Source organism: Micromonospora sp. SCSIO 07396 (assembly GCF_053667945.1).
The window spans coordinates 5,484,919-5,599,042 of sequence record NZ_CM132210.1 but is presented as its reverse complement, the minus strand read 5'-3'; the positions used below and the strand labels follow the sequence as shown (position 1 = coordinate 5,599,042).

The following is a 114,124-nucleotide window of genomic DNA, read 5'->3' as shown; positions in this document are numbered from 1 at the left end:
ACGCCGCACCGGCGCTGGTCGCCACCGCGCCGCCGCCCACCGACGAGGTGCGGGCACAGGCGCGGGCGCTGCTGCCGGTCGCCCGGCTGACCGGGCGGGCGGGCGAGACGCTGACCCACCTCCGCCCCGGCGGTTCCCCGGCCCGGCTGCTGCTGCTCGGCGTGGGCGACGGCGGGGAACGGGCCTGGCGGACGGCCGGGGCCGCGCTGGCCCGTGCCGCCGTAGCTGAGACACATGTCACGTTGGCGGTGCCGGTCGACGCGTCCGCCGAGGTCGTCCGGGCTGTCGTCGAGGGGCTGCTGCTCGCCTCGTACCGGTTCCGGCTGACCGAGGCGGGGACGACGCCCGCGCTGGCCGGGGTGACCCTGCTGACCGCCACTCCTGACGCGTACACCGGGGCCGTCGAGACGGCCCGGACGACCGCCGCGATGACCCGCCTCGCCCGGGACCTGACCAACACCCCCTCGGCGGTGAAGACCCCGCAGTGGTTCGCCGCCCAGGTGGCCGAAGCCGCCGCCGACCAACCCGACCTGCACCTGCGGGTACGCGGGCCGCAGGAGCTGGCGGACGAGGGCTTCGGGGGCATCCTCGCCGTCGGCGCCGGCTCGGCCAGCGGCCCCCGCCTGGTCGAGCTGGACTGGCGGCCCGCCGACGCCCGGCAGCACGTCGTCCTGGTCGGCAAGGGGATCACCTTCGACACCGGCGGCATCTCGATCAAGCCGGTGCCGGCGATGAAGCTGATGCGCAAGGACATGGCAGGCGCGGCGGCGGTGGTCGCGGCCACCCTGGGCGCTGCGGCGCTGCGGCTGCCCGTCCGGGTCACCGCGCTGACCCCGCTGGCCGAGAACATGGTCAGCGGGTCGGCGTTCCGTCCCGGCGACATCATCCGGCACTACGACGGGACGACCAGCGAGACCACCAACTCCGACGCCGAGGGGCGGCTGGTGCTCGCCGACGCGCTCGGCTACGCGGCCCGGGAACTCCGCCCCGACCTGCTGATCGACCTGGCCACCCTGACCGGTGCGAACGCGGTGGCGCTGGGCAAGCGGACCGGCGCACTGTACAGCGACAACGACGAGCTGGCCGCCGCCGTGCTGGCCGCCGTGGCCGACGCGGGCGAGGCGGCCTGGCGGATGCCGCTGCCCGCCGACTACCTCGAACACCTCGGCAGCGACCTGGCCGACCGGCACAGCTCCCCGGACCGGGGGGCCGGTTCGGTGATGGCCGCGCTCTACCTGCGCGAGTTCACCGGGGAGTTACGGGACCGCTGGCTGCACATCGACATGTCCGCGCCGTCCTGGGCCGACGGCGACGACGCGGAGCTGACCCGGGGCGCGACCGGCTGGGGCGTGCGGGGCCTGCTGCGCTGGCTGGCGACGCTGGACTGAGCCGTCGCCGGGCCGGGTGCCCGCGCCCCGCGTCCCGGCCCCGGTCGGCACCCGGCCGTGGTCAGTGTCCGGCCGTGGTCAGCACTTGACTGCGGCCAGCAGGCCGTGGCCGACCGGGAGCAGGGCCGGGATCCACTGCTCGGCCTCCCGGATCGCCTTGACCGTCTCCCGCATGGTCACCGTCTCGGCGTCCCGGGCGGCCGGGTCACCGATCCGGCCACCGGCGAAACCGCCGTTGAGGGCGAGCACCCCGCCGGGGCGCAGCAGCCGCAGGGCGGCGTCGACGTACGCGGCCGAGCCGGTCGACTCACCGTCGACGAAGATCAGGTCGTACGCGCCGTCGGCGAGCCGGGGCAGCACGTCCAGCGCCCGGCCGGTGATGATCCGGGTACGGCCGGACGGGAAACCCGCCTCGACGAAGATCCGCCTGGCGATCCGCTGGTGCTCGACCTCGACGTCGATGGTGGTGAGCACCCCGTCGGCGCGCATCCCGCGCAACAGCCACACCCCGCTGACCCCGGTGCCGGTGCCGATCTCCACCACCGCGCGGGCGTTACCGGCGGCGGCGAGCAGGCGCAGCGCCGCCCCGGCCCCGGGGGTGACCGCGTCGAGGCCGACCTCCCGGGCGAGGCTCCGGGCGGTGGCCAGCACGATGTCCTCTCCGACGTACGACTCGGCGAACTGCAACGACTGCGCCGTCGGGCTGCCGGAACTGGCGACCGTGGCGATGGGACACCTCCGGGCGGTGGTGCGGGGAGCGGGTGGGCGCTATGAGCCTAGAGGCGAGGCTCCTTCGGCGCAGCCGCGAGTCCACCCGTGCCGGTCCGGGCGGCGCGGCGGCGGGTACGGCACCGGTCCGGGCGGACAAGAGCTGACTCCGTCCGGCGCATCCGTGCAATCCTGGACGGGGTGCCCCCTGCGCCGTGACCGCCACCCCCGGTCGTGGCCCGGGGCACCGGGGGACGACTGGGAGGCACCGACGTGACCGACGGCTGGGACTGGCGAGCGCCCGGCGGGACTCCGGGTTCGGCGGGGCCGCCGCCCGGTCCGCCGCAGACGGCCCCGACGACGCCGTACGGCGGGTCGGCTGCACCGTACGGCGGGTCGACGTCGCCCTGGTGGTCCGACGCACTCGCCGACCCCTGGCGGGACCCGTACGCCCCGGCGGCGGTCGTGCTGCCCGGCGCACCGGCCACCGGTGCCGCGCCGGAGCCGGTCACCGATCCGGATGCGCCCGGCCGGCCACGGCTGCGCCAACTGCTGCTCGTCCCGCTGATCGTGGCGTTGCTCGCCGGCACCCTGGGTGGCGCCCTCGGCTACGCCTTCGCGGTGCGCGGTGGTGTCGGCGGCGGGGTCACCCTGGGGGCCGGCCCGGCCGAGGGTCCCGCGCTGGCCCAGCGTCGCCCGGACTCGCTGGCCGGGGTCGCCGGCCGGGTCCTGCCCAGCGTGGTGACGATCCGGGTGGCCGGCCCGGTCGGCACCAGCGAGGGGTCCGGGTTCATCGTCAGCACCGACGGCTACGTCGTCACCAACGACCACGTGGTCGCCGACGGCACCGGCCGGGCGTCGGTGACCTTCAACGACGGCAGCAGCTCCCCGGCGACGGTGGTCGGCCAGGATCCGGAGTCGGACATCGCGGTGATCAAGGTGAACCGTACGGGGCTGCGGCCGATCGAGTTCGGTGACTCCGACGCGCTCGCGGTGGGGGACCCGGTGCTGGCCATCGGTTCGCCGCTGTCCCTGGCGAACACGGTCACCGCCGGCATCATCAGCGCGCTGGACCGCACCATGCAGGCGGGGGAGCCGGGCGGGCCGGTCCGCTACTACGCGGCGATCCAGACCGACGCGGCGGTCAACCACGGCAACTCCGGTGGCCCGCTCGTCGACTCCGCCGGCCGGGTGATCGGGGTGAACTCGACGATCAAGTCGCTGGTGGCGGAGGGGCAGGAGGCGGGGAACATCGGGCTCGCCTTCGCCATCCCGATCAACCAGGCGAAGCGGATCACCCAGGACATCATCGGCACGGGCAAGGCCCGGCGTACCGTGATCGGGGCCCAGGTCGCCGGGACCGGGACGGCCACCCGGGCCGGCGTCGGGGTCCGCCTGGCGGCCGTGGAACCGGCCGGTCCGGCGGCCGGGGCGGGACTGAAGACCGGCGACGTCGTGCTCAGGCTCAACGGTCGGCCGATCAACGATCCGACCGATCTGATCGCCCTGGTCCGCAAGTTCGCCCCCGGGTCGGTGGTGACGGTGGAGTACCGGCGCGGGTCGACCCGGCAGAACGCCTCGGTGACGCTCGCCGCGGACGCCAAGTGAGGTCCCTTCACCCCCTCCCGTACCGGGGCCTGACGTGCGTAGGCTTGGGTCGACGTGACGAGGAGGCCCTGCGGTGCTCGACAACCTGAACTGGTGGGAGATCGGCGTCCTGCTGCTCCTGGCACTGCTGATCTTCGGTGACCGGCTGCCCAACGTCATCAGCGACGGTCTGCGGATGGTGCGCAACCTGCGCGCGATGGCCCGCAACGCGACCGGCGACCTGAGTCGTGAGCTGGGCACCGACATCCAGCTGGAGGACCTCCACCCGAAGGCGTTCATCCGCAAGCACCTGCTCAGCGAGGAGGACGAGCAGGCGATCCGCAAGCCCCTCCAGGGTGTCTACGACGACCTGCGGGCGGACGTCACCGGGGTGCACGAGGAACTCAAGGGCGTCGCCGACCGGATCGACCCGAGGGCCGCCGCCCGTAAGAGCACCGCGACGAGCACCGCCGCTCCTACGCCCGCGCCGGCCCCCCGCCCCAGCTACGACGACGCCACCTGAGCGGCGGCCCGCCCGGGACGCGGTCAGCGCCCGGCGGGCTTGAGACCCAGCGACTTGCCGAGCAGCGACTCGCGGCGTACCGCCAGCCGGTCGGCCACCTGGTGCAGCGCCTTCGCGGCGGGCGCGTCCGGCGCGGCCAGCACGATCGGGGTGCCGGCGTCGCCGCCCTCACGGACCCGGCTGTCCATCGGGATCTGGCCCAGCAACGGCACCTGCGCGCCGATCGTCCGGGTCAGCGACTCGGCCACGGCCGCGCCGCCACCTGACCCGAAGACCTCCATCCGGGTCCCGTCCGGCAGCTCCAGCCAGGACATGTTCTCGATGACGCCGACGATCCGCTGGTGGGTCTGCAACGAGATCGCGCCGGCCCGCTCGGCGACCTCGGCCGCCGCGGCCTGCGGGGTGGTCACCACCAGGATCTCGGCGTTGGGCAGCAGTTGGGCGACCGAGATGGCGATGTCGCCGGTGCCCGGTGGCAGGTCGAGCAGCAGGACGTCCAGCTCACCCCAGTAGACGTCGCCGAGGAACTGCTGCAACGCCCGGTGCAGCATCGGGCCGCGCCACACCACCGCCGAGTTGCCCGGGGTGAACATGCCGATCGAGATGACCTTCACGCCGTTCGCCTGCGGCGGCATGATCATGTCTTCCACCCGGGTGGGCTTGCCGTCCGCGCCGAGCATCCGGGGCACCGAGTGGCCGTAGATGTCGGCGTCGACCACACCGACGGACAGGCCCCGGGCGGCCAGCGCGGCGGCCAGGTTGACCGTGACGCTGGACTTGCCGACGCCGCCCTTGCCGCTGGCCACCGCGTAGACCCGGGTACGGGAGCCGGGCTGGGCGAACGGGATCACCGCCTCGTCGGTGGCACCGCCGCGCAGCTTGCCCTGCAACTCCTGCCGTTGCTCCGGGCTCATCACCCCGAAGTCGATCTCCACACCGCTCACCCCGGGCACCGCGCCGACGGCGGCGGTGATGTCCCCGCGCAGCTTGTCCTTCAGCGGACAGCCGGCCACGGTGAGCAGCAGCCCGACCCGGACCACGCCGTCCTCGCCGATCTCGGCGGAGCGGACCATGCCGAGGTCGGTGATGGGCCGACGGATCTCCGGGTCGTTGACGGTGGCCAGCGCGGCCTGGATCGCGTCGGAGATGGTGCTGACGGGAGCTGACATGCGGGCAATGCTACGTCGGCGGCGCGGGGCGTCCGACAACAGCGGGGCCGGGTGTGAGCGAATCGATCGGCCGGCCGGGGTCAGCCCGCCCTCCCGGACAAAGCCGGACGATCAGGTACGAGATTCCGGCCCGCTCAGCTCTCCGGGCGGAGACCGTCGCGGGCGTAGTCGCCGTCGAGATCGTCGCGCGGCTCGTCGAGCGGCGGCTCACCCCCGCCGGAGCGGCCCTCACCGCGCCCCACCGGCCGTTCCGGCTGCCGCAACTCCCGCTTCTGCCGCCGCTGCGCCGCCGCGTCCAGTTCCTCGGCCAGCCGGGCCAGCTCCGAGCGGAGGAAGTCCCGGGTCGCCACCTCACCCAGGGCGATCCGTAGCGCGGCCACCTCCCGGGCCAGGTACTCGGTATCCGCCTTCTGCATGGTCGCCCGGCGACGGTCCTCCTCCAGCGCCACCCGGTCCCGGTCGGTCTGCCGGTTCTGCGCGAGCAGGATCAGCGGGGCCGCGTACGACGCCTGCAACGACAGCACCAGGGTCAGGAACGTGAACGTGTACGGGTCGAAGCGCAGGTCGGCCGGGGCCAGGGTGTTCCAACCGAACCACAGCGCGATCACCACCGTCATGTAGACGATGAAGTTCGCCGTGCCCATGCCCCGGGCGATCCCCTCCGACCAGCGGCCGAACGCCTCCGGGTCGAACCGGGGCAGCTTGACGCCCCGGGGCTCGCGCGGCTGGTCCAGCCGCTCGGTCCGCCGCTGGTCAGCCATCGGTGCCACCGCCTACCGGTGTCGTGGGCGGCTCCGGGGCATCGTCCGCGCCCGGGGTGGACACCGCGTCGCGGTCCCGCCAGTCCCGGGGCAGCGAGTGGTCCAGCACGTCGTCGACGGTGACCGCGCCGACCAGCCGGTTGTTCCGGTCGACCACCGGCATCGCGACCAGGTCGTAGGTGGCCATCCGACGGGTTATCTCCGGCAGCGGGGTGGTCGGGCGCAGCGGGTCGATGTCGTTTATCACCACCCCGCCGAGCAGGTCGGCCGGGGGTTCGCGCAGCAGCCGCTGGAAGTGCACGATGCCCAGGTAGCGGCCGGTCGGGGTGGTCATCGGGGCGCGGGTCACGAAGACCTGCGCGGCGATCGCCGGGGAGAGTTGCTCCTCCCTGATCCGGGCCAGCGCCTCGGCGACCGTGGCGTCCGGCGGCAGGATCACCGGCTCGGAGGTCATCACGCTGCCGGCCGTCCCGGAGGTGTATTTCAGCAGTTGGCGGACCGGGTCGGCCTCGTCCGGCTCCATCAGGTCCAGCAGCACGTCCTGCTCCGGCGGGGGCAGCTCGTTGAGCAGGTCGGCGGCGTCGTCCGGGTCCATCTCCTCCAGCACGTCGGCGGCCCGTTCCCGGTCCAGCGCGGCGAGGATCTCCACCTGGTCGCGTTCGGGCAGCTCGCTGAGCACGTCGGCGAGGCGTTCGTCGTCGAGGGCCGCCGCGACCTCGTTGCGCCGGGCGTCGGGCAGGTCCTGGAGCGCGTTGGCCAGGTCGGCGGGGCGCATGTCCTCCAGCACGGCCAGCAGGTTGGCGGTGCCCCGGTTGTCGGCGATGCCGCTCAGCCCGCGTACCCGGTCCCAGTCCACCTGGTGCAGGTGGCCACGGCGGGTCAACCGGCTGGTCTGCTCGCGGACGGCGACCCGGGACAACGACCACTCGCCGCCCCGGCTGCACTCCATCGCCACGTCCACCACCGCGCCGGGCTGGCCGCCCGGGTCGAGCTGCACCCGCCGGTCCAGCAACTCCTGCAGGACGAGCAGCTCGTTGGGGCGTTTGGAGAAGCGGCGCAGGTTGAGGGTGCCGCTGCCGAGGACGACCGCGTCGGGGTCGATGGAGGTGATCCGGTTGATGGACAGGAAGATCCGGCGGCGCATCGGCATCTCGGCCACCAGACCCACCACCTCGGGTGGACGCTGGGTCGGCCGGATCCGGGCGACGGCGTCGCGGACCCGCCCCACCTGGTCGCCGTTCGGGTCGAAGACGGCGACTCCGGCGAGTCGAGCGATGTAGACCCGGTTCGGCGTGCTCACGGCCACCAGCCTAAGCGCCTAGTGTTTACCACCATGTCGACCCTGGCCTACGAGATCGTGGACGTCTTCACCGACCGCCCGTTCGCCGGCAACCCCCTGGCCGTGGTGTTCGGCGCCGAAGCGCTGGCCACCGAGCAGATGCAGGTGCTGGCGGTGGAGTTCAACCTCTCGGAGACGGTGTTCGTGCTGCCGCCGACCCAGGTGGGCGCCACCTACCGGGCCCGGATCTTCACCCCGACCGGGGAACTGCCCTTCGCCGGTCACCCCAGCGTCGGCGCGGCGGTCGCCGCCAGCCGTCGTGGCCTGTTCCCCGCCGGACCGGTCAGCCAGGAGTGTCACGCCGGGGTGCTGCCGGTCGAGGTGACCGCGACCGGTGCCACGCTGACCGGCGGCACCCCCACCCTCGGGCCGGAACTCGACCCGGAACCGCTGCTGGAGATGGCCGGGCTCGCCGCCGCCGACCACGCCGGCCCGGCCCCCCGGGTGGCCGGCTGTGGGCTGGAGTTCCCCTACCTGCCGGTGCACCCCGACGCGGTGGCCCGCGCCCGGGTCAACCTGGCGGCGGCCGAGCGGTACGGGGTGGAGCACGTCAGCGTCTTCTCCTGGGACGCCGACACGCGCACCGCCCACGCCCGGGTCTTCGTGCCGGGGCTCGGCGTGTCCGAGGACCCGGCCACCGGTTCGGCCGCCCTGGGGCTGGGGGTGTGGCTGGTGGCCAGCGGTCTGCTCCCCGGCACCGGCCGCAGCGGGTACGCCGTCCGGCAGGGCGCGGAGATCGGCCGTCCGTCGGCCCTGGACTGCACGGTGACCGCCGAGGACGCGACGGCGGTCGGCGCGACGGTGACCGGCCAGGTGATGCCGGTCGCCCGGGGCGAGATCCTGGTGCCGCCCTTCGTCGGGTGACCGGGCACCGTCGGGGCCGGTGACGGCGCTCGGGTGCCGGACGGGTGGAAGCTGCGAGAGGATGCGGGTGTGACGGACGAGGTGGACGCCTCCCGGTCGACGCCACTGGTCGACGAGGCGGTCAAGAAGGCGGCGGTGGCCTGGGTGGGGGTCGGTGACGGGCCGGCGGTCGCGCTGTGGTGCGTACCCCTGGAGGGGTCGTTGTTCGTGGTCAGCGGGCCGGGGGAGCAGACCGCGCCGGGGCTGGCCGACGCCGCCACGGCCCGGGTGACCCTGCGCGGCGACCACGGCGGGCGCATCGTGACCTGGCCGGCGCGGGTGATCCGGCTGGCCCCGGGCAGCCCGGAGTGGGAGACCTCCGCGCCGTTGGTGGCGGCGAAGCGGCTCAACGCCTCCGGTCCGACCGCCGACCTGGTGGCCCGCTGGGCGGCCGACGGTTGCGCGCTGACCCGGCTCGTCCCGGACGGCACGCCGGACGCCGGGGACGCCCTGCCGGACACCTCGCTGGCCGCCGAGCCCCGGGGCGCGGCGGTGGTCCGGGCCACCCGCAAGCCGTTCCGCCTGCACCGGGTTCGCCGCCGCTGACCCACCGGCCGTCGCCGCCGGGCACCGCTGACCAGCGCTCCGGGGCACCGCCCGGCAGGGTCGACCCGCCGCCCGGCGTGCACCCGACCCGTCGCCGCCCGTGTGAGGATGACCCACCGTGTCCTCCGCCGCACCGCCGCCGCGTCCGCCCGTCGATCCGCTCACCGTCGGCGTCCTCGTGCTCGCCGTCGCCTCGGTCTCGTCGTCGGCCCCGCTGATCGCGTTCGCGGCGGCACCGGCGCTGGCCGTGGCGTGCTGGCGCAACCTGCTCGCGGTCACCGTGCTCGCCCCGTTCACGGTGGCCCGTCGCCGGGCCGAACTGCGGGCCCTGACCGTGGGGGCGGGTCGCCGGGAGGGCTGGTACTGCGTGCTGTCCGGGGTGGCGCTGGCCGCGCACTTCGCCACCTGGATGCCGAGCGCCCAGCTCACCTCCGTGGCGGCGGCCACCGCGCTGGGCGCCACCCAACCGGTCTGGCAGGGGCTGATCGCCCGCTGGCAGGGCCGGCGGCTGTCGTACCCCGTCTGGGTCGGCATCGGGGTGGCGGTGACCGGTGCGGTGCTGGCCACCGGCGCGGACGTCGGCGTCTCCGGCCGGGCCTTCGCCGGTGACCTGCTGGCGGTGGTCGGCGGGATGTTCGCCGCCGTCTACACCGCGTTCGGCGAACGCGCCCGCGCCACCATCAGCACCGCCACCTACACCACCATCTGCTACGGGGTGTGCGCGGCGATCCTGCTGGTCGGCTGCCTGGTCGGCGGGGTACGGCTGCACGGGTACGGCACCAGCACCTGGCTGGCGATCGTCGGGCTGGTGGTGGGGGCCCAACTGCTCGGCCACTCGATGTTCAACCACGCGCTGCGCCGGGTGTCGGCGACCACCATCAGCGTGCTGATCCTGCTGGAGGCCCCCGGTGCGGCGCTGATCGCCTGGGCGTGGCTGGGGCAGCTGCCCCGCCCGTACGCGCTGCCCGGGTTGGCGCTGCTGCTCGCCGGGGTGGTCGTGGTGGTGCTCGGCGGTGCCCGTACGGGTCGGCGGGCCATCCCGGCCACGCTGCCCGCCACCGCCGTCCCGCCGGCACCCTGACCACCCGGTCCGGCTGCCCGCCCGCGATCCGTTCGCCGCGATTCCGCCGGAACGGCGGGCACGGGTCCCGTCCGCACGTGAGAGTGCGGGGGGAGGTGGGGCGATGGCGGGGCGCAGCGCGGACGACGACCGCAGCGGCACCGTGGTCACCCCGTCGGCCGAGTTCCCGCCGCTCACGCCGGCGGAGGTGGACGCCCTGCGCCGGGTCGGCGCGCACTGGCGGGTCGGTGCGCCGCCCGCCCTGCCGGTCGACCCGACCCTGGACCGCTACCGCAACCACCCCGCCCCGGGCCGGCTCAGCCGGCTGGCCCCGATCGCGCTGTTCCGGCCGGCACCGGGGGCACCGGCCGGCCGGGACGGGCTGGTCGCCGCCGAACGGGCCGACCAGCCGGACTCGCCCCTGGGCCGGCGGCTCGGCCGGGTCCGCCGGGTGCTCCTCGGCCCACCACTGGCCAGCGCCGCCGTGCTGCACGAGCGGATGCGCAAACTGGTGGCGCTGCCGGTGCTCTCCTCCGACCTGCTCAGCTCGGTCGCGTACGGGCCGGAGGCGTTGCTGACCGTGCTGGTGCTGGCCGGCAGCGGGGCACTGGGCCTGGCCCTGCCCCTGTCGGCCGGGCTGGTGCTGCTGATGGTCGCCGTCGGGATCTCGTACCGGCAGACCATCCCGGCGTACCCGCACGGGGCCGGGTCGTACCTGGTGGCGGGGGACAACCTGGGGGTCAGGGCGGGGCTGACCGCCGCCGCCGGGCTGATGCTCGACTAAGTGCTGACCGTGTCGGTGTCGATCGCGGCGGGCGTGCACGCGATCACCTCGGCGCTGCCGGGGCTGACGCCGTTCGCCGTGCCGCTCGGGGTGCTGGTGATCCTGCTGCTGCTCGCCGGCAACCTGCGCGGGGTACGCGCCGCCGGCAACCTGTTCGTCCTGCCGACGTACGCCTTCGTGGCCGCCGTGCTGGGGTTGCTCGTGGTCGGCTACCTGCGGGCGGCGGGCCGGGGTTTCGCGCCGGTGGCCCCGCCGGTGGTGCCGGCGACCCAGGGGCTGGGGCTGCTGCTGGTGCTGCGGGCGTTCGCCTCCGGGGCGGTGTCGATGACCGGCATCGAGGCCGTCTCCAATGCGGTGCCCGCGTTCCGTACGCCGGAGTGGCGCAACGCGCGCACCACGCTGGCCTGGATGGTGGCGATGCTGGTGGTCCTGTTCGCCGGGCTGACCCTGCTGATCCACCTGGCCGGGCTGGTGCCCCGACCGGGCGAGACGCTGCTGTCCCAGCTCGCCCGGGTGACCTTTCCCACCGGCCCGTGGTACGCCGTCGTCCAGGTGACCACCGCGCTGATCCTGCTGCTCGCCGCGAACACCGCGTTCAACGACTTTCCCCGGCTGCTGTTCTTCATGGCCCGCGCCGGTCACGCGCCCCGCCGCTTCCTGCACCTGGGCGACCGGTTGGCGTTCGGCAACGGCCTGGTCGCGCTGGCCGCGACCGCGGTCGTGGTGTTCGTCGCGTTCGGCGGGCACACCGAGAAACTGATCCCGTTGTACGCGGTGGGGGTGTTCCTCGCCTTCACCCTGTCGCAGAGCGGCATGGTGGTGCACTGGCGGCGGCACCGGGGCGGTGGCTGGCGGCGGCGGGCGCTGGTCAACGGGGTGGGCGCGGTGCTGTCCGGGCTGGTGCTGCTGACCGCGGCGGTGGCGAAGTTCACCGAGGGTGCCTGGGTGGTGGTGGTCGCCGTACCGCTGCTGGTGCTGCTCTTCGCCCGGATCCACCGGCACTACCGCACCCTGCACGCCGCCCTGGCCCTGCGCCCGCCACCTGCCGACCCCGTCCCGCCGGCCGCCGCCCGCGGACCCGCCGCCGGGCCGTCCGGCGCACCGGCGGGCCGGTCCGTCGAGGGCGAGGAGGTGCCGCAGGAACTGCGTCACCTGGTGGTGGTCCCGGTGGTACGCCTCAACCGCGCCTCGATGCGGGCCCTGGCGTACGCGGTGTCGCTGGGCCGACCGACGCTGGCGGTGCACCTCGCCCCGGAGGACGCCGAGGCGGACCGGTTCCGGGAGCAGTGGCGGGCCTGGGGGGACCACGTCCGGCTGGAGACGATCGTCTCGCCGTACCGGGCGGTGGTCGGGCCGCTGGCGCACTACCTGGAGGCGTTGCACGCCGCCGCGCCGGATCTGGTGCTGACCGTGGTGGTGCCGGAGGTGGTGCTGCGCCGGCCGTGGCACCGCCTGCTGCACAGCCGTACCGGCCAGCGGCTGCGCCGGGCGCTGCGCGCCCTGCCCGGTGTGGTGGTCACCACCGTCCCCGTCCACGTGCTTGAGTGAAGGCGGCAAGACGACCGGCGATTCGACCGATGGTGTCCTGTGTCACAGTTCGGGTGTGCGAGAATCGCACGGTGGCTGACATCGACGCGCGGACGCTGGGGGAGCGCATCCGGGATGCGCGTAAGCGTGCAGGCCTCAGTCAAGAGGACCTCGGGCACGCGGTAGGCATCGAACGAACGGTCATGAACAAGATCGAGAGTGGCATACGCAAGGTCACCGCGCTCGAACTGGCGGACATCGCCGGGGCGATCGGTGTACGCATGTCCACGTTCTTCGAGGAGCCTGTCCCCGCGCTCGTCGCCCATCGGTCCAGTCAGGGGCTGGACACCGCAGACTCGCAGGTCGACACCCTGCTGACCACGTTCGCCAGCGAGGTCGCATTCGTCGCGTCGTTGGGCGTCGACGAACTGGGGCTCGACGGTGCCGAGGCGGTCACCCAGGCCGGTATCACGACACCGTCGACCAATGCCGAGGCCGAGGCGTTCGCGGCGCAGGCGCGTGGCCTGCTGGCCTGCTCGGCAACGGAACCGATCAGTCGGTTCGTCGAACGGGTCGCCGCCGTCGGGCTCCTGGCGTTCTCTCGCGACATCGGCAAGGACACGGCGGACGCCGGGTCGGTCCTGCTGCCCCGGGGCGGTGTGTGCCTCGTCAACAGCCATATGAAGGTCGGTCGTAGGAGACTCGCCCTCGCGCACGAACTCGGTCACTATCTCATCGCGGACACTTACACCGTCGACTGGCGGGTGGCCGACCATTCCGATCAGGTGGTCCCCCTGGAGTCACGCCTCGACCGCTTCGCCCGCGCGTTTCTGCTACCCGAGGCCGCGATCACCCCGCAGTGGCAGGAAAAGGCGTCCCGGTCCGGGGAACGCGCTGCGGCGATTTACCTCGCGAGTGCCTACCGGGTCGACATGGCCACCCTCGCGACCCGCCTGAAGGAACTGGGCCTGGCCGACGCCGAGCGGGTGGCCGCGGTACGCCGATACCGTACGACCCAGACCGACATCGTGGAGATGGGTCTCAACGTCCCCCCGGAGGAACTGGCGGGAACGACGGTCCCTCGCCCGTTCGCCCGCGCGGTGCTGCGGCTGGTACGGGACGAGCGGATCAGCCGCGAACGTGCCCTGGACCTACTACAGGGCACGTTCGACGAGGCGGACCTGCCGCAGGTCCGGCAGCGACGGGCCGACGAGATCTGGCGTTTCGTGTCGTGACGGTTCCCGAGAACGCCCTGGTCTTCGACACCGGGCCGCTGCGTCATTTCGCTCAGCAGGGATGGTTGGGGGTCCTGCGTTTTCTCGCCGAGGACCGCCCTGTCTACGTCCCCGACAGCGTGGAGCGTGAACTCCAGCGTGCCGTCGAGCAGGTGCCGGCCGCCCGCGCGGTGCTCGACGCAGACTGGATCAAGGTCCACCGGTCGACCGATGTCGGTTTCGCCGAAGCCTTCGCCCACTATGCCGATCGGTTGGTGGTCGACGGCAGGAACATCGGCGAGTGCGGGGTGCTCGCCATGGGCCAGGTCTACAAGTGCGAGGTGGTGCTGGACGATGCCACGCCGCGCCACATCGCCGAGGAAAAGGGCATCCGGGTCACGGCGACTGTCCCGCTGCTGTGCCAGGCGGTCCGCACGAAAATGCTCGCCGTGAAAACGGTGGAGGAGTTGGTCGACCGGCTTCTGGAAGGCGAGTACTTCCTACCGTTCGGTGTCGGTGGGTTCCGTCGCCATGTTCTGGAGAACGGACTGCTTGAATACGACGAACTGTCTCCCCCGGCGTCATGATCGCAGGCGTGGGTGGCCGTTGCCGCCGCGGTCAGGTGTCGAGGCCGACGGCGGCGGCGCTGGCGGTCCAGAGGCGCGCGGCCAGCGCCGGGTCGGCGGCACGCGGCCAGGGCCGGCGCAGTCGCCGGTCGGCGTAGTAACCGCCGTCGACCAGCCGGGACGCGGGCTGGTTGGCCAGCCAGACCAGCGTCTCCGCGCCCTTCTCCGGGCTGCGGAACGGCATCACCCGCATGCCGAGGGCGACCAGCCGGCTGTCCGCGCCGAACCGGGTCCGCACCACCCCCGGGTGGAACGAGTACGCCGGCACGTCGGGCCAGCGCCGGGCGGCCTCGGCGGCGAACAGGATGTTGGCCTGCTTGCTGGTGCCGTACGCGCGCATCGGCCGGTACCGGCGCAGCGCGGCGTTGAGGTCGTCCGGGTCGAGGGTCCCGCTGCGGTGCGCGCCGGAGGCGGTCACCACCAGCCGGCCGACCCGGTCGACGAGCAGGTTGCTCAGCAGGAACGGGGCCAGGTGGTTGGCCTGGATCGACAGCTCGAACCCGTCGACCGTGGTGAGCGGCTCCAACACGATCGCCCCGGCGTTGTTCGCCAGCACGTCGATCCGGTCGTACGTCGCCCGTAGCCGCTCGGCGAGCCCGCGTACGTCGTCGAGCACGGCGAAGTCGGCGCGGAACAGTTCGGGGCGTTCGCCGGACGCCTCGCGTACCCGGTCACCGGCGGCCTGGAGGCGGGCCGGGTCCCGGCCGACGAGCGCCACCCGGTCGCCGCGCCGGGCCAGCGCCACCGCGGCGGCCAGGCCGATGCCCGAACTGGCCCCGGTCACCACCACGGTCCGCCGCCCGGTGGCATCTTCCACAGGTCCATTCACCCCGGTCACGGCACGAGGTTACCGTGGAGTCACCACGCCCACCGGGCCGTACGGGTTCTCGTCACGTGCGGGTGACCGGGTGGGCCGCCCAGGGTGCCCGGGGCGGCCCCACCGCTCAGTACGAGGTGCCGTACCCGGTCGTCGACTCCTGGTTGGCCAGCCAGACGAAGAAGACCACGATGGCGATGGTGGCCAGCACCGCGATGACGGTGGAGATCCACCCGACGATGATGCCGGCGGTGGCGAAGCCCGCACCGCCCTCCCCCCGCTCCCGGATCTGCCGCCGGGCCACGTGGCCGAGGATCGCGCCGATGAGGCCGATGTAGCCGCCGAGTCCGTAACCGCACAGCCCGATCGCGCCGATGATCGAGACGATCATCGAGGCGATCGCGAGGCCGTTCTGCGGCGGCGGAGGCTGGTAGCCGCCGTAACCGGCGTACCCCATCGGCTGCGGGTAGCCGGGCTGCGGGTAGGCGGCAGCGGCGGCGTACGGGTCGACCGGGGCGGCCTGGGCGGGGATGCCCGGCGCGCCCGCGTACGGGTCGGCCGGGGCGTACGGGTCCTTCCCGACCGGTGGGGCGGAGATCGGCGGGCCACTGGCCGGCAGTGTCGGGTCGGGCTGCTGGGCCGACCAGGCCGGGTCCGACCAGCCGTCGGAGGGCGGGGGGTAGGTCATCTGATCTTCTCCGTCGCATGTAGGTGCGCCGTCAGGGTAGCCAGGACCGCACAGTGGTGGGGTCGGCCCCGTGGTGGCTCGTTGCCCGCGTCCGGTCGAGCGGGCAGGATGCCGGCATGGCTATCGACGCGCGTGGGGCCGACCGATCCGGCAGCCGACCGAGGCGGGACGTGAGCCGCCCCGGCCTGGCCCGGCGCACCCGTGCCACCACCGGCGGCAGCCAACCCGGCCAGGACGAGCCGGTGCCGCTGCCGGACCCGGTGACCATGCGGCTGGACGGCCGGGTCGCCCTGGTCACGGGTGCGGGCAGCGCCGACGGCATCGGGTACGCCACCGCCCGCCGCCTGGCCGACCTGGGCGCCCGGGTGGCGATCGTCTCCACCACCCGGCGTATCCACGAGCGGGCCGGTGAGCTGGGCGTGACCGGGTTCGTCGCCGACCTGACCGACGAGTCCGAGGTCGGCGCGCTCGCCGACGCGGTCGCCGAGCAGCTCGGCGACGTCGAGGTGTTGGTCAACAACGCGGGCCTGGCCAGCCGGGCCAGCCCCGAGGTGCTCCGCCCGGTGGCCCAGCTCAGCTACGACGAGTGGCGCGGCGAGATCGACCGGAACCTGACCACCGCGTTCCTGTGCAGCCGGGCCTTCATCAGCGGGATGGCCGAGCGGGGCTGGGGGCGGATCGTCAACCTCTCGGCGACCGCCGGCCCGGTCAACGCCCTGCCCACCGAGGCGGCGTACGCGGCGGCCAAGGCGGGGGTGGTCGGGCTGACCCGGGCCCTGGCGATGGAGATGATCGCCGACGGGGTGACGGTGAACGCGGTGGCCCCCGGCACCATCTACACGGCGGCCTCGACGATGGCGGAGCTCAAGCAGGGGCTCGGCACCCCGGTCGGCCGCCCCGGCACCCCCGACGAGGTGGCTGCCGCGATCAGCTTCCTCTGCTCGCCCGCGGCGTCGTACATCACCGGGCAGATGCTGGTGGTCGACGGTGGCAACAGCGTCCGGGAGGCGCAGTTCCGCTGATCAGTAGCCGGTGCCGGTGCTGCTGCCGACGCCGGCCACCACGACCAGGGCGAGCCAGCCGCAGCAGACGAGCACCCCGATCGCGGTGAACGCGTAACTGAGGACCAGCCCCCAGGTGGCGAGCTGGTCGCCGTCCTCGCCGGTCCGCCGGATCTGCCGTTTCGCCAGGTGGCCGAGGACGATGCCGGCCGGGGCGAAGACGAAGGCGAACACCAGGGACAGGATCGCCGGCACGTTGGTCCCGCCACCACCGGGTGGTCCGTACGGCCCGGGTGGCGGGTGGCCCCACTGCTGTCCGCCCGGCGGCTGCCCCCACGGCGGTGGCTGTTCCCCAGCGGACGGCTGTTCCCAGGCTGCTGGCCCGCCCGGCGGCGTGACCGCCGGCTGCTCGCCCGACGGTGGCCGGCTCCAGCCGGGCGACCCGGACGGTGGGGCCGACCCGCCCGGCTCGCCGCCGCCCGGGAACTCACCGATGCGACCCGGCTCCGGCGGCCGGGCCGGGGCCGACGGCTCGGAGGGCGCGGACGGCTGCGCCCAGGGGGACGGCTCGGCAGGTGGGGCCCACGCTGACGGCTCGGGCCCGCTCGGGCTCCACGGTCCGTCCGGCGGGGTGGGCGCGGGCGGGGAGGCCGGTTCGTCGGACGGACGTCGGGGCGGCTCGTACGGTGACGGCGGCTGCTCCGGCTCCCCCGGTGGCGTACTCACGGTGCCCGCCCTCCGCCGCAGGTCAGTGGCCTCTCTACGGCGGACGCTACCGGCTGGCGGCGCGGCTTTTCACCCGGTTGACGCCACGTCACCTCGTCGGGGCGGGTGGGGGACCGGTCAGGGCAGCCGGGAGAGGTCGGCGGCGGCCCGCTCGATGATCAGGCAGCGGTCTTCGACGTAGTCCATGCCGGCCGCCTCGGCGATCCGCCGCGCCTCGGCGGAGACGATGCCGAGCTGGAGCCAGACCGCCGGTGCGCCGATGGTCGCCGCCTGCCGTACCACCTCGACGGCGTCCCGGGCCGGGCGGAAGACGTTCACCAGGTCCACCGGGTGCGGAATGTCGGCGAGCGACGGGTAGGCCCGCTCACCGAACAACTCGTCCACGGTCGGGTTGACCGGAATGATCCGCCAGCCGTACCGCTGCATCTGTGCCGGCACCCGGTGTGCGGCCTTGCCCGGGTCGCGGGAAGCGCCCACGACGGCGATCACGGCGGAGTCGGCGAGGAGCTGCTGTGCGGTCCGCATCCGCCGAGCCTAGCCCGATTCCGGGCGGGTGGGACCGGCCCGGCCGCCGGGGCACGGCTCTGCTTGCCCGTCGCGCGCGCTCGACGGGCCTGCTCAGAGCAGGGCGAGCTGTTCGGGGGCGGGTGCGGACGGTGGGGCCGGCACCCGATGGCTGTCGCCGCGCTCGCTCCGGTGCAGGCCGTGCCGGCGGGCCGCGATCCGCACCCGGGCGGTCAACTCCCGCTGGTACGCCTGCGGCGGGTAGGCCCCGGCGCGGTAGAGCTCGCGGTAGCGGGGGACCAGGTGCGGGAACTCCCGGCCCAACCAGTGCGCGTACCACTGGCGGGCACCGGGGCGCAGGTGCAGGGCCAGCGGCGTGACACCGGTGGCGCCGGCGGCGGCGATGGCCGCGAGGGTGGCGTCGATCGACGCGTCGTCGTCGCTGAGGCCGGGCAGGATCGGCGCCATCAGCACCCCCACCTCGAAGCCGGCGTCGGTGAGCCGGCGGACCGCGTCGAGCCGGCGACGCGGGCTCGGGGTGCCGGGCTCCACCGCCCGCCACAGGGTCTCGTCGACGAAGCCCACCGAGAACGACAGGCTGACCCGGGTGACCTCGGCGGCCTGGCACAGCAGCGGCAGGTCACGCAGGATCAGGGTGCCCTTGGTGAGGATCGAGAACGGGTTGGCGAAGTCCCGCAGCGCCGTGATGATCGGCGGCAGCAGCCGGTAGCGGCCCTCGGCGCGCTGGTAGCAGTCGACGTTGGTGCCCATCGCGATCGGTGCGCCCCGCCACCGCGCGGCGGCCAACTCGCGCCGGACCAGCTCCCCGGCGTTGACCTTGACGACCACCTTGCGGTCGAAGTCCGCGCCCGCGTCGAGGTCGAGGTAGGTGTGCGAGTTGCGGGCGAAGCAGTAGACGCAGGCGTGGGTGCAGCCCCGGTACGGATTGATCGTCCAGCTGAACGGCACCCGCGACCCGGTCGGCACCCGGTTGATGATCGACTTGGCCTGCACCTCGTAGAAGGTCATGCCGGCGAAGTCGGGGGTGTCGAACGTGCGGGTGACCGCGCCGGGCAGCGCCAGCGGCAGGGGTGGCGTCGCTGGCGCTGCCCGGTCGGGACGCTCCTCGTCCGGGGGAGCGGAGAGGTGGTCCCAGCGCATGTCGTTATTCGAACATGTGTGCGAGCGCGACGCAAGTGAAACGCCGACGGCCGGACCGTGGGGCCCGACCGCCGGCGGCGGTGTTCAGTGCTGGTGGTTCGCCAGCTGCTTGCGGACGTCGTCCATGTCCAGGGCTTGGACCTGCTCGATCAGGTTCTCCAGGGCCGACTCGGGCAGCGCGCCGGGCTGGGCGAAGACGATCACGCCGTCCCGGATCGCCATGATCGTCGGGATCGAGCGGATGTCGAACTTGGCGCCCAGTTCCTGCTGCGCCTCGGTGTCGACCTTGCCGAAGGTGATGTCGGGGTGCTTCTCCGACGAGCGCTCGTAGACCGGGGCGAACCGCTTGCACGGGCCGCACCACTCGGCCCAGAAGTCGACCAGCACGATGCCGCTGCTCTCGGTCACCTCGTCGAAGTTGGCCGTGGTCAGCTCAACGGTTGCCATTGGACTCTCCGATCAGCGCGGATTGCTTTTTCCGTCCGGTAGAACCAGGTGGTACCCCGGCAAATTCCCGGGTGGGGCGTGCCGAAACCGGGCCGCTCCGGAGCTCCGATCATGCTCATCGAGCTGCATCTGTCGATGCGCGTGTGCGGACTGCACTTGCACGACGCATTTGCGTGACGGCCCGTGATGGGAGCGTTTCCAGGGAGATCGCCGCCCGGAGCAGCCAACATGCGCGAACTTGTCGCCTGACAAGGTACTACTTCACCTGCAGAGATCGCTCTCTCGTTGATCGTTAGTGACTCTGAGTATTGTTACGAAAAGATAAATGTGACCTCCGTCTCTGTTCGTTCATCGTCGTGGTGGGGCAGAATCTTCGACATCAGAGCGTGGGCGGCGGGTGCCGGGGAGGGCCCCGCCGCTCATTGCGTCTCCCCCCGGATGGGCCCGGGAGTGACATTTTCCTGTCACCCGCCAGCCGAGGTCTCCTTAATCAGCGGTAAGGCGTGTCGAGTCGTACTCGCCGCTGCCCGTCGACGGCGGCGCGCGGGCACCCCGGCCGCGACACCGAACGGCCCACGGGCGCGGATCGCGCCGGGACGAGCCCGTCACCCGTCCGGCGGGCTTATGCTGGCGGCGGAGGTCCTGATGAGCCACTCCCGCGCCGGAGAGCCGCCCTCTGCCGGACGGCGTGCCGCACCGCTGACCACCGCCACCTACTCCGCCACCGAGTGGGAACTGCTCACCACGCTGCCCGGCCGGGTGCTGGTGGCCGCCGCCTCACCCGGCCCCGGTCGCCCGACCCGGGACGTCACCGCCGGCCTCGTCGGGCTGGACGCTCTCGCCGCCGGCCGGGCCTCCGACAGCGACCTCGTCCGCGCCGTGGTCGCCGCGATCTACGCCCGGCACGACGGCGCGACCGCCGCGGTCGGCGGGCCCACCGGCCCGGCCGACCTGCCACCGGCCTGCCGGGCCGCCGTCCGGGTGCTGCGTCGACGGGCCGACCCCGCGGACTCCGCCGCGTACCGGCAGTGGGTGGAGTCGGTGGCGGTGCGGGTCTGCCGGACCGGTGCCCCCGACCCCACCGACAGGTGGTTCCTGGAACGCCTCGGCGACGCGTTGGGGCTGCGCGGGCGGTGAGGGCACCCCGGACCCGTGCGCACCCCCCGGGGTGACACCGGTCGGGGTGGCCTACGGGGGTCGCGGCGGCGGCCGTACCCTCTTGGAACCGTGACCGAGGACCAGCTCGACGTGGGTGTCGGACCGTGGCCGGGCGACCCGCCTGACGACCCGCGCTACGACCCGGAGCTGCTCGCCGCCGGCGACCGGCGCAACGTGGTGGACCGCTACCGCTACTGGCGGCGGGAGGCCGTCGTGGCCGACCTGGACGCCCGGCGGCACGACTTCCACGTGGCCATCGAGAACTGGCAGCACGACTTCAACATCGGCACGGTGGTGCGCAACGCCAACGCCTTCCTCGCGGCCGAGGTGCACATCGTCGGGCTGCGCCGGTGGAACCGTCGGGGCGCCATGGTCACCGACCGGTACCAGCACGTCAGGCACCATCCGACCATCGAGGAGTTCGTCGGCTGGGCCGCCGGGCAGGAGCTGCCGGTGGTCGGCATCGACAACCTGCCCGGTTCCCGGCCGTTGGAGACGATCACCCTGCCCCGGCGTTGCGTGCTGCTCTTCGGCCAGGAGGGGCCGGGGCTGTCCGCCGCCGCCCGCGCCGCCTGCGACCAGCTCTTCTCGATCGCCCAGTACGGCTCGACCCGGTCGATCAACGCCGGGGTGGCCAGCGGCATCGCCATGCACGCCTGGGTACGCGCCCACGCCGCCGCCCCGCCCGCCTGACCCGCCCGCCTGACCCGCCCGCCTGACCCGCCCGCCCTGCACCCGCCCGCCTGGCCCGCACCCGCCCGCCCCGCACCGGGCCGGCGTCCCCGCCCCGGCGACCGGCACTCGCGCCGGGCGGCCGGCCCCGGGAAATCGCCGCGTGGGCGCTGAGGTGCGGAAAGGGGCGGCACGTTCGTGGCGGCGGCTTGACGCCGGGCGCGTCGCCGGGCCACGGTGGGGATGTGAGTGTCGTGGTGAGTTGTCCGAGGTGTGCGGGTCAGGTACGCCCACCGGACCTGATGCACGGTGAGTCGCGTTGCGTCAGGTGCGGACCGGTGGCCCCGCTGCACGTGCCCGAGCACATCGACGCCGACATCGTGGCGAGCGTGGTGGACCGGGTGGCGGCAGAGAGCGACCCGCAGCGGCCCGCGCTGCCCCTGTGGTGCCCGTGGCCGCTGCCGTCCGGCTGGACGGTGACCGGGGTGGCCTGGGCCGGCGACGAGGCCGGTGGCGTGCGGGCCACGGCCGTCGCGTGCGCCGGGCCGGCCCCGCTCGGCGGTGGACCGGCCGAACTGGTCCTGGTGGCCGAGGAGCCGGGAGTGGGATTGGGCACCCGGTTCGCCGGGGTGGCCGGCCCGGATCCCGGTCCAGAGTTGACGGAGGTGCTGGCCGGGCCCGGTCCCGGCCCTGGTCACCCCGAGCATGTCGAGCCGGCGCGGATCAGGGTCGGGGGCCATCCGACTCCACTGTGGTTAATCAATTCGGCAACGGATCGAAGCGCGTACGCCGGTGAGGCTCGGGGAATGTGGCTCCATGCGATAGCCTGGCCGGCGAGCGCGGGTCACCTCCTCGCGGAAGATGTCGTCCTGCACGACCTCACCGAGTGGACTCCGCCCGAGCTCGTGTACGGCGCTCCGTCCCCGTACCTGCACGGAGGGGCTTGACGGCCCTCCCGGCGAGTCGGAGATGGGACGCAGATATTCACGCTACGGCATCATGCTGATACTCTGGGTGCCGCTGCGGTAAACGGACCCGGCGCCGCGCGAGAGGATGGCCCGCTATGGTCAAGAAGGTCCTCACCTGGGCCGGTATCGCATTCTTGATCTTCTTCGTTGCCTACCGGCCAAACTCGGCAGCGGACGTCTTCAAGTCGCTCGGCGGTGGCATCGTGGACATCGCCCAGGGCTTCGGCGACTTCTTCACGAGCCTCGTCGCCTAACCCCCGATGGGCAGCCCCTCCGGACCCCCGTTCGACCCGGACGATCCCGGCCGGGACCGCCGGGAGCGGGACACCGAGCCGATCCCGAGGTACCGACCCGACGACGGGCCGGCCTACGGGTCCGGGGCGGGACCCACCGGCGGACCGTCCTTCTCGGACGACGCCGGCTACGGCGACGTCCCGGGATTCGGTGGTCAGGGGCGGACCTGGGTCCGCGATCCGGAAGCCGGCTACCAACAGCCGGTCATCTCCGAAGAGGAGCTGGCCGGCCTGCGGTCCGACGCCCAGGGCATGACACCCCGCCGGGTGCTGCCCCTGGAGGACGAGCCCAGTTCCCTGGTCGCCCGCTACCTCTTCCCCACCGAGCGCTACCGGGGCGAGTGGAAGCGGCACTGGATCCACCTCGCCACCCCGATCGTCGTCGGCGTGGCGGCCACCTTCGTTCTCGGCTACCTCTCCGGCTTCCTCGCCGGGCAGGACGTCGGCGCCCTCACCACCATCGCCGTGCTGCTCTGGTTCGCGGTGATGGGCTGGGTGGCGTGGAAGGTCGCCGACTGGTGGTACGACCGGTTCATCCTGACCAACAAGCGGGTCATGGTGGTCAACGGTATCGTCACCCGCAAGGTCGCCATGATGCCGCTGGCCCGGGTCACCGACATGAAGTACGAGCAGACCCCCACCGGCCGCGCCCTCAACTACGGCACCTTCGTGCTGGAGTCCGCCGGCCAGGAGCAGGCGCTGCGGGAGATCAAGAATCTGCCCAACCCGAACGAGCTCTACCTGCGGGTCGTCGAGGAGATGTACGAGCCGCAGGCGGTCGAGGCCCGGCTGGGCAAGGAGGCCGACGAGGCGAAGGCCGACGACGGCGCCTGAACGGTTTCGTCCGTCCGGAGGGCGAACTGCCTCCCTTCCGCCGTCGACCGGACCCGGTCCGGCGTGACAGCCTGCCAGGCAGGACGGGGTGCGGAGGTGAGCGGTGGGCCGGGATCCGCTGGAGGACGAGTTCCGCGACTTCGTCGCGGCGCGCTCCGGTGCCCTGCTGCGTACCGCGTACCTGCTCGCCGGGGACTGGGCCACCGCCGAGGACCTGCTCCAGACCGCGCTGACCAAGACGTACCTGGCCTGGCGGCGGCTGGGCGGGATCGAGGCGGTCGAGCCGTACGCCCGGCGGGTCATGGTCAACACGTCCACCAGCTGGTGGCGGCGTCGGTGGCACGGTGAGCGCCCCACCGAGGTGCTGCCCGAGCGGGCCGGGGTGGACGAGATCGAGCAGCAGCTCGACCGGGACGCCCTCTGGCGGCACCTGCGCAGGTTGCCTGCCCGGCAGCGGGCGGTGCTGGTGCTGCGCTACTACGAGGACCTGTCGGAGGCCCAGACGGCGGCCCTGCTGGAGATCTCCCCGGGCACGGTGAAGAGCCAGACGTCGCGCGCCCTGAACACCCTGCGCCGCCGGCTCGCCGCCGAAGGACTGCCCGACCTCGCCGCCGACCCGACCGGCCGCCCCACCCCGACGGCCCGCCCGGCCACCACCGCCCGGCCCTCCCGCGCCGCCCGTACCCCGTCGTCCGACCGGGCCACCGGCGGCACCCCGACGCCCACGCCGAGCCGGACCCCGGCCGGTGGACGCCGACGCGCCGGCCCGCCGGTGCAGGTGGCGGGGCCGCCCGCCGCGGAGCACGCCGGAGCGTTGCCCGACCGCGCCGGCACGCCGTCCGCCCTGACCCCCGCCGGTGGGCGGCCCACCCGGGCCGGGGCCACCCCGTCGGTAGCGGCACCCGCCGGGACCGGCGACGACCCGGCGACGGCCCGGCCGGTCGGCGCGGGGACCCGACCCGAACCGACCACCGCGCTCGCTGCGGAGAGCCGATGAAACCCTCCTCACCCCGGTCGGACAACCAGACCGGCACCCCCGAGCGTCCATTCGCCGTGACGCACGACGAGCCGCTGGAGCAGGCGCTGCGGGAGACCCTCGCCCAGCGGGTCGCCGTACCGCACCGGCTGCCCGTCGACCCGGCCGGGACGGCGCTCGGGCGGGCCCGTCGGGCGCGACGACGGCGTACGGCCGCCGGACTCGCCCTGGCCGGTGTGGCGACCGCACTGCTCACCGGGGGGATGACCCAGCTCGCTGGGCAGGCGGGCCGCCCCACCACCCCGACCGTGGTGCTCGGCGACCCGCGCGGGGTGGCCAGCCTGTCCGCCGGCCCGGTCGCGCCCGCCCCGCCACAGACACCCGCCGACGGCGGGGTCGACCTGATCGTCGCCGGCGCCCTGGTCACCGTCGCCGGGCAGCGGTACGACCTGGGCGTCGGGCCGGTCGAACGCGCGCAACGGCTGCCCGAACACGGCGGCTGGCTGCTGACCGGGGCGGTCACCGCGGCCGGCCGTACCCTCTGGATGGTGCCCGCCGGCGGTGAGTCCCGGGCGTTGCTCGCCGGGGTGGACGAGATCGCCCTGTCACCCGACGGGCGGCAGGTGGCCTGGCGGGACGACGGCCGGCTCTTCGCCGCCGGGATCGTCGCCGGTCAGCTCGTCGCCTTCGTCGCGGGACCGCCCGCCGACGCGGTGCCGGTCCGGTTCGTCGGCGACCGGGTGCTGCTGCGGTCCGGTTCCGTCTCCGGCCACCGGTGGTGGCGGCCGACGCCTGGCGGGTCACCCGGGCCCGTCGCCCCGGACGTCCTCGACGTCTACGGGACCAGACCGGACGGCCGGCTGGTCGCCCGGGTACGCGCCGGGGCCCGGAACTGTCTGGCCGTGCTCGACCCCGACCTCACCCCGGCCACCACCAGGTGCGCGCCGACGCCCGCCGCCGACGGCCGGGGTGTGGTCTCCCCCGACGGGCGTTGGTTGCTGGTCAACGGCCGGCTCGCCGGGGCGGACGGTGCGGTCCTGGTCGACCTGGCCGGCACCGCCCCGCCGTCGCGGACCGTCGGCCCGGTGATCGACGGCGTGGTGACCTGGACGGACACCCGCACGGCGGCGTACGTCGACCGGGACGGTGCACTGGTCCGGCTGCGCCCCGACGAGGCGCTGGCGGGCCAGCCGACCAGCTCGACCCCGGTCGCCGGGGCCGGTGACGGCGTCCGGCCGGTGCTGGTGACCGGTGCCGATCCGGGGTGACCTGCCCGGGTAGCGTCGGGATCATGCCCGCGCGCCCGTTGATCGACCTGCACGCCCACTCCACCGCCAGCGACGGCACGCTGGGCCCGGCCGAACTGGTCCGGGCCGCCGCCGACGCCGGGTTGGACGTGGTGGCGATCACCGACCACGACACCACCGCCGGGTGGGCGGCGGCGGTCGACGCGCTGCCGGCCGGGCTCAGCCTCGTCCGGGGTGCGGAACTGTCCTGTCGCTGGCAGGGTGCCGAGCCGGCGCTCCCGCTGCACCTGCTGGCGTACCTGTTCGACCCGGAACATCCCGAACTGGTCGCCGAGCTGACCCGGGTACGGCAGGCCCGGGAGGTGCGCGGGGAACGGATCGTCGAGCTGCTGCGCGCCGACGGGATCGACGTCAGCTGGACGCAGATCATGGCCGCCGCCGACGGGGGCACGGTCGGCCGCCCGCACATCGCCGCCGCGCTGATCCGGGCCGGCCTGGTCGCCACCACCACCGAGGCGTTCGGCCCGCAGTGGTTGGGGCAGCGGTACCGGCTACCCAAGGAGGACACCGACGTGTTCCGGGCCGTCGCCCTGGTCCGGGCGGCCGGCGGCGTGCCGGTGTTCGCCCACCCCCGAGCCAGCCGGCGGGGGCGGATCGTCCCCGACTCGTTGATCGCCGAGCTGGCCGAGGCGGGGCTCGCCGGCCTGGAAGCCGACCACGAGGACCACACCCCCGAAGAGGCGGAGTACGTCCGGCAGCTCGCCGCCGACCTGGGCCTGCTGGTCACCGGCTCGTCGGACTTCCACGGCAGCCACAAGACCGTCCGGCTGGGCGCGCACACCACCACCGTGGAGGCGTACGAGCGGATCGTCGCGGCGGCCTCCGGAGTGACCGGCGTCGCTTCCGGGTGATCCGCGTTTCGCCTGCCAGCGGCACCGCTACCCTCGTCCGGTGGATCTCAAGCTCTTCGGTGAGGTCTTCGTGACCCTGCTGGTCATCGTCGACCCGCCGGGCATGATGCCGATCTTCCTCGCCCTGACCGGCCCGCTGCCGGCCCGTGACCGTAACCGGGCCGCCTGGCAGGCGGTCGCGTTGGCGCTCGGCGTCATCGTGGTCTTCGCCGTCGCCGGCCAGACCCTCCTCGCCTACCTGCACGTGGACCTGCCGGCGTTGCAGGCGGCCGGTGGCCTGCTGCTGATCCTGGTGGCGCTGGAACTGCTCACCGGCAAGGCCGACGACCCCAGCCAGCAGGTCACCTCCAACATCGCCCTGGTGCCGCTGGGCACCCCGCTGCTGGCCGGTCCCGGCGCGATCGTGGCGACCATGCTCTTCGTGCAGCAGTCCGAGGGCGTCGGGCAGGTCTCGGCGATCGCCGCCGCGATCGTCGCGGTGATGCTGGCGGTCTGGGTGGTGCTGCGGTTCTCCGGCGGGATCGTCAAGATCCTCCGACCGGGCGGCATCGAGGTGCTGACCCGGATCGCCGGCCTCCTGCTGGCGGCCATCGCCGTGCAGCTCATCGCCGACGCGGTGGCCGCCTTCGTCACCCAGTACGTGAACATGGGCTGACCCGTCGTCGTGCCGCCGTCGGGCTGTCGTACCGGGCTGGCAGGATCACGGGGGTGCGACGAGCCTCCTCCGCCGGCACCCCCCGGCCCCGCTCCGGCCAGCCCGAGCAACTCGGCTTCGCCGGCATGCCCGAACGGCTCTTCACCTGCACACCCAGCAAACTCGGCGCGTACGCCGACTGCCCCCGTCGCTACCGCTACGCCTACCTCGACCGGCCCGCCCCGCCGAAGGGCCCGCCGTGGGCGCACAACTCGCTCGGCGCGAGCGTGCACACCGCCCTGAAGAACTGGTATGCGCTGCCTGCCGACCGGCGGCGTCCCGAGGCGCTGCCCGCCCTGCTCAAGGGCACCTGGGTCCGCGAGGGCTACCGCGACGACGAGCAGGAACGCGCGGCCTACCAGCGGGCGCTGGGCTGGCTGGAGGGCTACGTCGCGACCCTCGACCCCGGCGACGACCCGCTGGGCGTGGAACGGGTGGTCGCCGTCAAGACCGCCGTGCTGGCCTTCAACGGGCGGGCCGACCGGATCGACTCCCGCCCCGGCCCGGACGGCCCCGAACTGGTCATCGTCGACTACAAGACCGGCCGTACCGGGCTGGACGCCGACGACGCACGCGGCTCGCAGGCGCTCGCCCTCTACGCGTACGCCGCCGAGCGGACGTTCCGCCGGCCCTGCCGCCGGGTGGAGCTGCACCACCTGCCGACCGGCACCGTCGCCGGGCACGACCACACCGACGAGTCGCTGGCCCGGCAGCTCAGCCGCGCCGAGGACACCGCCCGGGACATCATGGCCGCCGAGCGGGCGGTCACCGACGGGGCCGACCCGGACGAGGCGTTCCCCGCCGTCGCCGGGCCCCGGTGCGGCTGGTGCGACTACCGGCGTACCTGCCCGGTCGGTGCGCAGACCCCGGGCCGCGAGCCCTGGTCGGCGATCGACCGCCCCGCCGCCCCGTCGGCCGAGTGACCGGCCGGCTCCGTCGAGGTCGACGCGGCCGGTCCGGCGCGACCGCCACCACGTGGTCGATCAGGCGGCGGTGAGGCGGCCGGCACGGTCCTTCGCGGTCTGCCGGATCGGGCTCTCCCGCCAGGTGCGCGGCAACGCCATCAGGGCCAGTCGCAGCGTGCGGATGCTCAGGTCGGCGGAGAACGCGGTGGTGGGCAGTCCCAGCCCGCCGTACAGTCGCAGCGCCCACGGCGGCAGCATCCCGAGCGCCGTACCGGCCACCCCGAAGTACGCCCAGCGTGGTGGCCCCAGGCTCAGCCCCAGGCGGGCCGGTCGGCTGAGTTTCCACGGGATCGGCGGGGCGGTCAGGAACAGCGCGGTCTCCGCCGCCGCCGTCGTCATCCGCAGTTCGGGCCGGACCGTCCGGTAGTAGTCGGCCACCTCGGCGGCGCTGCCGGGCACCCCGGCCGGGTCCAGGCCCACCAGCGCGGCGGCCCGCCGCTGCTCGGCGTAGTACCCGTCCACCTCGGCGTCGGTCAGCGACAGGCCGGCCCGGCGGGCGGTGCCGACGAACGACTCGGCCCCGGTGACGTGCACCCAGCGCAGCAGGTCCGGCTCGTCGATCCGGAACTGTTCCCCGGTGAACGGGTCGGTGGCGCGCAGCCGGGCGTGCAGGGCCCGCAACCGCCGACCGGCCGTCTCGGCCTCGGCGGTGGTGCCGTAGTTCACCGTGTCGATGTACGTGCCGGTGCGGACCAGCCGCCCCCAGGCGTCCGACCGGTAGTTGCTGTTCTGGGCCACCCCGGCCATCGCCCGGGGGTGCAGGGCCTGGAGGTAGAGGGAACGCAGGCCGGCGACGATCATGATCGGTTCGTCGTGCACCTTCCAGGTGACCGAACCGGGACCGAAGAGGCCGAGATCGTCGGTGTCCACCCGTCAACAGTGCCACGCCCGGACGGGAACCGCCGGCCGTCGGGACGCTGCCCGGGACGCCACCGGGCGGGATGAACCGGACCGGTTTTCGCCGCGTGTACGCCTGAGGGGCAGGTCGCGACGTACGCTGTCTGCCGCAACCCGCATTCCACGCTCGGAGGTGTCGGTGTTCAAGGAGATCAACGGTCTGCCCGGTCACGTCCTGGTGGTCCACGCCGTGGTGGTGTTCGTGCCACTGCTCGCGCTGCTGGCCAGCGCGTACGGGCTGATGCCCCGCTGGCGGCCCCGCCTCGACTGGGCGGTGGCCATCCTGGCCGTGATCACCCCGGTCCTCGCCTGGGTGGCGACCGAGTCGGGGGAGGCGTTCGAGGCGGCGCTGCGGGCGAAGGGCTACTCGCCGGAACTGCTCGCCAAGATCCACGAGCATTCCGAGTACGGCGAGACGCTGCAATGGTTCACCATCGGCCTGGCCGTGGCGGCGTTGCTGCTGCTGGCGGTGACCAGCAACCGGGTGCGTACCCCGAACCTGCCCGCCTGGACGACCTGGGCCCTGACCGCGATCACCGTGGTGCTGGCCGTGTTCGCCCTGGTCTACGTCTATCTCACCGGGGACAGCGGTGCCGCCTCGGTGTGGAGCAACACCTTCTGACCGGTGACCCGGGCGGGTCGGGCCGCGCCGGACGGCGGTGTGGTCGGGCGCCCCGCCGTCCGGCGACGGTCAGAACAGCGCTCGGGAACAGAGCAGGCAGAGCAGCACCAGCAGCACGCCCCCGACCACCGCGCCGACACTCCAGGTGATCCGTTGCGCCTGTTGCTCCGCGGCGTCCATCGCCTCCATGTCCTGCGCCGGCAGGGTGCGGGCCGGGGTCGCCGCCAGGTGTACGGGGGGACGCCAGCCCGGCGGCGGGGGCGTGGTCGGCGGCGGCCCGGCGTAACCAGCCGTGCCCGCCTGCCGCGCGCCCGCCCACCGTGGCCCGGACGCGGGCCTGCCTGCTCCCGGTGCCGGCCTGCTCGGTTCCGGTACCGCTGGGCCCGTCCCCGGCTCGGACGTTCCCGTCCCGGGTCCCGTCCTGGCCGGCGTGTCCGCAGCGGGCTGGACGGGCGGTGGGGCGGGCTGGGCGGGCGGTGGAGCGGAGGCGGACGAGGAAGCCGGGAGACCCGACGCGGATCCGTCGGCCGGGACGGTCCAGGGCGAGGGTTCCACGTCGGTCATGGTTCCGGACCCGGCTCCTGTTCCCTCTTCCGGGCCGGCTGCGGCTGCGGTGGTTCCCTCCTTCATGCCGGCTCCGGCGTTGCTCACTCCCGCGCCGGCTGCGGAGTCTGGCCTTTCCGCGTCGGCTTCGGCTCCGCTGGATGCCTGCCCGGGACCTGTTGGGGTAGTCCCGTGTGTACCCGACCCGTCGGCGGTGGGCGGGTGTGACCGGGGGGACGGGGCGGGGTCCGTCCGTTCCGTCGTACCCGCGTCGCCCGACGGGGGCGTCGGTCCGGTGGGGGGCTGTGTGGGTGGGCGTCGCCAGTACTCGTCCTCGGGGCTGGCACCGCTGGGCGTCGTCACGCCGTCCGACGCTACCAACGCGGCGACCCGGTCAGGCGGTTCGACCCGGCGGTCTTCGACTGGGGCAACCTGCGGACTGACGGCGGTACGCTCGGCTTCATCCCGGCTCGGGGTGGCCCCACCAGTCTGGCGGCTCATCTCCGGCCTGCGGCCTGACTCGCCGGGGGGTCGGTGTCGGGGTCCGGTCCGCTGCGGTTCGGGCGGCTGCCGGACAGGAACCTTCCGTGGTACGTCGGGGTGGAACCGGTGCGGGGTAGTGTTGCCGATCGTGATCCCCGAGGACCCGGCCGGGCATGGTGTGCCCGGCGACGACGACCGTACGGTCGACCTCAGCGACGACTTCGTGGTGCTGCCCGAGCAGACCACCGACGACACCGACTTCGGTTGGGGTGAGCGCCGGGGCGGCAACGACGACTGGTTGCTCGCCGAACGCCCTCCGCACTGGAGCTGACCACCCGGAGCCGCCCGGCATGATCTTGGCAAGATCCACTGGCCCCCATCCGGTGCGGCGCCCACTGGCGGGGCTGGCGCTGAACGGGGTCACCGGGTGGTGGCCGTCGACATGGATCCGCAGGGCACCCTGACTCGCCGGACGGGCTACGACGAGGTGCCGAGGGTCGACCGGCGTGCCGTCGCGGACGCGCTACGGGTGCGCGCTGACGGGCCGGCGGAGCCGGCCAGCGTGATCGTGTCGTCCGCATGGGAGCGTGACCTGGCCTTCGGGGACCGACCTGATGCCGGGCGGCACGCCGCAGACCCACCGGCGGTTGGATCATCTCCGGATGACGACACTGAACCGGCTGCCCTCCGGCTGGCTGACGGAGCGCTGCGCCTGATCGGGCGGGACCGCCAGGTAGAGCGCGGACGAGCCGTCGGCGGCGTCCCCACCCACCACGTCGAGCACCAGCGCGTCGGCTGCCAGCAGGACCGTCTCGCCGGCGTCCCGTCCCGCCGGTAACACGAGCAGGTCGACCCGCGCGCCGGGGCGCAACACCGCGAGGGCGGCCGGCTCGGCCAGGCGTACGGGCACGCCGACGAAGCCGCTCGGCAGTGGCAGTGCAGCCGGAGCGACCCCGTCGACGGATCGATCACGGTTGGCCGGGGGTCGGCCGCCATCCTGCCCATGGGGGACGGCGACCCCGTCGGCACCCGTACGCCTGCGGGGCGCGGCGGGGCCGGGCGGGTCCGCGGAGGCAGAACCGTCCGCCCCGCGGTCCGGTGCGGCAGTGCAGCCGATCGCGCTGAATGTCGTGCCCGGGAGGACTGCCGAATCGGCGGGCCCCCGCCTGTCGGCAGGTCCCTTCACAACGGCAAGACCCGTCACGCCAGCAGGCATCTCTAGGCCGGTGGGGCCTCGCGTACCGGCAGGTCTCTCCAGGCCGGTGGGGCCTCGCGCGCCGGCAGGTCCCTGCGTACCGGTAGGGCCGGTCGACCCGGTAGGGCCCTTCGCGTCGTAGATCCCCGCCGCGACCGGGAACCTCATGGTCGGGGAAGCACCGGGGGCGCAGTCCTCCGGAGCGTCCAGGACGATCACCGCCAGCCCCAGCAGAACGGCCACCAGCGCCGCACGCAGCAGGGTCGCCCCACCCGGCCGACGCGGCCAGCGGAACGGTCGTAGCGAGCCGTGACCGTCCGCGCCGCTGGCCGCCATGCTCCACCTCCGCTGTCCACCGGGACGCCGTGGTGGCGTCCCGGCTCAGCAGGTTAGGCGGAAACTGCACACCTCACGAGCCGTCGTCCACAGCCTGTGGACAACGGCTCGCCCTGTGGAAAACCCCACCCTGCCCGCCACCCCCGGCCCAGCTCGGTGATCAAGAGCTTTGCGTCAGCTGATCAAGAGGTTTACGTCATCCGTAGAGATCAACTTGACGTAAATCTCTTGATCAGCTCGGGTGGCCGGGGGTGGGTGGGGGTGGGGGGGAGGGAGGGGGAGGGTTAGGAGGAGGTGCTGGGGGCGGGGGACTTGGTGGGGCTGGAGGAACCGGAGCCGGACGACGGCGAGCCGGAGGCCGAGGACCCGCCCGAGCTGGGCGACGAGCCCGAGCTGGACGAGCCCGAGTTGGACGACGAGCCGGAACCGGAGGAGTCTCCGCCGGACGAGGCGCCCTCCGACTTCGTCGGCTTCGCCGCGCCGCTCTTGCCCTCGCTGCCGGAGGCCCGGGAGTCGGTGCGGTAGAAGCCGGAGCCCTTGAACACGACCCCGACCGAGTTGAAGACCTTGCGCAGCCGCCCCTCGCACGCGGGGCACTCGGTCAGCGGCTCGTCGGAGAACGACTGCACCGCCTCGAGCTGGTGGCCGCACGCGGTGCAGGCGTACTGGTACGTGGGCACGTTCTCCTCCGGATCTGGTACGGCCGGTTGGCACTCGACGTATTCGAGTGCCAATGGTGCGTCATCGGACCCGGGTTCGTCCAGCGGACGTGATCGTCATCCGCCCGCCGGGCGTCCGTGCACCCGGCCCGCCAGCTGCGGACCACACTCCACCAGTGGCCCCGACATCGGCCCGGGCTCCGACATCGTGCCGGACCACCACATCGACCGGCCCGCACCCGGCCGAAGCCCACGACATCGCCGGCCGGGTCGTCACCCGGCCGAAGCCCACGACATCGCCGACCCGCACCCGGCCGAAGCCCACACATCAGCCGACCCGCACCCGCCGACGCCCCGACATCGAGCCGACCACAGCATGAACCCGACCACAGCATCGACCCGGACCACGGGGTCAACCCACCACATGATCGACGGGGCCGGGCGGCGGGAGCGTGAGCAACCCGTCCGCCGGGGTGAGCGCGGCGCCCACCGGCCGGTCGTGCGGCTGGCCGGGCAGCTCCGGGAGCAGTTCGCCGTCGTGTAGCAGCGCCACGGTCAGGGTGGTCGCCGGCACCCGGGCCAGGGCCCGGTCGTAGGAGCCGCCGCCCCGACCCAGCCGCAGCCCGCGCCGGTCCACCGCCAGCGCGGGCACCACCACCAGGGAGGCCCCGACGATCGCCGCCCGCCCCCGCCGGGGTCCGCCTGGTTCGCGCATGCCCCGGCCGGCGGCGACCAGGGTGTCCGGTCCGGCGTACGGGGCCCAGTCCAGGTCGAGGTCGTCGCACAGCACCGGCAGCAGCAGTTCCGCCCCGGCCGGCAATGCGGCCCGCAGCACGTCGGGCAGGTCGGGGCCGCCCGGCTCGGAGCCGACCGGCACGTACCCGGTCATCCTGGTCGGCCGCAGCCGGCGTACCAGTGCGGTCAGCTCGGCCTGCATGCGCGCCGCAGCGGCGGCCCGCTGTGCTGCGGTGAGCGCCCGGCGGCGGGCGAGCAGCGCGGTCCGTGTCTCGCGTTTGGCCGCGTGGGCGACGTCCGCTCCATCAGAAAAATCGGGCACGCAACACTCCTGACGCAACGCTGTCAAATCGGTCGCTCTGTGTCAGCATCGCAGGAACGGGCCTGGAACTTCCGGGGGGACAGCGTTGACGCTACGCGGGCGGTTGACGGCGGCCTTCCTCACGGTGGTGCTCGGTCCGGTGCTGCTCGGCGCGGTCTTCGTCGGCAGCACCCTGTCGACGGTGGACCGCAGCCGGTCCACCGAACGCCTCGGCCTGGCCGCGTCCGCCGTGCGTACCTCGATCGACGCGCTCTGCCAGCAGTTGCGGGCCGCCGCCGACGCGGTGGCCCTGCGCCCCGACCCGGCGACCCGGGCGGGCGCGGCCGGTCAGGTGGTCAGCCGAGGGCTGGCCGCCGCCGTGCTGGTCACCGACGTGGCCGGCGGCACCACGTACGCCACCCCTGGCGGGCCGGCGACCCCCTGGCAGGACTGTACGGGGACGGCCCGGACCAGCGGGCCGGTGCGGGCGCTGAGCGCCCGGGTGGACCTGCGGGACCCGGCTGGCGCGCCGCTCGGCGCGGTGGCCGCCGCCGAGATCGTCGATCCGGCGTTCGTGGCCCGGCTGGCCGCCGCGACAGGCGTCGCGGTCACCCTGCTCGACGACGCCGACGGCCCCGACCGGATCACCCACACCACCGAGACCCGGCGGGTACGCGGGGAGGTGCTCGCCGCCGCCGGCGGCCTCGACGGCGACCGGGTCACGACGACCCCCGACGGCCGGTACGTGCGGCGGCTCGGGCCGGCCCCCGGGCAGCCGCTGCCGCTGCTGCTCTCCGTCGCCGGTGAACGACCGTCGGGCCTGCCGGCGGCGCTGGTCGGGGCGGTGCTGCTGGCCGCCGTGCTGGCCGTGCTGACCGCGTGGCGGCTGGCCCGGGTCACCACCCGGCCGCTGGTGGAACTGGCCGGGGCGGTGGACCGGGTGGCCCGGGGCGACCTGACCGCCCGGGTGCCGGTGCGCAGCCGGGACGAGATCGGCCGGCTCGCCGCCGCGTTCAACCGGATGATCCGGGAGACCGCCGGGTACGTGGCCGCGCTGACCAGCAGCCGGGACCAGCTGCGCGGGCACCTCGGGGTGCTCGGGGACACCCTGGCCAGCACCCACGACCTGCAACGCATCCTGCGGGTGATCCTGCACAGCGCCATCGCGGCGACCGGGGCGCGGGCCGGGGCGGTGCTGCTGCGCGACGACGCCGCGACGCTGGTCGGGCGGTGCGCCGAGGGGCTGGCGGGGCGCTGCCCGGCGGGCACCGAGCCGGAGGAGTTGCGGGTGCCGGTGGGCGCGGGGGTGGTCGGCGCGGTCGCCGCCACCGGGGAACCGCAGCGCGGTCGGGTGCCGCCCGGGTCGACGCCGCCCGGCGAACCGTGGTGCGAGACGTACGTGGCGGTGCCGTTCACCGCGCCCGGCGGGGACGTCACCGGTCGGGAGCCCGCGGGCGGCGTGCTGGTCCTCTACGACCGGCTGGGCGGCGACGAGTTCGACGACGACGACCTGGCCACCCTGCGTACCTTCGCCGGGCACGCGGCGGTGGCGGTGGAGAACGTCCGGGTGCACGAGGAGGCGCAGCGGCTGTCGTTGACCGACCCGTTGACCGGGCTGTGGAACTACCGCTATCTGCGCGAGTCGCTGCGTCGGGAGGTGGAACGGGCCAGCCGGTTCGGTCGGATGCTCAGCATCCTCGTCCTCGACCTGGACCGCTTCAAGGCCGTCAACGACAGTTACGGGCACGCCGCCGGGGACGCGGTGCTCGCCGAGTTCGCCCGTCGGGTGCGCGGCGAGATCCGCGAGGTGGACCTCGCCTTCCGGCAGGGCGGTGAGGAGTTCGTGGTGCTGCTGCCGGAGACCGACGCCCGGGGCGCGGCGACCGTGGCCGAGCGGTTGGGTGCGGCGGTGCGGGAAACCCCGGTCGTGGTGGTCGGTCACGCGGGGGTCCCGACGACGATCGCGGTGTCGGTCTCCATCGGCATCGCCGTCTATCCCGATCACGCCAGCACCGGCGCGGAGGTGCTGGACGCCGCCGACGAGGCGTTGTACGCGGCCAAGGGTGCCGGCCGGGACGGCTACCGGGTGGCGACCGCCCGGCCCCGCCCGACGCCGGCAGCCGACGGCGCGGTCGGGGAGATCGCCGTGCCGGCGGGGGCGACCAGCCCGGACGACGGCCTGCCCCGCGCCGGGCCGCCCCCCGCCGACCGGCCACCCATCCGTCGGCCGCCCCCCGACCGGGGTTCCGTCGACGACCTGCCGGCCGACGGGTCGGCCGGTCGGCACGCCGTCGGCGCTCCCGGTGTGACGCAGCCGGGCGGCGCGTCTTCCGGTCCTCACCCGCCGCGGCAGAGCCGTGGCCGATAGTCTCGCGGCATGTCGGAGCACTCAGCGAACCCCTCAGCGACCGCCGCGACCGGTCGCGCCCGCGCGGTCAAGGCTGTCATCCCGGCCGCCGGCCTGGCCACCCGGTTCCTGCCGGCCACGAAGGCGGTGCCCAAGGAGCTGCTACCGGTGATCGACCGACCGGTGCTCCAGTACATCGTCGAGGAGGCCGCCCAGGCCGGCATCGGTGACGTGCTGCTGATCACCGGGCGGGGCAAGACGTCGATGGTGGACCACTTCGACCGTCGCCCCGATCTGGAGGCCCGGCTGGAGGCCAAGGGCGACGCCGAGCGGCTGGCCGCGGTCAAGCGTCCCAGCGAGCTGGCCGAGATCTACACCTGCCGCCAGCCGGAGCAGCTCGGCCTGGGCCACGCCGTCGGGTACGCCGAGTCGCACGTCGGCGACCAGCCCTTCGCGGTGCTCCTCGGCGACGAGTTCGTCAAGCCGTCCGAGCCGCTGCTGCCGGCCATGTTGGAGCTCCAGGCCCGCACCGGTGGGGTGGTGCTGGCGTTCTTCGAGGTCGACCCGGCCGAGACCAAGCGGTACGGCATCGCCTCGGTCGAGCCGGCCGAGGCGGAGCTGACCGACATCGGCGAGGTCGTGAAGGTCACCGGCATGGTGGAGAAGCCCCAACCGGAGGACGCCCCGAGCAACCTGGCGGTCCTCGGCCGGTACGTGCTGCCGGGGCGGATCTTCGACGCGATCCGGCGTACCGAACCGGGCAGCGGCGGGGAGATCCAGCTGACCGACGCGATGGAGCTGCTGCGTAGCGAGGGGGTGCCGGTGCACGCGATCGTCTACCGGGGCACCCGCTACGACACCGGCATGCCGCTGGGCTACCTCCAGACAGTGGTGCAGATCGCCGCCGAGCGGGAGGACCTCGGCACCGAGTTCCGCGCCTGGCTGACCGAGTTCGTCAACAACGGCGACGAGACGGTCACGGCGGCGATCCTCAACGGGGTACGCGACGCGGCGGGCGGCTCCGGTACATGACCTCGACGGCCGACGCCGAGGCGGCCGCGAACGAGTTGACGCCGCTCGCCGACTACCTGGGCAGCGTGCTGCGCAGGTTGCGCGCGCTGCCCCCGCTCGACCTCGACCTCACCCAGGCGTACGGCAACGTCCTCGCCTCCGACGTCGTCGCCCCGCACTCGTTCCCCGCCTTCGACCAGGCGGCGGTGGACGGGTACGCCGCGCGTTGGGAGGACCTCGTCGGGTACGGCCCGGTCCCCACGCAGGGGCCGGGCCGTCCGGTACGGCTCAACGTGGTCGGTGACCTGGGGGCGGCGAGCTGGCGGCCGGTCCGGCTCACCCCCGGCTCGTGCTTCTCGGTGGCCGCCGGTGCGCCGATGCCGATCGCCGCCGACGTGGTGGTGCCGGTGGAGTGGACCGACCAGGGCATGGCCGCGGTGGAGATCTTCCGCACCCCCAAGCGGGGGTACGGTGTCCGCCGCGCCGGTGAGGAACTGCCCGCCGGCACCGTCCTCGCCCGGGCCGGCACGTACGTCGCCCCGGCGCTGGTGGCCGTGTTCGCCGCCACCGGCATCGGGCACGTGGTGGTGCGGCCCAGCCCCCGGGTGGTCATCGTGGCCACCGGTGACGAACTGGTCGACGTCGGCCGGGGCAGCCAGCCCGGTCAGGTGGTGGACGCCAACTCACACGCGTTGACCGCGGCCGCCGCCGAGGTGGGCGCGCTGGCGTACCGGGTGGGGATCTGCGACGACGACCCGGAGGGGCTGCGTGGGCTGCTGGAGGACCAGACCCTGCGGGCCGATCTGATCATCACCACCGGCGGCACCGGCACCGGCCCCGGCGACATGGTCCGGCGGATCCTGTCGCGCCGGGAGGGCGGCCGGGCCGGGCCGGTGACGTTCACCGATGTGGCGCTGTACCCCGGCACGGCCCTCGGGTTCGGTACCGTCGGCGCCGAGGAGGTGCCGGTGGTGTGTCTTCCCGGTGAGCCCGGTGCGGCGTTGATCGGTTTCGAGGTGCTGGCCCGGCCGGCGATCCAGCTGCTGGCCGGCGCGGAGCCGGTGTTCCGGCCGAGCGTGCGGGCGCACCTGCTGGAGACCATCTCGTCGCCCGGCGGGCTGCGGGAGTTCCGGCCCGCACACGTGGCCGAGCGGCGCGGCGGGGGCTACACGGTGCAGCCGCTCAGCGGTGGGCCGTACACCCTGTCTGGGCTGGCCGAGGCGAACGGCCTGATGGTGCTCGGTGAGCGGGTGACCACCGCGGCGGCCGGCTCCACCGTGGACGTGCTGCTGCTGGACCGGCGGCGGTGAGCCGGTCCCGGCGTGCCGACGCCCCGGGCGTGGACGGGAGGTCGGCGCGGTGAGCTGGTTCGGGCGGGCACCGGGGTGGCCGGTGGTGCTGATGGACGGTCCGGTGGTGCTGCGGCCGTACCGCCGTTCCGACGCCGGCGCCTGGTCGTCGGTGCGTCGGGCCAACCGGGCCTGGCTGGCGCCCTGGGAATCGCACCTGCCCGGTAGTTGGGACGAGACGAACTCCCCTGCCGCGTTCCGCTACGTGCACGCCGACCAGCGGCGCTCGGCGCGTACCGGTGAGGGGATGCCGTTCGCGGTCTGCCTGCGTGAGGACGGCCAGGAGCGGCTGGTGGGGCACCTGAACGTGGGCAGTATCGTCCGGCGGGCGTTCTGCTCCGGGTACGTCGGCTACTGGGTGGACTCCCGGGTGGCCGGGCGCGGGGTGATCCCCACCGCGATGGCGCTCGCCGTCGACCATGCGTTCGGCCCGGGTGGGCTGCACCGGGTGGAGGTGAACATCAGGCCGGAGAACAAGCCGTCCCGGCGGGTGGTGGAGAAGCTGGGCTTCCGCGAGGAGGCGTACCACGTGCGCTACATGCACATCGACGGGGCCTGGCGGGACCACATCGGATACGCGATGACCAGCGAGGAGGTGGCCGCCGAGGGCGGCCTGCTGGCCCGCTGGCACCGGATGCGTCACGAGGCCGGATGAGTCGTCCCACGCGTGGGATGCGGCGCGGCGTGTCGGCATCCCGGTCGGTGGCCCGTAACCTCAAGTAACTGCAAGCTGTGGCAAGCGCTGCTCGGCTGCAGGATCTGCGCCCAGGGCGAGATTTCGGGGAAGATCCTGCTGTCGACCGGCGGGTGCCCCGAATTCGGTGACGGGAGGGGTGAGGGTGCCGACCTCGGTGCTCCTCGCCGTCCTCGCCGCCGCCGGTCTGCTCGCCCTCGCGCCGGCCCTGGTCCGTCGGTACGACGCCACCGAGCGGCTGGTGGCGGAGCGGGCGCAGTCGACGGCGCGGGTGCTCCAGCGCCGTCGGCGACGTCGTACTGTCCCCGGGAGGCGGCCGGTCAACCAGCCCCGGGCGCTCGTGGTCACCCTGGCCGAGGACGCCGCCACCGGAAGTCTGGCGGTCCCGGTCTCCGCGCCCCCGGCCCCCGGCCGCCGGGCTGCGCCGTCGGCCACCGCCCGTGGTGTCGCCCAGCCGGCTACCGCTCGCCGTTCCGGCCGGCTGTGGGCCGTGCCGCCCGCCCCCCGGCAGGCCCGCCGCCGCCCGCCCCGGCACCACACCCCGGCCGTCTACCGGCGGCGTCGGGTGCTCGCCGCGCTGCTACTGCTCAACTTCGTCGAGCTGGTGGGCGTGATCGTGGTCAGCCCCGGTTTCTGGATCAGCTTCTCGGTCACCGCCGGCCTGCTCGCAGTGTACGTCGTACACCTGCGGCGGCGGGCGCTGGCCGAGCGGCGTCGGCGGCGGCTGCGCGCCCGGGAGGCCGCCTGGCTGGCCGCCCGGCAGGCCGAGGTACGCCGGGAACAGGCCCGTCGGGCGGCGGCCCGACGGGAGGCGCAGCGCCGCCTGGCCGCGCAACGCGAGGCGGTACGCCGTACCGCGATGGGCCTGGACCGGCCGACCGACCTGCCGGCGGCGGCCAGCGGGGGCGGCTCGGTGTCCTACCGCCGCTCCGGCGGCCTGCGCGGCCGCCCCTACCAGTCCGGCCGGGATTCCCGCTGACCTCGCCTCCGGGCTGACCGTCCCGGTGATCGGCCCGCCCGGGCGGGTGTCCGGGTGATCGGTCCGCCCGTCGGGGTGTCCCGATGATCGACTCCCGTGGCCGGAACGGCGGTGTCCGGGCGGTCGGATGCCGCTAGCTGGGCGCACGGGCGCGGGTGGCACCTCGGGCCCGCCGGGCGGGAGGGGTGATTCGCCCGGCGGGCGGGTGGGCTGTTAGTCTTGGCGCCGGCCCGCCCGGTGAAAGCCGGGTGGGACCGAAGCCGGTCCACCGGCGGAGGGGCTGTGGCGCAGTCCGGTAGCGCACCTCGTTCGCATCGAGGGGGTCAGGGGTTCGAATCCCCTCAGCTCCACCAGGAAGTTCATGATCCAGGGCGGGTCTCCCGGGCGGGAGACCCGCCCTGGATCATTTCTTGGGGTCGCTCAGGGGAGGGTGACGCCGTAGGCGGCGAGGATCTCGGCGACCGGCTGGTAGTAGGTGCTGCCACCGCTGGTGCAGTTGCCGCTGCCACCGGAGAGGATGCCGATGATCACCCCGGTCGCGGCGACGTAGAGCGGGCCGCCGCTGTCGCCCGGTTCGGCGCAGATGTTGGTGCGGATCAGCCCGGTGACGCTGCCCTCGGCGTAGTTGACCGTCTGGTTGAGGGCGGTCACGGTGCCGCACCGTACGCCGGTGGTGGACCCGCTGCGGCACACCGCCTGCCCGACGTACGCGGTGCCGACGGCGTTGACGGTGAGCAGGCCGGGGTAGGTGTAGACGGCACTCGGGTGGCTGACCCTGCCGGTGTAGCGGACCAGGCCGTAGTCGTTGACCGGGAAGCTGCTGCCGGTACGGGTGCCCAGTACGGCCGTCTGACCGCTGTCGGCGTACCAGGTGGTCGCGGCGGCGGTGCAGTGGCCGGCGGTGAGGAAGTACCAGGTGCTGCCGCTGTGCACGTTCGCGCCGAGTGAGCACCGGGCGCCGCCACCGTAGATGCTCTGCCCACCGGCGATGAGGATGCGCAGCCGGCCGGGTTCGCGGCGTAGGTCGGCGTCGACCCGCGCGGTGAGGTCGCGCAGCACGCGTAGCTGCTCCGGTGTGACGGTGTCGTCGACGGTGAGCGTCGGCCGTCCGGTCGTCGGGTCCGGACCCCAGGCGGTGCCGACCGTCCGTACCTGTGCCAGCTCCGCCGCGGCGGTCGGGCCGCCGAGGTCCGCCCGGGTGGCGGCGGGCCGGTCGACGTCGGGGTGCGCGGCGGCCGGGGTCGCCGGCAACAGGGTGACGGTCAGGGCCAGGGCGACGAGCGAGAGACGACGCATCCCCCACCTCCAAATCGATCGCTGATGGTCGATGCGTCAAGCATCCGCCGGTGCCGGATCCGATTCAAGGCACGGCAGCGATCCCGACCCCGCGACGCGAACGGGCCGGCCCCCGGTGGGGGGACCGGCCCGTCGGCGGATCGGCGATCAGGGCTTCCAGGAGCCGGCCGCCTTGAACTTGTGCTGGTACTCGACCACGCCGTTCTTGTCGGCCACGTCGAACACCACCGAGCCGGAACGCTTGCTGCCGGCCGGGATGCCGCTACCCGAGTCGAGCAGGTCCCCACCGCAGCCGGAGAACGCGCCGGCCAGGCCGTTCACCGTGGTCCCGTCGTCGGCCACCCACTGGAAGTAGAACGGGTTGATCGACGAGGTGCCCTTGGTCACCGTGGCGGTGACGTCGGCGATCAGGTAGAAGCCCTTGTTCGGCGGCGGCGCGTACGAGCGGCAGCCCTTGGTCGAGGTGCTGAAGCTCCGGACGGTGATCTCGATGGTGCCGTCGTTGTCGCTGATCACCAGCGTCTGCCCGGCCTTGAGGTTGAACGACTCGTCGGTGGACGACGGCGCCGCCGACGGCGGGTCACCGGGCAGCCCCGGTGCCGCCGTGACGCCGGGGGTGGGCGGCGAGGGATCGAACTCCCCGGCCGCCTCGTCGGCCTTGTCGCCGCCGGCGACCGCCAGGGCGATGATGCCGCCGCAGCAGAGCAGCACCACCAGGGCGACCACGAGGCCGACGACGATCCAGACGTTCTTGTTCGACGAACCGGCCGGCTTCGCCGGACCCAGCGGGTAGCCGGGCCCGCCGGGCGGCGGCGGATAGCCCCCACCGGGCGGCGGATAGCCCCCGCCGGGCGGCGGCGGATAACCCCCGGCGGGCGGTGGGTACCCGCCACCGGGCGGCGGCGGATAGCCCCCACCGGACACCGGTGGGTAGCCCGCGCCCGACACCGGCGGATAGCCGGCCCCGGAGACCGGCGGGGTGCCCCCGGGCTCGTACGACGGCTGCGGTGCCCCCGACACCGGCGGCGGCGCGTACGGCGACGGCGGGGCGTACGGGTCGGAGTAGGGCGGCTCGGGGACCGGGGGCGGTGGGGCGGTCGGGTCGACCGGGTAGTACTGCCCGGGGGGCTGCTGGTGCGGGTCCTGCGGCCCGTAGGGGGGCTGGGGCTGGTTCACCGTACTCCTCGTTCGACGGTCGGCACTCGGGGAAGCTGGGCGGCGGCAACGGTCAGGGCAGGTGCAGCACGGCTGCGGTGCGGACCAGGTCGTCCTCGACCGCGAACCGGCCGGTGACCACGGTGGGCGGGTCCGCCACGGTGGCCGCCGAGACCCGGGCCGGGTCGATCCGGGCGGTGAACACCCCTGCGTCCGGGTCCAGGTCGACGCTGGCGTCCAGGAAGTCCAACCAGGAGCCCACCACCGGATGCCAGACCTTGTAGACGGTCTCCTTGGCGCTGAACACCACGATCGGCCAGTTCACCCCGCCGGGGAGCCGGGCCAGCCGGTCCTCCTCCTCGGGGTGCAGGATCATCCGGCGTACCCCCGGGTTGAGGTCGCGTTGCCGTTCGGCGTCCATGCCGACCGCGCGCAGGTCGGCGCGGCGGGCGACGGCGGCGGCGCAGTAGTCCCGGGTGTGCGTGATGGTGCCGACCAGCCCGTCCGGCCAGACCGGTGCCCGGTTCGGTGCGGCGGGGACCGGTGTGGCCGGCAGGCCGAGGGCGGTCATCGCCCGCCGGGCGCAGACCCGACCGGCGGTGAAGTCCCGCCGTCGGCGCTCCACCGCCCGCTCGCCCAGCCCGGCCCGTTCCTCCGGGAGCAGCTCACCGACCCAGTCGGCGGTCCCGGCGACCGCCACCGAGACGGCCGCCGGCAGCAGGTCACGCATCAACCCACCCCTTTCCGGTACGACCACGCCCGGTCCGCCCGGCGCGCGCAACGGCCATGGCTGGTGAACGTACCGCAAGCGGGCGACACCGCAGGGCCCCTCGGCGGCCCGGTGCCGTCCGGCGCGGCGGTGGCCACGCCGAGGGGACCGGGCACCGGGTGGGTCAGGGGCGGCGGGGCCGGCGGGTCAGCGCGAAACCGACCACCCCGGCGACGGCGGCGAGTGCGCCACCGACGGTGCTCCACGCCCAGCGTGAGCCGAGCGCGGGCAGCCAGTCGCCGTCGAACCAGTCGTCGTCGGCCTCGGCGGGGGCCGCCGCCGGGTCGCCGGTCAGCACCGCGCCGGCCCTGGTGTTCGGCACCAGCGGCGCCTTCAGCTCACCGTCGTCGCGGGAGCCCTCGCCCGCTGCCGAGAGCATCAGTTCCACGTCGACCGGCTGGCCCAGGTCGGGTTCGGGCAGGTCGGTCACCGACAGCCGGACGTAGTAGGTGCCGGGCAGCGGGTCGGCCGACCAGGGCTCCGCCCAGGAGCGCACCTGCCGCAGCGTGCAGCCCAGCGCCACGCTGCCCGCCGAGGCCGCCACCGTCGGGGTCTGCGCCCCGGCCGTGCACGCCTGCCGGCGGCGCAGCCCGTCGAACACCTCGACCGTCCAGGTGGACGCGCCGGTGCGGGCCTTGGGCAGCGACACCGTCGCGGTGATCTCGTGCCGTTGCCCGGCCGAGGCGGGGAACGACCAGTACAGGAAGTCACCTGTGGAGGCGTCGACCCGGACCGGTTGGCCGGCGGTGATGCCGGTGGCGGTCAGGAACGACGTCCCGGCCCGGGTGACCGGGGTGGCCCCGGGGGAGGGGGTGGGCGCGGCCGTGGCCGGGGCGGCGAGCAGGGTCAGGCCGGCGGCGGCCAGCGCCGCACCGCCCCGGATGATCGGGGTACGCATCAGTTCGTCCTCCACGTCGCCACCCACCAGCGGGTGAGCAGTCCGACGACCAGGCCGGTGACCAGGCCGGCCAGGGTGAGCAGGAGCAGCAGCACCCAGCCGCGCCCCAGGTCCGGCGCGGCCGGTGCGGGTGACGAGGCGACCACGTCGATGGTCAGCTCGACCGGCATGCCGGGTTCGGCCCGGGTTCCCGGACGCGGCGCGAAGGCGTTGCTGACCACCAGGCAGACCGTGGTGGCCGGCACCGGCGCGTCGGTGGCCGACGGGCTCGGCGAGGCCCCGTCGTCCTCCGTCGGCGACCAGCGCAGCCCCGCCGACACCACGTCGGTACGGCCGCTGCCGGCGTCGACGCCCCGGACCAGTTCCCGCCCGTCGGTGGCGGTGGCCCGCAGCAGCACCGCGTGGTCGGGGTTCACCGGGCGGTCCAGCGCCACGCTGACCGAGGCCCGCAACTCCTGGCCCGGCCGGACCGGCACCCGGTACCACCGGTGCTCGGAGAACGCCTCCCGGTCGGCGTAGACGCCGGGGGCGAGCAGCGGCGCGTCCGGGCACGCGCCCCGGCCGGTGACGACGGTGGGGGCGGCGGTGTAGGTGTCCTTCGCCCGTTCGACGAGCTGCTTGATCCGGCCGGTCAGCTCGTCGGCGCTCTGTGCCGCCGTGTAGGTGCCGCCGGTGGCGGTGGCGATGCAGAGCAGTTGCTTGCGGACCTTGGCGTCCGGGGCCAGGCCGAGCGTGTCGACCACCAGTTTGGTGCCCTGCGCGGCCAGTTCCCGGGCCACCTCGCACGGGTCGGGTGGGGCACAGGTGTCCTCGCCGTCGGTGATCAGCACGATCCGGCGGGCGGTCGTGCCGGTGCCGAGGTCCCGGGCGGCGGACCGCAGGGCCAGCCCGACCGGGGTGAAGCCGGTCGGGCGCAGCGTGGCCACGGCCGCCTTGGCCGCCGTCCGGTCCACCGGCCCGACCGGCACGATCTGCTGGGTGTCCAGGCAGCCCTGTTTCTTGTCCTCGCCCCGGTAGGTCGCGCCGAGCACCCGGATGCCGAGCTGGGTCTCCTCGGGCAGCGCGTCGACCACCTCGTTGAACGCCTGCTGGGCGACCGAGATCCGGCTGCGTCCGTCGATGTCGTTGGCCCGCATCGAACCGCTCACGTCGAGCACCAGCTCGACCTTGGGCGGCTCGGTGGGCTCCTCGCCTTCGGCGCGGGCGGGTGCGGGGCCGGTCAGCGTGGTCGCCGCCAACACTCCGATCAGGACGGCCGTTGATCGTCGTCTCGTGTTGATCACCGGGCGAAGTGTAGTGAGATCCACAGTGGAGATTCATCGGGGTGCGCGGCACGGCGCGAGTCTCGACGACGGGATTCCACGACAGGTGGGGCCGGTGGGGCGGCGGGAGCGCGGGTGGTCGCTCGGGCCCGGCTCGATGACCGTCCGTTAGATGCTAGATGTAAACCATTTGCCACGCGACGCATCGGTCGGAAATCTGACCCAAGTCGACCCGTTGTGCCGGTGGCACAACGTGGTTAAGCTCTCCTTGCGCGCCCCAATCGCCCGCTTCCCCCGTGGCAGGCGATCGGGGCGCGTCCTTTTGTTCCGGCACACTCATGGGACACCTCCCGGCGTCGTCGGTCCCCACCGCCCCCGGTCGGGCCTGTGCCCCGGCGGCGCGGCACGGGCGAATCCCGCCGGCGTCGCTCCCGCGCCCGCGCCGTGTCGTGCCCGCAACCCGCGTCACGTCCACTGGGGAGCCGCGACGGACGGCGGAGGTGGGTGCGGGTGGGTGCCCCACAAGAAATCCGCCCCACCGGCTCCTGCCGGCCGGGCTCGGGACCCGGGCGGCAGGGACGGTGGGGCGGGAAGCGGATGCGGGCCGGTCAGATCCAGCGGCCGTCCAGCCACATCCGGGCGGACCAGTCGTCATACGGCAGGATGTTGCCCACGAAGATCGGGTAGAAGTAGGCGAAACAGAGCGCCACCAGCAGCACGTACGCGCCGACGATGACCCCGCCGACCAGTCGCCGGTCGGCCAGTTGCTCCGCCGCCGCGTCAGCCTCCGCGACGACCACGACGGCCTTCGGCTCGGCCGGCTCGCCGGTGTCGGGTGTGGTGCCGTCGCGCGCCGTGCCGTCCGGTGCGGTGCCGGTCCGGCCGGCCGGGGCGGCACGCTCGGGCACGGTGGGGGTGGCGATCGCGCCGAGCACGTACACCACGCACAGCACCAGGAACGGCAGCGCCGGGGCGGCGTAGAAGGAGAACATCGTCCGGCCGTCGAGGGCGTACCAGAACCAGGGCAGCAGGCCGGCGGCCACGGCCACCAGGAACGCCCCGGCCCGCCAGTCGCGGCGCGCGATGCCGAGCCAGAGTGTGGCGGCCAGGGCCGGCAGGAACGACCACCAGAGCAGCGGCGTGCCCAGCAGCAGGATCTCCGACGCGCAGGTGGGTGCGCCGCACGCGCCGTCGCCGGACCAGTGGAACGCCACCGGCCGGCCGAGCAGCAACCACTGCCACGGCCAGGACTGGTACTTGTGCGCGGTCTCCAGGCCGGTATGGAACTCGAACGCCGCCTTGTGGTACTGGAACAGGTTGGTCAGCGCGCCGATGACCGGGGTGTCGCTGAGCCCTGGCACGTTCGGGTACCTGGACGCGAGCCGGTAGTAGCCCTGGTCGGAGAGCAGCCACCCCGACCAGGTGGCCAGGTAGGTGCCGACCACCAGCAGCCCGGCGAGCACCAGCCAGGGCAGCTCGTCCAGGAGCGCGTCGCGCCACGGCCGGCGGACCCCGACCGACCGGCGCAGACCGACCTCCCAGAGCAGGACCAGCAGCCCGAAGGCCGGTACGAACCAGATCGCGCTCCACTTCACCGCGCACGCGCAGCCGAGCAGCACCCCGGCGAGCAACCGCCACCAGGGCCAGTTCCGCCAGCCACCGGCGGGGCGACCGGCCCGGCCGGGTGCGGTCGGGTCGAGGCCGGCGTCCAACGCGCGGGCCCAGCGCCGTCGGCGGGCGTCCCGGTCGAGCACCAGCGCGCCGAAGGCGGCCAGGATGAACAGCGGAAGGAAGATGTCGAGCAGCGCGGTGCGGGAGAGCACCAGGTGGAAGCCGTCCAGGGCGAGCAGCAGGCCGGCGGCGCAGCCGAGCGTGGTGGAGCGGAACAGCCGGCGGGCGATCCGGGTGATCATCAGCACCGTGAGGATGCCGGCGATCGCCGAGCCGATCCGCCAGCCGAACTCCGGGGCGGTGGTCATCAGGTGGCCCGGCACGGAGATGTTGGTCTCCGCGTCCTGGTAGCCGAAGGCCCACTCGCCGAGCCCGATCAGCCACTTGCCCAGCGGCGGGTGGACCACGTACGACGGGCCGTTGTCCTTGTAGTTCCACTCGACGCCCTTGTCGATCAGGCCGTAGCCGTCGCGGGCGTAGTAGATCTCGTCGAAGATCTTGCCCTTGGGGCTGCTCAGCCCGAGCAGCCGCAGGACGGCGGCGATCGTCACCACGACGGCGGTGGCGATCCACGAGTTCACGTCGAGCCGGGACTCGACGGTGGCGAGTCGTCGCCTGACGATCGCCGGCACGCCGCCCCCTCCGGCCTCGGGAGGGGGTGCCTCCGGGTCGGTCCGGTCCGCGCTCGCACTCTGTGCTGTCGACGCACTCGTCACCCGGCGATCGTAGGCTGCGAAGGTGCCCGGTGGCGCCCGTCGTCCCCGAGATTGGTACGAGTATCGATGAAGGAGCGCGTCACGTGGGTGAAATGTCCGAGATCGGGCGCCTGATTCTGCTCGGCGCGCCGCTGGGCAACCCCGCCGACGCGTCCCCCCGGCTGCGCGACGTCCTCACCACCGCCGACGTGGTCGCCGCCGAGGACACCCGCCGGCTCGCCCGGCTCGCCCGCGACCTCGACGTCACCGTGGCGGGGCGGATCGTCTCCTACTTCGAGGGCAACGAGGAACGGCGCACCCCCGAACTGGTCGACGTGCTCCGGGAGGGACACCTGGTCGCGCTGGTCACCGACGGGGGCATGCCCAGCGTCTCCGACCCCGGGTACCGGCTGGTCACCGCCGCTCTCGACGCCGGGGTGCCGGTCACCGCCGCGCCCGGCCCGAGCGCCGTCACCACCGCCCTGGCCCTGTCCGGGCTGCCCTGCGACCGGTTCTGCTTCGAGGGCTTCCTGCCCCGCTCACCCGGCGGCCGGCGGGCCCGGCTGCGGGCCCTGGCCACCGAACCCCGCACCCTCGTCTTCTTCGAGGCCCCGCACCGGATCGCCGCCGCGTTGGCCGACCTGGCCGCCGCGTTCGACGCCGACCGGCCGGCCGCGCTGTGCCGGGAGCTGACCAAGACCTACGAGGAGGTCGTCCGCCGGCCGCTCGGCGAACTGGCCGAGTGGGCCGCCCGGGAGGAACCGCGCGGCGAGATCACCCTCGTCGTCGCGGGAGCGCCGCAGACCCCCGCCGAACGCCCCGACGACGACACCCTGCGGGCCCAGGTGGCCGACCGGGAGGCCGCCGGCATGTCCCGCCGGGACGCGATCAGCGACGTCGCCACCGGGTACGGGTTGCGCCGCCGGGACGTCTACGCCGTCGTGCACCGCTGAGCGGCGTCGGCGCTCACCAGGCGGCGACCAGGAAGCCCAGGGTGATCAGCACCGGCCCGGCGTAGCCGCCGCCGGTGGCCCAGCGGCGCTGCCGGGGGTCGGCCAGCCGGGTCGCCCCGGTCCACCTGACGATCCCGGCCGTGCAGCCGGCCACCGCCAGCAGGCCGAGCAGCCAGCGCAGGTGTCGGCCCACCCCGGTGTCGGCGTACGCGGTATCCGCGTCCGGCCCGGTCACCCGCGCCGGCAGGGTCGAGCCGGCGGCGGTGCGCTCGGCCGGGACCCCGCTGACCCGTACCCCGTGGGTGCGGAACCGCTCGTCGGCGGCGGTGAAGATGCCCCGGCAGCGCTGGGTCAACCCGCCGCCCGAGCAGTCGGTGACCACCACCGTGCCCGCCGTGGAGTGCCCGACGGCCAACCAGAGCGGCCCCGCGCTCACCCAGGCGAAGAACGCCGCGACCAGGCTCAACGCCAGCAGCACGGCGAGTCCCCGGATCGGGTCCGGGGCGGTCGGGGCACGGGTCGGGCGACGTCGGCGGGGGGTCCGCAGCCGCTGCTTCGGCTCCTTGCGCAGCGGGGTGCCGTCCCAGTGCACCTGTTCGATGGGCGCCCAGAAGAACCCGTCGTCGTCCGGTTTCTCCCCGTCCCGCCGGTGGGCCCGCGGCTGGCGGACCGGCACCCGCCGGGGCAGCGCGTCGACCGGCGCGCCGGTGGTCGGCTCGACCTCCACGGTCGTGTCGTCCGGGCCGGGGCCGGGTCGGGGCTGCGGCGCGACGGCCGAACCGCGCGCCACCGGGCCGTCCCCGGGACCGGGACGCGGTGGCCGCCGGGTGCCCGCCGTCGACTCGTCGTGCCCCGATCGTCTACCCGTCACGTCAGCCATTGGACACCGGGTTGCGGTCGGTGTCCGTCAGCTGACTCCGCGTGTCGTTGGGCAATTCCCGCGGACGGCGATTCGACGCCAGCGTGGCGCGGTGCCCCTATTGGTTCGCCGGCCGCCGACCCGGGTCACTAGGCTTGCTGGTCATGAGTCACGTTCTCGCCGCGGTCGCCTGGCCCTACGCCAACGGTCCGCGCCACATCGGCCACGTGTCCGGCTTCGGCGTACCCTCCGACGTCTTCGCCCGGTACATGCGGATGGCCGGTCACGACGTGCTCATGGTCTCCGGCACCGACGAGCACGGCACCCCGATCCAGGTGCAGGCCGACGCCGAGGGGGTCACCCCCCGCGAGCTGGCCGACCGGTACAACCGGGTGATCGCCGAGGACCTGCTGGCGCTGGGGCTGTCGTACGACCTGTTCACCCGCACCACCACCCGCAACCACTACGCGGTGGTGCAGGAGCTGTTCACCGGGCTGCACCGCAACGGCTACATCGTCCCCAGGGTCACCACCGGGGCGATCTCCCCGTCCACCGGGCGGACCCTGCCCGACCGCTACATCGAGGGCACCTGCCCGATCTGCGGCTACGACAGCGCCCGCGGCGACCAGTGCGACAACTGCGGCAACCAGCTCGACCCGATCGACCTGATCAACCCCAAGTCCAAGATCAACGGCGAGACGCCCGAGTTCGTGGAGACCGAGCACTTCTTCCTCGACCTGCCCGCCCTCGCCGACGCGCTGCGCCAGTGGCTGGACACCCGCGAGGGCTGGCGGCCCAACGTGCTGCGCTTCTCCCGCAACCTGCTCGACGACCTCCAGCCCCGGGCGATCACCCGGGACCTCGAATGGGGCGTGCCGATCCCGCTGGAGGGCTGGCAGGACCGCGGCGACAAGCGGATCTACGTCTGGTTCGACGCGGTGATCGGCTACCTCTCCGCGTCCATCGAGTGGGCCCGGCGCACCGGCGACCCGGACGCGTGGCGGAAGTGGTGGTCGGCCGACGGGGAGGGCAAGGACTCCCCGGGCTACTACTTCATGGGCAAGGACAACATCGTCTTCCACTCGGTGATCTGGCCGGCCCTGCTCGGCGGCTACTCCGGGGCGGGCAGCCGCGACGGCCAGCCCGGCGACCTCGGCCGGCTCAACCTGCCCACCGAGGTCGTCTCCAGCGAGTACCTGACCATGGAGGGACGCAAGTTCTCCTCCTCCCGCAAGGTGGTCATCTACGTCCGGGACTTCCTGGAGCGCTACGACGCCGACGCGCTGCGCTACTTCATCGCCGTCGCCGGCCCGGAGAGCAACGACACCGACTTCACCTGGGCCGAGTTCCTCCGCCGCAACAACGACGAACTCGTCGCCGGCTGGGGCAACCTGGTCAACCGGTCGGTCTCCATGGCGGCGAAGAACTTCGGCGCGATCCCCCCGGTCGACCCGGCCGGGCTCACCGAGGCCGACGAGGCGCTGCTCGCGGTGGCCCGCGCCGGCTTCGCCACGGTCGGCGACCTGATCGCCCGGCACCGGCAGAAGCAGGCCATCGGCGAGGCGATGAAGGTCGTCGCCGAGGCCAACAAATACCTGTCCGAGCAGGCCCCGTGGAAGCTCAAGGCCGAGGCCGACAAGCCCCGGATGGGCACCATCCTGCACGTCGCCCTCCAGGTGGTCAGCGACGCCAACACCCTGCTCACCCCGTTCCTGCCGCACTCCGCGCAGCAGATCCACGAGCTGCTCGGCGGCACCGGCGTGCACGCCCCGATGCCGGTGCTCGAAGAGGTCGACGACCTCGACGGCGGGCCGGGCTACCCGGTGCTGACCGGCGATTACACCGTCGGCGCGCGCTGGGAGTCCGTACCGCTGCCGGCCGGCCGGCCGCTCGCCGCGCCGAAACCGGTCTTCCGCAAGCTCGACCCGTCGATCGTCGACGAGGAACTCGCCCGGCTGGAGAGCTGACCGGCCGGGCGCCGGCCCCGGGGCAACCCCCGGGGCCGGCGCGGCACGACGTCAGGCGCGGGCCATCGCCGGTGCGCCGATGAACTCCATCAGCGCCCGGTTCACCTCGGTCGGGTGCGTCCACGGGATACCGTGCGGCGCCCCCTTCAGGGTGACCAGCGTCCCGTTGGGCAGCATCGACGCCAACCGCTGACCCGTCTTCGGGAACGGCAGCACGTTGTCCTTGTCGCCCTGGATGATCAGCACCGGGACGTCCATGTTCGGCACGTCGCCCCGGAAGTCGGTCTGCCAGGCGTCCACCGAGTCGTGGGTGCCCTTCGCCGACGCCTGCGCGCCGATCTGCCAGTGCGCCCGGTACGCCTCCTCGCTGACCCACTTGCCCTTGTTCTCGCTGTAGTTGAAGAACGCGTCGCAGAACTGGGTCAGGTAGGCGAACCGGTCCGCCAGGATCGCCTGCTGGAACCCCTCGAAGAGGCTCTTCTCGACGCCCTCCGGGTTGTCCTGCGTCTGCAACAGGTACGGCGCCAGCGGGGCCATCAGCACCGCCCGGTCCACCCGGCTCGACCCGTACGTGCCGAGGTAGCGGGTCACCTCACCGGTACCCATCGAATGGCCCACCAGGATCGTGTTGCGCAGGTCCAACTCGGTCATCAGCACGTCGAGGTCGGCGGCGAAGGTGTCGTAGTCGTAACCCATGGCCGGCTGGGCCGAACTGCCGAAGCCCCGCCGGTCGTAGGTGATCACCCGGTACCCGGCCGCGAGCAGCGGACCCGACATCTTCTCCCAGGTCGCCCCGTTGAACGGGAAGCCGTGGATCAGCACGATCGGCTGACCCTGCCCGTGATCCTCGTAGTACAGGTCGATGGGGGCGGAGTTCTCCGTACCCACGGTGATGAAGGGCATGCTCTTCTCCTGATCCGTCGGTGTCGGACGACCCGCGCTTTCCCCGGCCCGCCGCCGTCATGCCTTCACAGCACGTACGGCAGATCCACCACCCGGTCGTCGGTCACCTCGGCGGCCGGTGCCCACGTCTCGTACACGCCCCGTTCGTGGCACTGTGCCCCGGTGGCGACCACCGCGTCCGGATCGGGCTGCCGCAGGCGCAACCGCAGCCAGCCCGCCTCCTCCCGGAGCACCAGGCACGCCACGCCCCGCCACCGGGCGTGCCGCAGCCGCCGGCTGACCGACTCCACCGGATAGCGGGCCGCCCGGGTCATCGCCAGCACCCGGAACCCGCCCGGCAGGTCCGCCACCGCCTCGTACTCGCCGCCGGCCAACCCGCCGACCAGCTGCGTCGACCGCGGCACCTCGCCGGTCGGCACGTACTCCTGGTCGGGGGAGAGCCCCGGCACCGCCGCCAGCAGGTGCCGCCACTGCGGCCCCACCATCCGCAGCCAGCCCCGCTGCTCCGCCTGGTAGCTGTAGAGCACCACCTCGACCCCCTCGGCGGGGTACGCCAGCAGGCTGGCGTTGGCGGGCATCGGCAGGTCGGCGAAGTCCCGGGTGACGAACTCCGGGATCAACTGCGCCGAACTCGGCACGAACCCCGTGCCCAGCACCGGCGGGCCGAGCCGGTCCCGGGGCGGCAACTCCAGCAGGCCCCGGTGCGCTTCGCCGACCGGCACGCCGTAGTCGCCCGGGTCGGCGGCCCGCCAGCGCAACGCGTACCCGACGTCGGTGCCGTCGCCGCTGGTGCCGTCACCGCGCAGCACCGCCAGCGCGGCCGGCGTACGCAGGTGTGCCACGTCGTACTCGCGGTAGCAGAACCCGTGCGGCAGCCACCCCCGCACGTACCCGGCGAGCTGCCGGGCGGAGAGCACCTTGACCATCCGGGTGCCCCGCCGCAGCACCGCCGAGGCGCGCACCGCGGCCAGCGTCGGATCGCCGGCCGCCGTCGGCTGCTGGCTGAGCTGGTGCACGTACGACCAGCCCCGGTCGCGGTGCACCGGCATCAGCAGCGCCGCCTCCGGCTCCTCGACCAGCGGGGTGCCTCCACGCACCTCGGTGACCTCGGTCACGTGCACGAACCGCCGCCACGGCCAACTGACGCCCGCCCGGGGCGCCCACTCGAAGCCGGGTGCCTCCTCGGCGCTGAACAGCTCGTAGGCCGCGCCCCGGGCCAGTTCCTCGGCCGGGTGGACCACCCCGCCGTACGTCACGCGCAACCCGGTCCGCTCGAAGGCCGCGCCGTCGGCCCGGTCGGTGACGCTCATCCGGGCGAGACTAGGCCGGCCAGATTCCGCCCCGGTGAACGTCCGGTGGCCGCCCGGGAACAGCCCACACCCGCACGGGTCGGTGCCGCCGGTGACCCCTGGTGTGTGATGCTGGCCGCGATGACCGAACGGACCGAATCCCGCAAGCAGCGTGCCGCCCGCCGGGCCGGCGAGTTCCCGCCCGCCCCGCCGCCGCTGCCCCGTCCCGTGCTGGACAGCCACACCCACCTCGACATCACCGTCAGCGAGGCCGGCGTGCCCGGCGGGGGCGACGCCGCCGACCCGGTGGCCGCCGTGGTCGAGCTGGCCGCCACCGTCGGCGTGGACCGACTGGTGCAGGTCGGCGTGGACGTCGACTCGTCCCGTTGGGGTGCCGACGTCGCCGACCGGTACCCGGCGGTGCTCGCCACCGTGGCGCTGCACCCCAACGAGGCCCCCCGGCTGGCCGACCTGGACGCCGCGCTGCGCGAGATCGAGACGCTGGCCGCCCGGGACCGGGTCCGGGGCGTCGGCGAGACCGGGATGGACTTCTTCCGCACCGGCGACGACGGCCGGGCCGCCCAGGAGGAGAGCTTCCGCGCCCACATCGCCATCGCCAAGCGGTACGGCAAGGCCCTGGTCATCCACGACCGGGACGCCCACGCCGACGTGCTGCGCATCCTCGACGACGAGGGCGCCCCGGACACGGTGGTGCTGCACTGCTTCTCCGGCGACGCCGACTTCGCCCGCGAGTGCGTGCGCCGGGGCCACCTGCTCAGCTTCGCCGGCACGGTCACCTTCGGCAGCGCCGCCGCGCTGCGCGAGGCCGCCGCGCTCACCCCGATCGACCAGCTCCTCGTCGAGACCGACGCGCCCTACCTGACCCCGATGCCGCACCGGGGACGGCCCAACGCGTCGTACCTGATCCCGCTGACGGTCCGGTCGCTGGCCGAGACCACCGGGTTCGACCTCGACGAGCTGTGCGCCGCCATCTCCGCCACCGGCGACCGGGCCTTCGGGCCGTGGTGACCGGCCCGGACCCCGCAGCTACGCTGCGGGGCGTGACCGGCCTGCTCGGCCCGGCGGAGATCCGGGAACTCGCCGCGCGTCTCGGCGTCAACCCGACCAAGAAGCTCGGCCAGAACTTCGTGCACGACCCGAACACCGTCCGCCGGATCGTCACCGCCGCCGGGCTCACCGGAGACGACGTGGCGCTGGAGGTCGGCCCCGGGCTCGGCTCGCTCACCCTGGCCCTGCTGCCGGCCGCCGCGCACCTGCACGCGGTGGAGATCGACCCGGTGCTGGCCGGCGCGCTGCCGCAGACCGCCGCCGCCCACGCCGGCCCGGACGCCGCCCGGCTCACCGTGCACCGGGCCGACGCGCTGCGGATCACCGCCGCCGCCCTGGCCGACCCGCCGCCCACCGCGCTGGTGGCGAACCTGCCCTACAACGTGGCCGTGCCGGTGGTGCTGCACCTGCTCGCCGAGCTGCCCACCCTGCGGCACGGCCTGGTGATGGTGCAGAAGGAGGTCGCCGACCGGCTGGTCGCCGGTCCCGGTTCCAAGGTGTACGGCATCCCGTCGGTCAAGCTCGCCTGGTACGCCCGTTCCCGCTCCGCCGGCCGGGTGCCACCGAACGTGTTCTGGCCGGTGCCGAACGTCGACTCCGGACTGGTCGCCTTCACCCGCCGCGAACCGCCCCGCGACGACGTGCCCCGGCAGGCGGTCTTCGCCGTCGTCGACGCCGCGTTCGCCCAGCGCCGCAAGACCCTGCGGGCCGCCCTGGCCGGCTGGGCGGGTGGCCCCGACCGGGCCGCCGCGGCGCTCACCGCCGCCGGGGTCGACCCGGGCGCACGCGGGGAGTCACTCACCGTGGAGCAGTTCGCCGCGATCGCCGCGTCGGCTCCGACCGTCGCCACCACCGCGCAGTAGGCTGACGGCGTGCCCGCCGAGGGACACGCCGCACCTGCGCGTACGACCTGGTTGCCGGCCGGTACGCCGCCGGCCGCCGACGCCGCCGAGGAGCTGATCGTGGAGATGCCGTTCGACATCCGCCCGTGCCGGTGGGACGTCCCCCGGTGACCGAGGCCTGGCGACCGGACGACGATGACGACCAGCGTCGGGGCAGCAGCGGCCCGGTGCGGGTCCGAGTCCCCGCGAAGGTCAACCTGCACCTCGGGGTGGGCCCGTTGCGCCGGGACGGCTACCACGAGCTGAACACCGTCTACCACGCGATCTCGATCTACGACGAGTTGACCGCCCGCCGGGGCGACACCCTCACCCTCACCATGGAGGGCGAGGGTGCCGGCGAGCTGGCCCTGGACGACTCCAACCTGGCCATCCGCGCCGCCCACGCGCTCGCCGGCTACGCCGGGGTGCCGCCGCACGCCCGGCTGCACCTGCGCAAGCAGATCCCGCTCGCCGGCGGGTTGGCCGGGGGCAGCGCCGACGCCGCCGCCGCGCTGGTCGCCTGCGACGCCCTGTGGGGCACCGGGCTGTCCCGCGACGAACTGGCCGGGATCGCCGCCGACCTCGGCTCCGACGTGCCGTTCCTGATCCACGGTGGCACCGCGCTGGGCACCGGCCGGGGCGAGGCGGTCAGCCCGGTGCTGGCCCGCCCCACCTCCTGGCACTGGGTGGTGGCCGTCGCCGACGGCGGCCTGTCCACCCCCGCCGCCTACCGGGAACTCGACCGGCTGCGTGCCGCCGGCACCGCCGGCACCCCGCTGGGCAGCACCGACGGCCTGCTCGGCGCGCTGCGCCAACGCGACCCCCGGGTGCTCGCCGGCTGCCTCGGCAACGACCTGCAGGACGCCGCCCTGTCGATGCGTCCGGCCCTGGCCGACACGTTGAAGGCGGGGGAGGCGGCCGGGGCGCTCGCCGGCATCGTCTCCGGCTCCGGCCCGACCTGTGTCTTCCTCGCCCGGGACGCCGCCGACGCGCAGCGGATCGCCACCGAGGTGCAGGCCGCCGAGGTGTGCCGGGAGACCCGGGTCGCCCACGGCCCGGTGCCCGGCGCCCGCGTCGGCTGAGCCTTCCCCGGGGGTCGAGATCGACTCCCGTGGGCCGGTGTTGCGGTGTCCGGCGACCGGGAACCCGCACCGTCAGCCCCGATGAGGTGATCAACCTGCCCCGACCTGCTGTTCGAGGCGGCCCGGCCCCGGCTCCGGCACGGGCGGGTGGGGCGGCGCGGGTGTCCGCGTACCCTTGCCCCAGGCGTCCCGAGGTGCCCGCCGGCACCGGGACGCCTTGATCATGAAAGGTGGGACCGTGGCCAACATCGTCAACCTGGACCGGGTGTCCAAGGGGTACGGCGCCGCCGGGCCGCTGCTCACCGACGTCTCGCTCGGCCTCGACGACGCCGACCGGATCGGCGTGGTCGGCCTCAACGGCGCCGGCAAGTCCACCCTGCTGCGGATGCTCACCAAGCAGGAGGACCCCGACGACGGCCGGGTCACCCACCGCCGCGACCTGCGGGTGCTCTGGCTGCCGCAGGCCCTCACCCTGACCCCCGAGGCCACCGTCCGGGACGTGGTGCTCGGCACCGCCTGGCTCGCCGAGGGGATGGGCGCCGAACACGAGTGGGCCGGCGACGCCGGGGTCCGGGCCATCCTCGACGGCCTCGGCATGCCCCACCTCGGCCTCGACCAGCCGGTCGGCCCGATGTCCGGGGGCGAGCGCCGCCGGGTGGCCCTGGCCGCCCTGCTGGTCCGCGAATCCGACCTGCTCATCCTCGACGAGCCCACCAACCACCTCGACGTCGGCGGCGTCGACTGGCTCGCCCGGCACCTCGTCGGCCGCCGGGGCGCACTCGTCGTGGTCACCCACGACAGGTGGTTCCTCGACGCGGTCTGCACCACCACCTGGGAGGTCGCCGACCAGACCGTCCGGGCCTACGAGGGCGGCTTCGCCGCCTGGACGCTGGCCCGCGCCGAACGGGAACGGGTCGCCGCCGCCACCGAGGCCCGCCGGCAGAACCTGCTCCGCAAGGAGATCGCCTGGCTGCGGCGTGGCCCGCCCGCCCGCACCTCCAAGCCGAAGTTCCGCATCGACGCGGCCAACGCGCTGATCGACGACGTGCCGCCGCCGCGCGACACCATGTCGCTGCAGCGGATGGCGACCGCCCGGCTCGGCAAGCAGGTGTACGACCTGGAGCACGTCCGGTTGCACGCCGGCCCCAAGGAGATCCTGCACGACACCACCTGGCAGGTCGGCCCCGGCGACCGGATCGCGATCCTCGGGCGCAACGGGGCCGGCAAGACCACCCTGCTGCGGCTGCTCGCCGGCATCACCCGCGCCGACGGCGGCCGGTTCCACACCGGGTCCACCGTCAAGCCGGCGTTCCTCTCCCAGGAACTCGCCGAACTCCCCGGCCACCTGCGCGTCCTGGAGGCCGTCGAGGAGGTCGCCCGACGGGTGCAGCTCGGCGACCGGGAGATCTCCGCCGCCCAGCTCGCCGAGGTGTTCGGCTTCGACGACCGGCGGCTCTGGACCCCGGTCGGCGACCTCTCCGGTGGGGAACGCCGCCGGTTGCAGATGCTCCGGCTGCTCGCCGGGGAACCCAACGTGCTGCTCTTCGACGAACCCACCAACGACCTGGACACCGACACCCTCGCCGCCCTGGAGGACCTGCTCGACTCCTGGCCCGGCACGATCATCGTGGCCAGCCACGACCGGTACCTGATCGAACGGGTCACCGACGCCGCGTACGGGATGTTCGGCGACGGCCGGCTGGTGCACCTACCCGGCGGTGTCGACGAGTACCTGGCCCGCGCCGCCGGCCCGGGTCCGGCCCGCACCACGCCCGGCCCCGCCGAAAGTCCCGAGGCCCCGGCCACGGGCGGCATGTCCGCCGCCGACGCCCGGCAGGCCCGCAAGGAACTGACCCGGTTGGAACGGCAGATCGGCAAGCTCGACCAGAAGGAGGCGACCCTCCTCGACCAGCTCGCCACGCACGCCACCGACTACGCCCGGGTCGCCGACCTCGACGCTCAGCTCAAGGAGGTACGCGCCGAACGGGAACGGACCGAGGAGACCTGGCTGACCCTGGCCGAGGAGATCCCGCCCCTGTAGAGCAGGGACGACCCCGTGTGCGGCGTCACACCCCGCCGTACGGGACAATCGTCGGCGACCCTCACCCGAACGGCGTTGGAGACACAGTCATGGCCCACACCCCCGTCAACCACCCCGCGCGGCCGGTCTACCGGGCGATCGGCGGGCTCATCGGTCTCTACCTCGTGGTCTTCGGCGCGCTCGGCGTCATCGCCAGCGCCGGCAACGACATCTTCGCCCAGGACGACACCAAGGTCCTCGGCCAGGGCACCAACCTCGGGTTCTCGCTGCTGTCCGTGCTGTTCGGGGTGGTCATCCTGGTCGGCACGGTGATCGGCCGCAACCTCGACGTGGCGATCAACCAGTGGCTGGCCTACACCCTGATGGTGATCAGCCTCGCCGGCCTGGCCTTCCTCCAGACCGACGCCAACGTGGTCAACTTCAGCATCCTGACGGTGATCGTGCTGATGACCCTCAGCCTCGTCCTGCTGATGGTCGGCATGTACGGCAAGGTCGGCACCGAGGACGAGAAGGAAGCCTGGCAGAAGGCCCGCCTGGTGCTCTGACCGCTCCCGCTCGCGGGCCGGGAGGCGGCGTGACCTGGCGTTTCTCCGACGCCGGACGGCATGACGGGAGACAATCGTCCCGACACGTCGTCCGCGCAGGAGGGGCCATGGCGCACTTTCCGGTCAACCACCCGGCCCGCCCGCTGTACCGGGTCTTCGCCGGCCTCGTCGGCCTCTACATCCTGGTCTTCGGCGTGTTCGGCATCGTGCAGACCTGGGGTGAGCCGCTGTTCGCCAGGGGCAGCCACTGGGCCCTAGGGCTGCGTACCAACCTGGCGTTCTCGCTGGTCTCGGTCGTCTTCGGGGTCGTCCTGATCATCGGGGCGTCCCGGCGCGGCAACCTCGGGCACGTCATGAACCTCACCGCCGGGGTGGTCTTCATGGTCACCGGCCTCGCGATGATGAGCGTGCTCCAGACCCGCGCCAACATCCTCAACTTCTCGATGTCGACGGTGATCGTCTCGCTGCTGTTCGGCCTGCTGCTCCTCGCCACCGGCCTGTACGACAAGATCGGCACCGACGAGCACGCCGCCCGGGAACGCGCCGACCGGCTCCATCCGGCCCGCTGACCCGACGCTCAGCCACCCGGCCGTTCGGTGATCAGGCCCGGCCCCGCCTCCAGGTGCGACAACCCGTTCCAGGCCAGGTTCACCAGGTGCGCCGCCACCGTCTCCTTGCCCGGCTGGCGGACCTCCAACCACCAACGCCCGGTCAACGCCACCATCCCCACCAGCGCCTGCGAGTACAGCTCGGCCAGCTTCGGGTCGTAACCCCGGCTGGAGAACTCGGCCCCCAGGATGTGCTCCACCTGGTGCGCCACGTCGTTCATCACGCTGCTGAAGTTGCCGGCCGCCGACATCAACGGAGACTCCCGCACCAGCACCCGGAACCCGCTGGTCTCCTCCTCGATGTAGCCCAGCAGCGCCAACGCCGCCTGTTCCAGCAACTCCCGTGGGTGACCGGCGGTCAACGCCGCGGCGATCCGGTCCAGCAGGGCCCGCACCTCCCGGTCGACGACCACCGCGTACAGGCCCTCCTTGCCGCCGAAGTGCTCGTAGACCACCGGCTTGGAGACCCGGGCCCGCGCTGCCACCTCCTCGATCGAGGTCGCGTCGAAGCCCTTCTCGGCGAACACCTGCCGGCCGATCGCGATCAACTGCTCGCGCCGCTGCGCGGCCGACATCCGTACCCGCGCCGCCGGCTTCGCGCCCGCCGCCGGCACCGCCCGTCGGGTGCCGGTGTTCTCCCCAGCCGGGGGCTGCGCCATCTCGTCACCTCGCCGGCGCTCGGTGACGCCCTGTCGTGGAATGCTCCGGTCGTGCCCGTCTGTCTCGGTCACCCGGCCATCCTGCCAGGTGACGCCCCGGGGCACCGCCGGGTTCAGCGCGGCAGCGTCTCCCGCACCCGCTTGGCCGCCACCCGTTCCGGCTTCGGCCACCGCACGTCGTGCACCGCGCCGGCCCGCTCCAGCAACCAGATCACCCGGGCCGACGGGTCCCACTGCCCGCGCAGCACCCCGTGCCGGGCGCTGGTCGGCTCGGCATGATGCAGGTTGTGCCAGCTCTCCCCGAACGACAGCAGGGCCAGCGGCCAGAAGTTGGCCGCCCGGTCGCCCGGCCGCATCGCGAACGGACGCTCACCGTAGACGTGGCAGACCGAGTTGATCGCCCAGGTCACGTGGTGCAACAGGGCGATCCGGACCAGCCCGCCCCAGAAGAACGCGCTCAGCGCGCCGGCCCACGACCAGGTCAGCAGACCGCCCATCAGCGCCGGGCCGAGCAGCGAGCCGGCCACCAGCAGCGGCGAGAGCCGGTCCACCCGGCGGGTGTCCGGGTCGGCGAGCAGATCCGGTGCGAACCGCTCCCGGTTGGACAGTTCCCGGCCGAGCAACCACCCCAGGTGCGCGTGGAACAGCCCCCTGGCCAGGCCCCGCACGCTCTCGCCGTACCGCCAGGGGGAGTGCGGGTCGCCGTCGAGGTCGGCGAAGGCGTGGTGCCGCCGGTGGTCGGCCACCCACTGGATGATCTCGCCCTGCACCGCGAACGACCCGGCGACCGCCAGGGCCACCCGGACCGGGCGGCGGGCCCTGAACGCGCCGTGGGTGAAGTACCTGTGGTAGCCGACGGTGATGCCCAGCCCCGACACCACGTACCAGAGGGCCGCGACGAGCACGTCGGTCGCGTGCAGCCAGCCGCCCCAGGCCACCGGCACGGCGGCCAGCAGGGCCAGGAACGGCACCACCACGAAGATCCAGAGGGCGATCAGGATGCCCCGCGACTGGGGACCCTGGGTGAGCGGCTTCGGGCCGGCGGCACCGGCGTCCCGCAGGGTGGTCGACATGGCACCTCGCAGCGATCGGATACGCCTACGTCACCGTAACTTACGGGCCGGCCACAGTGGAGTGAACAGTGGCGTACATGAATGAGTTCAGTGTCATACGTTTGTCTTAACCTGCCGGTCATGACCGATCCGACGGGTGCCGAGGTGCGCCGGCTGCGTACCGGTGTGCCCCCGGCCCGCACCCGACGACCCGCCGCCCGCGACGAGCTGCGCGCGGTGGCGGTGGCACTGCGCGGCGAGGGCTGCTCGGTCGGCGACATCGCGGCCCGGTTGGGCGTCGCGAAGTCCACCGCCTACCTCTGGGTACGCCACCTCCCCCTCGACCCGGACGAGGAGGTCGCGGCGCGACGACGGGCGCGGGCCAGGGCAATGAACGACGACCGGTGGGCGACGCACCGCGCGACACGTGACGCCGCGCAGGCCGAGGTGCACAGCCGGATGCGGGAGATGGTGGGGCGACTCGCCGACCGCGAGGTGCTGCTGCTCGGCGCGGCCCTCTACTGGTGCGAGGGCACCAAGTCCAAGCCCTGGCGACGTCACGATCATGTGCAGTTCGTCAACACCGATGCCGGGCTGCTCCGGCTGTTCCTGCGCTTCCTCGCCGCCTGCGGGGTCGAACGGGACGTGCCCACCTACCGGGTGAGCATTCACGAGTCGGCCGATGCTGCGGCGGCGCAGCGCTGGTGGGCCGAAACCCTGGATCTGCCACCGGACCGGTTCCGGCGGCCCAGCATCAAGCGCCACCAGCCGACGACGCGGCACAACACCGGCGAGAGCTACCACGGCTGCCTGGTAGTGGACGTGCCGAGAAGCCGGGAGTTGTACTGGAAGATCGAGGGTGTCGTCGCGGCACTCACCGGAGAGATCACATAGGGGTGGGGGTCGCCCGGGGGAGGCGCTAAGCTGTCTTGCGTCACATTCGGCCGTGGTGTAATTGGCAACACCCGGGTCTTTGGTACCCGTGTTTCAGGTTCGAACCCTGGCGGCCGAGCCGTCCGTCACATCCTCCCTGATCGGGGTAAGGGGCGAAGTGTCCCCACAGTCTGGTTAGCATGGCGGCGAGACTGTTCGCCTTCCCCGACGGGAGCCCACCCGTGTCCCAGCCCCACCGCCGTACCGTCGTCGTGCTCGCCGCCGGGGAGGGCAAGCGGATGAAGTCGGCGCTGCCCAAGGTGCTGCACCCACTGCTCGGCCGGACGCTGCTCGGTCACGTGCTGGCCGCGGCCGGGCCGCTGCGCGCGGACCGGACCGTCGTGGTGGTCGGGCACGGGGCCGAGCAGGTCCGCGCCCACCTGGCCGAGGTCGCCCCGGAGGCCACCGCCGTGCTCCAGGCCGAGCAGCTCGGCACCGGGCACGCCGTACGGATCGCGTTGGACGCGGTGCCGGAGGCCGCCGGCACCGTCGTGGTGATCAACGGGGACGTGCCGCTGCTGCGTACCGGGACGGTGGACGCGCTGGTCGCGGCGCACGAGGGTGAGGGCGCGGCGGCCACGGTGCTCGCCGCCGAGGTGCCCGACCCGACCGGGCTGGGCCGGATCGTCAGGGACGCCGCCGGCCGGCTGGAGCAGATCGTCGAGGAGCGTGACGCGACCCCCGCCCAGCGGGCGCTGCGGGAGATCAACGCCGGCATCTACGCCTTCGACGTGGCCCGGCTGCGGGCCGCGCTGGGCAAGCTCTCCACCGACAACGACCAGGGCGAGGAGTACCTCACCGACGTCTTCGGGCTGCTCGTCTCGGCCGGCGAGCCGGTGGGTGTGCACGTGGCCGCCGACCACGTCGAGACGTTGGGCTGCAACGACCGGGTGGAGCTGGCCGGGCTGCGTCGGTTGTTGCGCGACCGGGTCAACGAGGCGTGGATGCGGACCGGGGTGACGATCCTCGACCCGGCGACCACCTGGATCGACGTGACCGTCACCGTCGAGCGGGACGCGGTGCTCGACCAGAACACCCAGCTGCGCGGCACGACGGTGGTGGGGGCCGAGGCGGTGGTCGGGCCGGACGTGACCCTGATCGACACGGTGGTGGGTCGGGCGGCGACCGTGCTGCGCAGCCACGCCACCGGTGCCGAGGTGGGCGCGGGGGCGAGCGTCGGCCCGTACGCCTACCTGCGGCCGGCGGCGCGGCTGGCCGAGAAGGCGAAGGTGGGCACGTTCGTCGAGGTCAAGAACTCCGAGGTCGGGCCGGGCGCGAAGGTGCCGCACCTGTCGTACGTGGGGGACGCGACGATCGGGGCGAAGGCGAACATCGGTGCGGCGACGATCTTCGTGAACTACGACGGGGTGAACAAGCACCGCACGGTGGTGGGTGACGGTGCGTTCGTCGGCTGTGACACGAACCTGATCGCGCCGGTCGAGGTGGGCGCGGGGGCGTACGTGGCGGCGGGTAGCGCGTTGAGCCAGGACGTGCCGCCGGGGGCGTTGGGGGTGACCCGGGCGCCGCAGCGCAACATCGAGGGATGGGTGTTGCGTAACCGGCCGGGCACGGTCTCCGCGCGGGCCGCCGAGCAGGCCCGGACGGCCGGTGAGGATGCGTCGGGTGGGCCGGTGTCGGCAAGTGAAGGTGAGGCAATCCACGGGGGTGCCGAGACGGTGTGAGGGTCGCCGAGGTCGGGGCATACTGCAACCGAGTAGCCCCGGCCCACCGCAGCCGGGCACCACCGACCAACGGGAGCAGACGGGCCCATGGGCAGCATCGTCGCCGAAAACCGCAAGAGCCTGATGCTCTTTTCCGGACGTGGCTTTCCGGAGTTGGCCAAGGAGATCGGTGAGGTGCTCGGCGTGGCGCCGACCCCTTCCGACGCGTACGAGTTCGCCAACGGTGAGATCTTCGTACGGTTCCGGGACTCGGTGCGTGGTTCGGACGCCTTCGTGGTGCAGTCCGTCACGCACGGGGTCAACACCTGGGTCATGGAGACCCTGATCATGATCGACGCGTTGAAGCGGGGTTCGGCGAAGCGGATCACCGTGGTCCTGCCGTTCTACCCGTACTCCCGGCAGGACAAGAAGCATCGGGGGCGGGAGCCGATCTCGGCGCGGCTGGTGGCCGATCTGCTCAAGACGGCCGGGGCGAACCGGATCCTCACCGTCGACCTGCACACCGCGCAGATCCAGGGTTTCTTCGACGGCCCGGTGGACCACCTGTTCGCGATGGACATCCTCGCCGAGTACGTGGAGCACAAGTTCGCCGGCCGGCCGATGACGGTGGTGGCCCCGGACTCGGGCCGGGTACGGGTGGCGGAGCGGTGGACCGACCGCCTGGGTGGCTGCCCGCTGGCGTTCATCCACAAGACCCGGGACCCGTTGAAGCCGAACCAGGTGGTGGCGAACCGGGTGGTCGGTGAGGTCGAGGGCCGGGTGTGCCTGATCGTCGACGACATGATCGACACCGGTGGGACGATCACCAAGGCGGCGGACATCCTCAAGGAGTCAGGTGCGGCGGAGATCGTGGTGGCCTCCACCCACGCCCTGCTGTCCGACCCGGCGACCGAGCGGCTGAAGAACAGCCCGATCACCGAGGTGGTGGTGACGAACACGCTGCCGCTGCCGGCGGAGAAGCAGCTGGACAAGCTCACCGTGTTGTCGATCGCGCCGTTGTTGGCGCGGGCGATCCGGGAGGTCTTCGACGACGGGTCGGTGACCACCCTCTTCGGTGGCCTGAGCTGACGCGCGGACCCGGGGGACTGCCGGAAGGCGCGGAAAGACCTCGGGTAGACTGGTGCGGTTGCCACGGCGAGGGTGCCCGGCGGGCCGCTGATCGAGCGCCGCACGGAGGCACCGTCATCGACGCGGTGCTCCGGGCAGTCGTTCATGACGCATGAGCCCCAAGCGAGCCCCTCGCCCCAGCACCGCCAGACGACAAGCCGCCGTAGCGTTAGCATCAGGAGTTTCCCCGTGTCCGAGGTAAAGATCAGCGCCGAGCCCCGTACGGAGTTCGGCAAGGGTGGTGCCCGTCGTACCCGTCGGGCCGGCAAGGTGCCCGCCGTGCTGTACGGTCACGGCGAGAAGCCCAAGCACATCGCGCTCCCGGCGCGGGAGTTCGCCGCCGCGATCCGTAAGGGCGGCGCCAACCAGCTCTTCGCGATCGAGGTCAGCGACGGCACCCAGGTGCTGGCGCTGCCGAAGGCGATCCAGCGTGACCCGATCCGGGACAGCTTCGAGCACGTGGACCTGCTGCTGGTCCGTCGGGGCGAGAAGGTCACCGTCGAGGTTCCGGTGCAGCTGACCGGTGAGGCCGCGCGGGACACCCTGATCGTGCACGACCACGACACCCTCTCGGTGACCGCCGACGCCACCAAGGTGCCGGACCACCTGGAGGCGTCGATCGAGGGTCTGGAGGCCGGCAGCCAGGTCACCGCCGCCGACGTCGAGCTGCCTGCGGGTGTGGAGCTTGTCGCCGACGCGGAGCAGACGGTCGCCTCGGTGACCGCCGCCCTGACCGCCGAGCAGCTGGAGGCCACCCTGCCTGAGGTCGAGACCCCGGCGACGGAGGCCGAGGAAGCCGCCGAGGGTGCGGAGACCGCCGAGGGCGCCGAGGCTCCGGCCGCCGAGGGCGAGCAGAGCACCGAGGCGAAGACCGAGGCCTGACCGGTCGCATCGTTCACGGCAGGCGCTCCCGTCGCGGGGGCGCCTGCCGGCGTATCGGGGCACGGTCGGCGCGCAGACGGCGAGCGGGAGGGACGTGACGTGACGGACGAGACGGGGCCGTGGCTGGTGGTCGGCCTGGGCAATCCGGGTCGGGAGTACGCCGGGAACCGGCACAACGTCGGTTTCATGGTCGCCGAGTTGCTCGCCGTACGGCTGGGTGGGCGGTTCGGGCGGTACAAGCGGGTGGTGGCGGACGTCGCCGAGGGGCGGATCGGTTTCGGTGGGCCGAAGCTGGTGCTGCTCAAGCCGCAGACGTACATGAACCTGTCGGGTGGGCCGGTGGCCGCGCTGGCCCAGTTCCACAAGATCCCGGCCGACCGGGTGATCGCGGTGCACGACGAACTGGACATCCCCTACGGGCAGCTGCGGGTCAAGCTGGGCGGCGGTGAGGGCGGGCACAACGGCCTGCGGTCGATGTCGAAGTCGCTGGGGACGAAGGACTACGTGCGGGTGCGGTTCGGCATCGGCAGGCCGCCGGGGCGGCAGGACCCGGCGGATTTCGTGCTGTCGGATTTCGGTGCCGCGGAGCGCAAGGAGCTGGAGTTCCTGGTCGACCGGGCCGCCGACGTGGTGGAGTCGGTGGTCACCAAGGGGGTCGAGCCGACCCAGAACGCTTACCACGGGGTCTGAGTCGCGGGGGCGTACTCGTGGCCTGCCCGGGTGGGCGGTAGTCTGCGCGTTCTGGCGTGGCGCGACCCCGCGCGGGCCGTGGTAGGCGACGGGAGCGAGTTCGTGGGCAGTCCTCCGATGATCGACGGCGCGTTCGCCCGCTGGTTGGCGGACCGGGCCGGGCAGGCCCTGCTGGAGCTGCGTGCCGAGATGGGGTTCGCGGACGCGGCGGCGTTGAAGTCGGCCGGGGACAAGGTCTCGCACGACCTGATCCGCAGCGAGCTGGCGAAGTGGCGACCCGGTGACGCCGTCCTCTCCGAGGAGGACGAGGGGTCGCGGCTGGTGGGCACCGCGGGCGGGGTGTCCCGGTTGACCGCCGACCGGGTGTGGATCATCGACCCGTTGGACGGCACCCGGGAGTTCTCCGAGGAAGGCCGCGCCGACTGGGCGGTGCACGTGGCGCTCTGGGCGCGCAACGCGCCGACGCCGCACGGGCTGGTGGCGGGGGCGGTGGGGTTGCCGGCCCAGCACTGGGTGCTGGGTACCGACTATCCGCCGGCGTACCCGCCGATGACGGTGGAGGCGGCCACCTCGGGCGACCGTACGCTGCGGTTGGCGGCGAGCCGGAGCCGGCCGCCGGCGTTCCTGACCGCCCTGGCCGAGGACGTGGGCGCGCAGTTGGTGCCGATGGGTTCGGCGGGGGCGAAGATCGCGGCGGTGGTGACCGGTGACGTGGACGCCTACATCCACGCGGGCGGCCAGTACGAGTGGGACTCGGCGGCTCCGATCGCTGTGGCGACGGCCACCGGGCTGCACGCTTCCCGAATCGACGGTTCTGCGCTGAGATACAACGAGGCGGATCCGCGCCTGCCGGACCTGCTGGTCTGCCGCAAGGATCTCGCCAGCCGGTTGCTTGCAGCGCTGCAGAGGCATTCCGGGTAGCCTGAGCGCTGTTTTTGATTTGTCCGACCGGAAAGGTCTGGAATCCATGTACGGATCCGCGCCGATCGAGCCCGTGGCATGACCGCCCCCGGCCGCTTCTACCAGGTCTCCCACCTCGACGAGTTGGAGGCGGAGAGCATCTTCGTGATGCGTGAGGTGGTCGCCGAGATGGAGCGGCCGGTGCTGCTCTTCTCCGGTGGCAAGGACTCGATCGTGATGTTGCGGCTGGCGCAGAAGGCGTTCGCCCCGGCCAACATCCCGTTCCCGGTGATGCACGTCGACACCGGGCACAACTTCCCCGAGGTGCTCGACTACCGCGACCAGCGGGTCGCCGAACTGGGGCTGCACCTGGTGGTGGCGAGCGTGCCCGACGCCCTGGCCGCCGGGACGGTCCGTGAGTCGGGTGACGGGATGCGCAACCGGATCCAGACGCCGGTGTTGTTGGACGCGGTGGAGAAGCACCGGTTCGACGCGTTGTTCGGTGGGGCGCGGCGGGACGAGGAGAAGGCGCGGGCGAAGGAGCGGGTGTTCTCGTTCCGGGACGAGTTCGGGCAGTGGGATCCGAAGAACCAGCGGCCGGAGTTGTGGTCGTTGTACAACGGTCGGCATCATCCGGGTGAGTCGATCCGGGTGTTCCCGTTGTCGAACTGGACCGAGTTGGACATCTGGCACTACATCGCCCGGGAGCGGGTGCCGTTGCCGTCGATCTACTACGCGCACGACCGCGAGGTGATCGAACGCGACGGCATGCTCTACGCCGTCAACGAGTTCTTCCGGCCCCGGGCCGGTGAGCAGCAGTTCAAGGCCCGGGTGCGGTACCGCACGGTCGGCGACGCCTCCTGCACGGCGGCGGTGCGTTCGGACGCGGACACGGTGGAGAAGGTGATCGACGAGGTGGCCGCGACGCGGATCACCGAGCGGGGCGCGACCCGGGGCGACGACCGGGTCAGCGAGGCCGCCATGGAGGACCGCAAGCGGGAGGGCTACTTCTGATGAGCACCGAGACGGTGTCGCCCGAGGTCGAGGCCCGGCCGATGGACCTGTTGCGGTTCGCCACCGCGGGCAGTGTGGACGACGGGAAGTCGACCCTGATCGGTCGACTGCTCTATGACACGAAGTCGTTGTTCACCGACCAGTTGGCCGCGGTGGAGGCGGTCAGCGCGGCCCGGGGCGACGAGTACACCAACCTGGCGTTGCTCACCGACGGCCTGCGGGCCGAGCGGGAGCAGGGCATCACCATCGACGTGGCGTACCGCTACTTCGCCACGCCCCGGCGGAAGTTCATCATCGCCGACACCCCGGGGCACACCCAGTACACCCGCAACATGGTGACGGGCGCGTCCACGGCCGACCTGGCGTTGATCCTGGTGGACGCGCGTAAGGGGCTGGTGGAGCAGTCACGGCGGCATGCGTTCCTGTGCTCGCTGCTGCGGGTGCCGCACCTGGTGCTGTGCGTCAACAAGATGGACCTGGTCGACTTCTCCCAGGAGGTCTTCGAACGCATCGCCGACGAGTTCACCGCCTTCGCGGCGAAACTCGACGCGCCGGACCTGACCGTGGTGCCGATCTCCGCGTTGCGTGGCGACAACATCGTCACCCGGTCGGAGAACATGCCGTGGTACGAGGGCCCGTCGCTGCTGCACCACCTGGAGCACGTGCACATCGCCTCGGACCGCAACCTGGTGGACGTGCGGTTCCCGGTGCAGTACGTGATCCGCCCGCAGTCGACCACGGTGACCGACTACCGGGGTTACGCCGGGCAGGTCGCCTCCGGGGTGCTCAAGCCCGGCGACGAGGTGATGGTCCTGCCGTCGGGGTTCACCAGCCGGATCGCCGCCATCGACACCGCCGACGGCCCCGTCGACGAGGCTTTCCCCCCGATGTCGGTCACCGTCCGCCTCGACGACGAGATCGACATCTCGCGCGGCGACATGATCTGCCGGCCGAACAACGCACCGACCGTCTCGCAGGACATCGAGGCGATGGTCTGCTGGATGGACGAGACCCGGCCGCTCCAGGTCGGCGGCAAGTACACCATCAAGCACACCACGCGGACGGCCCGGACGATCGTGCGCGGCCTGTACTACCGGCTCGACGTCAACACCCTGCACCGCGACGAGACCGCCACCGAGCTGCGGCTCAACGAGATCGGCCGGGTGCGGCTGCGGACCACCGTCCCGTTGCTGGCCGACGAGTACCGCCGTAACCGCACCACCGGCGGCTTCATCATCATCGACGAGGCCACGAACCGCACCGTAGCCGCCGGCATGATCGTCGACACCGCCTGACCCACCCCGCCTTGTCGGCTCTTGGTGATCAAGAGCTTTGCGTCAGTTTCCGCTCGACGGATGACGCAAAGCTCTTGATCACCGCATACCAGCACGCCCACCCGCCCGGCCGCCCGGCTGTGCCTTGGTGATCAAGAGCTTTGCGTCAGGTTTCGTTGATGGATTGACGTAAACCTCTTGATCACCGGCGCCCGAACGGGAGGGTAGGAGCGGGACCAGGGGCGGGGGCGGGAGTGGGCCGGGGTGGGTCAGGGGAGGCGGGTGGCGCCGGGGGCGGGGAGGGCGGTGAGGGTGTCGGGGGCGGCGAAGCCGCGTTCGGCGTAGGCGGCCCGGACGGCTGCCGCCACCGGTTCCGCAGCCGCCGCCTCGACCAGGGCGAGGACGCAGCCGCCGAAGCCGCCGCCGGTCATCCGGGCACCGAGCGCACCGGCCGCGAGCGCCGCCTCGACGGCGGTGTCGACCTCGGGGACGGTGATCGCGAAGTCGTCCCGCATGGAGGCGTGCGAGGCGGTCAGCAGCGGCCCGATCTCGGCGACCCGGTCGGCGCGCAGCAGGGCGACGGTGTCGAGCACCCGCTGGTTCTCGGTGACCACGTGCCGGACCCGGCGTCGGGTCTCGTCGTCGGGCAGCCGCCCGAGTGCGGCGTCGAGGTCGGCGACCGGCACGTCGCGCAGGGCGGGCACGCCGAGCAGGTCGGCGGCCCGTTCGCAGGAGGCGCGGCGGGAGGCGTACTCGCCGTCGGCGTGCCGGTGCGGTGCACGGCTGTCGATCACCAGGATGGCCAGGCCGGCGGCGTCGAGGTCGAACGGGACGTGGTCGACGGATTCGTCCCGGCAGTCGAGGAACAGGGCGTGGCCGGCGCGGCAGCGGATCACCGCCGACTGGTCCATGATGCCGGTCGGCGCGCCGACGTAGCCGTTCTCGGCGCGTTGGGCCAGCCGGGGCCGGCGCTCGGCGGGCAGGTCCAGCCCGCCCAGGTCGGCCAGGGCGGCGAGCACCGCCGCCTCCAGGGCTGCCGAGGAGGACAGCCCGGAGCCGAGCGGCACGTCCGAGGCGACGGCCAGCCGGACGCCGGGGACGGCGTACCCGGCCCCGCGCAGGGCCCAGACGACCCCGGCGACGTAGCCGCCCCAGCCGGCGACCCGGCCGGGTGCGTCGGCCTCGGCGGCTCCGAAATCGACGGGCCGGTCGCTGATCTCCGAGCGGACCGTCCAGCGTTCGCCGGGCTGCGGGTCGGCGGCGACCACGGTACGCAGCGGCAGGGCGAAGGGGAGCACGAATCCGTCGTTGTAGTCGGTGTGCTCGCCGATCAGGTTGACCCGTCCGGGTGCCGCCCAGCGTCCGGCGGGCGTCGCGTCGTACCCGGAGGTGAAGCCGGCGGTGGCGCGGTCGGCGACGTCGGGCCGGCCCGTCACGACTGCCCCGGCACGTGCGCGCGGTAGAACGCCCAGGCGTCGCCGACCATGTCGGTGAGGGTGGGTTTCTCGGGCACCCAGCCCAGTTCCTGCCGGGCCAGCGCCGAGGAGGCGACGAGTTCGGCCGGGTCGCCCTCGCGACGGGGGGCGGTCTCGACCGGCACCGGGTGCCCGGTGACCTCGCGGACCACGTCGACGACCTGCCGGTTGGTGAAGCCGCTGCCGTTGCCGAGGTTGTAGATGCGGTGCCGGCCGGGCACGGCGGCGGTGAGCGCCAGCAGGTGGGCGCGGGCCAGGTCCTCGACGTGGATGTAGTCGCGCACGCAGGTGCCGTCGACGGTGGGGTAGTCGTCGCCGAAGAGTTGGAGTTTGTCCCGGCGGCCGGCGGCGACGTCGAGGGCGATCGGGATGAGGTGGGTCTCCGGGTCGTGCCGTTCGCCGATGGCGAGGCCGTCGCGCAGGTACGCCCCGGCGACGTTGAAGTAGCGCAGCGACACGGCGGCGAGGTCGTGTGCGGTCGCCTCGGAGGTGAGCACCAGGTCGACGGCGAGCTTGGTGGCGCCGTACGTGTTGGTGGGGGCCTTGACGGCGGTCTCCGGGATGGGCAGTTCGACCGGGTTGCCGTAGACGGCGGCGGTGGAGGAGAAGACCAGGCGTGGCACCCGGGCGGCGCGGACGGCGTCGACCAGCGCGATCGAGCTGACCGTGTTGGCGTGCCAGTACCGCTCGGGGTGGACCATCGACTCACCGGCGGCGATCAGCGCGGCGAAGTGCAGCACCCCGTCGAAGCCGGCGTCGGGGGTGAGCACCTGGGCCGCCTCGTGCACGGGCAGGTCGACGTGGGTGGCGTCGGGGGCGAGCGCCGCCCGGTGGCCGGTGCGCAGGTCGTCCAGGACGGTCACCTGGTGTCCGGCGTCGAGCAGCATCCGGGTCACCACGCTGCCGATGTAGCCGGCGCCGCCGGTGACGAGCAGTTTCACGTCGGTCCTCCTGCCTGGCCGCGCCCGCTGCGGCCGTTCGTGATCACCCTACGGCCGGCTGCTGTCGCCGCGCTGTGGGTCGTGGGGTCAACCTCATCCCATCATGAACCTTCATGATTGAACAGATCCGCACATTGCCCACCGGCCGGGTCCGTCGGCCCTACCATCACTTCCATGCGGGAAGCGGGTGGTCCCGGGCCCCGGAGACGCGCGCCGGGGCGGAGCCGGCGCGTACCCGGGCCGGTGGCCCGCAGCGTCGCGCGGCTGGTCGTCCGGGCCGCCGACGGCGCCACCCGGCTCGTCACCGACCTGCTCGGCGCCAGCCCCACCGCCGGCCGGGAACGGATCAGCGAGCACGAGCTACGCGACCTGGTCGCCGCGAACACCGTCCTCGACCCCGACGAACGGCGGATCATCGACGAGGTGCTGGTCGCCGGGGCCAGCCTGGTCCGCGAGGTGATGATGCCCCGCACCGAGGTGGTCTTCCTCGCCGCCGGGCTGACCCTCGCCGAGGCCGAACGCCTGGTCCGGATCGACCCGCACACCAGGTACCCGGTGGTCGACGGCACCCACGACGACGTGGTCGGCTTCGTGCACCTGCGCGACGTGCTGCTCCGCCCCGACCTGGACCCGTCAACCACGGTGGGCCGGCTGAGCCGGGAGGTCAAGCGGCTGCCCGGCAGCAAGCGGGTGCTCGCCGCGCTGACCGAGATGCGCCGCGAGGGCCACCACCTCGCCGTGGTGGTCGACGAGTACGGCGGCACCGCCGGCATCGTGACCTGCGAGGACCTGATCGAGGAACTGGTCGGGGAGATCCACGACGAGTACGCCGGCCCACCCGAGCCGGCGTCGGCCGGCCTGCCCGCGGTGGTCGACGGTCGACTCAACCTGGCCGACTTCGCCGAGCGGACCGGGGTGCCGCTGCCCGCCGGCCCGTACGAGACGGTCGGCGGATACGTGATGGCGGCGCTCGGCCGGCTCCCGGTGGCCGGCGACGAGGTGCCGGTCACCGCGCCGGCCGACCCGCCGCCGGCCGCCCCGGCCGACGGTTGGCTGTTGCGGGTGCTCGCCCTCGACGGCCGTCGGGTGTCCCGGGTCGCGGTCTCCACCGCCCGCCTGCCCGAGCCACGACGCGAGGCCACCGCGCCGCCGGGGCCGGCGGTCACCGCGCCGCCGGGGGTGCCGGCCACCGGTCCGCCCGGGTGGTCGCAAGTGGCGGCACGGGAGGTCACCGCCCCGGTGGAACCGGCGGCGAGCCGACCCGCCGGCCCGTCATGACGGACGCCCGGGGTTGCTGACAGAATTGCCGGCATGTCCGACGCTCCCGCCCGCCCCCGCGTCTTCTCCGGCATCCAGCCGACGGCCGACTCGTTCCACCTCGGCAACTACCTGGGCGCGGTGCGGCACTGGGTGGCGTTGCAGGACACCCACGAGGCGTTCTACTGCGTGGTCGACCTGCACGCGATCACCGCCGGGCACGATCCGGCGGTGCTGCGACAGCGCACCCGGGTGGCCGCCGCGCAACTGCTCGCGGTCGGCATCGACCCCGAGCGCAGCGCGCTGTTCGTCCAGTCGCAGGTGCCCGAGCACGCGCAGTTGGCGTGGGTGCTGGGCTGCATCACCGGCTTCGGTGAGGCGAGCCGGATGACCCAGTTCAAGGACAAGTCGCAGAAGCAGGGCAGCGAGCGCTCCAGCGTCGGCCTGTTCACGTACCCGATCCTCCAGGCCGCCGACATCCTGCTCTACCAGGCCGACGCGGTGCCGGTCGGCGAGGACCAGCGACAGCACCTGGAACTCTCCCGGGATTTGGCCCAGCGGTTCAACTCGCTGTTCGGGTCGACCTTCACGGTGCCCGCCCCGCACATCGTGAAGGACACTGCCAAGATCACCGACCTCCAGGAGCCGACGGCGAAGATGTCGAAGTCGTCGTCTTCCCCGGCCGGCATCATCGACCTGCTGGAGGACCCGGCCCGCTCGGCCAAGAAGATCCGCTCGGCGGTCACCGACACCGGCCGGGAGATCGTCTTCGACACCGAGACCAAACCCGGGGTGTCCAACCTGCTCACCATCCACTCCGCCCTGTCCGGCCGGAGCATCGACGACCTGGTGGCCGCGTACGCGGGCCGGGGCTACGGCGATCTCAAGAAGGAGCTGGCCGAGGTGGTCCGTGAGTTCGTCACCCCGATCCAGGAACGCACCCGGGCCTACCTCGACGACCCCGCGCAGCTCGACAAGCTGCTCGCCGTCGGGGTGGAGAAGGCCCGCGCGGTGACCGTGCCGACGCTGCGTACAGCGTACGAGCGGGTCGGGTTCCTGGCGTCGGCCCCCGTGGCGTAACGGTGGGCGGGTCGGCGGTACGGGTCGAGACGATGGCCGGAGGGGTGGCGCGGAGCGTGGATCGCAGCGACGGGATACCGGTGGCCGGCGAGACCATCCAGATCGGGATCGCGGTGGACATCCCGGAGCCGTGGGGCGGGCTGCTCACTCGACGCCGGGTGCAGACGGGTGACCCGCAGGTCGTCCCGGCGCACGTGACCCTGCTCGGCCCGACCGAGATCCCCCTGGCCGCGCTGGAGTCGGTCGAGGCGCACCTGGCCGAGGTGGCCACCGCCCACCTGCCGTTCACCCTGCACCTGCGGGGGACGGGCACGTTCCGGCCGGTGACCCAGGTGGTCTTCGTCGCGGTCGCGGCCGGGATCAGCGAGTGCGAGCTGCTCGCCGCCGCCATCAGCGCCGCCCCGCACCTGCACCGGGAGCTGCGCTTCCCGTACCACCCGCACGTCACCGTGGCGCAGGACGTCGCCCCGGAGGCGCTGGACCGGGCCTACGAGGATCTCGCCGACTTCTCGGCGATGTTCGAGGTGGAGAGCTTCACCCTCTTCTCGCACAGCGGTGAGACCCGGTGGCAGCCGCGCCGGGACTTCCGGCTCGGCGGCTGACCCGTCCCGTGGCCGGCCGGAGGTGCCCCCGCTGCGGCACCCCGCCCGCCGGTGGGACGCTGGTGGCCGGCACCCGCTTCCGCCGACCGCCTGTTGGTCGGCACCGGTGACGACAGATCGGCGAGGATGACGTGGTGGACGCGTGGGGCCGGTGGACGGCCGGCATCGACCGCCGGGTCACCGTGGCCCGGCACCGGTGGCCCCGGCTCGACCACCTCTGGCGGGCGGTTGACCTCTACGGCGAGGTGCTGGGCGGACGGTTGGCCGCTGCCATCGCCTACTACGGCTTCTTCGCCGTGTTCGCCCTCGCCCTGGTCGCGTACTCGGTGTTCGGGGCGATCCTGGAGGACAACGACGAGGTCTCCGACGCGGTGGCGGAGTTCCTGCGGGACAACCTGCCCTTCCTCGACCCGCAGCAGATCGCCGAGAGCAGCAACGCGGTCGGGGTGGTGGGCCTGGTGATCCTGTTCTTCACCGGGATCGGCTGGGTGGAGGCGATCCGGTCGTCGCAGCGGCTGATGTACGGCTTCAACCAGCAGCCGGGCAACCTGGTGGTCCGCCGGCTGGTGGACCTGGGCGTGCTGCTGCTGGTCTTCGTCATGCTGGGCATCTCGGTGGCGGCGGTGGACGCGCTGGAGTCGGTGCTGCGGTTCCTGCTGCGGGCCACCGGGTCGGTGGGGCTGACCACCGTCAGCGCGGTGCTCAGCGTGCTGGTCAACGCGGTGCTGGCGACGGCGCTGCTGGTGGCGGTGCCCCGACTGCGGATGAGCCGCCGCCGGCTGCGCCCGGTGGTGCTGCTGGTCGCGGTCGGCATCACCCTGCTCAACACCGTCGGCCGGTTCTACATCGTGCGGACCGAGCGGAACCCGGCGTACGCGGTGGTGGCCGGCGCGGTGGCCGTGCTGCTCTACCTCTACCTGCTCAACCAACTGGTGCTCTTCGGTGCGGCGCTGGCCGCCACCAGCCGGCACGGCCGGGTGGTCGACCTGTCGGAGGGGGCGGTGATGCGGCAGGTCAACGTCGAGGCCGACGTCGACACCGAAACCGATCCGGGTACGCCGGGAGGAGCGGGCTGATGCCTGTCGAGATCGATCCGGGCTCCCCGGTGCCCCCGTACGAGCAGGTGCGGGCGCAGCTCGCCGCGATGATCGGCGACGGCCGGCTGACGGTCGGCACCCGGCTGGCCCCGGTGCGGCAGTTCGCCGCCGAGTTGGGGTTGGCGGTGAACACGGTGGCCCGCGCCTACCGGGAGCTGGAGTCGGCCGGGCTGCTGGAGACCCGGGGCCGGCACGGCAGCTTCGTCGCCCCGGGGCGGGACGACGCGGTCGACCGGTTGCAGCGGGCGGCGGCCCGGTACGCCGAGGAGGCGACCCGGCTGGGCGTGCCGCCGGACCGGGCGTTGGCCCTGGTCCGGGCCGCCCTGGACGGTCCACCCCCGGCGTGATCCCGCGTCGTCGCTCCCGGCCCGGCCGGCGCTGGGGTCGGGGCGGACGGTCGGGGGGTCGACGGTGGGGCCGCCCGGAGGGAAAGCGGGATGCCGACAGTCGTCGGAAAAGATGAATGGGGCAAATGCCGCCCGGTGCGCCGGCTGGAACGACCATGATGAGCCGGTGGGCGCACTCGTGACGCTGGACCTGCCGGACGACTCGCCGCTGCTCACCCTGCCCTGGATCATCACGTTCGGCCCGCTCGCCGATCCGGCCGAATGGGAACCCGTGGTCTGCGGGCCGTACGAGCGACCGCACGCGCTGGCCCTGGCCGAGGCGGTGGTGGCCGACGAACGGTTCATGGCGGTGGTCGAACCGCTGGTGCCGGCGCTGTCGGCCGAGGAGATCCGGGGCGAGATCGCCGCGTCGCAGCTCGCCGCCGCCGACGAGGAGGCCCGCATCGAGGCGGCCGACCTCTACGGGGACTTCGACGACGTCCTCGACGAGCAGGACGTCCTCGACGAGCAGGTGGACGAGCCGGTCGCCGGGCCCGACCGGCCGCAACCGCCGCCCGTGCCGACCGAGGCGCAGGTGCGGGCGGGCTTCGGGCGGATCGCGGGGCTGCTGCGCGGGCGGTGACGGGTCGGGCGACGCCGGTACGCGGTGGTGCACCGGCGTCCCGGGAAGCGGACTTCCCGGGACGCCGGTGCCACCTTCACCCCCCACCACAAGGGGTCGGCAGCCCAGCCGCCCGTCGGCGCGGGGCACAACGGACGACCAGGTCAATGGCGGGTTACCCGGCTCAGCGCCGTTCGAACCACGCGGCTGCGTCCACCGGCAGGACGTGTCCGGCGTCCTGCTCGGTGAGGTCGGCGCTGGCCACCAGGGGGTGGCCGTACCCGTCGATCAGGACCGGGGCGCCGCTGAGGTTGACCACGCAGGTCAGCGCGGTGTCGTCGGCGTCGCGGCGGAACGCCAGCACCCCGGGCCCGGTCTCCTGCCAGAGCACCGGGCCGGCGGTGGCCGACAGCGCCGGGTGCGTACGCCTGACCCGCAGCGCGGCCCGGTACAGCTCCAGCGTCGACCCGGGCGTCCCGGTCTGGGCGGCCACCGACAGGGCCCGCCAGGTGGCCGGGGCCGGCAGCCAGCTCAGCTCGCTGCTGTCCGGCCCGAAGCCGTACGGGGGCAGCTCGCCGCCCCACGGGATCGGCACCCGGCAGCCGTCACGGCTCTCCCCGGTACGCAGGAACGCCGGGTCCTGCCGGAGCGCGTCGGGCAGGTCCAGCACCTCGGGCAGGCCGAGCTCCTCGCCCTGGTAGAGGTAGGTGGAGCCGGGCAGGGCCAGCATGAGCAGGGCGGCGGCGCGGGCCCGGCGCAGGCCGACCTCGCCGTCGCCGTAGCGGGTGACGTGCCGCTGCCGGTCGTGGTTGGACAGTACCCAGGTGGTCGGCGCGCCGACGATCGTCGCCTCGGCCAGGGCGGTGTCGATCACCTTGCGGAACGAGTCGGCCGACCAGGTGGCGTCGAGGAAGTCGAAGCTGAACGCCTGGTGCAGCTCGTCCGGGCCGATGTAGCGGGCGAGCCGCTGCGGGGTCTCCGCCCACGCCTCGGCGACCGCCATCCGGCCGCCGGGGTAGCTGTCCAGGATGGGTCGCCAGGCCCGGTAGATGTCGTGCACCTCGTCCTGGTCGAAGTAGGGCAGCCGGCCCTTGCCGAGCAACTCCGACTGGCGGCGGCCGGTGGTCATCGAGCTGAAGCCGACGTCCGGCAGCCCCTCCGCCTTGATCATGCCGTGGGCCACGTCGATCCGGAACCCGTCGACGCCCCGGTCGAGCCAGAACCGCAGCACGTCTTCGAACTCGGCGCGTACCTGCGGGTGCCGCCAGTTCAGGTCGGGCTGGGCCGGGTCGAACAGGTGCAGGTACCACTGGCCGTCGGGCAGCCGGGTCCAGGCGGGGCCGCCGAAGATGCTCTCCCAGTCGTTGGGGGGCAGCTCACCGTGCGTGCCCCGGCCGTCGGCGAACAGGTAACGCGCCCGCTCGGGGGAGCCGGGGCCGGCGGCGAGGGCGGCGGTGAACCAGGGGTGCGCGCTGGAGGTGTGGTTGGGCACCAGGTCCACGATGATCCGCAGGCCCAGTGCGTGCGCGTCGGTGATCATGGCGTCGAAGTCGGCGAGGTCGCCGAAGAGCGGGTCGACGTCGCGGTAGTCGGCCACGTCGTAGCCGGCGTCGATCTGCGGCGAGGTGTAGAACGGGGTCAGCCAGAGCGCGTCCACCCCGAGGTCACGCAGGTACGGCAGCCGCTGCCGGATGCCGCCGAGGTCGCCGACGCCGTCGCCGTCGGAGTCGGCGAAGCTGCGGACGTACACCTGGTAGACGACCGCGGCGCGCCACCAGTCGTCGTCGGAGGCCAGCGGCGTGGGGTCGGTGGCGGTCATCGGCGGAGATCCCCGTTCTGTGGCGGGACGGCGGTGCCCGCGCGGCGGTGGGTGACGGACGCGGGTGTGGAGAGAATGCCGGCCGGATGCTGCAAGAGTCAAGCATGCCTTGCGCAAGAAATGACGTCCGTCACCGGCGCTCGGGGCGGGTCGTTCGTGGGCGCGTCCCCTCCGCCGGGAGACGGGGGAGCGCGGCGGGGGCTCAGGCGGGGACGGCGAGGGCGGGCGGTGCCGGGCGCTGCCGGCCGGTGCCCGTCTGGCGTACCACCGCGGTCGACCCGCGGACCACCAGCTCCGGGCGGAACAGGTACTCCGAGTGCGGCGCGGCGTGCCCGTTGATCTCGTCGACCAGGGCCCGGACGGCGGCCACCGCCATCGCGGCCACCGGCTGCCGCATGGTGGTCAGCGGCGGGTCGGTGAAGGCCATCAGCGGCGAGTCGTCGTAGCCGACCACCGACAGGTCGCCGGGCACGGACAGGCCGCGCTGCCGGGCGGCCCGCACCGCGCCGAGCGCCATCAGGTCGGAGCCGCAGACGATCCCGGTGACCCCGCGCTCGATCAGCCGGCCGGCGGCGGCCTCGCCGCCCTCGACCCCGAACAGCGACAGCTCGGCGAGCGCGTCCAGGTCGCCGCCGGTGGTGCCGAGCCGGGTCATCGCGGCCCGGAAGCCGGCCACCCGGCGCTGCACCGGCACGAACCGGTCCGGCCCGGTGATCAGGCCGATCTGCCGGTGCCCGAGCGCGACCAGGTGCGCCACGGCCAGCTCGGTGGCCTCCCGGTCGTCGCAGGAGACGAAGGGCGCGGCGATGCCCGGGGCGTACCCGTTGATCATGACGACCGGCAGCGGCCTGGCGATCAGCGCGCGGTACCGGTCGTGGTTGGCCGCCGTGTCGGCGTGCAGGCCGGAGACGAAGACGATGCCGGAGACCTGCCGGTCGAGCAGCATCTCCACGTACTCGTCCTCGGTGACCCCGCCCGGGGTCTGGGTGCACAGCACCGGGGTGAAGCCGCTCTGCGCCAGCGTCGACTCGATCACCTGGGCGAAGGCCGGGAAGATCGGATTCTCCAGCTCCGGCACCACCAGCCCGACCAGCCCGGCGCTGCGTTTGCGCAGCCGGGCGGGGCGCTCGTAGCCGAGCACGTCGAGGGCGGTCAGGACGGCCTGCCGGGTCTCCGGGGCCACGCCGGGGCGGTCGTTGAGCACCCGCGACACCGTGGCCTCGCTGACTTCGGCCTGTTGGGCGATGTCGGACAGTCGAGCGCGCATGGCGGAACTTTAACCCAAGGGCAAGTTCTTGCGTACGTCTCTGCAAGCCCTTCCAATATCTGCAACCTATTGCTAACGTCCCGGCAACACGCGACAGCAGCGGCGCGGCCTTCCCGACGCCGGTCAGCAAGAACTTGCAGCGTTTCCTACGGCGAGGCCGCCCTTCCTCAGGTGGCCGGCCCCGTCATGACGACAGGAGTACCGATGCGCATCCGTACCGCGGGTGTGGTCACCGTTCTCGGCCTGGCGCTCGCCGCGTCGGGCTGCGGCGGCGACAACAGCAAGGACGAACCGGCCGCCAAGGCCACCTCCCCGGCCGCGAGCGGCAAGCTCGTCATCTGGGCGGACGACAAGCGGACCGCGGCCCTCAAGCCGTTCGCCGACAAGTTCGGCCAGGAGAACGGCGTCACCGTCGAGGTGCAGGCCGTCTCCAAGGACCTCCAGACCAACTTCGTCACCGCCTCCCAGCAGGGCAGCGGCCCGGACGTGGTGGTCGGCGCGCACGACTGGATCGGCAACCTCGTGCAGAACGGGGCGATCGACCCGGTGCAGCTCGCCGCCGAGCAGAAGTCCGGCTTCAACGAGACCGCGATCAAGGCGGTCACGTTCAACGGGCAGCTCTACGGCGTCCCCTACGCCACCGAGAACATCGCGCTGATCCGCAACACCGCGCTGGCCCCCGAGGCGCCGAAGACGATCGAGGACCTGGTCGCCACCGGCAAGAAGCTCAAGGCCGACAAGAAGGCCAGCGAGATCCTCTGCCTCCAGTCCGGACAGAACGGCGACGCGTACCACATCTACCCGCTGTACACCTCGGCCGGCGGCTATCTCTTCGGCACCGCCGCCAACGGCGACTACGACCCCAAGGACCTGGGCGTGGGCAAGCCGGAGTCGATCGCGGCCTTCCAGAAGATCGCGAAGCTGGGTGAGAAGGGCGACGGCGCGCTGAAGCGCTCCATCACCGGCGAGAACTCCATCGCCACCTTCACCGGCAAGAAGTGCGCCTTCCTGGTCTCCGGCCCGTGGGCGATCGCCGACGCCAAGAAGGCCGGCATCTCCTACGACATCTCCCCGGTCCCCGGCTTCGCCGGTGGCAAGCAGGCCCAGCCGTTCGTCGGCGTCCAGGCGTTCTACGTCGCCGCCAAGGGCAAGAACAAGGCGCTGGCCCAGGAGTTCGTCACCAACTACGTGACCACCCCCGAGTTGGCCGTGGCGCTCTATCAGGCCGAGCCCCGCCCGCCGGCGCTGACCGCCGCGTTCGACCAGGTCAAGGGCACCGACCCGGACCTCGCCAAGTTCTCCGAGGCGGGCAAGGGCGGCCAGGTGCTGCCGGCGATCCCGGCCATGGCCGCGATCTGGGATCCGTTCGGCAAGGCCGAGGCCGCCGTCATCGGCGGTGCCGACCCGGCGAAGACCGTCACCGCAGCCGGCAAGACGATCTCGGGTCAGATCAAGTAATGAGCACGCTGTCCGGCCCGGGACCTGCCCCGCAGGCCCCGGGCCGGGGGCCCGCGCGCTCCGGGCCCCCGGACACCTCCCGTGCCGCGCGCCAGCACACGCCGGTCACCGCGACCGGCCTCGCCGTCAAGGTGGTCCTGCTCGGCCTGGTGGCCGGGATCGCGATCTGGGCGGCCTTCCCGCTCGTCGCCGCCCGGCTCTGGGCCGGTCTCGCCATCCTGGCGGCCACCACCGCCGGCCTGTGCTACCTCTACCTGACCCGCCGGCACATCCCGGCCAAGTACCTGGTGCCAGGAACGATCTTCCTGATCGCTTTCCAGGTCTTCCCGGTGCTCTACACCGCGAGCACCGCGTTCACCAACTTCGGCGACGGCCACCGGGGCTCCAAGGCCGACGCGGTCGTCGCCATCGAGACCTCCTCGGTCAAGCAGGTCCCCGGCTCCGCCGAGTACGCCCTCGCCATCGCCACCACCGGCGACCCGGCCACCGGGCCACTGGTCTTCCTGCTCACCGACCCGGGGACCGGCCGGGTCTCCGCCGGGGACGCCGACGGGCTGCGCCCGCTCGACGCCGCCGACGTGACCGTCGCCGGCAGCGGCCGGGTCACCGCCGCCAAGGGCTACACCGTGCTCAACGTCGGTCAGGCCAGCGTACGCAGCGAGGAGATCACCGCCCTGGTCGTGCCGACCCCCGGTGGCGCGGTGCGCTCCACCGGTCTGTCCCGCGCCTACGAGGGCAAAGCCGTCCGGGCGTACGACCGGGGCTGCGACTGCGTCACCGACAACGAGACCGGCAGGACCTGGACGGCCGACCCGGACACCGGCTCCTTCGTCGCCGCCGACGGCGAGCGGCTCGCCCAGGGCTGGCAGGTCGGGGTGGGGCTGAAGAACTTCACCCGGGTGCTCACCGACCCGGACATCTCCGGCCCGTTCTTCGGCACCCTGCTGTGGAACTTCGCCTTCGCGATCGGCTCCACCGGCTTCACTTTCGGACTCGGCATGGCCATCGCGCTGGCCCTGCACTCGCCCCGGATGCGGGGCACCAACCTCTACCGGGTCTTCCTGATCCTGCCGTACGCGATGCCGTCGTTCGCGATGCTGCTGGTCTGGCGGGACATGTTCAACACCGACTTCGGCCTGGTCAACAACCTGTTCGGCCTCGGCGTCGACTGGTTCGGCGAGGCCTGGTCGGCGCGGGTGGCGGTGCTGCTGGTGCAGCTCTGGCTCGGGTACCCGTACATGTTCCTGGTGACCACGGGCGCGCTCCAGGCGATCCCCAAGGAGCTGACCGAGGCCACCTCGGTCGACGGCGCGTCGCCCTGGCAGTCGTTCCGGGCGGTCACCCTGCCGCTGCTGCTGGTGGCGCTCTCGCCGCTGCTGATCGCGTCGTTCGCGTACAACTTCAACAACATCAACGCGATCTGGTTGACCACCGAGGGTGGCCCGTTCGCGCCGGACAACCCGACCAACGGGGCCACCGACCTGCTGATCACGTACACCTACCGGCTGGCCTTCGGCGCGCAGGGCGCCGAGTTCGGGCTGGCCGCCGCGGTGTCGATCTTCATCTTCGCGATCGTGGCCACGGTGTCGGCGATCAGCTTCCGGCGTACCCGCCAGCAGGAGGAGGTCTACTCGTGACGACCCACCCGAAGGCCGCCGGCCGGCGCGGGCGCCGGTGGCTCACCCAGGTCGGCTGGCGGCACGTGGTCGGCCTGCTGGCGGTGGCGTTCAGCCTCTTCCCGATCCTGTTCGTGCTCTCCGCCGCGCTCAACCCGCTCGGCACCCTCTCGTCGACCGAACTGCTGCCCACCGGGGCGTCGCTCACCAACTTCGGCAACCTGTTCGAGCGGACGGAGTTCGGCCGCTGGTTCCTCAACTCGCTGCTCATCGCGGGCGGGGCGAGCTTCGTGTCGATCTTCCTGTCCTCGCTGGCGGCGTACGCGTTCTCCCGGATGCGTTTCGCCGGACGGCGGTTCGGGCTGCTGACCCTGCTGCTGATCCAGATGTTCCCGCAGTTCCTGGCGATCGTGGCGATCTTCCTGATCTTCACCCGGGTCACCGACCTGTGGCCGTCGATCGGCTTCAACACCCCGTGGGGCCTGTTCCTGCTCTACATGGGCGGCGCGCTGGGCATGAACACCTGGCTGATGAAGGGGTTCTTCGACACCCTGCCCCGCGAATTGGACGAGTCGGCCACGATGGACGGCGCGAGCCACGCCCAGGTCTTCTTCCGGATCATGCTGCCGCTGGTGGCGCCGATCCTGGCGGTGACCGCGCTGCTGTCGTTCATCGGCACGATCAACGAATTCATGATCGCCAACGTGTTCCTCACCGATCCCGGGTCCAAGACCCTCGCGGTCGGCATGTTCGGCCTGGTCGCGGGGGAGCGGAACAACAACTTCGGCATCTTCGCGGCGGGCACCCTGCTCACCGCGGTCCCCACCGTGCTGGTCTTCCAGCTCCTCCAGCGCTACATCGTCTCCGGCCTCACCGCCGGGGCGGTCAAGGGCTGAATCGAAAGGCCACGCCATGTCCCTGTCGCCGCACCACGACGGCTCGGCGCTGTACGTGCCCGAGCAGGAACCCGTCCTCGGTCAGCGGGTGCCGGTGTTCGTCCGGGTGCCCGAGGGCGTCGACGTCCGGCAGGTGCACGTCCGGACCACGGGCGACGGTGAGCCGCGCTTCGTCGCGGCCACCGTCGACCGTCGGGACGGTCACGACGTGTGGTGGCGGGCCGACGTCGAGGTCCGCAACCCGGTCAGCAACTACCGGTTCATGCTGACCGGGGCGACCGGCGGCTACCGCTGGCTCAACGCCGCCGGCCAGGTCGACCACGACGTGCCCGACCACGGCGACTTCAAGCTGGTCAGCCACGCGCCGCCGCCGGCCTGGGCCCGGGACGCGCTGATCTACCAGATCTTCCCCGACCGGTTCGCCCGCTCCGCCGCCGCCGACGGGCGCACCCCGCCGGACTGGGCCGTCCCCTGCGACTGGGACACCCCGGTCGTCGGGTACGGCCCGCAGACCCCGCGCCAGTTCTACGGCGGCGACCTCGACGGCATCACCGAACGCCTCGACCACCTGGACCGGCTCGGCGTCAACACCGTCTACCTGACGCCGATCTTCCCGGCCCGCTCCAACCACCGCTACGACGCCGCCGGCTTCGACACCGTCGACCCGCTGCTCGGTGGGGACGCGGCACTGGTCCGGCTGGCCGACGCCGTCCGGGCCCGGGGCTGGCGGCTGATCGGCGACATCACCAGCAACCACACCGGCGACGCGCACGGGTGGTTCACCCGCGCCCTGGCCGACGCCGACGCCCCCGAGCGGGAGCTGTACTACTTCGACGTGCCCACCGGCGGCGGGGAGCCGACCTACGAGTCGTGGAACGGGGTGCGGTCGCTGCCGAAGCTGAACTGGGGCAGCGCCGAGCTGCGCCGCCGCTTCGCCACCGACCCGGACTCGCTGCTGCGCCGCTGGCTGCGCCCGCCGTACGGGCTGGACGGCTGGCGGGTCGACGTGGCCAACATGACCGGCCGGCGGGGCGCGGACGCGTACACCCACGAGGTGGCGCGGCTGCTGCGCGAGGTGGTCACGCAGACCCGCGCCGACGGGTTGCTGCTCGCCGAGCACGGTCACGACCACACCGGTGACCTGGACCGCGACGGCTGGCACGGCACGATGAACTACGTCGGCTTCACCGACCCGGTCTGGTCCTGGCTGCGCACCGGTCCCGGGGACGCCGGGGGTGGCGAGCCGCTGCCGAACTTCCTCGGCACCCCGGGCGGGGTGCGGCGGCGGGACGCGCACGCGGTGCTCGCCACCATGGACAGCTTCCGGTCGCTGATCTCCTGGCGGTCGTACACCCATTCGTGGCAGCTGCTCGGCTCGCACGACTCGGCCCGCATCCGCACGGTGGTCGGGGACGCCGCCCGGCAGGAGGTGGCCGCCGGGCTGCTCGCCACCCTGCCCGGCACCCCGGTCGTCTTCGCCGGTGACGAGTGGGGCCTGACCGGCGGCAACGGCGAGTCCTCGCGTACCCCGATGCCGTGGCACCGGCCGCAGCGACGCGATGCCGGCACCTTCGCCGCCTACCGGGCGCTGCTGGCGCTGCGCCGGGGCACCCCGGAGCTGCGGCACGGTGGCCTGCGCTGGGTGTACGCCGACGCCGACACGCTGGTCTTCCTGCGCGAGGCGACCACCGGCGCGGTGCTGGTGCTGGCCCGGCGGGCGGCCGGCCCGCCGGTCCGGCTGGCCGGCCTGCCGACCACCGTTGCCGGCCCGGCGGGGGAGAACCTCCACGGGGGCGCCCCGGCGCTGCGGCCCGCCGCCGACGGCGGGGTGACCCTGCCGGGTGACGGCCCGACCTTCCAGGTCTGGCGGCTCTGACGGGCGGCGCGTCGGCGGGGACGGCGAGATCACGGATTGAACTCAGCCGGCGGGGCAACTACTACAAAGTGTCGTTGATGGGGGAGGATGGCCGGCGTGGAAGCTCTCCGACTGGTCCTTCTCTACGTCCATCTGATCGGGTTCGCGCTGCTGCTCGGCGGTGCCGTCGCCCAGTACCTCAGCGGCCGGCTGCGGATCAACCCGGCCATGCTCTGGGGCTCGGTGATCCAGTTGTTGACCGGTGTGGGCCTGTCCGCGCCGCTGCGCGACGGCGACGAGCCGGCCCCCGCGAAGCTTGTTACCAAGTTGGTGCTGGCCCTGCTCATCTTCGTCATGGTCTTCTTCTCCCGGAAGCGGGCGCAGGTGGCCCGGGGTCACTTCCTGGCGATCGTCGGGTTGACCCTGGTCACGGCGGCTGTGGCGGTGTTCTGGCGGTAGCCGGCGGAGGCCGCCGGAAACGGATGTTCGTGACACCGGACCGGTCGGCACTGGCACGCTGAGTGATGTGCCCCACGCCAGGGTTACGCCGGGATAACGAGCGTTCAACAGTCGTGCACGATTGGCGGCCGGTGGGTGGACGTGGGGCTACGCTCCCGTCCGTAACGTGGGATGCCGGCAGCACAACGCTGGTCGGTTCAAGGGCTGCCACCGCACGAGGCGGTGAGCAATGGAAGGAGACGTCTTGCGCTCTGTGCGTGGGATGCGGATCGCCTCTGCCATCGCGGCGGGTGGGCTCGTGCTGGGTGCTGCCGCGTGTGGTGAGGCCCCGGACGACGACAACAACGCCGGTGGCAGCGGCGACAAGAAGTACAGCGCCTGCATGGTGACCGACGTCGGCGGCATCGACGACAAGTCGTTCAACACCTCCGCCTGGAAGGGCCTGGAGGAGGCCAAGAAGGCCAACGACAACATCGACATCAAGTACGTCGCGTCGAAGGCCGAGGCGGACTACGAGGTCAACCTGACCGGGTACGTCAACCAGAAGTGCGACTTCATCCTGGCCGTCGGTGGCCTGATGTCGGACGCCACCAAGAAGATCGCCGAGGCCAACCCGAACCAGCAGTTCGGCATCGTCGACGCGAACCCGGGCACGGCGAACATCTACCCGATGCAGTTCGACACCGCCCAGGCCGCCTTCCAGGCCGGCTACCTGGCCGCCGGGATGAGCAAGAGCGGCAAGGTCGGCACCTACGGCGGTCTGCCGATCCCGCCGGTGACCATCTTCATGGACGGTTTCGCCGACGGCGTGGCGCACTACAACAAGACCAAGAGCAAGAACGTCCAGGTGCTGGGCTGGGACAAGGCGACCCAGAAGGGTTCCTTCACCAACGACTTCGCCAAGCAGGACGAGGGCAAGAAGGTCTCCGACGCGCTGGTCGCCCAGGGCGCGGACATCGTCATGCCGGTCGCCGGTGGCGCGGGCCTCGGCACCACCGCCGCAGCGAAGGCGTCGGGCGGCAAGTACTCGGTCGTCTGGGTCGACGTCGACGGCTGCGAGAGCACCCCGGACTGCGCGGCGCTGCTGACCACCGTGGTCAAGAACATCCCGGACGCCGTCAAGGACGCCGTGCTCAAGGCCGCCGGTGGCGAGAAGCTCGCCGCCACCCCGGGCTTCGTCGGCAACCTCGCCAACAACGGCGTGTCGATCGCCCCGTACCACGACTTCGACAGCAAGGTCCCGGCGGACCTCAAGGCCGAGGTCGAGAAGATCAAGGCGGACATCGCCGCCGGCACCATCACGGTCACCTCGAAGGCCCAGCCGACCAAGTGACCGCCGCGCCGGCCGCCGCGATGGGATCATCGGCAGCGGAGGCCGGCGGGCACCAGGCATGACGACCGGCCGTCCGGGCGTACGTGGGCAACCCACGGGCGTCGGGGCGGCCGGTCCGCGCACCGGTCGGCCGGCACCCCGGTGACCGGTCGACCGGCAGCTAGGCTGCACCATCGCTCGCACTCCAGGAGGTTGCGCTGAGACTCGAACTGCGCGGCATCACCAAGCGGTTCGGTGATCTGGTCGCCAACGATCACATCGACCTGACGGTGGAGCCTGGAGAGATCCACGCCCTGCTCGGCGAGAACGGTGCGGGCAAGTCGACCCTGATGAACGTGCTCTACGGGCTCTACCAGCCCGACGGGGGCGAGATCCTGGTCGACGGAAAGCCGCTGAAGCTCAAGGGCCCCTCGGACGCGATCCGGGCCGGGATCGGCATGGTGCACCAGCACTTCATGCTGGTGCCGGTCTTCACCGTCGCCGAGAACATCATGCTCGGCGCGGAGCAGGTCCGGGGCGGCATCGTCGGCTTCCTCGACCGGCGGCGGGCCCGCCGCGAGGTGGCCGAGGTCTCCGCGCGGTACAACCTGCGGGTCGACCCGGACGCGGTGATCGAGGACCTGCCGGTCGGCATCCAGCAGCGGGTCGAGATCGTCAAGGCGCTCACCCGCGACGTCGACCTGCTGATCCTCGACGAGCCGACCGCCGTGCTCACCCCGCAGGAGACCGAGGAACTGCTCACGGTCATGCGGTCGCTCAAGGCGGCCGGCAAGTCGATCGTCTTCATCACCCACAAGCTCGGCGAGGTCAAGGCCATCGCCGACCGGATCACCGTGATCCGGCGCGGCCGGACCGTCGGCACCGCCTCCCCCGAGGCGAGCCGGGACGAGTTGGCCGCGCTGATGGTCGGCCGCAACGTCCGGCTCACCGTCGACAAGCAGCCCGCCACCCCGGGCCGGCCGATCCTGGAGGTCGCCGGCCTGGTCGTCGACGACGACCGGCAGATCCGCGCGGTGGACGGCGTCGACCTGACCGTACGCGCCGGTGAGGTGCTCGGCGTGGCCGGCGTGCAGGGCAACGGGCAGACCGAGCTGATCGAGGCGATCATGGGGCTGCGCCCGACGCTCGCCGGCACGGTGACCCTCGACGGCGAGTCGATCCACGGCTGGTCCACCAAGAAGGTGCTCCGCGCCGGGGTCGGCTACGTACCCGAGGACCGCAGCGTCGACGGCCTGGTCAAGGAGTTCAGCGTCGCCGAGAACCTGGTCCTCGACATCTACGACCGGCCGCCGTTCGGCAGGGGCCTGGCGCTGCGGCCGGACGCGATCGCCGCCTCGGCGAAGGAGCGGATCGAGCAGTTCGACGTGCGTACCCCGTCGGCGGACGCGGCGGTCGGCACCCTGTCCGGCGGTAACCAGCAGAAGGTGATCGTGGCCCGGGAGCTGTCCCGGCCGCTGAAGCTCCTCATCGCCGCCCAGCCCACCCGGGGCGTGGACGTCGGCTCGATCGAGTTCATCCACAGCCGGGTCATCCGCGAGCGCGACGTCGGCACCGCCGTCATGGTCGTCTCCAGCGAGTTGGACGAGGTGATCGGCCTCGCCGACCGGATCGCGGTGATGTACCGGGGACGGATCATCGGCATCGTCGGCCCGGACATCCCGCGCGAGGAGATCGGCCTGCTGATGGCCGGCATCACCCCCGACGCCCCCGCGACGGCCCCGACCGGCGACGTGGCCACCCCGGGCGGTACGGCCGGCAGCGTGGCACCGGCCCCCGAGAGCCCTGGTAACGAGGACGAGGCATGAGCAACCCCAACCCGGTGTCCGGTTCCCCGGACAAGGAACCGGCGACCGAGGCGGAGCTGGCTCTGACCGGCAGGGCCGACCGGATCGTCGAGACGACCTCGCCCAAGCAGCCCGCGCCGGGGCCCCGGCCCACGCTGGGCCGGCTGTTCCTGGACAACCTGTGGGCCGCCAACACGGTAACCGTGACCGTGCTGGCCCTGGTGCTGGCGATGCTGGTCGGCGCGGTCCTGATCATCGTGTCGGACCCGGACGTGCTGGCCACCTACGGCTACATCACCGCCCGCCCGACCGACGCCCTCGACGCCAGCTGGACGGTGGTCAGCGAGGCGTACGCCAACCTGTTCAAGGGGGCGGTCTTCGACCCGGAGGCGTCCGGTTTCACCGCCGCGTTGAGCCCGATCTCGGAGACCCTCACCTACACCGCGCCGTTGGTGTTCACCGGCCTGTCGGTGGCGCTCGCCTTCCGGGGCGGCCTGTTCAACATCGGTGCCCAGGGGCAGGCGACGATCGGTGTGGTCCTGGCCGCGGTGGCCGGCTTCGCGTTGCCGCTGCCGCCGGTGGTGCACCTGGTCGTCGCGTTGATCGCCGGTGCGGTCGGCGGTGCGGTCTGGGGTTTCGTCCCCGGCATCCTCAAGGCCCGGACCGGCGCGCACGAGGTGATCAACACGATCATGCTCAACTACGTCGCCGTCTACTTCCTGTCGTGGATCATCGTGCAGAACGGGGTGCAGAACCCGGACCGGGCGGACGCGATCAGCCGCCCGGTCGACTCCTCGGCCGCGTTGCCCCGGCTGCTCGGCGACAACCTGCGGGTACACGCCGGCATCCTGCTCGCGGTGCTCGCCACCTGGGCCATCGCCTGGCTGCTCAACCGGTCGACGCTCGGCTTCGAACTGCGGGCCGTCGGGGCCAGCCCGGACGCGGCGCGGACCGCCGGCATCAGCGTCACCAAGACGTACGTGCTGGTGATGGTGATCGCCGGGATGCTCGCCGGCCTCGGCGGCAGCCAGATGGTGCTGGGTTCCACCGCGAACGCGCTGACCCCGCTGGTGATCGCGCAGATCGGCTTCGACGGCATCCTGGTGGCGCTGCTCGGCCGGGTGAAGCCGTGGGGCGTGCTGCTGGCCGCGCTGCTGTTCGGCGCGCTCCAGGCCGGCGGCAACCGGATGCAGTCGTACTCCGGCATCTCGCTGGAGCTGGTCACCGTGCTCCAGGCGCTGATCGTCATCTTCATCGCCGCGCCGGCCCTGGTGAAGGCGATCTTCCAGCTCCGGGCCGCCCGTGCCGCCCGGTTGCAGACGAGCCTCGCGAAGGGCTGGTGAGGCATGTCCACCACCGCTGTTCCCGACGTCGCCGTGGCCGCGGTCGACGAGGGTTTCTGGACCCGCCCCCGTAAGGTCGGCCTGGTCCTGCTGGCGCTGGGCGTGCTCGCCACCGTGTTGTTCGGGGCGTTGGCCACCGGCCAACAGGCCCGGTTCACCCTCAGCGAGACCGAGGGCGGCGCGGCGCTGGAGATCCAGGGCACCTTCGGCGCGATCCTGTTCGGGGTCGTCGCCGCCGCAGCCGGCGGCGCGCTGCTGGCCGGGGTCCCGAAGCGCTGGTTCACCCTGGTCCTCGGGGTGGGACTGGTCGGCTTCGTGCTGAGCTTCCTGTGCTGGCAGGTCTCCGCCGCCCCCGAGGGCCGCAACTTCATGCCGATGGTCAACATCGTCCGGGGCACGTTCGTCCTGGCCCTGCCGCTGATCTTCGGTGCGCTGGCCGGGGTGCTCTGCGAGCGGTCCGGCGTGGTCAACGTCGCCATCGAGGGGCAGTTGCTGATGGGCGCGTTCAGCGGTGCGCTGTTCGGCAGCCTCAGCGGCAACGTCTGGGTGGGCCTGGTGGCGGCGGCGGTGGGTGGCGCGTTCATCTCGCTGCTGCTCGCCGTCTTCGCCATCCGCTACCTGGTCGACCAGGTCGTGATGGGGGTGGTGCTCAACCTGCTGGCGGTCGGCGTCACCGGCTTCCTCTACGAGCGGCTGATGCAGACCGACGCGGACAAGTACAACAGCGCGCCGCGCTTCGGCAACTGGGAGATCCCGCTGCTGAAGGACATCCCGTTGTTCGGTCCGGCGCTGTTCCGGGGCAACATCTTCCTCTATCTCGGCCTGCTGCTGGTGCTGGTCATCCACCTCGCGCTGTTCCGTACCCGGTGGGGGCTGCGGACCCGGTCGGTGGGTGAGCACCCGACCGCCGCCGACACCCTCGGGGTCAAGGTGCTCAGCCTGCGGTACCGCAACGTGCTGCTGGCCGGCGTGGTGGCCGGCATCGGCGGTGCGTCGTACACGCTGGCGCTCTACAGCTTCACCAAGAACATGATCGGCGGTAAGGGCTTCATCGCGCTGGCCGCGTTGATCTTCGGCCGGTGGAGCCCGACCGGCGCGCTGCTCGCCGCGCTGTTCTTCGGCTTCGCCGACCAGCTCGCCACCTACCTCGGGGCGATCGGCAGCAGCATCCCCAACCAGTTCCTGGCGATGCTGCCCTACCTGGCGACCATCCTGGCGGTGGCCGGGCTGGTCGGTCGGGTCCGGGCACCCGCCGCCGACGGCAAGCCGTACGTCAAGGGCTGAACGACGACCCGGCGCGGGCCCGGCGGGGGAGCTCCCCCGCCGGGCCCGCGCCGTTCGGCGACGCCGTCCGGGTACGGTCCACAGCCGGCGGCCGGCTGACCGGCACCCTTCCCGCACCCGGGCGGGGTGACCTGGGCAGAATGAAAGGATGAGCGAGATCGACTGGGAGCGCCTGCGGGCCGCCGCGACCGAGGTCATGCGGCACGCCTACGTGCCGTACTCGCAGTTCCCGGTCGGCGCGGCGGCGCTGGTCGACGACGGCCGGGTGGTGGTCGGCTGCAACGTGGAGAACGCCGGCTACGGGGTGACCCTGTGCGCCGAGTGCGGTGTGGTCTCGGCGCTGCACGCCACCGGTGGTGGCCGGCTGGTCGCGATGTCCTGCGTCGACGCCACCGGGGAGCCGTTGATGCCGTGCGGGCGGTGCCGGCAACTGCTCTGGGAGAACGGCGGCCCGGAGTGCCTGGTCGAGTCGAGGACCGGCCCGCTGCGGATGGCGGAGCTGCTGCCGCACGCCTTCGACGTGGCCGACATCGAGGCGGTCGTGGGCGAGAGCCCGGTGCCGGTGGTGCCGGACCGGCTGGCCGCGTGGCGGGGGCGGGGCACCGTCTTCGTGCACCCGGACCTCTCCGCCGGGCAGCAGATCTGGACGGCGTACTGGGAACGGTCGGCCGGCGACAGCGACGAGGCCGGGCCCGGGGTGCTGGAGGAGGGCCCGAGCTGGGGCGACCCGGCGGAGGCGATCACCTGGGGGCTGGCCCGGACGCCGCGGGTCGTGGTGGTGGACGCGGAGGGCACCATCTTCTGGGCCGGTGAGGGCGAACCGCCGCTGGAGATCCCGGCCCGCTGGGCCGCCTCCTGACCTGTCCGGCCCTCGTGCCGGTTACTGCTACGACTTCAGAGGGAACTCAACGGTGAGTGCTTTTACCGCGGTCGACGTCATCCGGGCCAAGCGGGACGGGGGGGTGCTCAGCGACGGCCAGATCGACTGGGTGGTCGACGCGTACACCAGGGGGCTGGTGGCCGACGAGCAGATGTCGGCGCTGGCCATGGCGATCCTGCTGCGCGGCATGTCGGTTCCGGAGATCGCCAGGTGGACCGCCGCGATGATCGCCAGCGGGGAACGGCTGGACCTGTCGGCGGTGGACCGGCCGACGGTCGACAAGCACTCCACCGGCGGCGTCGGTGACAAGATCACCCTGCCGCTCACGCCACTGGTCGCGGCCTGCGGCGGCGCGGTCCCGCAGCTCTCCGGCCGGGGGCTCGGGCACACCGGCGGCACCCTCGACAAGCTGGAGTCGATCCCCGGCTGGCGGGCGGCGCTGAGCAACGACGAGTTCATCGCCCAGCTCCGCGACGTGGGTGCGGTGATCTGCGCGGCCGGCGCCGCGCTCGCCCCGGCCGACCGCAAGCTGTACGCGTTGCGCGACGTCACCGGCACCGTCGAGGCGATCCCGCTGATCGCCTCGTCGATCATGAGCAAGAAGATCGCCGAGGGCACCGGGGCGCTGGTCCTCGACGTCAAGGTCGGCTCCGGCGCGTTCATGAAGACCGTGGCCGACGCCCGCGAGCTGGCCCGGACCATGGTGGCGCTCGGCGACGCCCACGGGGTACGCACGGTCGCCCTGCTCACCGACATGTCCACCCCGCTCGGCCTGACCGTCGGCAACGCGGTCGAGGTGGCCGAGTCGGTGCAGGTGCTCGCCGGCGGTGGCCCGGCCGACGTGGTGGAGCTGACCCTGGCCCTGGCCCGGGAGATGCTCGACGCGGCCGGCCTGCCCGACGCCGACCCGGCCGCCGCGCTGCGCGGCGGGCGGGCGATGGACGCGTGGCGCACCATGATCCGCGCCCAGGGCGGCGACCCGGACGCCAAGCTGCCCACCGCCAACGAGGTGGAGGTGGTCCGCGCCGACACCGACGGCTTCGTCGAGTCCGTCGACGCGTACGCGATCGGGGTGGCCGCGTGGCGGCTCGGCGCGGGGCGGGCCCGCAAGGAGGACCCGGTCAGCGCCGCCGCCGGGGTGGTGCTGCACAAGCGGCCCGGCGACCCGGTCCGGGTCGGCGAACCGCTGTACGAACTGCGCGCCGACGACACCACCCGGCTGCCGGCGGCACGCGCCGAGGCGGCCCTGGCGGTCCGGGTGTCGGCCACCGCGCCGACGACGCCGCCACTGGTCATCGAGCGGATCGGCTGACCGCCTGCGGCACCGCCCGACGGCGGGCGGCCGGCATGGTGCCGGTCGCGACGGAACGCTATCCTCCCTGGTCAGGGGGACCGAACGGCGGTGACGCCGCGTGAGCAGACAGGGAATCCGATCGTGCTGGTAGCCGCGCCCGATCCCCGCGAGGTCCGCGAGGCGAGCCTCGACGAGTTGTCCCGGCTGCGCCTGCCCCTGCCGCCGGCCCAGTTTCCCCTGGTCTGGGAGCCGGGCGACGAGATCGAACTGCGACCCACCGGGGAGATCGAGGCGCGCATCGCGGTGCTGCACCTGATCCTGGCCCGGTGCTTCGGGATGCCGGCGCAGACGGCGATGAGCTGGTTGCTCGAATCCCACCTGGTCGACATGGTCACCCCGCCCGAGTGGCAGTTCGTGGTGGGCGGCAAGGGTGACCACCGCTCGTTCGTCCTGCACCACGACGCGCTGTTCTCACTGTCCTGGGTGCTGGGCCTGAGCAAGCAGCTCGACCCGACCGTCCCGGTGGACGAACGGCTGGTGGAGCGGATGCCGTACCTGGCCGGTGGGGAGACCTTCGGCCAGTGGCAGGCCCGCATCCTGGCTGCCCCGCAACACCCGGCGGACGCCGCCGCCCTGCTCGACCTGCACTACTGCCTCGACTGGGCGTACCTGGAGGTGGAGAAGTCGGGGCACCGACTGCCCGGCCTGGTGGACGCGAACGCGATCGGCCAGCGCCGGTGGGCGTTGGAGTGGGCGGTGGTGCTGCGCGGCCCCTACCACGACGAGCCGCCCGGCTGGGAAGAGGTCGACCTCTCCACCTGAGCCGGTGGACCGTCAGGCCCCTCGTGGGTCAGCGGGGACGCCAGGTGGTCAGGCGTACCGACGCGGTCACGGCGACCGGGGTGGGCAGCGCGTCGATCGCCGCGGCGAGCCGCGCCGGGTCGGTGTGCCAGGCACTCGGCCCCATCCCGACCAGGGTGCCGACCTCGGCCCGGCCGAGGCTGAGCCGGGCGGTGTGCACGGCGGTGTGCGCCGGGGTGAACCGCCCGGCGAGACTGTCGGCGACCCGGTCGGCCTTGGTCGGGTCGACCCGCAGCAACCCGAGCACGTCGACCAGTTCGGCGAGGTGGGCGTCGGTGGGGGTGACCACCAGCAGCACCCCGGCCGGGTGCAGCACCCGGTGGAACTCGTCGCCGTTGCGCGGGGCGAAGACGTCGAGCAGCACGGCGACCGACCGGTCGGCCAGCGGCAACCGCTGCCAGGTGTCGGCGAGCGCGGCGGCGGCGCGTGGGTGGGCGCGGGCTGCGCGGCGCAGCGCCGGTTTGGCGACGTCCAGGGCCAGGCCGACGGTGTCGGGCCACGCCGAAAGCACCGCCGCGAGGTGCCGGCCGGTGCCCGCCCCGGCCTCCACCACCAGCGGGTACGCCCCGAAGCCCGCCCGCTCCGCCCGCCCGCCCACCTCGGCTGGTCCGTTCGCTTCGGCCGGGCCGGTCGGTGCTGGCTGTGGGTTCGCCGCTACCGGTCCCGGCGGGCCGGCCGGTCCGTTGGCTTCGGCCGGGCCGGTCGGTGTCGCCAGGGCGGATGCCGCCGCCTCGGCCAGGGCTGACGAGATCACGTCGTAGTGTCCGGCGGCCAGGAAGTCGGCCCGGGCGGCGACCATGTCGGCGGTGTCACCGACGTGCGGGGCGCGGCCGGCGAGCAGTGTGACGTACCCCTGGCGGGCCAGGTCGAAGCTGTGCCGGCGGGGGCAGCGCAGGGCGCGGGTGTCGGTGGCGGCGGCCAGCGGCCGGGCGCAGACCGGGCAGCGCAGCCGGGCGACGATCTGCGGATGCGTCGCGTCGACGGGCTGCTCGAACGGGTGCGGCGCGGTCACCCGCAGCAGCCTACGGCGCGCGCCGCGCGCGAGCCTGATCGCGGGCGGACGCGGGGCGTGACTAGGGTCGGGGGATGGTCGCAATCCGATACGAGGACATCGTCAAGGTCCCGAAGGCACTGCTGCACGATCACCTCGACGGCGGCCTGCGGCCGGCGACGGTCGTCGAGCTGGCCGCCGAGGTGGGGCACGAGCTGCCGAGTACCGATCCCGACGCGCTCGGCCGGTGGTTCGCGGAGGCGGCGCACTCCGGTTCGCTGGAGCGTTACCTGGAGACGTTCGCGCACACCGTCGCGGTCATGCAGACCGCCCCGGCGTTGCGTCGGGTGGCCCGGGAGTGCGCGCTCGACCTGGCTGCCGACGGCGTGGTCTACGCCGAGGTCCGGTTCGCCCCCGAGCAGCACCTGGAGCAGAACCTCACCCTGGACGAGGTGGTCGAGGCGGTCGTCGCCGGTTTCGTCGAGGGCAGCGCCGAGGCCGCCGCAGCGGGCACCCCGATCCGGGTCGGCACCCTGCTCACCGCGATGCGGCACGCCGCCAGGTCGCAGGAGATCGCCGAGTTGGCCGTCCGGCACCGGGACGCCGGGGTGGTCGGCTTCGACATCGCCGGTGCCGAGGCGGGGTTCCCGCCCACCCGGCACCTGGACGCCTTCGAGTACCTCCAGCGGGAGAACTTCCACTTCACCATCCACGCCGGCGAGGCGTTCGGGCTGCCGTCGATCTGGCAGGCGATCCAGTGGTGCGGGGCGGACCGGCTCGGCCACGGGGTGCGGATCGTGGACGACATCACCCCGGGCCCGGTGCCGACGCTCGGCCGACTGGCGGCGTACGTGCGGGACAAGCGCATCCCGCTGGAGCTGTGCCCGTCGTCGAACGTGCAGACCGGGGCGGTGGCGTCGATCGCCGAACACCCGATCGGGCTGCTGCGCGAGCTGCGGTTCCGGGTCACGGTGAACACCGACAACCGGCTGATGAGCGGCACCTCGATGTCGCGTGAGATGGCGCTGCTGGTCGAGAACTTCGGCTATGGCTGGCAGGAGCTCCAGTGGTTCACGGTCAACGCGATGAAGAGCGCCTTCATCCCGTTCGACGAGCGGTTGGCGATCATCGACGAGGTGATCAAGCCGGCGTACGCGAAGCTGATCGGCTGACTCAGCGGTGCGGGTGGCCGGCGACCAGGTCGGCCACCCGGCGCAGGAACTCCCGGGCGTGGGCCGCCTCGGCACCGAGGCCGGTCTGCCGCCGCAGCACCGCCGGTTCGGCGCGCAGCAGCGCCAGCCCGCGCCGGATCAGTACCTTCGGCGCCTTGCGCTGCTCGGACAGGTCCCGGGCCAGCCGCCGGACGAAGGTCGCCCCACGCGGCCGGCGCAGCGCGTACGCCCCGGCGAGCAGTCCCCGGCGGCGGCATTCCGCGACGATCTCGGCGGCGAAAATCCCTTCGGCGATGAAGAGTGGCGATCCGGTCACCTCGAATGGCCGGGTGGCCACCCGTCGATCCGCACCGATCGCATAGACCGGCACATCGGCCCGCCCCTGCTGGGCCAGTCGGACAATTGTCTCCACCGCCGTTCCCGCGTCCCACGACTCGGGCGCGTCCCAGTCGACCAGTCCGTTCTGTCGCGGCAACGTAGGGTCATCGCCGTTCTTGTAGAAGTCGTCCAGGCAGAGCACGGGAAGGCCGGTTCGTTGCGCTATGTACGACTTTCCGGACCCGGAGGGGCCGGCGAGGAGGACGACACGGTGGCGATATTCCATTACTTTGGGTGACTCCGGAAAGACGGATTGCGATCAAATTGCATCAACATCTCATCACACCTCCGGCGACCGACAACCTGGGCTTTCTCTTTCAGGGGAGGCGTGATGGAATCTCGGAGGTCCGACCCGCCGGGTCGGCCGCTGGGCGTTGCCCGTGGCAACGCGGAGACGCTGTAATCGCGAGGGCGGTGACGTGAGCAAACGGCCAACGACGGCGAACTCCTTCCTGTCGCGTCTGCGTCGGCCGGCCGGCCGGCTCCGCGACATGCCGATCTGGTCCAAGCTCGGGCTGATCATGATCGTGCCGACCATCGCCACGGTCGTCGTGGGCACCAGCGGGCTGGTGGACCACCTGCAGACGCTCAACAACGCCAACCGGGCAGGTGACCTGGCCAACCTGGTGGGTTACTCCGGCGACCTCGTCAACACCCTCCAGGACGAGCGCACCAACGCCGTACTGCTGCTCGGCTCGCCCAAGGGGCAGGCCCGAGCCCAATACCAGGAGGCGTACAACCGGGTCAACCAGCGGGTCGACCAGTCCAAGGTGCCGTACTCGCAGCAGCGTGCCGAGATCGAGGGCCTGCCGGCCACCCTGGAGACGCAGCTCGACCGGATCGACAGCGACCTGACCGAGATGCCAGGCATCCGCAGCCAGGTCTACAACGGCAAGCTGCGGCTCAGCGAGGCGGTCAGCCGGTACACCGGCCTGATCAACAATCTGATCACCATCCGCGACTCGGCCACCCAGCTCGCCGGCGACAACGACCTCAGCGACCAGATGCGCGCCGCCGCCGCGATGGCCCGCGCCAAGGAGTACGCCTCCGTCCGCCGGATCGCGGTGCACCAGGTGCTGCTCCAGAAGGCGTACACCCCGGCCCTGCGTGAGCTGTACATCTCCAGCAACACCGGCGAGCAGCAGGCCCTGCAGAGCTTCCAGGCCGTGGCGAGCCGCGCCGAGCGCGAGTTCCAGGACCAGACCGTCTCCGGCTCCGACCGGCGGCAGGCCGACATCTACGCCGGCCAGGTCAGCGCGCTCAACAGCGACAAGCTCGACGGCATCACCTTCAGCACCGACCAGTGGGACGCGGCCATGGTCGCGTACGCCCAGCTCAACCGCGCCGTCGAGGTACGCCTCGACAGCGACGTGGTGGCCAAGGCCGACGAGCTGCGCTCCGACGTGCAACGTCAGGTCTTCCTGGAGACCGGCCTGCTGCTGAGCATGCTGCTGCTGGCGATCCTCTTCGCCTACCTGGTCGCCAGGTCGATGGCCCGCTCCCTGCGCGAGCTACGTCAGGGCGCCCTGTCCATCGCCCAGTTCGGCCTGCCGCAGGCGGTGGCCCGGCTGCGGGACCCGCAGTTCACCGGGCAGCAGTCGCCGGCCCAGCTGGCCAACCAGATCGCCGAGCCGCTGCCGGTCCGCAGCCGCGACGAGTTCGGCCAGGTGACCGAGGCGTTCAACGCCGTCCACCTGGAGGCCGTCCGGACGGCCGCCGAGCAGGCCGCGCTCCGCTCCTCGGTCGCGACGATGTTCGTCAACCTCGCCCGTCGCTCGCAGATCCTGGTCGACCGGTTGATCGGCCACCTCGACCGGCTGGAGCGTGGCGAGGAGGACCCGGACCGCCTGGCCGAGCTGTTCCAGCTCGACCACCTGGCCACCCGGATGCGCCGCAACGACGAGAACCTGCTGGTCCTCGCCGGTGCCGACTCGACGCGTGTGCAGCGCGAGCCGGCCGCCCTGATCGACGTGCTGCGCGCCGCCCAGTCCGAGGTCGAGCACTACACCCGGATCGAGTTCGGGGTCATCGACCGGGACATCGAGGTCTCCGCGCACGCGGTCAACGACCTGGTGCACCTGGTCGCCGAGCTGTTCGACAACGCGACCGCGTTCTCCCCGCCGGACTCCCAGGTGATGGTCGAGGCCCGTCGGGTCGGCGACCGCGCGTCGCTCTACGTCGAGGACCGGGGCATCGGCATCAGCGCCGAGCAGCTGACCGACCTCAACGAGCGGCTCGCGACGCCGCCCCAGGTGGACGTGGCCGTCTCCCGGATGATGGGCCTGGTCGTGGTGGCCCGGCTGGCGTCCCGGCACGGCGTCAAGGTCGAGCTGCGTCCCGGCACCGACCGGGGCACCGTGGCCGAGGTCGTCCTGCCCACGTCGGTGCTGGTGCCCCGGGCGCTCAGCGGTCGGGCCCCCGGCACGCCGGGACTGCCGGCGGCCGGGCCGCAGTTCGGTGGCGCCGCTCCGGCCTTCGGCGGCTCCGGGTCCGCCCCGGCGTTCGGTGGCGCCGCGCCGGCCTTCGGCGGTGCCGGCACCTCGCCGGCCTTCGGTGCGCTTCCCGCCCTCGGCAACGGCCAGCCGCCGGCCCCCCGACCGGGCGAGTCCGGCAACCAGGTCACCCTCGGCGGGCGGCCCTTCGACCCGGCACCGCGCAACGGTTCCGCCGCCCCCGCCAACGGCGGGCGCGGGATGCCCGCCTGGTCCGACCTCACCGGGGCCAGCGGGATCAACGGTGGCGACGGCTTCGCCCCGCGTGCCACCAACGGACAGGCGATCGACCCGCTGCCGCAGCGCCGGAGCACCGACGACCCGGACAGCACCGGCCAGCAGCCGGTCATCCCGCGCCAGCTGCCGAGCAGCCCCGAGGCCCGGCCGTACAGCTCACCGCCGGTACCGCCGGTGTCGGCACCGCCGCTGCCGCCCGCGTACCCGGTCGCGCCGGTGTCCGGCCAGCCCGTCTCGGGCCAGCCGGTCTCTGGTTACCCGGTCTCGGGCCAGCCGGTCTCGGGCCAGCCGACCTCCGGCTACCCGGTGTCGGGTCAGCCCGCACCTGGCTACCCGGTGTCGGCGTCGCCGTACGCCGGCCTGCCGGGGCCGGCCGCGCCGGTCTCCGGGCCGCCCACCGGTCCACTGCCGTCCCGGCCCGCCTCGGGCGGGGCCGCGCCGGGCCCCGCCGCCCCGCCGGCCTGGCCGCCGGTGGCGAACCCCGAGCGGGACACGGCCACCCCGCCGGTCCCCGAGCGGCTCGCCGCCGCGCTGGACATGACCACCGAGCTGCCCCGGGTGCCGCGCGCCGAGCCGGCAGCGCCCGTCACCCGGCAGCCCGCGCCGCCGGTGCGGACCGCCCAGACCACGCCGGCCAACCGGCTGTCGGCACCGCAGCAGGCTCCCCAGCAGCGGTACGCGGACGAGACGATGGAACTGCCGATCTTCCGGGAGCTGGAGTCGGCCTGGTTCCGTACCCGCAAGCCCGGCCCCGAGGACGCGGCCGGCGCCAAGCAGGCGGCCAACGGCACGACGGCCAGCCACGCGGCCGTCGACACCGCCGGCCACCCGGCCCAGTACACCGCACCAGGAACGACAGGTAGCGCACCGATGGCAGACACTGCGCCGGCCGGGGGCGTGCCGCGTGACAACGGGTCGACAGTGAACGGCGGCGGGTTCCCCGGTCGCGGCGACGGCCCGGCGAACCGACGTTCCGCCGCGCCGCCCGCCGGCTGGCAGACCGCCGCCGACGAGGGCTGGCGGGCGGCGGTGGCCGCGACCGAGGCACCGGTGGCCGGCACCACCCAGACCGGGCTGCCGAAGCGGACGCCGATGGCGCAGCTCGTGCCGGGGGCGATCGAGAAGCCGACCACGTCGGTGCAGCGGCGGACACCGGAAGCGGTCAGGGGTCTGCTCTCGGCCTACCATCGAGGTGTGCAACGCGGCCGGACCACCTCGGACAACCCCACCAACCCGGACGCGACTCCGGGCGGGCAGCAATCCTCGTCGTCTGGCTCCGGCCTGGCGGGCGGGAGCGGGCAGAAGGAGCAAGAAGGATGACAACTACGCAGGATCTGGGTTGGCTGCTGGCCAACTTCGCCGACCGGGTGCCGGGTGTCGCGCACGCGGTCGCGGTCTCCGCCGACGGCCTGCTCCTCGCTTCGTCGCGCGACCTGCCCCGGGACCGGGCCGACCAGCTGGCCGCGATCGCGTCCGGCCTGGTCAGCCTGACCCAGGGTGCGGCCCGCTGCTTCGAGGGCGGCGCGGTGTTGCAGACCGTCGTCGAGATGGACAACGGTTTCCTGTTCCTGATGTCCATCTCGGACGGGTCGTCGTTCGCCGTCCTGGCCGCGCGCAGCTGCGACGTCGGTCAGGTCGGGTACGAGATGGCGCTGCTGGTCGACCGGGTCGGTGACGCGCTCACACCGCAGACCCGTACGGCTGTCGGGATGATGGGCTGACCGGGCTGACCGCCTGGTCGGCACGGGACGACAAGAACGACGGGTTCCACCGGGTGAGAGCCGGTGCCGGGGACGAAGGAGGTGAGCGGCGACATGGTCGATCGTGACGAACCGACAGGTGCGTTGGTCCGGCCGTACGCTGTGACCCGTGGTCGTACCCGTCCCCGGCTCGACATCGCCCTGGAGGCGCTCGTCGAGACGACGGTGCGCGGTCGCGCTGCTGCCGGTGGCAACGGCGGTCAGGGCCGGGAGCACCAGTACATCGCCGCGCTGTGTGACGGACGTGTGCAGTCGCTCGCCGAGATCGCGGCGCGGATGCAGCTTCCGCTCGGCGTGGCCCGGGTGCTCATCGCCGACATGGCGACGGACGGCCTGGTCGCGGTCCACGAGCCGACCATCTTGGACGACTCGGATGACGCGGTGGGCACTGAACTGCTGGAGAGGGTGCTGAGTGGACTTCGCAGGCTCTGACATGTCGCAGCGGCCGCCTGCCCCGAACGGGCGCGTGACGTCGGCGAAGATCGTTATCGCCGGTGGGTTCGGCGTCGGCAAGACGACGCTGGTCGGCTCGGTCTCGGAGATCACGCCGCTGACCACCGAGGCCATCATGACCTCCGCCGGCGTGGGCGTCGACGACACCCGGCAGGTGCCGGGCAAGACGACGACCACGGTGGCGATGGACTTCGGTCGAATCTCGATCGACCGGGATCTGATCCTGTACCTGTTCGGAACCCCGGGCCAGACACGCTTCTGGTTCATGTGGGACGAACTGGTCCGGGGCGCCATCGGTGCCGTGGTGCTGGTCGACACCCGCCGGTTGGCCGACTGCTTCGCCGCCATCGACTTCTTCGAGCACCGGCGGCTGCCGTACCTGGTGGCCATCAACTGCTTCGACGGAATGCAGTACCACGACCCGCAGGACGTCCGGGACGCGTTGGCGATCTCGACCGACGTGCCGGTGGTGGCCTGCGACGCCCGGAACCGGGAGTCGACCAAGCACGTGCTGATCTCGCTGGTCGAGTACGTGCTGACCATGCGTCGGTCGCGCGCGGTCGCGCCGGCCTGACCGACTCCGTACGCGCCCGGTGGCGGCTCCGGCCGCGACCGGGCGCGTACGCATTTCCCGCCCCGGTACGCCGGGAGCCGGCTCCCGCCGCCGCTCCTTCGCCCCAGTCGGTCCGGCGGCCCACCCGTCACGGGAGGCACGTCCCCGGCGGTCGTGTCCGCATGGCATGGAGATGCCTGTGGCCCGGCCCGCAGAGAGGTCTGGTGTCCCAGCCTGTACGCCGGCTCTGTGGGCCGCTGGGCGGGCGGACGGCCTGCGAGAGGGTCAGGGGGGACAGGGCGGCTGCGGTTAGGCCCGTACGACGTCGCTGGCCCGACCGGATGCACCGGTCGGGCCAGCGGTGAGCCGTCAGACGGTCAGGAGCGGTAGCCGGCGGAGCGGAACTCGTACTCCCGGTCGTCTTCCCGCTCGGTCGGGTCCCGGCTGAAGTCCCAGCCGCCGGCCGCCTCCCGGCCGGGCCGACCGCCGACGGCGAAACCGCCGATCTCCTGGCCGCGCCGCCAACCGCGGAAGTAGCCGGTGGTGTTCTCGGCGAGGCTCGCCGCGTCCCGGACGATCCGCAGCGGACGCTCCTCGCGCAGCGGGGAACCAGGCACCAGGTTGGCCTGCGGGACCCGCTTGGGCAGCCCGGCGGAGGTCTCCGCGCCCACGGCCGGCTGCGCCACCTTCTCGGCGGCCTGCCAACCGGTGTCCGCGGTGGACGACCACTCCAGGTCGCTCTCGTCGCCGTGCCCGACGAACCACGCCGACTTGGCCTGAGCGAAGATCAGCAGGTCGCCGTCGCCCTCGTCGGAGACCGGCGGCGGCCGGTGCTCCATCGGCGCGGGACGGCGCTCGACAGGTTCCGGCCGCCGTTCCAGGCCCGGCCGCTCGCCGCGTGCCGGCGACCGGTCGAGCCGGTCGGGGCGGTCGGCCCGGTCGAGTCGTTCCGGCCGCTCGGCCCGGTCGAGCCGCTCGGGGCGGTCCAGCCGCTCGGCCCGGTCGAGTCGTTCGGGGCGGTCGGCGGGGCGGTCCAGTCGACCCGGCCGCTCGGCCCGGGTGGGGCGGTCCACCTGCTCCACCCGGTCGGCCCGATGGGGTCGCCCGGCCCGGCCGGCCTCGTCCCGGTCGACCAGCCGCAGCGGCGGGGTGTCCAGGTGCGGGTCGGCGGGGGCGTTGTCCAGTCCGTCCCGCAGGGCCCGGTCGGCCAACGGCGGCGGCTCCACCAGCCGCAGCATCGGCGGTTCCTGTGGCAGGTCGTCGGCGAGCCACGGGGGGGTGATCCGGCGTCCGGCACCCGCGTCGGTGGGGGCGGCGGCCGGCCGGCCGGCCCGCTCGCCGTACGCCGGCACCACGGGATTGTTGGCGGAGCTGTCGGCCGGGTCCTCCGGGTTGTTGACCAGCGGCCAGTTCGCCCGCGACCCGGGCGGGGCGGTGGGCTGCTCCGGCTCGGGCCGGCCGACCGGCACCGGGACGTTCAGGTCGGTGGCGCTGAATCCGCCGGTGGGGGTGGAGAGCGCGCCGGTGGTCTTCGGCCGGGGCGGGATCACGGTGCGCTGCCGCTCGGCGCGGGCGTTGTTGATCGCGGCGGTGGTCAGCGTCGGCCGGAACGGCTCGCCGGCCTCGGCGGGGGGCACGGTGCCGCGCTGCGCCGGAGCGATCGGGGTGATCCCCGGCGGGGGCGGCGGCGGTGCCGAGACCGGCCGGTTCGTCGGGGCGTCCATTCCGCGCCGGATCGGCGGGATCATGGTGGTCGGCGCTTCCGACGCGCGACGGGCCGCGGGCATCCCCGGGTCGGTACGCGCGGGCGGCACCGAGGTCGGCAGGCTGGCGGCGGCCGGGGTGACCGGGGCCGGTGCCACCGGCGGCGGGGTGACCGGGGCGGGTGCCACCGGCGGCGGGCCGAGCGGGCGGGGTGCGGCAGGCATGCCACTGCCGGGGACCGGCTCGGGGCGGCTACGACGACCTGTCGGTACCGGCGGTGCCGGCTCGGCGGGCCGGACCGCACGCAGCCCGGGGCCGGTGCCGCTGATTCCGGTCAGCTCGGCGACCTGCTCGCCGCGACGGGCGGCGGCGCGGCGACCGGGCAGCGGGTTCGGCGCACTGACCCGGGTGGCGAGCGCGCCCACCAGGGCCTCGCAGCCGGCGTCGCAGGCGCGTACCGCGGCCACCGACTGCCGGACGGTCTCGGCGACGGCGGAGGTGAGCGCCCGGTTGACGGTGGCCCGGCGCGGGGTTTCGGAGACGGCCACCCGCAGCGCGGTGACCGCCGCCTCGATCTCCCCGGCCTCGGCGAGCCCGTCGGCGGTGAGCCGTGCGGTGACCGCCTCGGCGGCCACCGACATGTCCCGGCCCCGCGCCGAGGTGCCGGTGAGCATGTTCGGCTCGGGCAACGCGTCGAGGACGGCCAGGGCCACCGGCTCGGCCGGGTCGGGGTAGGCCCGCAGGGCCGCCGGGTAGAGCTCGCGGAGCACCTCGCGCAGCGCCACGGCCGCGGAGTGCCGGCCGCTGGACAGGGCGGCGTGGGCGGCGAGGACCTGCTTGAAACCGGCCAGGTCCCGGGGTGCCGGCAGGGTGACCGCGGAGAGCGCACCGGCCTGGAGGGCACGGGCCAGGCCCACCGCCCGCCGCTCGGCCGGCGCGGACTGCATCTCCTCCAGGGAGTCGTCGTCGGCGAACCGCTCGGCGAAATCGTCGACCGAGTCGTCGTCGGCTATCGCGAGTGGACGGCCGGCCGCGCTCAGCAGTGAGGTGACCGCGTGGTCGTCGCTGTCCGCGGCGATCGCCACGCCACTCGGCCCGCCCGACCGCTCCACGAACAGCGTGACGAGCCTGGCGTAGCCGGCCGCGTCGTCACTGACCTCGTAGACATGCAGCAGACGGCCTGCGTCGTCGACCACGGCGGACGTCAGCGTCGATCCGGCCGCGGCCGGTCGGTCGGCCGGATCTGCCGAGGCCAGACCGCAGTACACGCGCACGAGCGCCAAGGCGTCGTCCTCCTCCCGGGACACCGGTCTATTCACTGCCAGCCACTGATGCTCCCCGCTCGGGGTCAGTCGCGCCAGTCCACGACGGCAGAGATCTTGCCGACAATGGTGCGCCATCCCAAGCTTGCGGTCTGGGCCCCGATTTTTTTCAGCCGCCTACGGCCGAGAAAACCACCGACTCCGCCGTTGACAGAAGCGCGCAGGGCCTCATCGAGGTCGTCCAGGCTGGAACCGGCCGAGAGCATGTCCAGTACGGCGGGCAGCCGCAGCGCGTACGACAGGTCGCGGGCGACCTCGCCGGCCTCGATGAGCAGGGTCGGGTCCCACGTGTCGTGCCCGCCGCGCAGGTTCTCCACGACCAGGTCGAGCTCGTAGGTGTCCTCGTCGCGCGGGGCGATGTCGGCGGGCTCCACCCGTTCGGACAGTTCATTCCAACCGTCCAGTTGGGACATGTCGTTGGGCGCGCCGGAGCGGACGAAGCTGACCAACGACTCGGGCGTCTTGAACAGCAGCAGCCGGCCCTTGTGGCTCAGGAAGACCGGCACCTCCTCGTCGCCCTCGGCGTCGGCTTCGTCGTCGCCGCCGTCGGTGTCCGTGTCGTCGTCGGCGGCGTCCGCGTCGACGGTGTCCGCGTCATCCGCGTCGTCGGTGTCGCGCTTGCGGTCGGACCGCTTGCCGTCGCCCCCGGCCTTGGCGTCCGCCTCGTCGTCCTCGGCCGTGAGCGCGGCGAACTCCTCGTCGAGGATGATCACCTCGTCGTCGTCCTCGGCCTCGACGACCTGACGCCGGGCCAGGAAGGGGTCGTCCTCGTCGCGCTCGACGACGTCCGTCGGGGTCAGCTCGCGCGCCGGCCGGTACGCCCGGAGCGTGAAGCCGGTGCCGGCGGGCAGGGCGATCTCGACCGGATCGATGTTCAGCTCGTCCCAGAGCGAGCGGTCGACCGGGCCGGGCTCCACGTCGGGCTCGGCCGGCCCATCGGTGTCGTCGAGCTCGGGTTCGTCGGCGTCGGGCCGTTGGGGCGACTGGCGGGCCACGCTGACCTCCGTGTGCGTCGGTTTGCCCACCCGACGGCCTCGCGGTCGCCGAGTGACTCTGGGCACATACCCTAATGGGCGTCCCTGCGTCGGCGGACCCCGCACCCCGACGACGCCGTGAACCCGCACCTCGGCGGCCCTGCGCACCAGCACCTCGACGGCGTCGCGAGCCGGGTGGTGCTGGCGGTCCGGCGGGCCGACAAGTAGCGTGGCTACACATGAAGGCTCAGGCGCTGCACGGCCATCTCGACGCCCTGCTCCTGGCCGTGCTGGAGCAGGGGGAACTGCACGGCTACGCCGTCATCGAGGCCCTGCGCGCCCGCAGTGACGGGCAGCTCGACCTGCCGACGGGCACCATCTACCCGGCGCTGCGTCGGCTGGAGCGGGCGGGCCACGTGGCCAGCTCGTGGAGCACCGTCAACGGTCGGGAGCGGCGCACCTACCGGCTCACCGACTCCGGCCGGACGTCGCTGGCCGGCGAACGGGCCGGCTGGCGCGAGTTCAGCGCGACCGTCGGCCGGTTCCTCGACCCCGCCACCCCACCCGCCGCACCGGCCTGACCCCGCCCCGGCCGGTCGACCCTCGCCCGGGTGCGGGTCAGCGGGCGGCCACCAGCCACAGCCGGGTGGCCCGGAAGAGCGTGAAGTAGGCGGATCCGGCCAGCACCGACCCGATGATCATCGGCGGCCAGGTCAGGGCGGCGTCCCACAGCCCGACGGACCAGGCGAACAGCGCCACCCCGGCGACCGCACCGACGACCAGCGTGCCGGCCAGCCCCAACCCGAGCAGCCGCTCGACAGGCGGGTCGGTCCGGCCCCGCCGGGCCGCCCAGCGCCCGCCCACCAGGGCCGCCAGCGCCAACCCGGCCACGACCAGCCAGATCCCGTTCATCGAGGCGGCGAGCACCTGGTAGGCCGGCGGCGGTGCCGGCCCGCCGCTCCAACTCGACCCCCGCCAGGTCAGGTCGCCGCCGAGGGTCAGCACCACGGCGATCAGCAGCGCCCGCCGGGACAGCCCGCGCAACGCCCCGGCGGCCAGTTCCGCCTGGTACGCCGGGGCCAGCTCGGCCGGCGTCCCGAAGTCGGCCACGGCCCGCCGCTCGGCCTCCCGCGCCGGCAGACCCCGCTCCCGGTACGCCTCGGTGGCGTCGTCAAGCGCGTCCCGTACCTCGTGGAGCAGTTCGGTCCGCAGCCGTGCCGGACCCCGCAGCCGGGACCCCAGGTCCCGCAGCCGCTCGTCGATCCCCGTCCCGTCGCAGGCACGCATGACACCACCCTGTCACGCGCCGGTACGCCCGCGCGTCGGGGAGATCCCCGGACCCGCGCTCCGGGCCGGCCGGCGACCGTCGTGCCGGATCAGGGCGTCAGGGCCAGGTAACCGCGCTCGGCGGCCGTCTGGAGCAGCCACTGCTCCCGGTACCAGCCGGGGGTGGCGACCAGGTCGGTGTGCCGTCCCCGCTGGACGATCCGCCCGGCGTCGAGCACCACGATCTCGTCCAGCCCGGCCAGGCCGCTGAGCCGGTGGCTGATCACCAGCACCGAGCGCCCGGCGGGAGTGGCCGCCAACGTCCCGGCCAGCACCGCGTCCGCGGCGACCGGGTCGAGCCCCTCGGTCGGCTCGTCCAGCACCAGGACGCCGGGCGCGGCGAGCAGGGCCCGGGCCAGCGCGAGCCGCTGCCGCTGCCCACCGGAGAGCTGTCCGCCCTCCTCGCCGACCACGGTGTCCCAGCCGTCCGGCTGCTCCCGTACCCAGTCCAGCAGGCCGGCGGCGCGGGTCGCCCCGACCAGTTCCGCCTCGTCCGCGTCCGGCCGGCCGAGCAGCAGGTTCTCGCGGACCGAGGCGTGGAATACGTACGCCTCGGCGAGCAGGCCACCGACCGCCCGGGGCAACGCCTCGGGCGGGTACGTCGAGACGTCCCGGCCGGCGAGGGTGACCCGGCCGGCGTCGGGTCGTACCGCCCCGGTCAGCACGGCGGCCAGGGTGCTCTTGCCCGCGCCGCTCGGCCCGACCACCGCGATCCGGCGTCCGGCGGGCAGGTCGAGGTCGAATCCGGCCAGCGCGGGGGCGGCTCCCTGCCGGTACCGGACGACGACCCCCTCGAACCGCACGTCGGACCCCGTCGTGGTCGCGTCCACCGGGACACCGTCCGCCGCGTCGGTGCCGGGTTCCGGGGTCGGCTGCTGCCGACCGGGCCCGGCCCCGGGGTCACCGTCGGTGGCGTCGTCGAGCAGGGCGGCCACCCGGGCCAGGCCGGCGCGGAGCTGGGTGTGCTGGCGTGCCGCGCCGACCAGCGCCAACGCGATCTCCACCGCGGCGAGGGTGCCGACAGCGAGCACCCCGACCAGCACCCCGGCCACGTCGGCCCGGAGCGCGGCGAGCACCACCCCGGCGGCGGTCAGCCCGGCCACCAGCACCCCGGCCGCGTCCACCGCGAACCCGGTCGCGGCGAGCCGGCGTTCCAGCCGGGCCAGCCGGTCGGCGCGCCGGGTCGCGGCCCGTAGCGCCTGCCCGGTGGCCCCGAAGGCGGCCAGGTCGGCGGCACCGTGGGTGAGGTCGACGGCGTCGGTGGCGAGCGCGCCGCGCAGCGGCGCGACCTCGTCGGCGGCCCGGCGGGTCAGCGCGGTGGCCAGCACCGGCAGCGCCACCCCGGCGACCAGCAACCCGACCGTGAGCACCCCGGCGGCGGGCAGCGAGACCAGCGCGGCCCCGCCGACGGCCAGTACCCCGACCAGGGCGGCCGCCGCCCCGGGCACGAGTACCCGCAGTAGCAGGTCCTGGACCGCCTCGACGTCGGAGACCAGCCGGCTCAGGGCGTCCCCGCTGCGCTGGCCGGTGGGCCCGGAACGGGCGGCGAGGCTGGCGAAGACGCGGGCCCGGACGTCGGTGATCAAGCGGAGCACGGCGTCGTGACCGGCGAGCCGTTCGGTGTAGCGCAGCACGCCCCGGCTGACGGCCAGTGCCCGGACGGCGACGATGGCGACGGTGAGCCGGTCCAGCGGTGGCTGGCCGGCGGCGCTCATCAGCAGCCAGGTGGCGGTGGCCATCAGGGCCAGGCCGGCGAGTTCGGTGGCCGACGCGAGCAGCCCGGCCCCGACCAGCCGGCCCAGGTACGGTCGGGCCAGCCGCAGCACCACCCGCTCGGGTCTGGTGCCCGGCGGCGGGCCTCCCGCGCCGGGGGGAGGGACGGTGCTCATCGGCCGGCCTCCGCGGTCGGGGTCAGCTCGGTGACCCGGCCGGCGGCGACGTGCAGCACCCGGTCGGCGTCGGCCAGCAGGGCCGGCCGGTGCGCCACCAGCAGGGCGGTACGTCCGGCGACCAGCCGTCGGGTGGCGTCCAGGACGGTCGTCTCGCTCGCCGTGTCCAGCCGGGCCGTCGGCTCGTCGAGCAGCACCAGCGGGGCGTCCCGGAGGAAGGCACGGGCCAGGGCGACCCGCTGCCGCTGGCCGCTGGACAGCCCGTGGCCGCGCTCGCCGAGCAGGGTGCCCAGCCCGTCGGGCAGGGCGGTGACCACCTCGTCCAGCGCGGCGTCGGCGACCGCGCGGGCCAGGTCGGCGTCGGGGGTGTCGGGCGCGCCGAGCCGGATGTTGTCGGCGAGCGTGGCGGCGAACAGGTGGGCGCGCTGCGGCACCCAGGCGATCTGCCGCCGCCACTGCTCGGGGTCGACCTCGGCCAGGTCGGTGCCGTCGACGGTGATCCGACCGGCGGTCGGGGTGACGAAGCCGAGCAGCAGACCGAGCAGGGTGCTCTTGCCGGCGCCGCTCGGCCCGACGACGGCGATCCGTTCGCCGGGCCGGATGGTGAGCGTGACGTCCCGCAGGGCGGTGGTCCGCTCGTAGGCGACGGTGACGCCGGAGAGGACGATCTCGCCGCTGCCGGACGGCGTCCGGGCGGGTCCGGTGGCCGCCGGGCGGCCGACCGGACCGGCGGGTACGGCGGAGACGGTCAGCGCCTCGTCCAGCGCGGTGAGCCCCTCCATGCTGGCGTGGAACCGGCTGCCGGCGGCCCGCAACGGCAGGTACGCCTCCGGGGTGAGCAGCAGCACCAGCAGCGCGGTGGCCAGGGTGATGCCGCCGTCGAGCAGCCGGATGCCGACCGGCACCGCGACCAGCGCCACCGACAGGGTGGCGACCAGTTCCAGCACCAGCGCGGAGAGGAAGGCGATCCGCAGGGTCTTCATGGTGGCGATCCGGTGCCCGTCGGCCATCCGGCGGACCACCCCGGTCTGGGTCCGGGCCCGGCCGAACGCGCGCAGGGTGGGCAGCCCGGCCACCATGTCGAGGAAGTGCCCGCCGAGCATCGACAGCCGCCGCCACTGCCGTTCGGTGGCGGCCTGGGCCTGCCAGCCGAGCAGCGCGCCGAAGACCGGGATCAGCGGGAGGGTGAGCACGATGATCAGGGCCGAGCTCCAGTCGGCGAAGACCAGCCGGGCCAGCACGGCGGCCGGCACGGTGACGCTGAGCACGAGCTGGGGGAGGTAGCCGGTGAAGTAGGCGTCCAGCGCGTCGAGGCCGCGCCCGGTGAGGGTGGCGAGCTGGCCGGCCCGCTGGCCGGCGACCCAGCCGGGCCCGTGCCGGCCGACGGCGGCCAGCAGGTCGGCGCGGAGGGTGGCCTTCACGGTGGCGGCGGCCCGTGCGGCGGCGGTGCCCTGCCCCCAGGTGACCAGGGCCCGGCCGCCGACGGCGACGACGAAACCGGCCAGCGCGCCGGTGTCCAGCCGGCCGTCGATGGCGGTCGCGAGCACCGTGGCCAGGGCGGTGGCCTGCGCGACGACCAGCAGCGCGGTGAGCCCGCCGAGGGCGGCGAGCACGGCGAGGTCGCGCCGGGCCGCGGGGACCCGGCGCAGCAGACGCGGGTCGAAGGGACGGCGGTTCACCAGTACACCGGTGCCCTGCCGTCGGTCCGTCCCCGGAACACCCACCAGCACATTGCCTGGAAGCCTAGTAGGGCCGGCAGGAGGGGCGGCAGCAGCCAGCCCAGCAGCTGCAACGTGGGCCCGCTGGCCGCCGCGTCGGTGACGGTCACGGTGGCCGCCGGGTCGACCGTGGAGACCAGCACGGCCGGCCAACGGGCCACCCCGACGAGGGCCACCGGTAGCGCCAGGGCCGCGCCGGTGGCGACCAGGGCCACCCCGGGCCGACCCCGGCGCAGCGCCGCGCGGGCCGCCAGCAGCGCCCCGACCAGCGCCACCACCAGCAGTACGGCGGGCAGCGGCTGGCGGGTCGCCGCGCGTACCCGGTCGGAGAGCAGGCCCAGCGCGGTGGCCGTGGCGACCGCGGCGAGCGCCCCGACGAGCAGCCGGCGGGCCAGCCGGGCGGTCGCCGGGGCGTCGGCGGCCGGCAGGCGCAGGGTGAGGAACGTCGCACCGTGCGCGGCGGCCAGGGTGAGCAGGGCGAGCCCGGTGGCGGCGACGAACGGGGTGGCCAGGTGGGTCTGCCCGGCGACGTGGCCGGTGGCGTCGATCGGCAGGCCCTGGAGCAGCCCGGCGAGCAGAGCGCCCCAGCCGAAGGCGGCCAGCGCGCTGCCGGCCACGATCACCCGGTCCCCGCCGCGGCGGGCGGCCGGGCCGGTCGGCCGGCTGCGGAGCTGCACCCCGGCGGTGACCAGGATCACCCCGACCAGCGCCCCGGCCACGGCGGGGTAGTGGCCGGAGAGGAGTTCGCCCTCCAGGGTGGGGAACGCGCCGAAGAGGATGCCGACGGCGGCCACCAGCCACACCTCGTTGCCGAGGAAGAACGGGCCGAGCGCGGTGAGTCGGGCGCGGTGGGCGGCCGGGGTGTCGCGCCGGGCGAGCAGCAGCCCCACTCCGTAGTCGTAGCCGGCGAGGACGAGGTAGCCGGCGAAGAAGAAGCCGAGCAGGGCGTACCAGAGCAGGGGCATCGGGGGGTCCTCTCAGGCGAGGGCGGGGATGGGCCGGGAGCGGTCGTCGTCGGGTGTGCCGGGCGGGCGGCCGAGGGCCGGGTCGACGGCGCCCCGGGCGGCGTGCCGGGCGAGCAGCGTCCAGTTGGTGACGGCGAGCGCGCCGAGCAGCAGGCTGA

At 73.5% G+C, this 114,124-nt stretch carries 107 protein-coding genes and 2 tRNA genes (2 of these 109 running past the window's edge); 71 read left to right on the top strand and 38 right to left on the bottom strand.

Translation table 11 applies throughout. The features are described from left to right. Positions 1–1,388, top strand: partial view of a leucyl aminopeptidase family protein gene (locus ACWCHM_RS24185; protein WP_281900730.1) — the 3' portion only. It extends 82 nt beyond the left edge of the window; 1,388 of the gene's 1,470 nt are visible here — the last part of the coding sequence; its start codon lies off the left edge, out of view; it ends in the stop codon at positions 1,386–1,388. Positions 1,389–1,466: 78 nt separating this feature from the next. Here ACWCHM_RS24185 and ACWCHM_RS24180 read toward each other — a convergent pair whose 3' ends face one another. Further along, positions 1,467–2,075: an O-methyltransferase gene (locus tag ACWCHM_RS24180; protein ID WP_239486455.1), complete on the bottom strand. Its 609-nt coding sequence runs from the start codon at positions 2,073–2,075 to the stop codon at positions 1,467–1,469. 279 nt (positions 2,076–2,354) lie between these two features. On the opposite strand from ACWCHM_RS24180, the gene ACWCHM_RS24175 reads away from it, so the two are divergent. Next, the gene (locus tag ACWCHM_RS24175; RefSeq protein WP_204961952.1) at positions 2,355–3,704 is read left to right on the top strand and encodes a S1C family serine protease; all 1,350 of its coding nucleotides are present in this window, start codon (positions 2,355–2,357) and stop codon (positions 3,702–3,704) included. Between the two features lie 73 nt (positions 3,705–3,777). Then, complete coding sequence (locus tag ACWCHM_RS24170; protein WP_204961905.1) at positions 3,778–4,206, top strand: Sec-independent protein translocase family protein; 429 nt, start codon at positions 3,778–3,780, stop codon at positions 4,204–4,206. Positions 4,207–4,229: 23 nt separating this feature from the next. Here the strand turns inward: ACWCHM_RS24170 and ACWCHM_RS24165 are convergent, their stop codons facing one another. The 3 genes from ACWCHM_RS24165 to ACWCHM_RS24155 all read right to left on the bottom strand — a co-directional run bounded on the left by ACWCHM_RS24165 (position 4,230) and on the right by ACWCHM_RS24155 (position 7,436). Continuing rightward, the gene (locus ACWCHM_RS24165) at positions 4,230–5,375 is read right to left on the bottom strand and encodes a P-loop NTPase (RefSeq protein ID WP_204961906.1); all 1,146 of its coding nucleotides are present in this window, start codon (positions 5,373–5,375) and stop codon (positions 4,230–4,232) included. A gap of 134 nt (positions 5,376–5,509) precedes the next feature. After that, entirely contained in the window at positions 5,510–6,136 is a 627-nt protein-coding gene (locus ACWCHM_RS24160; RefSeq protein WP_204961907.1) for a DUF1003 domain-containing protein, read from the bottom strand. Further along, a complete protein-coding gene (locus tag ACWCHM_RS24155; RefSeq protein ID WP_204961908.1) occupies positions 6,129–7,436 on the bottom strand; it encodes a magnesium transporter MgtE N-terminal domain-containing protein in 1,308 nt (435 codons plus the stop codon). The genes ACWCHM_RS24160 and ACWCHM_RS24155 overlap by 8 nt, the downstream gene beginning before the upstream one ends. 33 nt (positions 7,437–7,469) lie before the next feature. Between ACWCHM_RS24155 and ACWCHM_RS24150 the strand changes: the two genes are divergently transcribed. From ACWCHM_RS24150 to ACWCHM_RS24120, 7 genes are all read left to right on the top strand, one after another. After that, positions 7,470–8,339 carry a PhzF family phenazine biosynthesis protein gene (locus tag ACWCHM_RS24150; RefSeq protein ID WP_421489391.1) on the top strand — a complete coding sequence of 290 codons (870 nt, stop codon included), beginning with the start codon at positions 7,470–7,472 and terminating at the stop codon, positions 8,337–8,339. Between the two features lie 51 nt (positions 8,340–8,390). Next, a complete protein-coding gene (locus ACWCHM_RS24145) occupies positions 8,391–8,924 on the top strand; it encodes a hypothetical protein (RefSeq protein ID WP_239486468.1) in 534 nt (177 codons plus the stop codon). 118 nt (positions 8,925–9,042) lie between these two features. Next, a complete protein-coding gene (locus ACWCHM_RS24140) occupies positions 9,043–10,005 on the top strand; it encodes a DMT family transporter (protein WP_421489390.1) in 963 nt (320 codons plus the stop codon). 103 nt (positions 10,006–10,108) lie between these two features. After that, complete coding sequence (locus tag ACWCHM_RS24135) at positions 10,109–10,768, top strand: hypothetical protein (protein WP_454219934.1); 660 nt, start codon at positions 10,109–10,111, stop codon at positions 10,766–10,768. Then, positions 10,769–12,316 (top strand): amino acid permease, encoded by a 1,548-nt coding sequence (locus ACWCHM_RS24130; RefSeq protein WP_454219933.1) that lies wholly within the window; start codon positions 10,769–10,771, stop codon positions 12,314–12,316. It abuts the gene before it with no gap. 71 nt (positions 12,317–12,387) lie between these two features. Next, the gene (locus ACWCHM_RS24125) at positions 12,388–13,530 is read left to right on the top strand and encodes a helix-turn-helix domain-containing protein (RefSeq protein ID WP_421489388.1); all 1,143 of its coding nucleotides are present in this window, start codon (positions 12,388–12,390) and stop codon (positions 13,528–13,530) included. Next, on the top strand, positions 13,527–14,096 hold the full coding sequence (locus ACWCHM_RS24120) for a hypothetical protein (protein WP_454219932.1): 570 nt from the start codon (positions 13,527–13,529) through the stop codon (positions 14,094–14,096). The genes ACWCHM_RS24125 and ACWCHM_RS24120 overlap by 4 nt, the downstream gene beginning before the upstream one ends. Before the next feature lie 31 nt (positions 14,097–14,127). Here ACWCHM_RS24120 and ACWCHM_RS24115 read toward each other — a convergent pair whose 3' ends face one another. Continuing rightward, complete coding sequence (locus tag ACWCHM_RS24115) at positions 14,128–14,952, bottom strand: SDR family NAD(P)-dependent oxidoreductase (protein WP_421490463.1); 825 nt, start codon at positions 14,950–14,952, stop codon at positions 14,128–14,130. A 127-nt stretch (positions 14,953–15,079) separates the two neighbouring features. Beyond that, complete coding sequence (locus ACWCHM_RS24110; RefSeq protein WP_204961914.1) at positions 15,080–15,640, bottom strand: DUF4190 domain-containing protein; 561 nt, start codon at positions 15,638–15,640, stop codon at positions 15,080–15,082. Between the two features lie 185 nt (positions 15,641–15,825). On the opposite strand from ACWCHM_RS24110, the gene ACWCHM_RS24105 reads away from it, so the two are divergent. Further along, a complete protein-coding gene (locus ACWCHM_RS24105) occupies positions 15,826–16,662 on the top strand; it encodes an SDR family NAD(P)-dependent oxidoreductase (protein ID WP_281903257.1) in 837 nt (278 codons plus the stop codon). Here ACWCHM_RS24105 and ACWCHM_RS24100 read toward each other — a convergent pair whose 3' ends face one another. From ACWCHM_RS24100 to trxA, 4 genes are all read right to left on the bottom strand, one after another. After that, on the bottom strand, positions 16,663–16,896 hold the full coding sequence (locus ACWCHM_RS24100) for a DUF4190 domain-containing protein (protein WP_307821489.1): 234 nt from the start codon (positions 16,894–16,896) through the stop codon (positions 16,663–16,665). 588 nt (positions 16,897–17,484) lie between these two features. Further along, the gene (locus ACWCHM_RS24095) at positions 17,485–17,892 is read right to left on the bottom strand and encodes a CoA-binding protein (RefSeq protein ID WP_281900713.1); all 408 of its coding nucleotides are present in this window, start codon (positions 17,890–17,892) and stop codon (positions 17,485–17,487) included. A 93-nt stretch (positions 17,893–17,985) separates the two neighbouring features. Beyond that, positions 17,986–19,032, bottom strand: a complete 1,047-nt coding sequence (locus tag ACWCHM_RS24090; RefSeq protein WP_204961918.1) for an Rv2578c family radical SAM protein — start codon at positions 19,030–19,032, stop codon at positions 17,986–17,988. Between the two features lie 84 nt (positions 19,033–19,116). Next, entirely contained in the window at positions 19,117–19,479 is a 363-nt protein-coding gene (gene trxA, locus ACWCHM_RS24085; protein ID WP_088647038.1) for a thioredoxin, read from the bottom strand. Positions 19,480–20,124: 645 nt separating this feature from the next. On the opposite strand from trxA, the gene ACWCHM_RS24080 reads away from it, so the two are divergent. From ACWCHM_RS24080 to ACWCHM_RS24035, 10 genes are all read left to right on the top strand, one after another. After that, positions 20,125–20,616: a hypothetical protein gene (locus ACWCHM_RS24080; protein WP_281900708.1), complete on the top strand. Its 492-nt coding sequence runs from the start codon at positions 20,125–20,127 to the stop codon at positions 20,614–20,616. Between the two features lie 90 nt (positions 20,617–20,706). Next, a complete protein-coding gene (locus ACWCHM_RS24075) occupies positions 20,707–21,330 on the top strand; it encodes a TrmH family RNA methyltransferase (protein WP_204961920.1) in 624 nt (207 codons plus the stop codon). A gap of 224 nt (positions 21,331–21,554) precedes the next feature. Beyond that, complete coding sequence (locus ACWCHM_RS24070; protein ID WP_307821490.1) at positions 21,555–22,256, top strand: DUF6758 family protein; 702 nt, start codon at positions 21,555–21,557, stop codon at positions 22,254–22,256. 116 nt (positions 22,257–22,372) lie between these two features. Beyond that, positions 22,373–22,531, top strand: coding sequence for a hypothetical protein (locus tag ACWCHM_RS24065; RefSeq protein ID WP_165942702.1), 159 nt, complete (start codon positions 22,373–22,375; stop codon positions 22,529–22,531). 6 nt (positions 22,532–22,537) lie between these two features. Beyond that, a complete protein-coding gene (locus ACWCHM_RS24060; RefSeq protein WP_281900704.1) occupies positions 22,538–23,404 on the top strand; it encodes a PH domain-containing protein in 867 nt (288 codons plus the stop codon). Positions 23,405–23,507: 103 nt separating this feature from the next. Next, entirely contained in the window at positions 23,508–24,401 is an 894-nt protein-coding gene (locus ACWCHM_RS24055; RefSeq protein ID WP_454219930.1) for a SigE family RNA polymerase sigma factor, read from the top strand. Next, positions 24,398–25,648: a hypothetical protein gene (locus tag ACWCHM_RS24050; RefSeq protein WP_454219929.1), complete on the top strand. Its 1,251-nt coding sequence runs from the start codon at positions 24,398–24,400 to the stop codon at positions 25,646–25,648. The genes ACWCHM_RS24055 and ACWCHM_RS24050 overlap by 4 nt, the downstream gene beginning before the upstream one ends. A gap of 23 nt (positions 25,649–25,671) precedes the next feature. Then, positions 25,672–26,538: a PHP domain-containing protein gene (locus tag ACWCHM_RS24045; protein WP_454219927.1), complete on the top strand. Its 867-nt coding sequence runs from the start codon at positions 25,672–25,674 to the stop codon at positions 26,536–26,538. Between the two features lie 40 nt (positions 26,539–26,578). Beyond that, positions 26,579–27,193, top strand: coding sequence for a MarC family protein (locus ACWCHM_RS24040; RefSeq protein ID WP_364315740.1), 615 nt, complete (start codon positions 26,579–26,581; stop codon positions 27,191–27,193). A gap of 125 nt (positions 27,194–27,318) precedes the next feature. Beyond that, a complete protein-coding gene (locus ACWCHM_RS24035; RefSeq protein ID WP_454223176.1) occupies positions 27,319–28,155 on the top strand; it encodes a RecB family exonuclease in 837 nt (278 codons plus the stop codon). A 60-nt stretch (positions 28,156–28,215) separates the two neighbouring features. On the opposite strand, the gene ACWCHM_RS24030 is transcribed toward ACWCHM_RS24035, so the two are convergent. Next, positions 28,216–29,067 (bottom strand): oxygenase MpaB family protein, encoded by an 852-nt coding sequence (locus ACWCHM_RS24030; protein ID WP_454219925.1) that lies wholly within the window; start codon positions 29,065–29,067, stop codon positions 28,216–28,218. Between the two features lie 166 nt (positions 29,068–29,233). On the opposite strand from ACWCHM_RS24030, the gene ACWCHM_RS24025 reads away from it, so the two are divergent. Both ACWCHM_RS24025 and ACWCHM_RS24020 read left to right on the top strand, forming a co-directional pair. Then, a complete protein-coding gene (locus ACWCHM_RS24025; RefSeq protein WP_454223174.1) occupies positions 29,234–29,716 on the top strand; it encodes a DUF2231 domain-containing protein in 483 nt (160 codons plus the stop codon). A gap of 1,165 nt (positions 29,717–30,881) precedes the next feature. Next, a complete protein-coding gene (locus ACWCHM_RS24020; protein ID WP_372444632.1) occupies positions 30,882–31,073 on the top strand; it encodes a hypothetical protein in 192 nt (63 codons plus the stop codon). A 321-nt stretch (positions 31,074–31,394) separates the two neighbouring features. Here the strand turns inward: ACWCHM_RS24020 and ACWCHM_RS24015 are convergent, their stop codons facing one another. The 3 genes from ACWCHM_RS24015 to ACWCHM_RS24005 form a co-directional block, all read right to left on the bottom strand. After that, positions 31,395–31,652, bottom strand: a complete 258-nt coding sequence (locus ACWCHM_RS24015; protein ID WP_239486457.1) for a hypothetical protein — start codon at positions 31,650–31,652, stop codon at positions 31,395–31,397. Positions 31,653–32,557: 905 nt separating this feature from the next. Beyond that, positions 32,558–32,953, bottom strand: coding sequence for an FmdB family zinc ribbon protein (locus ACWCHM_RS24010; RefSeq protein ID WP_454219924.1), 396 nt, complete (start codon positions 32,951–32,953; stop codon positions 32,558–32,560). Between the two features lie 391 nt (positions 32,954–33,344). After that, a complete protein-coding gene (locus ACWCHM_RS24005; RefSeq protein ID WP_454219922.1) occupies positions 33,345–33,989 on the bottom strand; it encodes a 5-formyltetrahydrofolate cyclo-ligase in 645 nt (214 codons plus the stop codon). 85 nt (positions 33,990–34,074) lie between these two features. Here ACWCHM_RS24005 and ACWCHM_RS24000 point away from each other — a divergent pair, with 85 nt between their 5' ends. From ACWCHM_RS24000 to ACWCHM_RS23975, 6 genes are all read left to right on the top strand, one after another. Continuing rightward, a complete protein-coding gene (locus ACWCHM_RS24000) occupies positions 34,075–36,336 on the top strand; it encodes a diguanylate cyclase (RefSeq protein ID WP_454219920.1) in 2,262 nt (753 codons plus the stop codon). 9 nt (positions 36,337–36,345) lie between these two features. Further along, the gene (locus ACWCHM_RS23995; RefSeq protein WP_204961928.1) at positions 36,346–37,347 is read left to right on the top strand and encodes a UTP--glucose-1-phosphate uridylyltransferase; all 1,002 of its coding nucleotides are present in this window, start codon (positions 36,346–36,348) and stop codon (positions 37,345–37,347) included. Beyond that, positions 37,344–38,636 (top strand): molybdopterin molybdotransferase MoeA, encoded by a 1,293-nt coding sequence (locus tag ACWCHM_RS23990; protein WP_204927381.1) that lies wholly within the window; start codon positions 37,344–37,346, stop codon positions 38,634–38,636. The genes ACWCHM_RS23995 and ACWCHM_RS23990 overlap by 4 nt, the downstream gene beginning before the upstream one ends. Positions 38,637–38,727: 91 nt before the next feature. Then, positions 38,728–39,330 (top strand): GNAT family N-acetyltransferase, encoded by a 603-nt coding sequence (locus ACWCHM_RS23985; RefSeq protein ID WP_421490461.1) that lies wholly within the window; start codon positions 38,728–38,730, stop codon positions 39,328–39,330. A gap of 178 nt (positions 39,331–39,508) precedes the next feature. Continuing rightward, the gene (sepX, locus tag ACWCHM_RS23980; protein WP_454219917.1) at positions 39,509–40,348 is read left to right on the top strand and encodes a divisome protein SepX/GlpR; all 840 of its coding nucleotides are present in this window, start codon (positions 39,509–39,511) and stop codon (positions 40,346–40,348) included. A 276-nt stretch (positions 40,349–40,624) separates the two neighbouring features. After that, a tRNA-Ala gene (locus ACWCHM_RS23975) sits at positions 40,625–40,701 on the top strand. Between the two features lie 67 nt (positions 40,702–40,768). Here the strand turns inward: ACWCHM_RS23975 and ACWCHM_RS23970 are convergent. The 6 genes from ACWCHM_RS23970 to ACWCHM_RS23945 all read right to left on the bottom strand — a co-directional run bounded on the left by ACWCHM_RS23970 (position 40,769) and on the right by ACWCHM_RS23945 (position 48,115). Beyond that, positions 40,769–41,644, bottom strand: coding sequence for a S1 family peptidase (locus tag ACWCHM_RS23970; protein ID WP_454219915.1), 876 nt, complete (start codon positions 41,642–41,644; stop codon positions 40,769–40,771). Between the two features lie 147 nt (positions 41,645–41,791). Continuing rightward, the gene (locus ACWCHM_RS23965) at positions 41,792–42,820 is read right to left on the bottom strand and encodes a hypothetical protein (RefSeq protein WP_454219913.1); all 1,029 of its coding nucleotides are present in this window, start codon (positions 42,818–42,820) and stop codon (positions 41,792–41,794) included. Positions 42,821–42,872: 52 nt separating this feature from the next. Next, positions 42,873–43,529 carry a 4'-phosphopantetheinyl transferase family protein gene (locus ACWCHM_RS23960; RefSeq protein ID WP_204961931.1) on the bottom strand — a complete coding sequence of 219 codons (657 nt, stop codon included), beginning with the start codon at positions 43,527–43,529 and terminating at the stop codon, positions 42,873–42,875. 163 nt (positions 43,530–43,692) lie between these two features. After that, positions 43,693–44,466 carry a peptidase gene (locus ACWCHM_RS23955; RefSeq protein ID WP_454223171.1) on the bottom strand — a complete coding sequence of 258 codons (774 nt, stop codon included), beginning with the start codon at positions 44,464–44,466 and terminating at the stop codon, positions 43,693–43,695. Further along, entirely contained in the window at positions 44,466–45,749 is a 1,284-nt protein-coding gene (locus ACWCHM_RS23950) for a VWA domain-containing protein (RefSeq protein ID WP_454219911.1), read from the bottom strand. The genes ACWCHM_RS23955 and ACWCHM_RS23950 overlap by 1 nt, the downstream gene beginning before the upstream one ends. Before the next feature lie 587 nt (positions 45,750–46,336). After that, positions 46,337–48,115 carry a dolichyl-phosphate-mannose--protein mannosyltransferase gene (locus ACWCHM_RS23945; RefSeq protein WP_454219909.1) on the bottom strand — a complete coding sequence of 593 codons (1,779 nt, stop codon included), beginning with the start codon at positions 48,113–48,115 and terminating at the stop codon, positions 46,337–46,339. A gap of 92 nt (positions 48,116–48,207) precedes the next feature. On the opposite strand from ACWCHM_RS23945, the gene rsmI reads away from it, so the two are divergent. After that, positions 48,208–49,047, top strand: a complete 840-nt coding sequence (gene rsmI / locus ACWCHM_RS23940; protein ID WP_239486459.1) for a 16S rRNA (cytidine(1402)-2'-O)-methyltransferase — start codon at positions 48,208–48,210, stop codon at positions 49,045–49,047. Positions 49,048–49,060: 13 nt separating this feature from the next. On the opposite strand, the gene ACWCHM_RS23935 is transcribed toward rsmI, so the two are convergent. Beyond that, positions 49,061–49,927, bottom strand: a complete 867-nt coding sequence (locus ACWCHM_RS23935; protein ID WP_454219907.1) for a hypothetical protein — start codon at positions 49,925–49,927, stop codon at positions 49,061–49,063. Positions 49,928–50,070: 143 nt separating this feature from the next. Between ACWCHM_RS23935 and metG the strand changes: the two genes are divergently transcribed. Further along, positions 50,071–51,873 (top strand): methionine--tRNA ligase, encoded by a 1,803-nt coding sequence (gene metG / locus ACWCHM_RS23930; RefSeq protein ID WP_454219905.1) that lies wholly within the window; start codon positions 50,071–50,073, stop codon positions 51,871–51,873. A gap of 51 nt (positions 51,874–51,924) precedes the next feature. Here metG and ACWCHM_RS23925 read toward each other — a convergent pair whose 3' ends face one another. Both ACWCHM_RS23925 and ACWCHM_RS23920 read right to left on the bottom strand, forming a co-directional pair. Next, positions 51,925–52,776, bottom strand: coding sequence for an alpha/beta fold hydrolase (locus tag ACWCHM_RS23925; protein WP_204961936.1), 852 nt, complete (start codon positions 52,774–52,776; stop codon positions 51,925–51,927). A 65-nt stretch (positions 52,777–52,841) separates the two neighbouring features. Next, the gene (locus ACWCHM_RS23920; RefSeq protein ID WP_454219903.1) at positions 52,842–54,086 is read right to left on the bottom strand and encodes a hypothetical protein; all 1,245 of its coding nucleotides are present in this window, start codon (positions 54,084–54,086) and stop codon (positions 52,842–52,844) included. 108 nt (positions 54,087–54,194) lie between these two features. Here ACWCHM_RS23920 and ACWCHM_RS23915 point away from each other — a divergent pair, with 108 nt between their 5' ends. The 7 genes from ACWCHM_RS23915 to ACWCHM_RS23885 all read left to right on the top strand — a co-directional run bounded on the left by ACWCHM_RS23915 (position 54,195) and on the right by ACWCHM_RS23885 (position 60,251). Continuing rightward, positions 54,195–55,094: a TatD family hydrolase gene (locus ACWCHM_RS23915; protein ID WP_204961938.1), complete on the top strand. Its 900-nt coding sequence runs from the start codon at positions 54,195–54,197 to the stop codon at positions 55,092–55,094. 32 nt (positions 55,095–55,126) lie between these two features. Then, positions 55,127–55,996, top strand: a complete 870-nt coding sequence (gene rsmA, locus ACWCHM_RS23910) for a 16S rRNA (adenine(1518)-N(6)/adenine(1519)-N(6))-dimethyltransferase RsmA (RefSeq protein ID WP_454219901.1) — start codon at positions 55,127–55,129, stop codon at positions 55,994–55,996. Positions 55,997–56,005: 9 nt separating this feature from the next. Continuing rightward, positions 56,006–56,146, top strand: coding sequence for a hypothetical protein (locus ACWCHM_RS23905; RefSeq protein ID WP_204961940.1), 141 nt, complete (start codon positions 56,006–56,008; stop codon positions 56,144–56,146). After that, entirely contained in the window at positions 56,143–57,096 is a 954-nt protein-coding gene (locus tag ACWCHM_RS23900) for a 4-(cytidine 5'-diphospho)-2-C-methyl-D-erythritol kinase (RefSeq protein ID WP_204961941.1), read from the top strand. Before ACWCHM_RS23905 ends, ACWCHM_RS23900 begins: the two co-directional genes overlap by 4 nt. A gap of 238 nt (positions 57,097–57,334) precedes the next feature. Beyond that, the gene (locus tag ACWCHM_RS23895) at positions 57,335–59,137 is read left to right on the top strand and encodes an ABC-F family ATP-binding cassette domain-containing protein (RefSeq protein WP_454219898.1); all 1,803 of its coding nucleotides are present in this window, start codon (positions 57,335–57,337) and stop codon (positions 59,135–59,137) included. A gap of 89 nt (positions 59,138–59,226) precedes the next feature. Continuing rightward, complete coding sequence (locus ACWCHM_RS23890) at positions 59,227–59,682, top strand: DUF4383 domain-containing protein (RefSeq protein WP_204961943.1); 456 nt, start codon at positions 59,227–59,229, stop codon at positions 59,680–59,682. A gap of 107 nt (positions 59,683–59,789) precedes the next feature. Continuing rightward, positions 59,790–60,251 (top strand): DUF4383 domain-containing protein, encoded by a 462-nt coding sequence (locus ACWCHM_RS23885; RefSeq protein WP_421489376.1) that lies wholly within the window; start codon positions 59,790–59,792, stop codon positions 60,249–60,251. Between the two features lie 8 nt (positions 60,252–60,259). Here ACWCHM_RS23885 and ACWCHM_RS23880 read toward each other — a convergent pair whose 3' ends face one another. Further along, complete coding sequence (locus ACWCHM_RS23880) at positions 60,260–60,949, bottom strand: TetR family transcriptional regulator (RefSeq protein WP_454223169.1); 690 nt, start codon at positions 60,947–60,949, stop codon at positions 60,260–60,262. Positions 60,950–61,062: 113 nt separating this feature from the next. After that, positions 61,063–62,022, bottom strand: coding sequence for an acyl-CoA desaturase (locus tag ACWCHM_RS23875; protein WP_421489375.1), 960 nt, complete (start codon positions 62,020–62,022; stop codon positions 61,063–61,065). 120 nt (positions 62,023–62,142) lie between these two features. On the opposite strand from ACWCHM_RS23875, the gene ACWCHM_RS23870 reads away from it, so the two are divergent. From ACWCHM_RS23870 to cysN, 9 genes are all read left to right on the top strand, one after another. After that, on the top strand, positions 62,143–62,895 hold the full coding sequence (locus ACWCHM_RS23870; protein WP_454219895.1) for a resolvase: 753 nt from the start codon (positions 62,143–62,145) through the stop codon (positions 62,893–62,895). A 46-nt stretch (positions 62,896–62,941) separates the two neighbouring features. Continuing rightward, positions 62,942–63,013 (top strand) — tRNA-Gln (locus ACWCHM_RS23865). A 61-nt stretch (positions 63,014–63,074) separates the two neighbouring features. Then, positions 63,075–64,616, top strand: a complete 1,542-nt coding sequence (gene glmU / locus ACWCHM_RS23860; RefSeq protein WP_454219893.1) for a bifunctional UDP-N-acetylglucosamine diphosphorylase/glucosamine-1-phosphate N-acetyltransferase GlmU — start codon at positions 63,075–63,077, stop codon at positions 64,614–64,616. A gap of 87 nt (positions 64,617–64,703) precedes the next feature. Continuing rightward, positions 64,704–65,684: a ribose-phosphate diphosphokinase gene (locus tag ACWCHM_RS23855; RefSeq protein ID WP_363657353.1), complete on the top strand. Its 981-nt coding sequence runs from the start codon at positions 64,704–64,706 to the stop codon at positions 65,682–65,684. Positions 65,685–65,912: 228 nt separating this feature from the next. Then, entirely contained in the window at positions 65,913–66,605 is a 693-nt protein-coding gene (locus tag ACWCHM_RS23850) for a 50S ribosomal protein L25/general stress protein Ctc (protein WP_454219891.1), read from the top strand. Positions 66,606–66,704: 99 nt separating this feature from the next. Further along, positions 66,705–67,295, top strand: a complete 591-nt coding sequence (gene pth / locus ACWCHM_RS23845; protein ID WP_204961949.1) for an aminoacyl-tRNA hydrolase — start codon at positions 66,705–66,707, stop codon at positions 67,293–67,295. 117 nt (positions 67,296–67,412) lie between these two features. Further along, a complete protein-coding gene (locus ACWCHM_RS23840) occupies positions 67,413–68,216 on the top strand; it encodes a 3'(2'),5'-bisphosphate nucleotidase CysQ (RefSeq protein WP_454223167.1) in 804 nt (267 codons plus the stop codon). Between the two features lie 78 nt (positions 68,217–68,294). Further along, positions 68,295–69,209, top strand: a complete 915-nt coding sequence (gene cysD, locus ACWCHM_RS23835; RefSeq protein ID WP_281900649.1) for a sulfate adenylyltransferase subunit CysD — start codon at positions 68,295–68,297, stop codon at positions 69,207–69,209. Beyond that, positions 69,209–70,504, top strand: a complete 1,296-nt coding sequence (cysN, locus tag ACWCHM_RS23830; protein ID WP_281900647.1) for a sulfate adenylyltransferase subunit CysN — start codon at positions 69,209–69,211, stop codon at positions 70,502–70,504. Before cysD ends, cysN begins: the two co-directional genes overlap by 1 nt. A gap of 248 nt (positions 70,505–70,752) precedes the next feature. On the opposite strand, the gene galK is transcribed toward cysN, so the two are convergent. Both galK and galE read right to left on the bottom strand, forming a co-directional pair. Further along, complete coding sequence (galK, locus tag ACWCHM_RS23825; RefSeq protein WP_454219889.1) at positions 70,753–71,919, bottom strand: galactokinase; 1,167 nt, start codon at positions 71,917–71,919, stop codon at positions 70,753–70,755. Continuing rightward, positions 71,916–72,845, bottom strand: coding sequence for a UDP-glucose 4-epimerase GalE (gene galE, locus ACWCHM_RS23820; RefSeq protein WP_454223165.1), 930 nt, complete (start codon positions 72,843–72,845; stop codon positions 71,916–71,918). Before galE ends, galK begins: the two co-directional genes overlap by 4 nt. 228 nt (positions 72,846–73,073) lie before the next feature. Here galE and ACWCHM_RS23815 point away from each other — a divergent pair, with 228 nt between their 5' ends. The 6 genes from ACWCHM_RS23815 (at position 73,074) to ACWCHM_RS23790 (ending at position 77,904) form a co-directional block, all read left to right on the top strand. Next, the gene (locus ACWCHM_RS23815) at positions 73,074–74,177 is read left to right on the top strand and encodes a transporter associated domain-containing protein (protein ID WP_454219887.1); all 1,104 of its coding nucleotides are present in this window, start codon (positions 73,074–73,076) and stop codon (positions 74,175–74,177) included. Positions 74,178–74,210: 33 nt separating this feature from the next. After that, positions 74,211–75,236: a tryptophan--tRNA ligase gene (trpS, locus tag ACWCHM_RS23810; protein ID WP_281900642.1), complete on the top strand. Its 1,026-nt coding sequence runs from the start codon at positions 74,211–74,213 to the stop codon at positions 75,234–75,236. Positions 75,237–75,268: 32 nt separating this feature from the next. Next, positions 75,269–75,838, top strand: coding sequence for a 2'-5' RNA ligase family protein (locus ACWCHM_RS23805; protein WP_204956366.1), 570 nt, complete (start codon positions 75,269–75,271; stop codon positions 75,836–75,838). 164 nt (positions 75,839–76,002) lie between these two features. Next, positions 76,003–76,914: a YihY/virulence factor BrkB family protein gene (locus tag ACWCHM_RS23800; RefSeq protein ID WP_281903241.1), complete on the top strand. Its 912-nt coding sequence runs from the start codon at positions 76,003–76,005 to the stop codon at positions 76,912–76,914. Beyond that, the gene (locus ACWCHM_RS23795) at positions 76,914–77,282 is read left to right on the top strand and encodes a GntR family transcriptional regulator (protein ID WP_204956368.1); all 369 of its coding nucleotides are present in this window, start codon (positions 76,914–76,916) and stop codon (positions 77,280–77,282) included. The genes ACWCHM_RS23800 and ACWCHM_RS23795 overlap by 1 nt, the downstream gene beginning before the upstream one ends. Before the next feature lie 166 nt (positions 77,283–77,448). Next, on the top strand, positions 77,449–77,904 hold the full coding sequence (locus ACWCHM_RS23790) for a hypothetical protein (RefSeq protein ID WP_454219884.1): 456 nt from the start codon (positions 77,449–77,451) through the stop codon (positions 77,902–77,904). A gap of 163 nt (positions 77,905–78,067) precedes the next feature. On the opposite strand, the gene ACWCHM_RS23785 is transcribed toward ACWCHM_RS23790, so the two are convergent. After that, positions 78,068–79,702, bottom strand: a complete 1,635-nt coding sequence (locus ACWCHM_RS23785; RefSeq protein WP_454219882.1) for a glycoside hydrolase family 13 protein — start codon at positions 79,700–79,702, stop codon at positions 78,068–78,070. Positions 79,703–79,904: 202 nt separating this feature from the next. Next, on the bottom strand, positions 79,905–80,969 hold the full coding sequence (locus tag ACWCHM_RS23780; RefSeq protein ID WP_281900634.1) for a LacI family DNA-binding transcriptional regulator: 1,065 nt from the start codon (positions 80,967–80,969) through the stop codon (positions 79,905–79,907). 204 nt (positions 80,970–81,173) lie between these two features. Between ACWCHM_RS23780 and ACWCHM_RS23775 the strand changes: the two genes are divergently transcribed. From ACWCHM_RS23775 to ACWCHM_RS23720, 12 genes are all read left to right on the top strand, one after another. After that, positions 81,174–82,427: a sugar ABC transporter substrate-binding protein gene (locus tag ACWCHM_RS23775; RefSeq protein ID WP_454219880.1), complete on the top strand. Its 1,254-nt coding sequence runs from the start codon at positions 81,174–81,176 to the stop codon at positions 82,425–82,427. Then, positions 82,427–84,064 carry an ABC transporter permease subunit gene (locus ACWCHM_RS23770; RefSeq protein WP_454219879.1) on the top strand — a complete coding sequence of 546 codons (1,638 nt, stop codon included), beginning with the start codon at positions 82,427–82,429 and terminating at the stop codon, positions 84,062–84,064. The genes ACWCHM_RS23775 and ACWCHM_RS23770 overlap by 1 nt, the downstream gene beginning before the upstream one ends. Next, positions 84,061–84,939, top strand: coding sequence for a sugar ABC transporter permease (locus ACWCHM_RS23765; protein ID WP_454219877.1), 879 nt, complete (start codon positions 84,061–84,063; stop codon positions 84,937–84,939). The genes ACWCHM_RS23770 and ACWCHM_RS23765 overlap by 4 nt, the downstream gene beginning before the upstream one ends. A 16-nt stretch (positions 84,940–84,955) precedes the next feature. Then, positions 84,956–86,815 (top strand): glycoside hydrolase family 13 protein, encoded by a 1,860-nt coding sequence (locus ACWCHM_RS23760; protein ID WP_454219875.1) that lies wholly within the window; start codon positions 84,956–84,958, stop codon positions 86,813–86,815. Between the two features lie 96 nt (positions 86,816–86,911). Beyond that, complete coding sequence (locus tag ACWCHM_RS23755) at positions 86,912–87,253, top strand: hypothetical protein (protein ID WP_204956376.1); 342 nt, start codon at positions 86,912–86,914, stop codon at positions 87,251–87,253. Positions 87,254–87,515: 262 nt separating this feature from the next. Then, positions 87,516–88,586 (top strand): BMP family lipoprotein, encoded by a 1,071-nt coding sequence (locus ACWCHM_RS23750; RefSeq protein WP_204957245.1) that lies wholly within the window; start codon positions 87,516–87,518, stop codon positions 88,584–88,586. A gap of 197 nt (positions 88,587–88,783) precedes the next feature. After that, positions 88,784–90,391 (top strand): ABC transporter ATP-binding protein, encoded by a 1,608-nt coding sequence (locus tag ACWCHM_RS23745; RefSeq protein WP_454223162.1) that lies wholly within the window; start codon positions 88,784–88,786, stop codon positions 90,389–90,391. Next, positions 90,388–91,713, top strand: a complete 1,326-nt coding sequence (locus tag ACWCHM_RS23740) for an ABC transporter permease (protein WP_281900624.1) — start codon at positions 90,388–90,390, stop codon at positions 91,711–91,713. The genes ACWCHM_RS23745 and ACWCHM_RS23740 overlap by 4 nt, the downstream gene beginning before the upstream one ends. Positions 91,714–91,716: 3 nt before the next feature. Next, positions 91,717–92,997, top strand: a complete 1,281-nt coding sequence (locus ACWCHM_RS23735; protein ID WP_454219873.1) for an ABC transporter permease — start codon at positions 91,717–91,719, stop codon at positions 92,995–92,997. Positions 92,998–93,145: 148 nt separating this feature from the next. After that, complete coding sequence (locus tag ACWCHM_RS23730; protein ID WP_204956379.1) at positions 93,146–93,856, top strand: cytidine deaminase; 711 nt, start codon at positions 93,146–93,148, stop codon at positions 93,854–93,856. Positions 93,857–93,908: 52 nt separating this feature from the next. After that, on the top strand, positions 93,909–95,189 hold the full coding sequence (locus ACWCHM_RS23725) for a thymidine phosphorylase (protein WP_454219870.1): 1,281 nt from the start codon (positions 93,909–93,911) through the stop codon (positions 95,187–95,189). Positions 95,190–95,312: 123 nt separating this feature from the next. Then, the gene (locus ACWCHM_RS23720) at positions 95,313–95,993 is read left to right on the top strand and encodes a DUF4272 domain-containing protein (RefSeq protein WP_204956381.1); all 681 of its coding nucleotides are present in this window, start codon (positions 95,313–95,315) and stop codon (positions 95,991–95,993) included. A gap of 28 nt (positions 95,994–96,021) precedes the next feature. On the opposite strand, the gene ACWCHM_RS23715 is transcribed toward ACWCHM_RS23720, so the two are convergent. Beyond that, a complete protein-coding gene (locus tag ACWCHM_RS23715) occupies positions 96,022–96,993 on the bottom strand; it encodes a putative RNA methyltransferase (protein ID WP_454223160.1) in 972 nt (323 codons plus the stop codon). A 125-nt stretch (positions 96,994–97,118) separates the two neighbouring features. Between ACWCHM_RS23715 and ACWCHM_RS23710 the strand changes: the two genes are divergently transcribed. Further along, on the top strand, positions 97,119–98,195 hold the full coding sequence (locus ACWCHM_RS23710; protein WP_204956383.1) for an adenosine deaminase: 1,077 nt from the start codon (positions 97,119–97,121) through the stop codon (positions 98,193–98,195). A gap of 1 nt (position 98,196) precedes the next feature. Here ACWCHM_RS23710 and ACWCHM_RS23705 read toward each other — a convergent pair whose 3' ends face one another. Continuing rightward, positions 98,197–98,715, bottom strand: a complete 519-nt coding sequence (locus ACWCHM_RS23705) for an ATP-binding protein (RefSeq protein WP_307820919.1) — start codon at positions 98,713–98,715, stop codon at positions 98,197–98,199. A gap of 277 nt (positions 98,716–98,992) precedes the next feature. On the opposite strand from ACWCHM_RS23705, the gene ACWCHM_RS23700 reads away from it, so the two are divergent. The 4 genes from ACWCHM_RS23700 (at position 98,993) to ACWCHM_RS23685 (ending at position 104,089) form a co-directional block, all read left to right on the top strand. Beyond that, a complete protein-coding gene (locus ACWCHM_RS23700; protein WP_454219868.1) occupies positions 98,993–102,622 on the top strand; it encodes a nitrate- and nitrite sensing domain-containing protein in 3,630 nt (1,209 codons plus the stop codon). Then, complete coding sequence (locus ACWCHM_RS23695; protein WP_204956386.1) at positions 102,619–103,023, top strand: roadblock/LC7 domain-containing protein; 405 nt, start codon at positions 102,619–102,621, stop codon at positions 103,021–103,023. The genes ACWCHM_RS23700 and ACWCHM_RS23695 overlap by 4 nt, the downstream gene beginning before the upstream one ends. Positions 103,024–103,116: 93 nt before the next feature. Further along, a complete protein-coding gene (locus ACWCHM_RS23690) occupies positions 103,117–103,494 on the top strand; it encodes a DUF742 domain-containing protein (RefSeq protein ID WP_088643989.1) in 378 nt (125 codons plus the stop codon). 1 nt (position 103,495) lies between these two features. Further along, on the top strand, positions 103,496–104,089 hold the full coding sequence (locus tag ACWCHM_RS23685; RefSeq protein ID WP_088643912.1) for a GTP-binding protein: 594 nt from the start codon (positions 103,496–103,498) through the stop codon (positions 104,087–104,089). A 356-nt stretch (positions 104,090–104,445) separates the two neighbouring features. Here ACWCHM_RS23685 and ACWCHM_RS23680 read toward each other — a convergent pair whose 3' ends face one another. Together ACWCHM_RS23680 and ACWCHM_RS23675 are read right to left on the bottom strand one after the other, a co-directional pair. Continuing rightward, a complete protein-coding gene (locus ACWCHM_RS23680; RefSeq protein WP_454219865.1) occupies positions 104,446–107,079 on the bottom strand; it encodes a transposase in 2,634 nt (877 codons plus the stop codon). A gap of 41 nt (positions 107,080–107,120) precedes the next feature. After that, a complete protein-coding gene (locus ACWCHM_RS23675) occupies positions 107,121–108,119 on the bottom strand; it encodes a DNA primase (protein ID WP_454219863.1) in 999 nt (332 codons plus the stop codon). Positions 108,120–108,307: 188 nt separating this feature from the next. On the opposite strand from ACWCHM_RS23675, the gene ACWCHM_RS23670 reads away from it, so the two are divergent. After that, positions 108,308–108,649, top strand: coding sequence for a PadR family transcriptional regulator (locus ACWCHM_RS23670; RefSeq protein WP_204956389.1), 342 nt, complete (start codon positions 108,308–108,310; stop codon positions 108,647–108,649). A gap of 37 nt (positions 108,650–108,686) precedes the next feature. Here the strand turns inward: ACWCHM_RS23670 and ACWCHM_RS23665 are convergent, their stop codons facing one another. From ACWCHM_RS23665 to ACWCHM_RS23645, 5 genes are all read right to left on the bottom strand, one after another. Then, a complete protein-coding gene (locus ACWCHM_RS23665) occupies positions 108,687–109,355 on the bottom strand; it encodes a permease prefix domain 1-containing protein (RefSeq protein ID WP_454219861.1) in 669 nt (222 codons plus the stop codon). Positions 109,356–109,444: 89 nt separating this feature from the next. After that, positions 109,445–111,283: a thiol reductant ABC exporter subunit CydC gene (gene cydC, locus ACWCHM_RS23660; protein WP_454219860.1), complete on the bottom strand. Its 1,839-nt coding sequence runs from the start codon at positions 111,281–111,283 to the stop codon at positions 109,445–109,447. Beyond that, entirely contained in the window at positions 111,280–112,962 is a 1,683-nt protein-coding gene (gene cydD, locus ACWCHM_RS23655) for a thiol reductant ABC exporter subunit CydD (protein ID WP_454219859.1), read from the bottom strand. The genes cydC and cydD overlap by 4 nt, the downstream gene beginning before the upstream one ends. Continuing rightward, positions 112,959–113,966 (bottom strand): cytochrome d ubiquinol oxidase subunit II, encoded by a 1,008-nt coding sequence (locus ACWCHM_RS23650; protein WP_454219858.1) that lies wholly within the window; start codon positions 113,964–113,966, stop codon positions 112,959–112,961. The genes cydD and ACWCHM_RS23650 overlap by 4 nt, the downstream gene beginning before the upstream one ends. 12 nt (positions 113,967–113,978) lie before the next feature. Next, a protein-coding gene (locus tag ACWCHM_RS23645) for a cytochrome ubiquinol oxidase subunit I (RefSeq protein WP_454219856.1) crosses the window boundary here: on the bottom strand, positions 113,979–114,124 show its 3' end. The gene runs 1,108 nt beyond the window's last position; 146 of the gene's 1,254 nt are visible here — the last part of the coding sequence; its start codon lies off the right edge, out of view — the gene reads right to left on this strand; its stop codon occupies positions 113,979–113,981.

Excerpts from the sequence above, each read along its gene's own strand:
- ACWCHM_RS24165 (WP_204961906.1), bottom strand. The coding sequence starts at position 5,375 with ATGTCAGCTCCCGTCAGCACCATCTCCGACGCGATCCAGGCCGCGCTG.
- ACWCHM_RS24160 (WP_204961907.1), bottom strand. The coding sequence starts at position 6,136 with ATGGCTGACCAGCGGCGGACCGAGCGGCTGGACCAGCCGCGCGAGCCC.
- ACWCHM_RS24150 (WP_421489391.1), top strand. The coding sequence starts at position 7,470 with ATGTCGACCCTGGCCTACGAGATCGTGGACGTCTTCACCGACCGCCCG.
- ACWCHM_RS24135 (WP_454219934.1), top strand. The coding sequence starts at position 10,109 with ATGGCGGGGCGCAGCGCGGACGACGACCGCAGCGGCACCGTGGTCACC.
- ACWCHM_RS24110 (WP_204961914.1), bottom strand. The coding sequence starts at position 15,640 with ATGACCTACCCCCCGCCCTCCGACGGCTGGTCGGACCCGGCCTGGTCG.
- ACWCHM_RS24095 (WP_281900713.1), bottom strand. The coding sequence starts at position 17,892 with ATGCGGACCGCACAGCAGCTCCTCGCCGACTCCGCCGTGATCGCCGTC.
- ACWCHM_RS24090 (WP_204961918.1), bottom strand. The coding sequence starts at position 19,032 with ATGCGCTGGGACCACCTCTCCGCTCCCCCGGACGAGGAGCGTCCCGAC.
- trxA (WP_088647038.1), bottom strand. The coding sequence starts at position 19,479 with ATGGCAACCGTTGAGCTGACCACGGCCAACTTCGACGAGGTGACCGAG.
- ACWCHM_RS24080 (WP_281900708.1), top strand. The coding sequence starts at position 20,125 with ATGAGCCACTCCCGCGCCGGAGAGCCGCCCTCTGCCGGACGGCGTGCC.
- ACWCHM_RS24065 (WP_165942702.1), top strand. The coding sequence starts at position 22,373 with ATGGTCAAGAAGGTCCTCACCTGGGCCGGTATCGCATTCTTGATCTTC.
- ACWCHM_RS24060 (WP_281900704.1), top strand. The coding sequence starts at position 22,538 with ATGGGCAGCCCCTCCGGACCCCCGTTCGACCCGGACGATCCCGGCCGG.
- ACWCHM_RS24050 (WP_454219929.1), top strand. The coding sequence starts at position 24,398 with ATGAAACCCTCCTCACCCCGGTCGGACAACCAGACCGGCACCCCCGAG.
- ACWCHM_RS24045 (WP_454219927.1), top strand. The coding sequence starts at position 25,672 with ATGCCCGCGCGCCCGTTGATCGACCTGCACGCCCACTCCACCGCCAGC.
- ACWCHM_RS24035 (WP_454223176.1), top strand. The coding sequence starts at position 27,319 with ATGCCCGAACGGCTCTTCACCTGCACACCCAGCAAACTCGGCGCGTAC.
- ACWCHM_RS23995 (WP_204961928.1), top strand. The coding sequence starts at position 36,346 with ATGTCGGAGCACTCAGCGAACCCCTCAGCGACCGCCGCGACCGGTCGC.
- ACWCHM_RS23990 (WP_204927381.1), top strand. The coding sequence starts at position 37,344 with ATGACCTCGACGGCCGACGCCGAGGCGGCCGCGAACGAGTTGACGCCG.
- ACWCHM_RS23985 (WP_421490461.1), top strand. The coding sequence starts at position 38,728 with ATGGACGGTCCGGTGGTGCTGCGGCCGTACCGCCGTTCCGACGCCGGC.
- ACWCHM_RS23970 (WP_454219915.1), bottom strand. The coding sequence starts at position 41,644 with ATGCGTCGTCTCTCGCTCGTCGCCCTGGCCCTGACCGTCACCCTGTTG.
- ACWCHM_RS23960 (WP_204961931.1), bottom strand. The coding sequence starts at position 43,529 with ATGCGTGACCTGCTGCCGGCGGCCGTCTCGGTGGCGGTCGCCGGGACC.
- ACWCHM_RS23955 (WP_454223171.1), bottom strand. The coding sequence starts at position 44,466 with ATGCGTACCCCGATCATCCGGGGCGGTGCGGCGCTGGCCGCCGCCGGC.
- rsmI (WP_239486459.1), top strand. The coding sequence starts at position 48,208 with ATGTCCGAGATCGGGCGCCTGATTCTGCTCGGCGCGCCGCTGGGCAAC.
- ACWCHM_RS23935 (WP_454219907.1), bottom strand. The coding sequence starts at position 49,927 with ATGGCTGACGTGACGGGTAGACGATCGGGGCACGACGAGTCGACGGCG.
- metG (WP_454219905.1), top strand. The coding sequence starts at position 50,071 with ATGAGTCACGTTCTCGCCGCGGTCGCCTGGCCCTACGCCAACGGTCCG.
- ACWCHM_RS23925 (WP_204961936.1), bottom strand. The coding sequence starts at position 52,776 with ATGCCCTTCATCACCGTGGGTACGGAGAACTCCGCCCCCATCGACCTG.
- ACWCHM_RS23920 (WP_454219903.1), bottom strand. The coding sequence starts at position 54,086 with ATGAGCGTCACCGACCGGGCCGACGGCGCGGCCTTCGAGCGGACCGGG.
- ACWCHM_RS23915 (WP_204961938.1), top strand. The coding sequence starts at position 54,195 with ATGCTGGCCGCGATGACCGAACGGACCGAATCCCGCAAGCAGCGTGCC.
- ACWCHM_RS23890 (WP_204961943.1), top strand. The coding sequence starts at position 59,227 with ATGGCCCACACCCCCGTCAACCACCCCGCGCGGCCGGTCTACCGGGCG.
- ACWCHM_RS23885 (WP_421489376.1), top strand. The coding sequence starts at position 59,790 with ATGGCGCACTTTCCGGTCAACCACCCGGCCCGCCCGCTGTACCGGGTC.
- ACWCHM_RS23880 (WP_454223169.1), bottom strand. The coding sequence starts at position 60,949 with ATGGCGCAGCCCCCGGCTGGGGAGAACACCGGCACCCGACGGGCGGTG.
- ACWCHM_RS23875 (WP_421489375.1), bottom strand. The coding sequence starts at position 62,022 with ATGTCGACCACCCTGCGGGACGCCGGTGCCGCCGGCCCGAAGCCGCTC.
- ACWCHM_RS23870 (WP_454219895.1), top strand. The coding sequence starts at position 62,143 with ATGACCGATCCGACGGGTGCCGAGGTGCGCCGGCTGCGTACCGGTGTG.
- glmU (WP_454219893.1), top strand. The coding sequence starts at position 63,075 with ATGGCGGCGAGACTGTTCGCCTTCCCCGACGGGAGCCCACCCGTGTCC.
- ACWCHM_RS23855 (WP_363657353.1), top strand. The coding sequence starts at position 64,704 with ATGGGCAGCATCGTCGCCGAAAACCGCAAGAGCCTGATGCTCTTTTCC.
- ACWCHM_RS23840 (WP_454223167.1), top strand. The coding sequence starts at position 67,413 with ATGATCGACGGCGCGTTCGCCCGCTGGTTGGCGGACCGGGCCGGGCAG.
- cysD (WP_281900649.1), top strand. The coding sequence starts at position 68,295 with ATGACCGCCCCCGGCCGCTTCTACCAGGTCTCCCACCTCGACGAGTTG.
- cysN (WP_281900647.1), top strand. The coding sequence starts at position 69,209 with ATGAGCACCGAGACGGTGTCGCCCGAGGTCGAGGCCCGGCCGATGGAC.
- galE (WP_454223165.1), bottom strand. The coding sequence starts at position 72,845 with ATGCTGCTCGACGCCGGACACCAGGTGACCGTCCTGGACGACCTGCGC.
- ACWCHM_RS23815 (WP_454219887.1), top strand. The coding sequence starts at position 73,074 with ATGCGGGAAGCGGGTGGTCCCGGGCCCCGGAGACGCGCGCCGGGGCGG.
- trpS (WP_281900642.1), top strand. The coding sequence starts at position 74,211 with ATGTCCGACGCTCCCGCCCGCCCCCGCGTCTTCTCCGGCATCCAGCCG.
- ACWCHM_RS23805 (WP_204956366.1), top strand. The coding sequence starts at position 75,269 with ATGGCCGGAGGGGTGGCGCGGAGCGTGGATCGCAGCGACGGGATACCG.
- ACWCHM_RS23795 (WP_204956368.1), top strand. The coding sequence starts at position 76,914 with ATGCCTGTCGAGATCGATCCGGGCTCCCCGGTGCCCCCGTACGAGCAG.
- ACWCHM_RS23785 (WP_454219882.1), bottom strand. The coding sequence starts at position 79,702 with ATGACCGCCACCGACCCCACGCCGCTGGCCTCCGACGACGACTGGTGG.
- ACWCHM_RS23780 (WP_281900634.1), bottom strand. The coding sequence starts at position 80,969 with ATGCGCGCTCGACTGTCCGACATCGCCCAACAGGCCGAAGTCAGCGAG.
- ACWCHM_RS23775 (WP_454219880.1), top strand. The coding sequence starts at position 81,174 with ATGCGCATCCGTACCGCGGGTGTGGTCACCGTTCTCGGCCTGGCGCTC.
- ACWCHM_RS23770 (WP_454219879.1), top strand. The coding sequence starts at position 82,427 with ATGAGCACGCTGTCCGGCCCGGGACCTGCCCCGCAGGCCCCGGGCCGG.
- ACWCHM_RS23760 (WP_454219875.1), top strand. The coding sequence starts at position 84,956 with ATGTCCCTGTCGCCGCACCACGACGGCTCGGCGCTGTACGTGCCCGAG.
- ACWCHM_RS23750 (WP_204957245.1), top strand. The coding sequence starts at position 87,516 with ATGCGGATCGCCTCTGCCATCGCGGCGGGTGGGCTCGTGCTGGGTGCT.
- ACWCHM_RS23740 (WP_281900624.1), top strand. The coding sequence starts at position 90,388 with ATGAGCAACCCCAACCCGGTGTCCGGTTCCCCGGACAAGGAACCGGCG.
- ACWCHM_RS23735 (WP_454219873.1), top strand. The coding sequence starts at position 91,717 with ATGTCCACCACCGCTGTTCCCGACGTCGCCGTGGCCGCGGTCGACGAG.
- ACWCHM_RS23730 (WP_204956379.1), top strand. The coding sequence starts at position 93,146 with ATGAGCGAGATCGACTGGGAGCGCCTGCGGGCCGCCGCGACCGAGGTC.
- ACWCHM_RS23710 (WP_204956383.1), top strand. The coding sequence starts at position 97,119 with ATGGTCGCAATCCGATACGAGGACATCGTCAAGGTCCCGAAGGCACTG.
- ACWCHM_RS23695 (WP_204956386.1), top strand. The coding sequence starts at position 102,619 with ATGACAACTACGCAGGATCTGGGTTGGCTGCTGGCCAACTTCGCCGAC.
- ACWCHM_RS23690 (WP_088643989.1), top strand. The coding sequence starts at position 103,117 with ATGGTCGATCGTGACGAACCGACAGGTGCGTTGGTCCGGCCGTACGCT.
- ACWCHM_RS23685 (WP_088643912.1), top strand. The coding sequence starts at position 103,496 with ATGTCGCAGCGGCCGCCTGCCCCGAACGGGCGCGTGACGTCGGCGAAG.
- ACWCHM_RS23670 (WP_204956389.1), top strand. The coding sequence starts at position 108,308 with ATGAAGGCTCAGGCGCTGCACGGCCATCTCGACGCCCTGCTCCTGGCC.
- ACWCHM_RS23665 (WP_454219861.1), bottom strand. The coding sequence starts at position 109,355 with ATGCGTGCCTGCGACGGGACGGGGATCGACGAGCGGCTGCGGGACCTG.
- cydC (WP_454219860.1), bottom strand. The coding sequence starts at position 111,283 with ATGAGCACCGTCCCTCCCCCCGGCGCGGGAGGCCCGCCGCCGGGCACC.
- ACWCHM_RS23650 (WP_454219858.1), bottom strand. The coding sequence starts at position 113,966 with ATGCCCCTGCTCTGGTACGCCCTGCTCGGCTTCTTCTTCGCCGGCTAC.